We start from the raw sequence: 115,343 nt of genomic DNA on the forward strand, positions 1-115,343 counted from the left end.
TGGCGGAAGCAAGCAAATCCTTGGCTGCAAATCAGGGGCTGTACAACGGCTTTTTGGCAGCCGGATTGGTGTGGGGCTTGTTCTATCCGGATACTGTATTCGGGCGGCAAATCCAATTATTCTTTGTCATTTGTGTGGTAGTGGCTGCATTGTATGGTGCATTAACTGCCAATAAGTCTATTTTATTAAAGCAGGGCCTGCCTGCCATCCTGGCACTAATCAGTTTGTGGATACTCTGAAGACACCCTTAACGGGTGTCTTTTTTCTAGATTCGATCACATAATGTCTGGAATGCTAATGACAAGGGGAATAAACAGTTTTTGATCGATTGTAAATCCGACTATTCCGATTTATAATAAATTTATTACATACTAAGAGGACACGGGGGCTAGAGCGATGCGTCGTAATTTGACTGGTGTATTGGTATTTATTGTATTGATGTTGGTTGTAAGTGCATGCTCCGGCGGGAATTCTGGATCTACGTCTGAGACGAATGGGAATACACCCAGTACAGCTACCACAACAGCTGATAACGGACAGCCTAAAGATGGCGGCAGCCTGATCATTGGCGTACAAGCTGATCCGGTGGTGCTGAATCCGAATTATGCGGGTGATCGGGTAAGTCTGACGATAGATCAGGCGATATTCGCACCATTGTTTCAAGTGAACAATGGCAAAAAGACATTTTATTTGGCAGACAGTCTGACTCCTTCAGCAGACAAGCTGACTTATACACTAAAACTGAAAAAAAATCTGACTTGGCATGATGGCGAGAAGCTGACAGCTGACGATGTTGTTTTCACCATTAACAAAATTTTGGACGAGAAGCAGCACAGCTTTTTGAGAAGTAATTTTATGGTTAATGGCAAACCGGTTCAGGCGAGCAAGGTTGATGATACAACGGTGGATTTCAAGCTTCCTCAGCCAGCTCCTGCTTTTGAGGCAGCACTGGTACAGGTATCCCCGATTCCGAAGCACATTTTCGAGAATGAAGCGGATATTGAGAAGAGTACAAAAAACAACGCTCCGATTGGATCTGGCCCTTTCAAATTTAAAGAGTACAAAACCGGTGAGTACGTTACACTCGAACGGTTTGATAACTATGTTGGCGGAAAGCCGCATCTGGATTCAGTAACATACCGGATTGTTAAAGATTCAAATGCTGCGAATTTGGCCCTTCAAAATGGTGAGATCAATGTAAACTATCTCGATCCGCAAAATGTGGAGACCATTAAAGCAACAGATAAGTTTGACATTTTCCCTTACAGCGAAGGTCGCTTGGCTTATCTGATGTTTAATGAAAACAGTGATACAAAGCAGTTGAACAAAAAAGAAGTACGGCAGGCGCTTTCTTATGCATTGAATCAGGATGAATTGATCCAGGTATCCTATGGCTCCAAGGATTATGCAGATACTGCGAAATCTGCTCTGACACAGGATGTACTGTATCACACGAACGACGTTGCATTTTTCAATAATGATGTGAACAAAGCAAAAGAGCTGCTGAAATCGGCTGGAGCTGAAGGACTGAAGCTGCGCATTATCATACCGGGCGGCAACAAGGTTCAGGAAGCACAAGCGCTCTATATCCAGCAGAAGTTCAAGGATATTGGCGTTCAACTGGACGTGAACAGCATGGATTCCTCGGCATGGTCGCAAAAATTCGTCGATACGAATGCCAAGGACTTCGATCTGGCGATCAGCGGCTATATCATGGGGTATGATCCTGACGCGTATCGTATTTTGTATAGCACCGGATCATCTTCCAACTATTCGCATTATTCAAATAAAGAGGTGGATAAGCTGCTGGAAGAGGGCGCTGGTGAGTCGGATACGACTAAACGTGGAGCAATTTATAAAAAGGTACAAGAGCTGCTGGCTGAGGATGCTGTCATCTACCCGATTGCTTACACCAAGACTATTGTAGCCTTCGACAAGCAGTATGGTGGTATTGATCAGGCTGTGTTGAAGCCGGTCGTGATTTTCGAGGATTTGTCCAAAATTTATCACAAATAAGACAGGGTTTTCAAAAATAAGCTGGGATTCACCAGCTTATTTTTTTCGAAAACAGCAAGGGGAAGGGAAACGTATGAGACAACTCATCGCCAGAAGGTTGCTGCAAGTTATACCGATGCTATTTTTTGTGTCCATCGTCTGCTTCGGCTTGATCAAGCTGGCTCCAGGTGATCCGGTTCTCTCTTTTGTTACACCGAATATGCATCTGGAAGACATTGAACGAATGAGGCATAGCTTGGGGCTGGACCAGCCCGCTTATGTGCAGTACATATTATGGCTTAAAAAAAGCCTAACGGGCGATCTCGGCTACTCGCTAATTAATCACCAGCCCGTGCTGGATCAGATTCTCGATCGTCTCCCGGCTACAGCCGGGTTAATGGGCGCATCCATCATATTGGCTGTGCTGATTGCAATTCCGCTCGGTTTGACGGCTGCGGCTAATCGGAATCGCTGGATCGACAAGCTCATTAATCTGATGTCGTACATCGGAATTTCTGTTCCGCTATTTTGGCTCGGTATTTTACTTATTTATTTGTTTGCGATTTATCTGCATTGGCTTCCGAGTACAGGAATGCGTACCATCGGTACGGACTCGGTGCTAGATGTAATCAAGCATGGGATTTTACCATGTTTTGTACTGGCCTTCGGCTTTCTGTCTGTGTATGTGAGATACATCCGTTCCAGCACGATTACGCAGCTCAAGGAAGAGTATGTGCAGATTCAATACGCGTTCGGATCTGGAAAAAGACTGGTTTTGTTTCGACATGTGCTTAAGCATGTGCTGTTGCCCATCATTACGCTGCTCGGAATGTCGGTTGCGGACCTGGTGGCTGGAGCCATTGTGACGGAGACGGTATTTTCCTGGCCGGGCATTGGCTCGCTGGGCATGACGGCGGTAAAAGGGATGGATTATCCCGTCATCATGGGGATTACTTTATTTTCCGCTCTGCTGCTGATCCTGGGTAATCTGCTTGCGGATATCTTGTACAGCATTGCGGACCCGAGAATTAAATCAACGAGGTGAATTCATGAATCGGAGCAAATGGCGCAACATCGGGATCGAGCTGATGACGAGCAAAATGGGCGCCGTCGCCCTCGTACTATTGATCGTATTCTCGCTGGGGGCGACTTTCGCATTTTTATCGCCGCAGGACCCGAATAAGTTGAACGTGCTGGAGCGTCTCCAACCGCCGGGAGCGGCACACTGGTTTGGGACGGATGATTATGGGCGGGACTATTTTACAAGAGCACTGTACGGTGGACGTGTATCATTGCTGGTAGGTTTTGCGTCCATGATTATTGCGACCAGTATCGGTGCAGTGGTAGGTATTGTGAGCGGATATTTTGGAGGATGGATCGACAATCTGCTTATGCGGGTTTTGGAGCTGATCATGTCGATTCCGTCTTTCTTGGTTATTTTGCTGCTGAGTGTGTTTTTGAAGCCGGGCGTCGGCAATATCATTGTCATTATCGCCCTGCTCATGTGGATGAACATTGCCCGGGTGGTTCGTGCAGAGACAATGACGTTGCGCGAACGGGAGTATGTACTATACGCCAAAGCTTCGGGACAAAGTACGTTTGGTATTATTATGAAGCACATCGTACCGAATCTGATTCCGGTAATTATCGTAGGGGCGACGAACAATATCGCTTCAGCGATTATGATGGAATCGTCACTGAGCTTCCTCGGCTTTGGTGTTCAGCTGCCGAATGCTACGTGGGGCAGTATGCTGAATAATGCCCAAGGATATATTGCACAGGCCCCATATATGGCATTATTCCCGGGTCTACTTATTTTACTGACTGTGTTGAGCTTTAATGTTTTGGGGGATGTGCTTCGTGTAGGCTTTGAACCCAAATTAGTAAAACGATGATTCATAGCACAGATCCATTACAAATGGCTCCAGGAGCGACAGGAAGGAGCGAAAACACAATGACAGAACATCTACTGTCCGTCGAACAGCTGGAGGTCTCCTTTTTCACTCGTGAAGGGGAAAATCAGGCAGTTCGAGGGGTTAGTTTTCATATTGATGCTGGAGAAACGGTAGGAATCGTAGGAGAATCCGGCAGCGGCAAAAGTGTTACAGCGAAAGCGATCATGTCGATGATCGCCCCGCCGGGCAAGCGGCTGAGCGGCGATATCCGTTATCGGGGACAAAGTCTGACCGCTCTGACGGAAAAGCAATGGCGCAAAATACGCGGAAACCAGATTGCGATGGTCTTTCAGGACCCGATGACCTCACTGAATCCGGTCAAAAAGGTTGGCTATCACCTGGTTGAGGTGATCCGCAGACATCGAGGACTGAGCAAGGAAGCGGCTACGCAAGCAGCTGTAGAACTGCTGCGACAAGTAGGCATTACCGAGCCGGAGCGCCGAATGAACCAATACCCGCATCAATTCAGTGGCGGGATGCGCCAGCGGGTGATGATTGCCATGGCGCTCTCGTGCAGCCCGGAGCTGCTGATTGCAGATGAGCCGACTACAGCGCTGGACGTGACGATTCAGGCGCAAATCTTGGGGCTGCTCAAGACGCTGAAGCAGCAATCCGACATGTCGATTGCTCTGATCACCCATGACCTGGGCGTCGTCGCCCAGGTGTGTAGCCGTGTCATCGTCATGTACGGCGGTATGGTGATGGAGGAGGGGCGCGTGGACGATATCTTTTATCGTCCGGGCCACCCGTATACGCAGGGCCTGCTGCGTTCTGTGCCCCAGCGCACGAACGGTTTCCGCGAGCGGCTGGTGCCGATTGAGGGCACGCCGCCAGACCTGCTGAACCCGCCATCGGGCTGTCCGTTCATGGAACGGTGCCCGCATGCGTTTGCCCGCTGTGTGGAGCGGCCGCCGATGGTGGAGCTGCGCCCGGATCAGCGAGCAGCCTGCTGGTTGAACGAGCCGGACGCAGTGCCTGCTGGAGTCTACGAGACGCCCGAAGCGGGGCAAGCGGAAGGGGGGAATAACGGTGAGTGAAGCAAACGATGTATTGGGTGAGCATCAGCCCTTGGTAGAGGTACACCAGCTTAAGAAGCATTTTGTGACCGCAAAGGATTTGTTAGGGCGTAGCTCTGAGGTGTTCAAGGCGGTGGATGGCGTGAGCTTTCAAATCAAGCGTGGCGAGACGTTCGGACTGGTCGGTGAGTCAGGTAGTGGGAAATCAACGGTTGGACGCTGTCTGACGCGATTATATGATTATACAGAAGGTACGGTACGCTTTGACGGTCAGGATATTTCCAAGCTGAACGACAAACAGCTCAAGCCGCTGCGTCGGCGCATTCAGAGCATTTTTCAGGACCCATATTCCTCTCTTAATCCGGGTATGAACGTGCTTGACCTGATCGGTGAGCCGATGGATATTCACAGATTGCATCAGGGTAGTGAGCGCAAAGATGCTGTAGTGGCTTTGCTTGAAAAGGTAGGGCTGAAGCGGGAGCATCTGTATCGCTACTCGCACGAGTTCAGTGGTGGGCAGCGCCAGCGGATTTCCATCGCTCGTGCTCTCTCCGTGAACCCCGAGTTCATCGTCTGTGACGAGCCGATTTCGGCACTCGATGTGTCCATCCAGGCGCAGGTCATTAACACGCTGGAGGATCTCCAGCAGGAGTTCGGGCTGACGTATCTGTTCATCGCCCATGACTTGTCGATGGTGCGACATATTTCAGACCGAATCGGTGTGATGTACCATGGGCGACTGGTAGAAGTAGCTGATGCAGATGAACTGTATGAGCAGCCCGCTCACCCTTATACGCAGGCGCTGCTGTCCTCCATCCCTGTGCCTGATCCGAGAGCGGTCGGAGAGCAAGGGGGACTGGGAGGAGGCTTGGCCCAACCAGACGGTTCATTAGTATGGGACAAGGATAATAACAGTGCAACCGAGCTGAGAGAAATCAGTCCCGGCCATTATGTAGCATACCCGGTTAACCTTTAGGGTTAAGATCGGTTGTATGATGTGCATGACCCAAAGGAGGTAAAAAACGATGACTGAATCGACGACGAAAAGAGTACGTATTTCCCAATGGGACGCGCTCTTGCTGGAATCATTACGCTCTTTAGGTTGGTCCCAAGAGGAATTAATCCGTCGGGTGCAGCAAAATGAGCTGCCAACGGACGGACCATCCGATTTTGATTATACAGAGCTTGTCACCGGGCTGGCGTCCCAAGAGCCGGAGGTGTTTGTCAGCGCGGTAACGGATGGATATCAGATCAAGTACAATACGATCCGGGGCATTCGTTCGTGGATTGCCGTTGCGTTCGGGCGGGAGCCTGAGCTGTCACTAGAGGAAGGAAGCGAAGCCGTTACATCCGAACTGACGAAGGCTGAGTATGATCGGCTTGGGCGGGTACTGTCATTAGGATGGTTCATCCAGGAAGTACGTCCCGCGGCGGGCGAGACTTCAGGATTATACCGAATTGTACCTGCTGCACAGATTAAAAGTTGACTTTGTAGGGCTCGCTCTGCAAAATTAACAGAAGTGGAAAATGTTCAAGGTGAAAAGGCTACAGCTGATAACTGATGTACTTAGAGAATTTTATTTGAAGTCAGGGAGTCAATGTGCTTTTCCTGATTGTGTTAAACGGATTGTGATTGTGGATATGGATTTTACTAAACTAGATAAGTAACGGTAGGGCTGGGCGGTTGCTCAGCTTTTTTCTTTACGCATGGAGTCGGTATCTCTGTAATCCCGTGAAAGCGCGCTTGCCAGCCCCAATGTCGTCTAACCTTATGGCGGAATGTTTGACTTGGGATGGTCTGCTGGAGCGGGCGAAAGTATCACCCTTGCCTTAACGTTTTCCAATTGTTATGTAATTATTTTCAATAAACAAGAAACAAATTCACGATTTTCACCTCTATGTATATAGATGTAGTTTTAGGAAAACATTGGATCAAGACCTGTAGAACAATAATTTTTTTTTACAAAGGAGCAATTAAAATGAAAAATCTAAGATTAAAATACGCTACTGCTTTCCTGTCGAGTGTAGTGCTTGTGGGAAGTGTAAGTGGTTTTTCTATTGCCAATGCTGATAGTACATTACGCCCTAATACGTATGTTCAAAGTTCAGTTAATGCTGTAAATCCATCTGTGTATCAGTCCATCACTAAGTTTAAAAAGAGCGAGACCCCAAATCAGTTGATTTGGAAGGAGAACAACATTTCGTTAGTGGCAAAAAAAATTGAGCTAGAAAATGCACCAAGTTCTGAGAAAAGTGTTATTACATCAATAACGATCAAAAAAGGAGAAAAGAGTTATACCATTAAAACAGATGGATATAATGATAAACTGCGTGATATATCGAGCGCAGTATTATCTCCTTCTAATACATGGTTGGCTATACAGGCACAGCGGAGTGCGGGAGATACGTTATTACTGATCAATCTTAAAACTGGAAAATCTACTATCGTAAATGATCTTTTAAAGGCTAAAGGCAAAAAAAATATAGAATCAATTACTGCTTATAACTGGTCACCTAAAGAAGATCAAATTGCCTTTTCGTACGGTGATACATCAAGTAGCTCTATAGCCATTTATAATACAAAAAAGGATACCTTTATATATCTTCCTAGGGAAACGGATTATATTAGCACAAGCCTGATTTTATGGCATAAAAATGGGAAAAATTTTGACTATATAAGTGAGTACCCATCTGACCAAAAGAAATTATACAGATACTCAATGGACAGCAAAAAAGTGAAACCTGTTAAAAAAATTAGCCAGAGAGAATTTCAACAATGGTTCAAACTTGATAAATACAAATCAAATTAATACAAAAAGGGTGGAGTTTTACCTCCGCCCTTAATTTTTTAGCTTTCGCTTATTGTGATCTTACCAGAACTACCGTTTTGCTCAAGAACTTGAATTAGTGCTCTTTGATCGCTGTTAGTAAGTCTAATGCAACCATATGTTGGACGCAAAGGATACTTCCAACTCGACCACAGCAAAAGCTAAATAAGCTGCCTCCGGTAGAGTAACCGGAAGCAGCTTATCGCCAAGGACTCTTATTTTTTCATGATAAGCTCAAGAAGTTCAGTTTTCATACTCTGGATGGCATCCTCTTTTGGCATACGGATAAATTTACTTAATCGTTTAATATCTGGATCGAAATATTGAAAAATTGCATTCATAGCCTCTACGTCGGATTTGGTTTGGGCAAGTTCAACTAATTTCATAAACTCATCATCTGACATAAATCGTGGAGCGCCTTCTTTTTCCATTTGTTCACCGCCTGTTGTGTAATATGGAGTTCCTTGGCAACTTGTACTTCTGCTTTATCGTTTATGTAAATTTCATAGATGACCTTTTTGCCTGTCTCAGACCTTAGTCTATTAATGTATGATTGCATCATTATTTTGTTATCAGACTCTTCCGAAAATGAGGTTTGAAAGAGGTTAGGCTTAAATTCTAAAGAAATTTCACGTTTCCGATTTCGTTTTGTACGATACTGCATTCTCCAAGCAATTCTATAAAGCTCGCGTCGGTAATCTTCGATAGCACCCATCGGAAATTTCCTCCCTTATGTTCATATACGTACATATAAGGTAGGAGTTCTCAAAATCAATATAACAACCAATTTATAGAATCAATTTTCTTTTTTTGGTGAATATAATAAAATTTTGAATTATTTTGGAACTATCTGAAATTGCCGTGCAGAAACCCCTGAAATTCTATGAAGAACCCGGGCGATTATATCGGCTTGTGTTGGTTCTCTTTTTGTTGGAAAAGTGGGGTGTATCATCCATCTGGAAGTAAATACTCCAAATATCGGTGGGTATCGACGAAAAATTTGGTATTTAACAGTGAAGAGGCAACTCATGAAATGACTGTAGAACAGGCGTATATATAGATACGCGGAGGAATTTGAAGGGGCGTCAACCAATGAAAGTGGATCAATTTGAATAGGTGATGAGTATATGGACTTGAAAGATCATGTTTTAAAGCACATAAATCATATAAAGGTATCTGATGCATCTGGCCAGAAAAGCTGGTGGTTCAGGGGGATATATCATGGGATGGTTAGCAGAGGGCGTAAAAACGAAAAATTGACTTGACCATTCAGGAAGTTACTATAGTTGATGTTGATTATAGTGGGTCAACCATGCGGATCAACAGTAGGTATCAATCTCACGTTTAGTTGTGAAGAGTGAAAGAAAAGATTCTTCATTGAATCCAGCAGTGCTGGTTATTAGGTATATTTATGTATAAAATGATATATATTTTTTCTTTTCTAGGCTTAATTCAAAAGGTTCATTAAAAAAAGCGAGCTCTTGCAGCTGTTGGTATATAACTTGTGCCGTGTCGTTTAGGTAATCAGACAGAAGAAGTATTTCGTCCCATGCATGCTCTGTAAATTTGAGATGTAGCAGCTCCACATTTTTGTCCATTGTATGATGATCGGACAAAATCCCCCATATGTCTTTCACCAGCGGCGGCCACAGCAGGTGTTCGGACCGATTCCAGCTGCGGACGGTAATCTAAGCTGCATAAGAATATCTTTCTGCATACGTTGAACTGCTTTGAGTATTGTCCCGTGTAGGTGTGCTGTGGCATCTAAGGTAATCAACTCTCATCAACGGAATATGTAGAAATAGCTTCAGTCGGTACGTACTGGTTTAGTAATTTAGTAATAGTCATAGATGTGTCCAGGTACAGTCCCATCGTAAAACAAGCCCCAAAAAACCTAGACAATCTAAATACCAGAGTATGGAATATGTATGTAGTTATTGTATAATAATTGTAAATACAGTGAGAGGGGAGAACATGCTAAAGAATCCAATTTTTCTTATTTTGATAATTTTCTTGGCTACCCTAACAGTGCGAATTGTATATAATAATCCGCCCCATTATATTTATGATTGGTTGATGGGTATATACGCCATCCGTTTGATCGGTCGGACGTTGTACGAAAAATACCAAAATAAGCATAGGACCAGTAATGTAACCGATACGATTGTAGAAGTGATTATGGTTATAATCTCATTGGGAATTATCCTATTTTTATTTATGTCACAAGAAACATGGATGCATAAGTTGCTTTTTCTAATCGGAGAATCCTATTTCCTCATATACAGTGGCTATACTTTTAAAGAGATCATACAAAAAAATAAGGAAGTGAATTGATGAAAAATCGAACTATTAATATTGCTGTTGCTATTGTTTTCTTACTAGCATGGGGCATTTATGGTACTTATTATTTTTTGAATTTGAATACGTCTATGCAAGAAGTTGTACTAAATCATGAAAATGTTGACAAAGTTTATTTACAGATATCCAGAAGACCCTCTGAGTTAACCCCATCAACGGATCCAGACACGGATGTAATTTTGAAGGATAAGGAACGAGTTCAAGCAATATTGGACCAATTCTCCAATGTTAAACTTAAGAAAGTCAGTAAAATAGAAGACAAGATTAAGGTTGATTATATTTATAAAGTTATTATCTATCCGAAGACTGACCAAGATGTTCCAGCGGATTATAGTATAGAAATTTTAAATAGTAAGTTTATTTCTATTTCTGGTTCTGGTGGGAGAAGAAAAAGTTTATATCAAACGTACAAGATAACAGATGGATTTGATTATAATTCATTTAAAACTTCTATGGATACGCTTTTGGTGAAGTAAATTTGCATAACAAGAAGGTCAGCTGCTAGCAGCTGACCTTCTTGTTATGCAAATTTCATATTTTAGAAGACTTCCCATCCATTTTCAGAATGTGCTTTGAGTATAACACCGTTACCTGTAATAAAGCGGATGACAGTGTCGTCTTGTAAGGTGTATTCCAGGAATGGAAATTTTATTTGATAAAGATCATATTGTAGATCATTATCAATAATAGTCTTCACAATCCGATCCATACCATTAACACCGTTTTGAAGATAATCGTTAACTTTCGAGCCCGTTCCTGCACTAAACAGGGAGGATGCAAGCGAGGCAATCCCTGTTGCAACCCCTACTGGGGTGCTAGCAATGAAAATCAACCCCAAAACGGTAGCTCCAATTCCTGATAAACCAGCAATCAATGCTGCTGTATCGGCACGACCGTTGTCAAAGTTCCCATTTTTAATTACCTCGTCCTGCGCAATTGACATTTTTACTAATTGTTTTCGACTTACCGTGACTGTTGCTGAATATTCTCGTGATCTTGCCATAATATATCAACCTCCTGATTTTTTGTGAGGAATTGATGGAGTCGCTGACATCTAAATGGCTCCACATTTGTTTGATATCAGTCTTCAATTCCCTCTCACTTATGTAGGTGATTTAAGGCTGTGAATTACAACCAAATCGTGAAAATTACGAAGACATGAATCTTCTCTTATTCATGTGCTTTGCTCCGATTATCCCCTACACATATGTAGGAGTTGGGGGCTGTAACTACACAACCTGAACATGCATTTTTTCTGGATAAAGAAATTCCCCTTCTGAGTCCCTTAGAATATATATTGGAATACCCCGCTGGTTTATCCGATATAATATCTGAAATATAGGCAAGGAAAAAGAAGAGTTGAGGAGTGTGTCGGATTTATTTTACAACCGACCTCAACCACAGCAAAAGCTAAATAAGCTGCCTCCGGTAGAGTAACCGGAAGCAGCTTATTGCCAAGGACTCATTATTTTTTCATGATGAACTCAAGAAGTTCAGTTTTCATACTCTGGATGGCATCCTCTTTTGGCATACGGATAAATTTACTTAATCGTTTAATATCTGGATCGAAATATTGAAAAATTGCATTCATAGCCTCTACGTCGGATTTGGTTTGGGCAAGTTCAACTAATTTCATAAACTCATCATCTGACATAAATCGTGGAGCGCCTTCTTTTTCCATTTGTTCACCGCCTGTTGTGTAATATGGAGTTCCTTGGCAACTTGTACTTCTGCTTTATCGTTTATGTAAATTTCATAGATGACCTTTTTGTCTACCTCAGACCTTAGCCTATTAATATATGATTGCATCATTATTTTGTTATCAGACTCTTCCGAAAACGAGGTTTGAAAGAGATTAGGCTTGGATTCTAAAGATATTTTACGTTTCCGATTGCGTTTTGTATGATACTGCATTCTCCAAGCAATTCTATAAAGCTCGCGTCGGTAATCTTCGATAGCACCCATCGGAAATTTCCTCCCTTATGTTCATATACGTACATATAAGGTAGGAGTTCTCAAAATCAATATAACAACCAATTTATAGAATCAATTTTCTTTTTTTTGGTGAATATAATAAAATTTTGAATTATTTTGGAACTATTTGAAATTTCTTTGTAGAGAGCCTCTAAAATTTTGTGAAGGGTATGGGCGATATGGGGAAGTTACTAGAAGACCAAGTGAAGTCAGACGCTCATTTTTTATGCTATATTTTATACATAAGGAAAATTTGAGAGTTGAGGTGCAGCATGACATCAATGAATATTGTCGAATCATCCGTCAAACCAGGATTAATGGCTTTTCAGGCAAGCACTGAAGATCAGGAGCAGGTTCAGGAGTTAATTTTAAAGACGGCCAGATGGCTGCACAGCAAAGGCTCCACACAATGGGGACGCTTACTAAAAGGAAAAGATGATCACAACCTGGGCGGCGCTATTGCACGCGGAGAAGTGGTTGTTTTTCGAGCATCAGAGGATCATAGCCTGGCAGGCGCAGTGATCTTGCAGCAGCAGCCCAGTGCATGGGACCGTAAGTTGTGGGGACTAGACGAAACGGATTCTGAAGGAGGAACCTCAGTATATCTGCATCGTTTGGTTGTGGATCGCGATAGCACCGGGAAGGGGCGAGGCCGTGAGCTGATGCAATGGATTGAACAAGGCATCCACTTCACAGGCAAGGATCGAATCCGTTTAGACTGTATTGCGGGCAATGACAAGCTTAGTGAGTTTTACAGACAATGCGGTTATACGTATATAGGGGAAACGAACGGCTATAATATTTTTGAAAAGATGCTAATAAAGTCATAGAAAACTGAATCATAGCTCAAGGAATACGAAAGAAGAAAGCAGGTGATCTGCATTCTTCTTTTTTTGCTGTGTAGCCCTTTACTTTCCCTTGGTCGTTGTCATATCAGAGCCCCAAAAGAAAAAAAATTATATAAAAATGAAAATAGGGATATCGCGCCTCCCCCTCCTACATATGATGATAGGGAAAGTTTTGTAAGCGCTTCAAAAGAAGGATGACATACAACCATGCGAAGCTACAGGAGGCGGTTAAGGTGGACAATTACATGAGCTGGATAAAGATTGGATTTTTCCTCAGCGTTCTGTTTTTACTTGCAGCGGCATGCAGTACCTCTCCCAAAATAGAGGAGACAGAAGGGCAAAAAGTGCGACTTACAATGCAGGCTTGGGGTAATCCTGCGGAGGTGAAGGTGTATCAGCGGGCGCTGGATGCATTTGAAAAGGAAAACCCAAATATCGAGGTTAAGCTGGTGCCTGTACCTGGAGACCAATATGAGCAAAAGCTGTTGACACAGCTTCAGGGAAGTCGCGGACCGGATGTGTTTTATTCGTATGAACCGACGATTGCGCGTTTGATCGGGGCGAAGCAGGTACAGCCTTTGGGTGAGTTTTTAAAAAGTGATGCGAGTGATGTGAAGGCTGAGGATTTTCCGGAAGGATTGTGGGGGCCGGCAAAGCGTGATGGGGAAATTTATGGGGTCACTCCCGACTCAAATCCGATGGTCATGTATTACAACAAAAAGGTATTTAAGGAAGCAGGCGTGAAGACGCCGCAAGAATACTATGACGAAGGCAAGTGGAATTGGGACGCCTTTGAAGAGGTTACATCCAAGCTGAAGGCAGCCGGAAAGCAGGGTTATATTGCGGAAAACTGGTGGGCTCACTGGTATTCATGGGTGTGGTCGAATGGCGGTCAGATCTTTGATGAACAAGGCAAATATGTGCTGGACCACAATGAAAGGGGCAAGGAAGCCTTCGGTTTTATGTACGATATGGTGAAAAAGGGAAATGCGGTATATCTCGGCTCGCTTCCCAAAGGGCAAGGGGCTGACGCGATGTTCATGTCCAATCAAGTCGGTATGCTGGCGGCGGGAAGATGGCTGGAACCCTTGTTTAGCCAAAATAAAAGCCTCGACTTCGATTATATCTACTGGCCATCCAATACTGGTAAGAATGAGCCCGTTGCCATTCCGGTTGCCTATGTAGCTGTAAACAAAAATAGTCCGCATGTGCAAGAGGCCATGAAGTTGGCAGCATTCTACGTCTCTGTGAAGGGGCAGGAGGCCCGGCTGGTTGAAGGTGGGAATGCCATGGGTACGCTTGCTGCCGCAGATGAGAGCATTATGAAAAAGGCGACAATTGAGCATTCAAGCTATTTGACCGAAGGACGTAACATAGGGCATGCTCATGGATCTGCACTGGCCTATGATGCTCAGGTGCCAGGGCTGAACTCGGATATCACGGAAACCATCGATCTGATGTTCCTGGGCAAGCAGGATGCTGCGGCAACCATTGAAAAGTTGAATCAGATCATATCCAAGGCGGTCAAGTAGGCACGGGATGGGCCGTGACCGGGGAGGAAGGTGACAAGATGCAGAAAAAGCATCAAGCGCTGTGGGGCTATCTATTCATTGGCCCCCAGTTTTTGGGTCTATTATGTTTTTCGCTGTTGCCGTTGCTATATGCGCTTTACTTAAGCTTTGTAAACTGGGATGGATTTGGCGTACCCTTGTTTGTCGGCTTGGACAATTTCAAGGGCCAATTATCTGATCCCGATTTTTGGAAGGCACTCATCAATACGATGTACTATATGGTGTTGGTCATCCCGGCGGGGATTATATTGGCTCTGCTCGTAGCCATCGTGCTCAACAAAGTGAAGGGCAAGGAAATTTATCGCTTGTTCTTTTTCATGCCTGTCGTAACCAGTTCGGTATCGGTTGGTGTCATCTGGATGTGGATACTGAACGGCGAATTTGGCATTTTAAATCATCTGCTGCGAGCGATTGGGATTACAGGCCCGATGTGGCTTACCGATACGCAGTGGGTGATTCCGTCGATTGCGCTTTTGAGCATATGGCTGGGACTGGGATATAATATGGTCATTTTTCTGGCAGGACTCCAGGGTATCTCCAAAAGCTATTACGAGGCAGCCGAAATTGACGGGGCCAGCAAGTTCCAGCAGCTAAGGTATATTACATTGCCGCTGTTGTCACCAACGACCTTTTTTGTGACCATCATGATGGTCATCAGTTCTTTTCAGGTGTTCGATCAGGCGTTTGTCATGACGAATGGAGGGCCAGCCAAAGCAAGCTATACGCTGGTGTACCACATTTATGATCAGGCGTTCATTGACTTCACGATGGGAGAAAGTGCTGCGGCAGCAATGATTTTGTTCGTGATCATTCTCGTATTTACACTGCTGCAATTTAAAATGCAAAAGAGGTGGGTGCACTATGGAGATTAGTTCCAGAGGCAGGGTATTCCTGCGCCATGTGCTGCTCGCTGTCGGCTCTTTAGTCATGTTTTTTCCATTCCTGTGGACTGTTCTCAGTTCCCTGAAGGATATATCTCAAATTTTCGTTGTCCCGCCTCAATGGATTCCCGATCCGTTCGTATGGAGCAACTATCCGGCATCGCTGGAGGCGATGCCCTTCGTGCAGGCGTATATGAATAGCTTTTACATTACGGTGATCATCGTGACAGCGACACTGATTAGCGCGTCTATGGCGGCGTATGCTTTTGCTAAAATCCGATTTCCGGGCTCGAATATACTGTTTATCTTGTTCCTCGCTACGATGATGGTGCCCAAGCAGGTGACGATGATTCCGCTATATTTGGTGATGGATCGCATCGGTTGGCTGGATACGCATTGGTCGCTGATCGTACCTGGAGCCTTGTTTAATGCATTCGCAGTGTTTCTGCTCCGCCAGTTCGTCATGGGTATCCCACGCGATCTGGAGGAAGCGGCAGTAATGGATGGGGCGGGCTACATTCGTATTTACTGGAGCGTCATTTTGCCACTCATTCGTCCGGCATTGGCGGCGATAGGGATTTTCACCTTTTTGGGTGCCTGGAACAGCTTTCTTGATCCGCTTATTTATCTCAACACACCGGAGAAATTCACGGTTCCGCTTTTACTTAACAATTTCAAAGGGTTATATACCGCCGATTGGTCACTGATGATGGCGGGTACCACCATTTCTGTCGTCCCGGTGCTAATCGTCTATATCATTGCCCAAAAGCAAATTATTGAAGGCATCACCTTGACAGGAATTAAGGGGTAGAGGCATCTCTCTACTCCTTTTTGTATTTTTTTCGGTACTGTAGCGGGGTGTGCCCAGTAAGGTGCTTGAATACACGACCAAAGTGAGCGATGCTGTCAAAACCCGTTTTTTCAGCAATGGAAGTCACTTTCCAGCTCGTTTCTCTTAAATACGCCCGAGCCTGCTGGACCCGCACATCCTGAAGATATTCTACTAAGGTAAAACCTGTTGTCTGCTTGAAAATACGGCATAAATACGTGCTGCTAATATAAAAATGCTCAGCCAGCTGATCTAGCGAGAGGCTCTCTTCATAATGAGCATGCAGGTATGCGATGACCGAGTACACGCGTTGCTGCTTTTCGCTACGTTCCGGTGCAATGGTATCGGCAGTGGCCGATTGTATGCGCCGGATGCGGATAAGGAGCTGGAGTAGCAAGTTCTGGAGATATAGTTGGCGGTAGGCATGTTCTTGGTGGTATTCATTTAGCATTTGCCGGAATAGGTGCTCCAGCTCGCATTGTTCTTCCGCGGAGGGGCGAAGCAGAAAGCTTTTTTCTGGCAGAAGAAGCTGATTCTGATCGCTGGGGGGAGAGACGGTCATTGACGAGGCAGCAAATTCTTCATCAAAGTTAATTAAAATCCGTTCATGGCTACCGCTACCCTTGTTACTCGTACGGTGAAAATCATGTTTGCTGATCCAAATCAGATCGCCCTTCTGGAGGGCGTATACCCGCTGATTAATGTAGTAGTAGCGCTCTCCTGCCAGCAAATAATAGATTTCGTGCGCTTGGTGGACATGGTCGGCGGACATGCTGAATGGCACCTTCCGCAACGCTTGCTCGATGGCAAAACGGGGTGTAGCGATCATATCGATAGTCTCCTTTAATGAAAGAATGCATAAGGATAATATATGTATATTTTACGGGAAAAATCATAATAAAAGCGAAGATTTTGCTCTTTCTTATACTATAAAATAAAAGCAATTCATGTAAAGGGTGTGAACCAATTGGCTAAAATCAAATATGCACTTGTGGGTACCGGAGGAAGAGCCGAATTTTTTTACGGTGAAGTTGTTACCGTTTTCAAAGATACCTCGGAGCTGATCGCGTTCTGTGACGTCAATCAGACGAGAATGGATTATGCCAATCGGCTGTTGCAGGAGAAATACGAGCATGAGCCGATTCCGACCTATAAAGCTCACGAGTTTGATCGGATGATCGCGGAGACGAAGCCGGATATCGTCATTGTGACGACCATTGACCGGGTGCATCATCGGTATATTATTCGGGCGATGGAGCTGGGCTGTGATGTCATTTCCGAGAAGCCGATGACGGTGGATGAAGATAAATGCCAAGATATTTTGGATGCCATAGACCGCACGGGACGGAAGCTGCGCGTCACCTTTAACTACCGCTATGCGCCGCATAATACGAAAATCCGTGAGCTGATCATGGACGGAACGATCGGAGAGGTGCTGTCAGTCAATTTCGAATGGCTGCTGAATACACAGCATGGCGCGGATTATTTCCGTCGGTGGCACCGGGACAAGCGCAATAGCGGCGGTCTGCTGGTGCATAAATCGACGCATCATTTTGATCTGATGAACTTCTGGCTTGGCTCGAAGCCGGAGACAGTGTATGCGATGGGGGATCTGAAATTTTACGGCCGGGAAAATGCGGAGCAGCGTGGCGTGACGGAGTTTTATCAACGGGCTTACGGCAGCAAGGCAGCGGAAAATGACCCCTTTGCGCTACATCTGGACAGTAACGAGCATCTAAAAAGTATGTATCTGGACGCTGAGCATGAGGATGGATATGTGCGGGATCAAAGCGTATTTGGCGACAATATCAGCATTGAAGATACCCTGAGTGTCATGGTGAAGTATCAGAACAAGACGGTGATGAACTATTCGCTGAATGCTTACATGCCTTGGGAGGGCTTTATCATCGTATTTAACGGCACGAAGGGACGGATGGAGGTTCGGGTATCCGAGCAATCCTATGTTAATTCTGGTGGCAGCAAGGCAGATGAGGGTGCGTTAAAAGAGAAGACCATCACCATCTATCCTCACTTTGCAGCACCTTATGAAGTCGAGGTAGAAGAAGGCGTGGGTGGTCATGGCGGAGGAGATCCAGTTATGCTGCGTGATATTTTTGATAAGCCGGCAGAGGATCGGTTTCATCGTGCGGCCTCACATATCGACGGTGCATGGTCCATTTTAACAGGCATCGCCGCCAACCGTTCTATGCGTACAGGTCAGCCAGTGAAGGTGGAGGAACTGGTGCGCTTGTAATGAGCAGTAAATTTAATACCGAAAAGCCCCCTCTAACTAGATGAATAGAGGGGGCTTTTGGGTTGTATTTATATATAGAGTGCACCTTACATCTTACGGCACTTTATTTTATTATTTATCGGCAGTCAGTTCCCGGGTTCCCAGTTGTTGTACAGGGCGATGGTTATCGGGGAAAATGGCAGCAAACTGGTTGATTTGGTCTGCGGACATTTCAATAGGCTGTTCCAGCACTGTCCAATGTACATGTTCTGTGCATGGCGGGGTAGTCAGCGATCCGTTGTAGCGAACGGAGTGCAGGTCTTTTGGCAGCAGCGCAGCGAGATTTATTTCTTCATCTAGAGCCGCCGCTTCTTGGGAATTATCCTTTGGTAGTTTGGACCAAATGCGGTTGAAAGCCTTGTTTTCTTTGCCGCTTTGGATAAGAACCCCTAAGACAGCTGTGCTTCCGTTGTCGCTTTGATGGACAAAATGAAGCTCCATTTCAGCATTTTTACCATCTATTTGGTGTTCGCTCGGGTGATGAAAATGAAACTGCTTTAAAGTGAATTTAGTACCGTCCAGCATGATGCTATTGCTGGCATCGGCAACATTGATTTGCACAGTGTGTCCATTATTCAAAATGGATGCTTTCGTATTAGTGTAATGAACTTGCAGCGGTTGCTGCGTTTGCGATGCTTCCAAATGGGTATGCTCTATATTGACAGGAGATTGTTCGTGGCCGTTACCACAAGCAACAAAATCTTTTTCCAGCTCTCCCCAATGCTCCGGTCCCTGATCTCCTTCATAGGACCAGTGTGGGCCTTTCTGAACGACTGCATGAGCGTTGGTAGCTGATGAGGATGAAGTGCTGGTGGTACTAGAAATGGCGGACTGTGAATTGCATCCTGTTACCGACACAACCAAGATAATGGCAAATATGCTGAACAGGCAACCTTTCCAGTTTTTTTTCATGTTTCTTTATCCTTCTTCCAAATAGAGTATGTGAAACTTTTTACATTGTAAATTATTGTACAAAGTTCCTACAAGGGTCCAAGGACTTAGAAAGAAGCGTTTTTGGATTAAATAGTTTTAAGTTAGATTTATATTTGTCCTTTTCGGGCAAAAATTACTATAATAATGGAGTGTGTATTACAAAATAATTCCATATCTATTTAAAGGAGAGATCTACATGAAAGCAGCAATTGTTACAAGAGACAAGAAAGTCAGTGTAGAAGAGAAACCTTTACGCTCCCTGAAGCATGGAGAAGCGTTAGTCCAAGTCGAATACTGTGGAGTTTGCCACACAGATTTACATGTGAAAAATGCAGATTTCGGTGATGTCACAGGCAGAGTTCTGGGGCATGAAGGTATTGGAAAAGTCATTGAATTAGGCGAAGGAGTAACCAGTCTTAAGATTGGTGACCGCGTAAGTATTGCCTGGATGTTCCAAAGCTGCGGTCACTGCGAATATTGCCTAACCGGGCGGGAAACGCTGTGTCGTGAAGTTAAAAATGCTGGATATACGGTAGACGGTGCAATGGCAGAGCAATGTATTGTCACAGCTGACTACGCGGTCAAAGTACCAGATAGTCTTGACCCTGCCGCTGCAAGTAGTGTAACTTGCGCAGGGGTTACAACATATAAAGCAGTTAAAGTAAGTGAAGTCAAACCAGGACAATGGATCGGTATCTTTGGCATTGGTGGCTTGGGTAATTTGGCTGTGCAATACGCCAAAAATGTATTCAATGCTAAAGTTGTAGCCTTTGACATCAGTGATGAAAAACTAGAACTGGCCAAACAAATTGGTGCTGACTATATCGTTAACAGCATGAAAGAAGATCCGGTCGCTCGAGCTAAGGAGTTAACAAACGGTGCTGGTCTGGATGCAACCGTGGTTACCGCTGTTGCCAAAACACCTTTCAACCAGGCCATCGACGTTGTAAAGGCTGGCGCGCGTGTTGTAGCTGTAGGTCTTCCAACCGATAAGATGGATCTGGACATTCCACGTCTGGTTCTGGACGGCATTCAAGTTATTGGCTCCTTGGTCGGCACCCGCGAAGACCTTAAAGAAGCGTTCCAGTTCGCTGCAGAAGGTAAAGTCGTCCCTCTTGTACAAAAACGTCCGCTTGAAGACATTAATGAGATCTTCGAGGAGATGGAGCAAGGCAAAATCCAAGGACGCATGGTCATTGATTTTACGAAATAAAATGATGTCCATTTCGTAACTCTTGAAACTCGGAGAGAGAGAAAGCGCCTGCTGATGTATTGCAGGCGCTCTTTTTGGCTTTACAGCTTATTCAGAATGTTATCTTCCAAAACCGCAGATTTATCCCCGTATTCTTTAATAATATGTCTTTCTCCCCAAGCACAAAGAGAATCTAAAATGCTTTTCAGACTACATCCATATTCACTAAGCTCGTACTCCACCTTGGGTGGAACCTGATTATAGCTAATCCGATTGACAATGCCGTCTTCCTCTAATTCACGAAGCTGCTGAGTCAGCATTTTTTGTGTTATGGAAGGCATCATCCTTTTTAATTCGCTTGTCCGCATCTTTCCATGTGTCAAATGACACAGAATCACGCATTTCCATTTCCCCCCGATCACCTCTAACGTCGCCTCAACAGAGATATTGTATTTTTTCTTCCCCAATGCAGATCCCCCCATGTGTATCGCTTTCTGTTATACATACCTTAACAGCCTGTTTTAATCGAATAGAACTTTATTTAGGGTACTTTTTAGTACCTATATCACTAAAAAGTACGTACTGTTCATATTTGCTTGAATAACTCATAATAACATCTGCTGGTCGAAGATTTCTATAGATAGGAGTGAAAAACATGTCGTCAGAATCAAAACGAAGTATCTGGCCATTACTGGCTCTAGCCGTAAGCGCCTTTGCGATTGGAACAACCGAGTTCATCAGCGTGGGACTGCTTCCCCTGATCGCTGAAGACTTGCACATATCTGTAACGATGTCTGCACTAACTGTAACGCTATATGCATTAGGAGTTACCATCGGGGCACCTGTCTTGACCTCATTAACATCAAGTGTTCCCCGTAAAACGTTGCTGCTGTGGATCATGATTATATTTATTGCAGGTAACAGCCTCGCTGCGGTCTCTAGCGGAATTGCCTTGCTGCTGATTGCACGTGTGATCTCAGCGTTCGCTCATGGGGTGTTCATGTCCATCGGTTCCACTATCGCGGCCGATCTTGTGCCGGATGATCGGCGAGCGAGTGCGATTTCCATTATGTTCTCCGGGTTGACCGTAGCCACAGTCACAGGTGTACCTTTGGGTACCTACATTGGGCAGCAATGGGGTTGGCGGGCAGCATTTATGGCGATTGTGGTCGTCGGTGTAGTGGCACTCATCGCCAATCTGGTTCTGCTGCCATCTACGCTGCGCAAAGGGAACAAGACTCCTTTCCGCGAGCAGGTCAAACTGGTTACCAATGGTCGCTTGCTACTCGCATTTATCATTACAGCTTTGGGGTATGGAGGCACATTTGTGGTATTTACTTATTTATCTCCATTACTTCACGACATAACCGGATTTCAGCAAAGTACGGTAACGTTTATACTTTTGCTATATGGAATTGCGATTGCCATCGGGAATGTTATTGGCGGAAAAGCAGCAAACCGCAAGCCGCTTTCAGCTTTGTTCTACATGTTTCTGATTCAAGCAGTGATCCTGTTTCTCCTGTTGTTCACGGCACCTTTTAAAACGGCAGGACTGATTACGATCTTCTTTATGGGATTGCTTGCGTTTATGAACGTGCCCGGGCTACAGGTATATGTCGTCATGTTAGCCGAACGGTTTGCACCCAAAGCTGTCGATGTCGCCTCTGCTGTTAATATTGCAGCTTTCAACGCAGGGATAGCAATCGGAGCTTATGTAGGCGGGATTGTAACGGATTCACTCGGTCTCATTCATACGGCCTGGATCGGGAGCATTATGGTTTTCGTTGCGGTTTTGCTCACAGGCTGGAGTTGTATGCTCGAAAAAAGGGATACAACCCCCATTACAGGTTAAAGCTTTTAAAAAATAGAGAGGAAGATTCAAAATGACACAAAACTTACAAAGTACAACATTGTTAAACAACGGAGTTCGCATGCCTTGGTTTGGCATCGGGGTATTTAAAGTGGAAGAAGGTTCGGAGCTTGTCGATGCTATAAAGGCTGCTGTAAAGCATGGCTACCGCAGTATAGATACAGCTGCAATCTATGCGAACGAAAGCAGTGTAGGGCAGGCTATTCAGGAAGCCCTTCAGGAAAATAATCTGTCCAGAGAAGATCTGTTCGTCACGTCCAAAGTGTGGAATGCAGATTTAGGCTATGAAGAGACACGAGCAGCTTATGAATCCAGTCTGGACAAGCTGGGTCTGGAATATCTGGATCTATATCTGATTCATTGGCCAGTTCAAGGAAAGTACAAAGAAGCTTGGAGAGCGTTGGAATCCTTGTATAAAGAAGGACTGATTAAGGCAATTGGAGTCAGCAACTTCCAGATTCATCATTTGGAAGATCTCATGAAGGATGCCGAAATTAAGCCAATGATCAATCAGGTGGAATTCCATCCACAATTAACGCAAGCCGAGCTGTTGCAATTCTGTCAAAAGAACGACATTCAAATGGAAGCTTGGTCTCCGTTAATGCAAGGCCAATTGCTCGATCATCCGGTACTGCAAGACATAGCGACCAAGTACGGCAAATCGGTGGCGCAAGTGATTTTACGCTGGGATGTGCAGCAGGGGGTTGTCACCATTCCCAAGTCTACCAAGGCGCATCGGATCGTCGAAAATGCCGACATTTTTGACTTTGAACTGACGCGCGAGGATATGGATCGAATTCAGGCGTTAAATGCCGATCTTCGAGTAGGTCCAGATCCGGATAACTTTGATTTTTAAAATTACGTTCATCATGAGACGCCGTTTCCTTCTTCACTGAAGGGACGGCGTTTTGTGCATGATGGGTCTGGAGCCACAGCAATCCAATCCCGCCATATGGTATTATAGGGTTATGTGAAAAGAGACGTTTTGGAAGCTTGTGAATATGAAAAATCTCCGGGGGACTTCATGAATAAGACGATTGCAGATATAGCCCAAATGGCTGGTGTATCCAAGAGCACGGTATCCCGTTTTTTGAACGGCGGGTCTGTCAGCGTGGATACGAAACGAAAAATTGAAAAAGTGGTTAAAGCCACGGGCTATGTGCCCAATGCCTTTGCCCAGAGTCTTAAGGCGAAGCGGACCAACATCATCGGCACCGTTGTGCCGCGTCTGGATTCTTTTGCGACATCTCATACGCTGATGGGGATTGATGAGGAACTGCGTTCTCAGCATTATCAGATGCTGATCTCTAATACGAGCCAGGATGTACAGCGTGAAATCGAAGCCATTTATGAGCTGGGACGACAAAAGATTTCGGGTATCATTTTGCTGGCTGCTCAAATTACAGACGACCATCTGACCGCGATTCGTGACATTGGTATTCCGGTGTTGCTGGTGGGCCAGCAGCACGAGCAGCTTCATAGCCTTATCCATGATGACTATCGTGCAGGATATGATATCGGCACGTACGTTTTGTCACAGGGACATCGCGAAATTGCCTACGTTGGTGTTACAGAAAAGGATGTTGCCGTCGGTGTGCAGCGCAAGGAGGGCTTTAGGCAGGCTGTTCGCGATGCATTGCCTGCCGAGTCTCATACGGACGATGCGATGCGAGCAGCAGGGTATGATATCAGATACTATGAGACCGGATTTAAAATGTCCGATGCACGGATTGCTGCATCCGCCATTTTGGACCATTTCAAGCCATCGTTAATGGTGTGTGCTACGGATAATATCGCGCTGGGCGTAATCAATGCAGCTTATTCCAGAGGGATTGTTATCCCGTCGGATTTGTCGGTAACTGGCTTTGGGGGATACGATATTACGGAGGTCATTCACCCTGCGCTGACAACCGTCCAATATCCGTATATGGAGGCTGGACGTGTAGCAGCGCAAAATATTATGCGGCTGGTAGAACATAAATCGGTAGAAAAAGTGACGGTCATGAATTATTCCCTGATCGAAAGAGAAAGCGTTGACAAACGCTGAACAAGTGGATTATAATTTCTTCGAAACCGGTTCCATAGCATTCGGGCATAAATGGAATCGGTTGCAAATCCATGGATGAGTATATTTTTTTAATCGTATGGGAACCGGTTCCGATAGAATATTTTTTTCATTGAGTTGGAACCGGTTCCTGAAGCGAAGTTTTAATAAAAATGAGGTACACCTATGAAAATGACAAGAGAACAAAAGTATCGAATGATCGAGCAGGCAGAGCCCGGTGAAATAGCCAGCTTGGAGGAGAAAGTGGAGCAATGTCACTGGCGGCAGGCATTTCATATCCAGCCACCGACAGGTTTGCTCAATGACCCCAATGGCTTTTCATATTACCAAGGTGAATACCACTTATTTTATCAGTGGTTTCCGCTCGGAACGGATCATGGGATGAAATATTGGTATCACCTGAAATCCAAAGATTTGGTCACATGGAATAGTGCGGGCATTGGCATCGCACCTGGGGATTATTTTGATTCACATGGGGCTTACTCGGGCAGCGCACTGGAGCATGAGGGCAAATTATATATGCTGTATACGGGAAATGCACGAGATGAAGACTGGATCAGACATCCTTATCAATGCATGGCTGTTATGGATGAGAGCGGTCACATTACCAAATGGGAGCATCCTGTTATTGCCAATGTGCCAGAAGGCTATACAGACCATTTTCGTGATCCCAAGCTATGGAAAGACGGCGATAGCTTTTACTGTGTGATTGGTGCCCAGAGAACGAATTTAACAGGCTGCGCGGTCCTCTACCGATCAACCGACCTTCGTACGTGGGAGTTTGAGGGAGAATTGTGCACAGGCCTGGAGTCGTTTGGCTACATGTGGGAATGTCCAGATTATTTTGAACTGAACGAAGCGGGGGTCTTGATCTTTTCTCCTCAGGGCTTGGAGCCTTCTGGGGATGAAAATCACAATATTTATCAATCGGGCTACGTAATCGGCAAGCCGTTGGATACCGGAACAAGAAGACTGGAGCACGGTGCATTCCACGAGCTTGATAGAGGCTTTGACTTCTATGCGCCACAGACGATGATTGACCCACAGGGGCGGCGTATTATGGTGGCATGGATGGGCCTGCCGGATATCGACTATCCCACAGATCCGAACGGATGGGCTCATTGTCTGACATTACCAAGGGAGCTTACGCTTCATGAGGGCAAACTCTTGCAGCGGCCGATCCCTGAGCTGACTACGTTACGCAGAAATCGTGAGGATCGGGTAGCTGACACGTTATTCTCAGAGAGCAAAACCTATGAAGGATTTACAGGTACGGCCTATGAGCTGATCTGTGAGGTAGATCTTTTAAGCGCTAAGACGTTTGGTATTGAGTTCCGTGCGAGTGAGACTGAGAAAACGGTGATTAAATATGATGCCATCAGTCGCAAACTAGTATTGGATCGTTCGCAATCAGGTGTGCCTGTAGCCATTTCGTATGGTGAGGTACGGCAGTGTTCATGGGATAAAGATCATATCAAACTACATTTGTTTGTAGATACGTCTTCAGTTGAGATTTTCGTCAATGATGGGGAAGAGGTGTTCACCAGTCGTATTTTTCCGCATCCAGAGAGTGACGAAATACGCTTTTTTGCCGACAAGGGAGAGGCTCTCTTCCAGGCGGTAAAATGGGATTTTACATGAGTAGGCTAAAACATCAAGTGGTTCGTTAATCATCAAACAAACGGAATCAACGAGAGGATGAACATCATGGCGGAAAACAGAGAAATAGCTAAAGAAGTGATCCAGGCAATCGGTGGGCAAGAAAATATTGCATCTTTTGCTCATTGTGCGACGCGCTTGCGGATTATGGTGCATGACAAGGAGAAGATTGATCAGAAAAAAGTTGAGGAGATCGACAAGGTCAAGGGTGCTTTCTTCAATTCCGGGCAATATCAGATTATTTTTGGTACAGGTACGGTAAATCGAATTTTTGAAGAGGTCGAAAAGCTTGGCGTGACCGGTTCATCTAAAGAAGAGGTGAAGAGTCAGGCGAAAAAGGAAGGCAACGTCTTCCAACGCTCCATTCGTACCTTTGGCGATGTGTTTGTACCCATTATTCCTGTGCTGGTTGCTACGGGGCTGTTCATGGGGCTACGTGGTTTGCTCACTCAGCCGCAAATTCTCGCTCTACTCGGCATGACGCCACAGGACATTTCACCCAATTTTCTATTATACACACAAGTATTAACGGATACGGCCTTTGCTTTTCTACCCGCGTTAGTCGCATGGTCAGCCTTTAGAGTATTCGGCGGTAGTCCGGTGCTGGGTATCGTTCTCGGTCTGATGCTGGTAAACCCGGCCTTGCCCAACGCTTATAGTGTTGCGGACGGCTCAGCCCACCCGTTGACGATGTTCGGTTTCATTCCTGTGGTGGGCTATCAAGGCTCGGTACTGCCAGCTTTCTTCGTGGGCTTGATCGGAGCCAAGCTGGAGCGGGCGCTGCGCAAACGGGTGCCTGAAGCGCTAGATCTGATTCTCACACCGTTTTTAACACTGTTGATCATGATCACTTTGGGATTGTTTGCCATCGGTCCGATTTTCCATTCACTCGAAGAATGGGTGCTGCACGGAACAACGTTTGTGCTGGATTTGCCTTTCGGTATTGCAGGGATTGTCATTGGTTTCTTGCATCAGATTATCGTTGTTACAGGTGTGCATCATATATTTAATTTCTTGGAGATTCAACTGCTTGAAAAGAACGGCGTAAATGCCTTTAACGCCATCATTACCTGCGCTATGGCTGCTCAAGGTGCTGCCTGTCTGGCGGTTGGACTGAAAACGAAGAATAGCAAGCTGAAAGCGTTGGCACTTCCTTCCTCGTTGTCTGCTTTTCTGGGGATTACGGAGCCGGCTATTTTCGGGGTCAACCTGAGATATATGAAGCCTTTTGTCATGGGCCTCATCGGTGGGGCGGTTGGCGGTTTTATCGCTTCGGTCTTCCATTTGGCGGCTACAGGTATGGCAGTTACGGTCATTCCAGGCACGTTGCTCTACATGAATCATCAGCTTCCGCTTTATATTTTGGCGAACTTGGCTGCTATGGTTGTAGCTTTTGTCCTGACCTGGATGTTTGGCTACAACGATAAAATGTTGGAAGAGGTCAAAACAGCGGGTTCTTCTAATTAATATCACCCAAGTAATGCGAATACACGCAGATTTATACGCGTAATTATAAATATGATGGTCGTTCTATATGGAACGCTCTTGGTCCCTAATCAAAAAGGACTGCTAGAGCAGGGTTCCAAGTGGAGCGACCATTTTTCCATTAAGCATGGATGGTTATTCGCAATTTAGGCCTTTTATTGCAATGCAGTAGTGCTGCATCATCTAATTATTGATATAAGATTGTACCCAATTTTTATTCTTCATCTCCTGTTTGATAATTTTATAAGTTAAACAGATGACCCCTATATGCTTGGCCAACAACTGATAGTTTGGGTATTTGCTTATGTGTGGAATTGAATGTATTGTATCATCAGAATCTCGAATATTCAAAAAAATGTAACATTAATGTAAAAATTTCAAAAGATATATATTCAAGGGAGGGTGATTGTGCTATTATACAATAGTTGTTAAAATTTAGCATTGGGAGGCAGTTATTTGTGAAAAAATTTCTTGTAACTATGCTAGTTGTTATGTTGGTAGCAATCGGGCTGAATCCTTCAAGTTCTTATGCAGATTCATCCTCATCTGCTAAAGACTCTTCTAACCAGTCCCTATTCCCGCCGTATTCTTCAATTGTTAATTCTGATACGCTCTTGAGCGGTTTGACGCTTGAAGAGTATAATGAAGCTATAACAAATGCAGTACCACTAGAGTCAGTAATTGTAAAAAGCGAAAGCGATAAAACTCAATCAATCGAGAAGATTTCTCCCATGGCCCTGACATCTTGGGCATTTGACCACCTTGCTAAGCACGATGGATATTGGACTGATAAGTTTTATGTTGATTATGCAATAACTATGCCTATAAATGTGGTGCAGTGGGGAGATGATAGTTCTTGGTCACAACCCGATGTAGGTTATACACTTGTGAATAAAGATTATTTGGGCAAGGTTCACTTGGTTTCCGGAAGATATACAGGCACAAATACAAAGTTTGAAATCAAAGCACCAGGACCTGGGACATATCAAATATTAGTAAATAATTTAAATGACTACACTATTTCTGGAAATGGATTCATTGGCTATTAATTTTTTTAACTAGATTACTTTTAGAAGGGAGGAGTGAGAGTGAACAAGCGATTCAGAACGGTTGTTATTGTCTTAAGTCTAACTGTCGTTGTCGGAGGGGCGGTTGCCGTCATCAAAAGTCAGACTTTTGCAGACAGTAGTACGCTTCAAACCAAAACTAACAATGAGCCTGACTGGCTAACGCCTGAAAAAAAGAAGGAAATAAATGAAAAAGTGTTTTCTTCACCAGCGGAAATTTTACACTCAAAACATGGGGATTTTCTCCCTGTCGAAGTTCCGAATGAGTATCCAAGTGATGAAGTTGCAAATCGGGATAATCAAGAGCAGATAACAGCTGAGACAAAGCAAGTTATCGTGAATAATTTTGTTTACGAAAAAAAAGATGGGAAAAACTGATTTTTCCTGGAACGCTCATAAAAATGAGCGTTCTTTTTTATTTAGAGTATATTCCCAAACTCAAGCCAACCAGATCGTGATTAAATTGCATGATATTAGACGTTCAATATTGTTAAAGAGCATTTTGCCCGACGGCTCCTTGTAGGAAAACGAGTCGCAACCACATTGTATCTAGGCGTGAATGGCTAAGTGAGCGTTCTCTTTCTGAAGATGCACCAAGATCGTGTTTTTATTGTCTTCCCACAACTTTATTTCACTAATAATTAGTCTTTATTTATAGCTTGAAGACACACCTATACGATTGAGGAACGTTCATCCAGAAATTCGGACGGCGAGCAGCCTGTCAACCGTTTGAAAATTCGATGGAAATAGGACACATCACTATATCCCACATACTCCGAAATTTCACGAATCGTTAGCCGGGACTCGGTCAGCATGTAGATGGCGGTTTTAATGCGTTGCGTATGTACATGCTCGCTGATCGTTTGGCGTGTTACCTCACGCAGCAGCGTCGCGGCATAATTGGGGGTTTTACGGATGGCGTCGCCAAGCTCCTCCTTGGTTACCTTTTCCCGGTAGTGGTTCTGGATATACTGTTTCATATGTTCCACATGTCGTTCTCGATCGCAAGAAATGGCGCCTTTGTCCCATTCCTGATTCATATATATCATTGCCTCGGTCAGCAAACAGTCAGCCATCATGGTGTAGTAGCTTGGGTGTTCAGTCCATTGATAGTACATCGATTTAATCCGTTCATGCAGCATATCGTAGCATCCAGGTTTGATCAACAACGGCTTGTCAGTATTCAGGATGGGAAGTGTGCTGTTCGTACATGTTTTGCGGCAATGTATCACATACTTGGTATGAAAAAGCGTAGGAATGCTCTTGCCATAGTAATCCAGATGACCGGGTAAAAGCAGTGTTTCACCCTTACCGAGAATGAATTTGCAATCGTTCACCCAATATACACATTTGCCAAAGGTGACCAAAATGAACAGTAAGTCATCGTTGTCGCTATTTGCACCAGCCTTTTCATACCAGTCCACACCGTTATCCTGCCGTATATCCATCAATGTAATCACGAAACTCACTCCCCGAAGTCTTCAACTTTCGTTATACTGTAGTACATTCATCATACTATAGTTCATAGTCTTGGTGCACGGGTACAGGTAGAATAGAGCTATATAAGTTTAATGTAGATAGAGAAGCAAAGTGGAATAGAAAACCATACAGTAAAGACATTCAGGAGGATGACATTACTATGCTTAAAACGAAAATTATTTGTACTATGGGACCTGCCTGTGACTCCATTCATTTGTTAAAAGAAATGATCCAGGCTGGTATGACTGTAGCCCGCTTGAATATGGCTCACGGGGAGCTGGAAGATCACGTTAAACGTATCGAAAATGTGCGTCAGGCTGCGAAGGAAATGAATACCTTTATACCTGTCATGATGGATATTAAAGGACCGGAAATACGGATTGGCAAGCTGAGAGAGGCATCTTGTCTGCTGAAACCAGGTAGCCAGCTCATTCTGACCACAGAAGAGATTCTAGGGGACGAGCATCGTATTTCAGTGAATTACCCGGATATGCCGAAGGACATCAAACCAGGCGACCGCATTCTCATTGACGACGGTTTGGTTGATCTGACTGTAACCTCCATCGAAGGTACGGAAATGATTTGTAATATTGTAAGCGGCGGTATTTTGAAGCCGAGAAAAGGTGTAAACCTGCCAGGGATTCATACGACCCTTCCAGGCGTGACGGAGCGAGATGTGAGGCACATCCAATTTGGGGTGGAGCAGCGTGTTGAGCTTATTGCGGCTTCTTTTGTGCGTAAAGGCGACGATATCCGTGAAATCCGTGAGATTTTGAAGGGACATCATGCTGAGCATGTACAAATCTATTCCAAAATTGAAAATGCTGAAGGCATGGAAAACCTGGATGATATTATCGAAGCTTCCGATGGCATTATGGTAGCCCGTGGCGATCTGGGTGTCGAAGTGCCGATTCAAGATGTGCCTGTGATGCAAAAAGAAATGATCGACAAGTGTAATCTGGTCGGCAAGCCCGTTATCGTAGCTACCCACATGCTGGAATCCATGCAGGTGAACCCGCGTCCGACGAGAGCCGAAGTTAGTGACGTGTTTAATGCCGTTATGCAAGGAGCCGATGTTGTTATGCTGTCGGGCGAATCAGCTGCGGGTAAATATCCTGTCGAGTCTGTACGGACCATGGCCGCTGTAGCTGCCAGAGCAGAATCGCAATTCGATTATCAGGAGCAGTTCGATAAGCGCAGAGCACGTCAAAGCACCAACATTACCGAAGTGATTAGTCAGGGTGCGGTGAGTTCGTCCCTGGAGCTGGATGCGAAAGCAATTATTACATCGACTGCCAGCGGATTCACGGCACGTATGGTATCCAAATATCGTCCGAAGGCACCTATTATTGCGGTTACTCCGAATAATACGGTATTCGCTAAAATCTGCCTGTTGTCCGGCGTATTCCCGATCAAGGGGGATAAAGTAGCAACAACGGATGAAATGTTCGAATCCTCCATCCGTAACGCGCTGAATGCAGGATATATCCATAAAGGCGATACTGTAGTCCTGTCAGCAGGTGTTCCTGTCGCCGAGGCGGGCACCACTAACTTGATCCGAGTATATCAAGTGTAATTTACAACAAAATATAGACAAGCCAAAAGGCGCTGGCCCCCAGGGGTTCAGCGCCTTTTTCACATTCTGTCATGTCACTAACTTACAGCCCGAACACACTTTTAGCAACGACCTGTGTCAATTCTGCCTTATGGGCTTGGTATTGCTCAGGCGTAATGCTCTTATTGGCCAGTCGTTGATCCAACTGCTCCGTTAACTGAGCTACCTGTAAATCAACAACAGCCTGTGCGTCCTTTTTATTGGTTTGTGCAATATCTGCCAAGGTTTGACCGTTATATAACGCTTCATACAATTGCTCATCCGAGGATGCGCCCAGTGTTTCCAAAAGCTTATCATCCTTGGAAGCTTCATTATCCTGTACCTGAGGGGCTCTCTCTGGAGCCAGTGTAGCAGCATTAGCCCGACTTCCCCAAGTAGAAGACTGCCCAATAGATAACGCCAGCAACAGTGTACAGATGACCAACATTCGTTTTCGATTCATAAGTGTAAATCTCCTTTGTGTTTCATTCAATTTCTGACAAGGTGGAGCCTTATATGGATATCCAACGGGAGTAATGTTTATGCCTTTAGCCGATCCGGCTTATGTAGTTACCAGATTCTAATATACATCATACACACCCAATCTTAGCGCCAGCTTAATACTCGTTTAAAATAAACTAAAAGAGGAGGATGTAAACAGGTAAAGCCAAAAAAAATTCACGGATGCGAATAATGGATAGGTTTACCCTTTGGATTCTGCCCTTTTCTTTGACCACATTGTTCGTATCCCATGAATACAGAGCAACAGGAAGGGGAACAACAACCCGATGGATAGTGCATAAGGAACCCACGTCTTTGTATCATAGGTTTGTTGATAAGGGACATTGGGATATACGATGATGGACATGACGACTAAAATCATTCCGAGAGGAAGCACCAATTGTCGGTCTTCTTTCAAACGGAAGATTTGGGCTATTGCTGTCACCGTGGTGTGCATATACAGCGTAATTCTAAAGAAGAGCGAAATAAACCACATAGTAGCCATAATTGCTTCGATGCGCTGTAGAAAATTGCCGATGCTAATTTTTTTGGCTAACGCATAGCTAGGATATATATTTCTTGCCGTTAATTCAGGACCTAATACCAAAATTGCCAATGCAACCACCACGACCAACATCAATCCGCCAATCAGGCTGCCTAGGAAAAAGGCTTTACGAGTTTGATCGGAACGATTTATAGAATCCGGGAAGATCATGAGAAAAATAATATGAGGTATAAACACAGTGCTACAAAAGGACAGGGCAGCAGGCCAAATAGGTCCAACTCCCGCCTCCAATACAGGTTGAACATTTTCCAGCTTAATATTGGACACCACTAAACCTACAAAAGAAATATAAAGCAGAGTAAATAACGGAAATAGCAGTTCAGCCGAACGGACCAGCACTTCGAGACCCAGTCGAGCAGCCAATACTACAATAAGCGCAAAGAGAATATTTACCGCTAGAATCGGTGTTTCCGGTATCATTTGAGTAGTCATAAAATTCCCTATATAAAATAAAACGGGTGCAGGGGCATTGATGAATAGTGTGATGAAAAACAGAAGACCGGCGGCTTTGCCTAACCATTTTCCGAGCAGGGTTTCCATAATCCCAATCAGGGTCATATCTGGATACAGAGATGCAATCTTGCTGTACATATACAAGATAAGGAGCCCTGCCCCGACTCCAACGAGCGCGGCAATCCACGCATCTTGTTTGGCTACCGATGCCATGCCTGAAGGGATGATGAGGATTGCACTCCCGACCGTAAATAAAGTTGTTAATATCATAATTTGGCGTGCTGAAATTTTAATCTGTCCGGGCACCAATGTTCACCTCATCTTATCTGATTAGACCGATATGGGTCAGGAAATCGCTAAATGGCCTATATACGGCTGTTATCCAATCCAGGGGAGTAGGAATAAGCCAGTGTAATGCCTTGGCGCAGCTGATTCCGACCGCAACAAAGAGAAGGATGGAAAATAACCAAAGTTCTTTTTTTAATCCCTTTTTCCACATATAGGGGACCTCGACCAAGCTGATTGCAGCAGCGATCAGTAATATACCCAAAACGTTCACCATATGAGACAGCATCTTGGAAAACACCTTCTTTTGTAGGGTAAGGGATTTTACTCCTTAATATCATTCAAAAATGAGCTGCCAATCGTACCTAAGCGCCGAATCTTGAAATCCACCTTGATATGTACAGGTAATTCTGTAAAGTATTCATAATCCCAATTTTTTTTAATGGATTTCCAGGTTCTCGGGTCAGCACGGTGAATGGCTTCACCGAATCCGAAAATATCAGCTTTGTATGATTTTTGAGCTTTTCTGACAGCCAAGTTCATAATCTCTTCTATCTTTTCTTCCTCTTTGTTCTCAAGGTCATAAATCGTCCCCACCTGGGTCAGGTCCAGGTCATAACATTCAACTTCTCCCACGTTGGCCTCAACCTGCATTTTAATATTGATCTGAGGCTCCCCCCTATAAACGCTCCCTTTTATAGCAGTTTGGGTTCGAATGATTTCCGAGACGACTTTGCCGCCTCCTGGACAAGCCACAAAGCCGACAGAGCTCTGCACTTTGCCGAGGATGAAGTTGTAGCCTCTACTTTCAGTTTCATTTAACCAACCGATTAATCGGTCTTTTCTAAATACAGCAAGTCCGGAATACTGTAATCGGGCGGATGGGGCGATCTCTTGCACATTGCCGCTGGTTTCTCCCATTTCTTTATTGCCAACGATCCGGAGTCCTGTCAAGACAGGCTGCATTCCTTCACTGGTGAGTGCTGATACCAATTCATCCAAAGTTACTGTCGTAGTGGGCGACCAATTTTTCTGTGATGTTTCCAGAGAGGAGAAAAGGTCATTTGCGGGAATCGGATCTAAAGGTGTCATAATTTTTAATGTATCCTCCGCACTAGTGCCCTTGGACACTACAATATAAAAATCGGTTCGGAACTGATGATATCGAGAGAGTAAATCTAAAGCTTTCGCCATTCCTTCGGTAGCCATCGACTCACCGATTACACATATACGCAGATGAGAAAAATACATTCTCCGGGGGCTAATCGTTGTTATTTTTCGGATCGCTTCAGATATGGTATCCGCTTCTTCTGTATACAAGGTGGCTGGAGCACCGCCGCCTGCTCCTTTTTTGGCCGATGCTTTTCCAGGGTCCACCACTTGGAGAGAGACCCGGAACTGATCTCCTTGTTTATCAATCCCCATACCAACGGCGATGGCGAGCTCATTCAACTCCCTGCGATTCCAACAGCCCGTCAGAAGTAAAACGAGTGCAAGAATCAGGAACAGAATCGCTTTCTTCCGCTTCATGATTATCCACTCCTTTCCGACGGTTTCTCTTTTCTTCTATTCCCTTGATTTTCGGGGCGGAGTGCTGTTTCGACGTTTGACATTCTTCTGATCGACTAACCGGGGACGTGAAATCATCATCCAGTGAGGGAGTCGAAATATGGTATCTTTGGTGTCCGTCGGTATTAGAGGTGCAAAAGGAGTCATATAGGGGACGCCGAACGAACGAAGGCTGCACATATGCAGGATCAGGGCAATGCCTCCAACGATAATCCCGAACAGCCCAAATGAGGCAGCAAGTCCCATCAAGGGGAACCGCAGCATACGAAAAGCGATGGACATATTATAGGCAGGAAGTACAAAGCTGGAAATCGCGGTAATCGATACGACAATAACCATCGCAGCCGATATGATGCCCGCCTCGACGGCAGCTTGTCCGATGACGAGTGTACCCACGATAGAGACGGCTGCCCCGATGTACTTCGGCATACGAACGCCAGCCTCCCGCAATATTTCAAAAGTCAGTTCCATCATGAGTGCTTCAATAAAGGCAGGGAAGGGAACAGCCTCCCGCTGTGCCGCTAGACCGATCAACAGTGAGGTCGGCAGCATTTCCTGATGAAACGTAGTGATGGCAACATATAAGGACGGACCGAGCAGGGAGATAAAAACTCCGGTGTAACGAAGAACCCGGATGAAGCTGCTAATGTCTGCACGCTGATAATAATCCTCCGCGGCATGCAGGAAGGAAACAAACAGCGCAGGCACGACAAGCACAAACGGGGTTCCATCCACCAGGATCGCGATTTTTCCTTCCAACAGCTCGGCGGCGATCACGTCCGGGCGTTCGGAGTTGTATACTGTCGGAAAAGGCGTAAAAGTTTCGTCTTGGATTAATTCCTCGATATACCCGCTTTCGAGAATGCTGTCCACATCAATGCGATTCAATCGCTCATGCACTTCCTCGACCAATTTTGGGTTCACGATCCCCTTGATATACATGACAGCGACTTCGGTCTGGGTAACACGACCGATTTGTTGGGTTTCCAGCCACAAATTCGGATCTTTAATCTTACGCCGAATTAAGGCCGTATTCGTGCGCAGCGTCTCAGAAAATCCTTCCCGCGGCCCACGGACGACATTTTCCGAGGCAGGCTCGGTGACCCCGCGATCCTTCCATCCACGTGCGCTGGCTACTATTCCCTGTGTTTCACCGTCAATCAAAATGACAGCATCCCCGGACAACAGCGCATTATATAAGGTTTCAAAGTCGATAATCTCCCGGATGCTTCCGATGGTTAGGGCATAATCTTTCAATACTTGCATGACACTAGAGGAGTTCTGGAGCCTGCACTCTACGTCTCTGGACAAGCTACTATCCAGCATCATCGATTCCATAATGAAGTCGGAGACTATATTTTTGTCCGCCAAACCGTCCGTATAGAGGATTGCAATGAGCTGGTCACCATCCTTGCCGATACGAATTTCTCTTATGATGATGTCAGTGCTGTTACCGAGTGCTTGTCTGATTTGCTGAAGATTGCTTCCGATATTCGCACTGAGCTGCTCTCCTGAATGCTCAGACTTACTTTCGCTGTGCTGGACTGGCGGCTTTTTAATTTTGTTAGGGGGGGTTCTTTTCCGAAAACGCATGCACGTTCTCCCTCTCTTTGAGGATACTTTTTAATCCAGTATGGACGCCGGGGGCTCTAGATAAACTTACTGCTGAAATTTCGATGGGGGAGATGCGGATATGAAAAAAACCTCCTTCACAAAAGTGAAAGAGGTTTTAGACATCTACAACCATTACAATTTAGGGTTTTTCCCATATTTATTGTCGTTAGGCTGACTGTCTTGGCATGTGAATACAATCAAAATAATTGACCCTACCAGAGGAATCAGAGCGATTAGAATCCACCATCCGCTTCTGCCTGTATCATGCAGTCTACGGGCCAGGACGGCCAAGGATGGCAGCAGGACAGCCAAAGAATAAATGTAAGTCAATATCGGTGATAAGCCAACAAGACTATCGATCAGACTGATTACAAAGCTAACGATTACACTAAATAGGATAAACATCCAATACTCTGTACGTCTTGCTCTACCTTGAAATCCTACATAGTTTTTTAATGCATTTAAATACCATTGCATATATTTTTCACCTCCTTATAAAATCTAAAAGTTGCTTTACAGTATCCGTAAAGTTGTCCTTGTAGGTATATCGGCAGGAAACATATAGAATTTTACTTGTAAAATTATAACTTTAAACTAGAAATTTACGCAATACATTTATTAATGTTAATAATTCGATGAATAATTTATAAAAACATAAAATTACATATTGAATTTTCCATATTATTTGAATAATATAGAGGTACGGTTAGCCGCCAGGTCTGAATCGTCCTTTTTAACCGAAGGTGATTTTGTTTTTCAAATCAATTGGAAGCGCTTTAATTAAAAACAGGAGGGATGAGCAACTTTAATTTTGAGGCTGAAGAAGTTAATACAAACATAATCCTGACCGCTTTCTCAATATTGTTTTATGTTATCAGGGATGTTCAAAATGAGAGGAGATTGATTTATGAAGCAAACATTCGTTCGTAAAATAACGGCAGCTTCACTGGCAGGCGCGCTGTTGTTGCCTGCTTCTTTGGTAGGCGCGGAGCAAACACTCAATTCAGATACAGATGGAATTCAAAATGTAGGGCAAACTTCCCTTCAAGCTCAAGACCTAGAAAACTTTTCAATTCAAAGTAAAAAGGCTGTCTTTTTCAAGGAGACTTCCGTACATGATCCATCCATTCTGAAAGTGAAAGACACATTTTACATTTTTGGCTCACATCTGGCGGCTGCCAAGTCCAAAGACCTCATGAATTGGGATACGATTGCTACAGGAGTGGCGAATGGTAATGCATTGATTCCTAATGTCAAAGAAGAATTAAAGGAAGCACTGGATTGGGCGCAGACAGACACGCTGTGGGCAGCAGATGTCATTCAACTGGCAGATGGCAAGTTCTATATGTATTATAACGCTTGCAAGGGTGACTCTCCGCGTTCAGCAATGGGCCTAGCAGTTGCTGATAAAATTGAAGGGCCTTATAAGAATAAAGGAATTTTTCTAAAATCCGGCATGTGGGACCAACCGAGTGAGGATGGGACGATCTATGACGCAACCAAGCATCCTAATGCCGTGGACCCGGACACCTTTTATGATAAGAACGGCAAGCTTTGGATGGTATATGGCTCCTACTCAGGAGGCATCTTCATTATGCAGATGGATGAAAAAACAGGGAAGCCGCTCCCTGGCCAAGGCTACGGGAAAAAGCTGACAGGCGGTAACCATGCTCGTATGGAAGGGCCGTACATACAATACAGTCCGCAAACGGACTACTATTACTTGTTCCTGTCCTATGGTGGATTGTCAGCGGATGGCGGATACAACTTGCGGGTGGCTCGGTCCAAAACACCGGATGGCCCTTTCTACGATGCTGAAGGCAATGATATGATCAAGGTCAAGGCAAATCCGGATAAACCACTTTTTGATGACGCTTCCATTGAACCATACGGTGTCAAACTGATAGGTAATTACCTGATTCCAAGAGAAATTGGTGATCCGGGTACTGGACTAGGTGCAGGTTATGTGTCGCCCGGACACAACTCGGCTTATTATGATCCTAAGACGAAAAAGCATTTTGTCATTTTCCATTCCCGTTTCCCGGGGAGAGGCGAACAGTATGAAGTGCGGGTACATGAAATGTTCATGAACGCTGACGGTTGGCCTGTGGTTGCTCCTTATCGTTATTCGGGAGATGAGGATTCACTGAAAAAGCTGTCAGAAAAGGATGTCCTCGGTCAATATTCGTATGTAAATCACGGGAAGGAAATTTCGGCAAATATTAAGCAAGCCGTTAACGTCAGTCTGGATAGCGGCGGCAAACTGTCTGGTGGAGTGAACGGTACTTGGAAGTTGGGGGCAGGCAATCAGCTGGAAATTACAGCAGAGGGCACGAAGTACAAAGGTGTATTCCTGCGGCACCATGATCCAGACACAGGTGCCAAGACGCTTGCTTTTACCGCGTTGTCCTCCAAGGGTGTTGCGGTATGGGGTTCGCTAAAGCCTGACCTGAAGGCCAGCAAGATTGTAGCTGCTGTGCAGAAGGATCTGAGCCTGGGCGATACGAGCAATGTTCTTTATAATCTGACGCTACCTACTCAAGCAGCACAAGATACCACTATTTCATGGGAGTCCACCCACCCGGAGAATATTTCTGTGACAGGTGAAGTATACCGTCCAGAAGCCGGTTCTCAGCCTGTAACAGTTACATTGACGGCGACCATCAAAAAGGACAAAGCCACAGCTAAGAAAAACTTTACAGCCATTGTTCCCGGGCAGGCCCGAGGTCCTCAGCTCGCACGCTATTCGTGGAGTGAGGATCAAGGAACTTCGGTTGTCGACAGCACATACAATCAATTCGATGGTAAGACCTATGGTGGGGCTGCATGGGATAAAGACGGGAAGCTTGGTGGTGCGCTTGTCCTCAACGGTAAGGATGGTTACGTGCAACTGCCAAATACAGTAACAGATGCGAAGGATTTTACCTTTTCCGCTTGGGTGAACTGGAAGGGCGGTGCAGCTTGGCAACGGATTTTTGACTTCGGCAACGGCCAAGCCCGGCATATGTTTCTTACCCCTTCCCAAGGAAGCGGTGTACTCCAGTTTACAATCCATGAGGGTACGGACCAAAGCTTGCTTTCCAAATCATCATTACCTCTAAACCAGTGGATGCATGTAGCGGTTACACTGGAAGGGAATACAGGAAAGCTGTATGTAAATGGTGAGGAAGTAGCTGTTAATGACAGCATTACCTTCAATCCCGATGAGTTGCTGACGAGCGAGGCTTATCTCGGCAAAAGCCGTTTTGCCGCCGATGCTTACTTCAATGGCAGCCTGGATGAAGTTCAATTGTATAACAAAGCGCTGACAGCAGAGGAAATTAAAGCACTGGCAGAATTGTAGTTAAAAATAAGCAAATAAACGCAGGAGATGGGCTTTTATTAAGAAGTTCGTCTCCTGCGCAATGTTTTGTATATTTATTTCTTGATTGCTGGTATAATAGGGAGCAACTGCGGATATAATGTTTTAAGTAGGCGTTAATGACTCGCTCTCGCCGAATGAACACAGCTTTGAAGCAGCAATAGAGAACATAAGCACTCTGCATAAATTAAATTCACCAGTGCTTGCGTTTTCAATACACTTATGGTAATATGAGTATATTGAGATTGTGACCTGAGATTCGCATATTGTAGAGGGCTATTGTTTTAGGTTGAAATAACCTTGTGCAATATGTGAATTTTTATTTGTAAAAAATAAAGGTCATATAAATACATTTTGGAGGTAATTCCATGCAAACAGGTACAGTTAAATGGTTTAACGCAGAAAAAGGTTTCGGTTTCATCGAGGTTGAAGGTGGAAGCGACGTATTCGTACATTTCTCCGCAATCCAAGGCGAAGGTTTCAAATCTTTGGACGAAGGCCAACGCGTAGAATTCAACGTAGTTGAAGGAAACCGTGGACCACAAGCTGAGAACGTTGTAAAACTGTAATTTTAAATTACAGCCTATTTCAGATGCCCCGAACATAGCGTTTGGGGCATTTGTTTTTATCTGTTCACAAGACCGTTTTTGAACTGATTACATCTTATCGCTTTATAAATCATGAAGAAAGAGGGATGTTTATGTACAATTCACGGAAAAAGCCAATGGATGAGATTCCTGAGGAAATTACAACTGTCTGGAATTGCGCCAGCGATACATGTAACGGCTGGATGCGGGATAACTTCGCTTTTTCTGTCGAGCCGACATGCCCCATTTGCGGTTCTGCCATGGTGAAGGGCGAGAAAAAGCTGGCTGTTTTAAATAATACGAGCTTCAATCATACCAAACAATCCTAAGCGGATTAATGTTTGTAGTGAAAGATGCCCCATAGCCATTAACGGCGCTGAGGCGTCTTTTTGTTTTTTATAAATATAAATTATACATAAGAATGAACAGGCTTTCAATTATGGTGTGGAGGATGGGGCTAGTATGCTCAGTAAGATAGAATTAAATTCAGGTAGCGCTTCGTAAAATACACCGTGCCCGCTTCGTTCGAAAGGAATTAGCTTTGATCCGGCGATTCCTTTTTGAGTTTGGACAGCCAGGGGGAAAGGACAGACCCGATCCAGCTTGCCGTGTAGAATCCAGGTGGGCACGTGTATACATGGCAAATCAGGGCGCAAATCAGAGTCACGTAGTGAGTACAAAGTACAAGCCATGCTATGAACTGTTGACGCAAAGCCCTGGTCACGTAACCAGTCGCGTAAGCTCTGGCTGACGGGATTAGTAAACAACATTTCGCCAAAAGAAGTTACCAGTTGTGGACGATCTGTATAGGCTTGTTTAATGAGTTTATCTACCTCTGTGACAGGAGTACCATAAGGAAAGTCGCTGGTTGGGGTGAATCGAGGCGTAGCTGCTCCGATCAAGATCAACTGATTGACGCCAAATCCCCGGTGCCTGCTCATGTAGCGTGTAACCACAGCTCCTCCCATGGAAAACCCGATTAGCCGTACCTGGTTTAACTGAAGCGCCTGCATAACAGCCAGCAGATCGTCCGCCAATCGATCATAATTGTATCCATGCCATGGTCGATCAGACTTGCCGAACCCCCTAAGATCAACCTGAATACAGCGATACCCGTAAGCAGGCAACAAGGCGACCTGGTATTCGTACATTCGGTGATCCAGCGGCCAGCCGTGCACCATCAGAACAGGGATGCCTTCTCCAATATCCTCGACATACAGCTTCACGCCGCGTTCCACCTCAATATAATATCCCATCGTGTTCACCCCTCTAGAAATCACGTCATTTCATTCTCTCTCACATATATGTAGCCAGGGCTTAGCTCATTCGAAAAAGGGATGAGTCTGTCACGATATAAGCATATAATATGTCAAAAAATGTATGTCAGTCTGTATAGGGATAGGATATAATTATGGAATGAAACAGCATTGGGAGAGTGGAACAATGACACCATCAAAAACATTAAAATGGATTACAGGCGGATTGGAGCTGTTTTTAGCTATTCCCGTTTTGGGCGGGCTGCTCGTCGTAAATTCCGCGTATACTATATTGTTCTTTATGCTGATTTTCCACATTGTTACGTTGGTGCTATCGGTGACGAATAGAGAGTCTTATTATGGATCTATTTTAGGGATCGTGACCTCGGTTATTGGATGGATTCCGATTGTGGGCTGGTTGATGCATTTGCTCTCAGGCATATTTTTGATGATTACCGCAGCTCAGCAGCCGCGTGATCAGTATCGTAATCGCAATCCTTATGATGATTATCGCTACTAGGGGATGTGTGGCGATGCAAAGATGAAAGATCCTGTTGAACAGGGTCTTTTTTTATTTATGAAATCTCCCCATGATTATGGTGTTGTAGTATTTACCATCTGAAAGAACCCTATCGTTTTTTAATAACCCTTCGATTTGAAATCCATGTTTTTTATAGAGCTCAACGGCTTTATCATTCGTTTCCAAAACTTGTAGAGTTATTTTCTTGATGCCATTGGAGTCAGCCCAAGAAATAGATTTTTTTAAAAGATTCGTCCCGATCCCATAACCCCAAAAATCCTTTAGTACGCATACGCCAAATTCAACTTTATGAGAGAATCTGCTCAGAACATGGCCCTCACATCTTGAAAATCCGACGATATTATCATGAACTACCGCAACTAAAAATAGGTTTCTGTTATTCTCTGTATCCGTTTCGATGAGCTGTTTAAAACCGGGTGTACTTATAAACGCTTCTCCCTTTTCTCTGTCTAAATTTTCAGTTTCTCCATCAATCAGCAAGCGGATTTCAGACAAATTCTTCGCATCTTGAATTATGGCTGATCTGATCGTATAGCGCATTCCTTGCACATCAAATTCCTGTTTATTTATTTTCATTACATTCTCCTTATTATGATTTAGAGTGAAAAATGACCTCTGGATCATGTTAGTCTACCACATATTATCTTGTTTACATGACAAATAAGCCTGTCTCCTTCTGTTGTATCGCAGCAGGGGACAGGCCTATTAATTTCTCTATCTGTACAGGGAAGCCGGATGGAGATTTATTATACATGGGTGGATGTGTCAGATTAACAAATGGTTTTTATGAATACGACTTATCGAGCTACAGCTTTTGGAAAACGGGAGTTGTGGCTATTTCTGCTTAGCAGAGGCTTTAGCTGCATTGGTTTTAGCAGGAGCCTTGGCTGCATCTCCTTGAACAGGAGCTTTACCTGCATCCGCTTTACCGCCATCTACTGGTGGTTTGGATGGTTTCACGCCATTCACCATATCTGTCATCATTTGCTTCAGATTAGAGACACGTTGGTTATATTCGGTTGCCGTAATCTTGCCGTTTTGTTTTTCCGTAGCCAGTTTTGCTTTCATATCTGAAACCATTACATCAATAACGGAATTTACGCTCACGCCCTGTGCTTTGGCGATCGTAGCAAGGGATTTACCTGCTTTCAGCTGTGTATCCAACTGAGTGGAGGATAATTTCAATAATTTCAGGATAGCTTTGTTCTCAGCATAGTTACCTCCTGCGATTTTAGGGCCATTAGCATCGCCGGGATTCCCCTTAGGTGCCTGTGCTTTGTCTGCGATGGGAGCCTTCTCAGGTGTAGTTGAAGCAGCATGGGCTGCGCTTGTGGAGTACAGTGCCCCGCCTCCTAAAAATGCCAAGGCCATCGTTCCAGCCAAAATTGCTTTCTTGGTGCTCTTCATCTTCATTTTCCACCTTTCATTTATGGTTTGTTTGGTACGTGATACATCATAAGGGATCAACTTGAATGCTATCTGAGCGCAAGCTGAGCATTTACTGAATGAAATTTGGGTGGCATGACTAAAATTTCAGCTAAAATAAACTTGTATTACGTGTATTAAGTGATATAATACACTACAGGCACGGAAGATTCAGCCGATTAGGGGGAAACACCCATGGAAGAGCAACGGGTTGGCTCGTTCCGATTTTTAATTGACTTTAGCCAGCCATTATATGAACAAATATTAAATCAAGTACGAAGCTCCATTGCTAAAGGGGAGATCGAAATGGGAAGCAAAATGCCATCTGTTCGTGATTTGGCGCAGGAATTACGCATGAATCCGAATACCGTGATGCGGGCATATCAGGAGCTGGAGCGGGACGGATTGACTGAGAAGCGGCGCGGGTTAGGCACTTATGTTACTTCGTCCAGTGAACGGATTGCCAGCTTTCGGGAACAATTGGCTATAACATATATAGATCAGTTTCTCGGACAGATGAGTAGCCTGGGGTTATCGTGGGAAAATGTACAGCAGTATATACGAAGCAAACAGGCCGGAAATGACAAGGAAGGAGGCGATAAGGCATGACGGAGTCTGTTGTGGTTGCGAATCATCTGGTGAAGCAATACGGCAGTAAAAAAGCACTAGATCAATTAGATGTCATCATTCCGGCAGGACGTATTGTAGGCGTGCTTGGACCCAATGGCTGTGGGAAGTCCAGCTTCTTTCGAGCAATCACCGGATTGATTCAGCCAGATGGGGGCGAGCTTCAGGTGTTGGGCCGACAGCCTGGTTGGGAAACCAACCGGGATATATCCTATCTTCCTGACCGAGCACGCTGGTACCCCAATCATACAGTTCAGCAGACGCTGGAATGGGGGAAGTCTTTTTTGCCTGGTTTCAATATAAAAGACGCGTATAAACTTGCTGATCATATGGACGTGGAGCTGGAACTTAAAATGACTGGGCTGAGTCGCGGCCAGGAGGCACGTGTGCTACTGATTTTATGTCTGGCACGTGAGGTTCCACTCATGATCCTGGATGAACCGTTTGCGGGTATTGATGTTCTCTCTAGAGAGGCGATTGTAGCCGGGATTATTGATTATTTGGAGGGGCGGCAGCAGTCGATACTCATTAGCACGCATGATATTCAGGAAGTGGAAGGCTTGTTTGACTACACGGTCATGATGGACCGCGGACGGATCATATGGTCTGGTGATTCGGATGATCTGCGTGCAGAGCATGGCTCGCTGAATCAGGTGTTCCGCAATTTGTACAAAAAGGAGTGGAAGGCGTGAATTCATCAGGGCTGTTCAAAGATTTGATACGCCATGAATTTCGAAATAAAGGAAGCTGGAGAAAGCAGGGCCGCAATCGACTACCGAGATCGTGGAGACTCGTATATTTCTCATTATTTCTAATTGCGGCGTTCGTTATTTCCTTGTACTTCGCACTTCACAACCAGCTCGAATTGACAAGGCTGTGGTATGTCACCCTGGGCTTGCCGTACATGATCATTTTCATGGGTGTGGGAAGTTTGAGAAGAGAATGGGAAAATGACACCTACGGATGGTGGCTGACCCTTCCCTATCCGCGCATATGGCTGATTAGCGCCAAATGGATTGCGGCTATTTTACAAACCATGGTCGTAATATTGCTTCTGTTTGTGGTGGGTTCTCTGTACGCGTTGTTCATCTCATCAACCATACAGCCTTATACGTTTGCGGATGCAGCGTCTTTTATTGTAGCCGGATTGAACTGGTTTGTGATGATTATCGCCTTCACGCCGTTGGTTATTGCGCTGGGTCTATTGACGGCCAGTACCAAATACAGCACCTTGCGGCCGCTTAACCCGATACTGTGGATTCTTTTGATGGGTGGCGGGAGTGTCTTTTATTGGTCGGGCGATCAGGGGCTTTATGAGCAGTTTGACCATGCTCAAACAGGACAATGGTTTCCATTTACCTGGCATTTCCCGATTGCGGTGTTGATGAGTTGGGTTGCTGCATATGTATTAATCCGCTTGAGCGCGTATCTGCTGGAGAAAAAACTGTCGATTTAGGCTAGCGTATCTACAGGATCTATAAGGAAGGAGTTACTACACCATGACGACGATATTTATATATGTATTGATGGCTGTTTTGGTGGGGCTGATGATCTGGTTAAGGACCAAGAGACGAAGGGGACCGGTAAAAGGAAATGGAATCCGGATTCTGCTCCCCTTGTTTATCGCATTCCCGCTTATGATGATGTCTGTGTACCAATTAATGCATATTCCCGGTCAAACGTCCGCCCTTCCCGCCTTTTGGGAACTGCTGGTTGCCGGGCTATTAGGGGCTCTGTTTGGCTATGTTATCTTGCTGCATACAGCGTATGAAAGACGGGATGACGGTCTTGTTTATCCCAAGCCGAACCCATATTTTAAATATATTATTATCGCTATTATCTTGATTCGCGTCGTTTTGACCCAGTATCTCAGTAGTTTGGGTACGACCGAAATTAGCATGCTGGCGATTACGATGGCACTGGTGTATATCTCAATCTGGCGAATCGGGAGCTTTATCAAGTTTCGGAGGACGTTATCCGTATAACAATAGCAATGGGGTTAACACAGCGGCTTACTATTCAAAAAGCGTTCATTCGCTTGCCGATAGGAGCCGCATTTTTTGAGTTTTGGCATTAGCAAGTTATCACACATTGTTATTGCTCCCCATATCCTTTATTCTAAGGCTTGTGGCTTGCATTGTAGCAGTACAATTATAAATTTTTGAAAGGAGGGTTATTGAGGTTTCAAAAGATTTAAATGGGGTTTAAAGTTAGATAGGCGGGGAAAAGTTGCTTCTTGCGATTAGGTGTAACTATATTAGTTACATAAAAGGAAATTGTTTTCCACATTTTATTTTACATGTTGAGAGGGGTTCACATTCATGAAAAAACATACGGTTACTGCTGCACTCGCTGGTTTGCTTGTTCTGTCTTCTGCTGTACCGGCTTTAGCAGCCGAGGTAAAACCTACTACGGGTATTCAGGTTTGGGTAGATGGCAAGAAGGAGACTTACAAAATTGCGCCTATCGTGAGAAATAAGCAGGTCTTAATTCCCTTGAGACAATTGGCCTCCAGTTTGGGAATTCCGATGGATGCCAAGCATATTACGTTCAATACGGCGCGACAAAGCACGACCATCCGATATGATCAGGCGACAGTTGTACTGGTGTCTGGCAGTCCGGAAGCGCAAATCAACGGGATTAAGGTACCGCTATCCACCTCGACCCTATTGACCAAGCAGGGGGTAACCTATGTACCGGTTGATGTCGTCAAAGAAGCATGGGGCAAGCAAGTGATTTGGGACCCGGCCAGCCAAACGGTACAAATCGGGGTGAGTAATAAGGATAAGGTCATTGAAATCGTGAAAAGTTTTGAAACCGGAGACACGAAAGCGGCCGAGACTTGGATCAGCAAGGATCAGTACATTCGGCACAATCTGAGCTTTGCTAGCGGAAGAGATGCGTTGCTGCAAGGGATTAGTCAGGCGAAGGGAGCCAATGTACAGGTTGAAATCCAACGTGTAATTCAGGATGGTAATTATGTAGCAGTTCATTATAAAGAGTCCATTGCAGGGAAAACGAGCATTGTTTTTGATATTTTCCGCTTCGATAGCAATGGTAAAATTGTTGAGCATTGGGACAACATTCAGGACTCGGCTCCAGCCAATCCAAGCGGACACACCATGATTGATGGAGCAACACAGATCACGGATCTCAACCAAACTGAGACGAACAAAACACTGATCCGCAAGTTTGTGGATGATGTCCTGGTTGGCAAAAATCGTGCTGCATTGGAAAGCTACTATAACGGTGACCATTACATTCAACATAACCCTCTTTTTGGTGACGGTGTATCCAATTTGAAACAAGCATTTTCCGCAGCGGGAAACCAAGGAGCTTCTTTTGGATATGATCAGGTTCACATGGTCATTGGAGAAGGCAACTTTGTGCTGGTTGTGAGTGAATTGACATCGTCTAAGGGAACTTCAGCCGCTGTCTATGATCTGTTCCGGGTAGAGAACGGCAAGGTAGCGGAACATTGGGACGTAGTTCAGGAGGTTCCAGCTAAAACAGAGTGGAAAAATACAAACGGCAAGTTTTAAGAAAGTGCATTTGTGGTATGGCGTGATTGGCATGCTTTCCTAATCGTCCTCTTCCTGATAAAATGATGCAAACTTATAACAGGAGGTTGGACGATGGAAGGCTTGAAGCAACGTGTGGGCTGCCTGCATGCACATCACTCGAACATAGCCTATGTGGAACGAGCTTTTGCTTCTTATGAGGTGGAGCTGATACATTTTGTGGACCCTGGGCTTATGCGCCGGATCTCGTCAGACCCGCATTTTTCTGCGGACGATGCCAGTCGCAAGGTAGAAGAGCAACTGAGATGGATTGCTCAAAGCGATATAGACGTTATTTTGATAACGTGCACGAATTATATTGTTTTGGCAGAAAAGGCTCAATTGACCATGCCTACACCAGTAATTGCGCTGGATGAGCCCTTTTTTCATGAGATATGCGATGATTTGCGGCCACGGACCTTGGTATTCACGAATCCGGCTACTGTAGAGGGAACGATGAAGCGTCTTTATCATACGGCTGCTCTGTTAGGCAAACCGGATATTTCTTCTTGGATAGAGGTTAAGGTGGTGGAGGACGCTTTTGAACTGATTATGCAGGGACGTGAAGACGAGTATAAGGAATTGCTGGTTCGTTCGCTGTATGAGCTAAGGGAGGCTGATCCAAGCAGAGGGCTGGCTGTAGCACAGTTATCTATGGTTGATGCTGCGTTACAGGTGGAGTTGGAGACGGGGCAAACGATTGGTAATCCCTTACGGTCGTTGTCGAATTCAATTGAGGATTTGTTAAGTTAAATAAGTATAACCAAAAGAACTTCCACCCCGTGTTTTGGGCCTGTGGAAGTTCTTTTTTTTGGGAGGAGGCTGGCGAGCAGGTTACTTCTGCGTTGTTCATCACAGATTCTGTTGATCTTGGGTGATGAATGCTGCGCCTGCCGATTCTCTTTGGACAAGCGTAACGTATAAACGTTCATGCTCCACGTCTTCCCCAGCAATGATTTTGAGAACTTGTTCGGCAGCTACAGCGCCCCATTTACGCTTGGAATAGTCAATCGTTGTCAGACGGGGCTGAATATATTGCGCCAGCTCGATATTATCAAAGCCGACGATATGAATATCCTTGCCAATCGTCAGCTCTGACTGAGCCATTCGATTGTAAAAGCCCACTGCCATTTCATCATTGAGACAAAATACGGCTACAGGTTCCGAATCCGGGCTAACTTGTTGCTGCAAAATGATCTCAGCCGCCTGTTCACCACCCGATTTCTCAAAATCGCCGTCAATTTCGATCATTTCAGCCACGCCGCTACGCTCAATGGTCTGCTTGACCGCCTGCATCCGTTGCCATGAATCGTAAGAACCTTCTGGTCCGGTAACCACATATAGCTTACGGTGTCCCAATTCCAATAAATGTTCGATTGCGAGAGCGGCGCCCGCTTTGTTATCCAGCAGCACCTGGTTAATGTTAGGATGATTCAGTTCACGGTCCAACACGACAATTTTATGTCCTCGCTCGGCGTAGTTCAGTAGCTCCTGACTATCAAACGTCTGATCCAGCACAATGGCGCCGTCGATCATGCGTTCCGGCAACATTCGGTGAGACTGCTTACCGCTGCATACGATGAGATCATAGCCCTTGCGGTTCAAAATTTCCTTGATGCCATACAGTAAATCTCCATAAACGTCTCCACGGAAATCAGTCAGGAAAACGCCAATAATTTTGGTCTGCCTTTTCTTGAGATTACGTGCGGCGGCATTGGGCACATAGTTAAGCTCTTTGGCAATGGCTAAAATACGTGCGCAAGTTTCTTCTGTTACCTTATCGCTACCATTCAAGGCATATGAAACGGTAGATATGGAAACGCCCGCCTGTTTGGCGATATCTTTAATGCTGACCACATCGTCACCTCCTTGTCGTCCGTCTTATAATTGCTATTGTATATTCATTATTAACCACATATCTATTCCAAATGTCTTAGTCCTACACATAAGCAGCAAAGGGCGATCCCGCAAGATCGCCATCCCTTTGTTGCCTATACCAGATTTAGCATTAAAAACGCTTTATAAAATAATCTCCAGACGGTGTACACCGTCATGTTCTGCCAAGGCTTGCTCGAAAATCTCGCGTTTGATGCGCAAGGCACCGGAGCGGTAGCGATTATCATCGGCTGGCACGCTTTCCAGTGGTATTCCGTTCAATACTGTACGGCCTTGCTCACCGCCAGTATGCTCTTGCAGCATGCGGTAGACGAAGGTAATTGGTTTTCCCGCAAAGGAAAATTCAAATTCCAATCCGTCGAGATGATCCGGCAGCACGGGGTCTAGGATCAGATCTTCGCCCGACTGACGAACACCAAGGACATTCGATATAAGCTGATTCATATAGATTCCTGGACCGCTGGAATAGATTCTCCAGCCGCCTTTGACGGGTACGGCTCCTTCACGCAGTTCACCAAACCGTTCCTGTGCTTCATAGCGGGTATTAAATTTACCGTCCGAGCTACTGAAATAGGCGTTGCTTTGGCGCCATTCGGCATTCGGCACGGACGCACGGATGCCAACCGGATTGATGAGCTTCAAGCTGTGCCAAGCGTCATCCTTGCGTCCCAATTTGGCCATCGCTTCCGCAAAGCGGATATGGGCATGCACATATTGCAGCCCGACCTCACGTCCAAAGTTGGCCGCTTGCTCTGCACGCTTGAAGTGCGAGCTCACACCGCCATCATACTGTGCAGGGCGGTTCATCAGACGCACGCCATCCGGGCAGAGGAACTGCTTACGGATGAGCTGCTCATGAGCCAATGCTTGCTCAGGCGTGAGCAGCTGGCTGATCATGCTGCGTGTCATCGGCAGCAAGCGGTAGTGAATTCCCGTCTCGGTGTCGGACGGATGGAGCATCAGCTTGGGTTGACCGGGCTCTTCCATATACACAAAGCCCGGAATAATCCCGCTCTCCAGCATGTAGCGGTTGAAGTCTTTACGGATGCCATTGGCCATCTGATGTAGATCTTGTGCGATGTTGTCGGCTTCGCTTACTACATCTACGGGAACCTGCTCCAAAGCAGCAGCAAAGTTACTAATAACTTGGTAGGTGAGTGCAACCGTCCAGCTGCTCGCCATGTATTGCTTCAGCTGTGCATTGGCTGGCTGGAGGGTATCATCCCAATCGCCGTCGCCATAGGCCGACAAATACGTATCATGCAGGAAATTCTCCCGAATATATTCGATTTCCTTCAGGGCATGTTCCATGAGAGTCGCCGTCTGCTTGGTATAATCGAAAGTATGCCGATGGGTGTAAGGTACATTTTCTTCCAGAATACTGTAATCACGGGTTGCGGTCAAATAATCGCCCAGTACCTTGAGCGGCCAGACGATAATATCCCCATGGCTTTCTTCTTGCTGCACTTGAGTGTAGTTGTCAAACATAAACCATTGCGGCCAGTTTCCGCTGTCCTCGTACTGATGGCTGAAAACAGTCAGCAGAATGGAACGAACCTCATCGAACTTCTGCACAGCTGAGAAATATTCCACAGGTCCCTGACACACATCACGTGTTCCCCAGGCTGCACCGCCGTATTGCTCCAGACCGTGAGGCACAGAGTAGTGAACGAGCATATTGTGGGTGTACCACCAAGCCACTGCGTTCACACGGAAAAGCTCACTCGTTTCATGTTGACCCAGCGACAGATGGAAACCGTTCATAAGCTCGGCAAAATATGCCCGATAGCGCTCGCGTTCATCTTCAAAGGAAGCGTGACGCTCTTTGTGTGCTGATTCTTGCCCAGCTGGAAGCCCATTTAGCCAACCCTGCACGGTGCAGGTCCATTCGCTACTGTCACCCAGCTCCAGCACAACCAGAGACGCATCAGGAGAGGCACCACCCTGTAGCAGTGCTTGAGCGTCGCTCACATGCTGTAATGGAGCGCCCTCTACGTGCATTCGGTAAAGCAGGTCGGGGTAGGCCTCGGCGCTCAGGGAAGCGGAGTCTGCCCGGAAGAGCAGGGCGTCACCTTCACGTTCCATATGAAACGGAAGCTCATATTCGTTCACATGCATAGACATTTGCTGAGTGATGAGGAACGGATAGGTTTGGCCACTTACCGCACGCATGTGAAGCCGAACTTCTGGGCTATCGGCATTCGTATGGTTTGTAATCATGAATGTATCGTCAGCCGTTTTGTAATACCAGCGCACATAATTAAAGCCAATTTCGAACAGGGAAGGCATCGTGAGCAGGCGGTATTTCCCTTGGATTCCGACATAGATGCGCTGACCGGATGTCTTGGGAATATTGAGCGCATTACGCGCGTTGGTGATCATTTTATTGAAATTGGTATTGCCGATCACAAGCTGGGAATTGAACACCCCGTACATATAGGAGGTGGTTGTAATGGTTTCTTCCTTACCTCCTGAGTAATGACCGCCCATTAAAATGTGCCCGTGGGGACGCTCTACACGAAGCTCTTTGGATTTGAGTACGACATGCTCATAGTTGTCCGTGAAAAAGGAAAGTAGTTCATCGCCATCCCGTTCTTCTTCCTGCCGTTTGGGGAAAAGTTGATCCACTTCGGCATCGGTCAAGTCCAGTGTACGCAGCGGCTCACCGATGGTTTGAGCTGGAGCCACACGCCCTGTCTGAAGATCACTTGCCGCGCGTACCGGTATGATGGTCTCGGAAGCGTCTACTAGAATGGCAGCTACTTCGTCACGTGCTTTTGTCACCAGTTCCTGATACTCCAGCTTTGTCACTGCGGCTGGATGATTGGGCTGGAACAGACCGTAAAAAGTAAAGCGAGCTTCCCCTGCAAGTTTCACCCGCTCAGATTGCAACGCGGTATAGGCGAATTCGTATTGGTACACTTCATTGGCGAGCGAGTCGCGATGGAGTGCTTCCGGCTCATTCGTTTCTTTGTACGAAAGTCCAAAGAACTGAAATCCGTCAGTCGAGTAACCAACAGTGCGGGTTAACGAGCCTTGTTGAATGTATGGGAACGCCTGACTTTGAGGCTGGTTTTGACGTGAGCAAACGGTGTAGCCTCTTTGTTCATCATGGTAGACGGTGTGGTCAATATATTGAGACAAATAAGCTTCATTACTGCGCACAGCGGCGGTATCGGCAATGCCGATATCCTGACCGTACACGACATCTGCTTCCACGTCATCGCCCTGTAGGGTTACATCCCAGAACCATACTCCCAGGCGGCTTAGCGTGAAGGTCACCTGATAGCCTACACCAGCGGTGAAACCTTCCCAAATAATTTGCTGATCCGTTTGTCGGATTACTCCTGGTGAGCGAACTCCAAGCAGGGGAGTGATACTTACACCGGACGGACGGTACAATCTCAAGTACAGATTGTTCAAGGAACCGTCGACTGAATTGGTCAACAGTTGGTTGATCATCGTTGAGCCGTGGGCGATCTTATACACATCACCACTGCTCAAGAAGGTAAAAGACAGGTCGCCGGCCCGCAGCAAAATATTTTGATCCAGACTTGTATTCATTATAGGGAACGCCTCACTTTCCTGTTTATTTCACTAACCGAAAACGGCTTTCACTAGTATCTCGGCTGTTAGGTCCTGTAAAGACGGCAAATTCACCGCTGTCACTGCTGAAGCTCAAATCTGCATGATGATAACGCAGCTGAGGCTCGGTCAATACAAATTTCACTTCCCGGCTTTCGCCTGGGGTAAGAAGGACTTTGCAGAAATCTTTCAGTTCTTTCATTGGGCGAACCGTATCACCGCTGATATCACGAATATAGAACTGGACAGTTTCCTCGATTGGACGCGTTCCTGTGTTCGTTACCTGCACTTTAACGGTCAGTTCCTGACCGGGTATAAGAGTGTCGCCGGAAAGCTGTACGCTGTCATAGGCTACATTGGTGTAGCTCAGTCCATAGCCGAACGGGAATAAAGGTTCGTTCGGTACGTCTAGGTATTGGGAGACGTAACGTTCTTTTGTATTCGGGTCTAGCTGCGGGCGTCCTGTATTAAAATGATTGTAGTACACGGGCACCTGTCCGACCGATTGCGGGAATGACATGGTCAGGCGACCCGTAGGTTCGGCATCACCGTACAACAAATCGGCAATCGCCGCGCCGCCTTCGCCACCAGGGAACCAGGCTTCCAGTACAGCGTCTACTTCTTCAATAACACCGTGCAAATCCAACGGACGACCATTAAATAGTACGGCTACCATAGGCTTGTTCAGCGTCTTCAGGCGCTTCACCAGTTCCAACTGGGCTTGTGGCAAGCGAATATTGGAACGGCTGCCTGCTTCACCACTCATATCCGAGCGCTCTCCAAGCGCCAACACGATAACCTCTGCTTGGCTGGCAGCTCGCAGAGCTTCTGTATATTGCTCCTCAGTCATATCGTCGATAGAGCAACCTGCCGCAACCGTGAGCAACGAGGAGGATATTTTCGATTGGAACCCGTCAACAACGCGAATAGCTTCCTCTTGCGAACCACTCCACGACCAAGAGCCCAGGATATCACCGCTCTCTGCAAAAGGTCCGATCAACGCAATAGGTTGATTGCGATTCAATGGAAGAACGGAATTATTTTTGAGCAACACGCAAGATTTAATAGCTAATTCTTTGGCAACTGTGCGATGAGCGTCGCAGAACACAACTTTACGTTCACGCTCAGGGTCTGCGCCGCGTAGCGGATTTTCGAACAAGCCCAGCTTTTGCTTGAGTTTCAATATACGCATCACTGCTTCATCAATGAGCGCTTCATCCAGCTGTCCGCTGCGAACCAGCTCAGGCAGATGCCCGTTATAGCAGGAGGTCATCATTTCGATATCTACGCCAGCCAGCAGTGCTTTCTTCGCGGCCTCGCGCTCATCCTCGGCGATGCCGTGAGGGATAAGCTCCTTGATGGCGGCCCAATCCGAGATGAGTACACCATCAAAGCCCCATTCATCACGAAGCAGATCACGCATCAGGCGCTTATTGCCCGTTGCGGCTACGCCTTCTACGGTATTGAAGGATGTCATCACCATTTCACAGCCTTCATCTAAAGCAGCTTTGTAGGAGGGGAGATAATACTCTCGCAGCTGCCATGCGGATACATCTACAGTATTGTAATCCCGTCCGCCTTCGCCAGCTCCATATGCGGCAAAATGCTTCACGCATGCGGCCACCCGGTCGGTATCGTTCGTCAGATCTTTACCCTGAAACCCCCGCACAAACGCACGAGCAAATTCGCTGTTGAGGTAAGGGTCTTCCCCTGTAGATTCCATCACACGGCCCCAGCGCGGGTCACGCACCAAATCGACCATAGGGGCGAATGTGACGTGAACACCGGATACAGCCGCTTCTCGGGCGGCAATGGTAGCGCTCTCTTCTGCCAGCTGCATATCCCATGAGCAACCAATAGCCAGCGGTATAGGGAAAATCGTTTTGAAGCCGTGTACAATATCTGCCATAATTAAAAGCGGAATACCCAGACGGTTTTTACTCAAATGAGCCTGCTGAACACGAATCGCTTCTTTAGCCCCTGCGAGGCCAAGCACGGAACCGACGTTATGGACATTTTCTTCTGTGATGCCGAGAGAAGCCATAGGACCGGTAATTTGACTATCTGTTCCCGCTTCTTCAAAGAAGGCACCTACAAGCTGTAGCAGTTGATCGACTTTTTCTTCAAGCGTCATGTTTTCTAAATAGGAATTCAGGTGTTGTTCCATCATAATCCTCCATAAGCTGTATTGTTGGTGGACAGCTCTCTTTTTCAGATTCATGAGATTTTTTGGATAAAGATGATTCAAAAAAGTGCTGAACAGGCTAATAGCTAGTATAGAAGCATAATATTCTGTCGTATTATTAATCGAAACGTTTCTATTGTTGAACTCAGTTGGATTATATACGCTTTCAAATGGAGAGTCAAATCCAATTCAGCGGGTTTTTATAGGCTAAATAGCGTAATAAAGATGATAAAAACGAAAAAAAGTCAGGATTCCGAGCAAATAAAAAATAATATTGCTATTGAATACGGTTTCAATTTGTTCTATAATGACTATCGAAACGTTTCTATTGACGGGTATGGTCCTTGTGCTTTGAACATAAGTGTTATAGCGGTATGCTTTAATCGCTATGTATTTACATGCATCAGGATTTTGCAAAATTCGATTCCAGTCGCTCCAAAGTGCAATATATAGATGAACTAGACCATTTCGTTTTATATATTGTTCAATGAAAGTCGCTAATTGTATTTTTGCAAAATCCTCGTATTTGAATCCGTTATCATATTGCATGATCGGTAAACCGATCATCTCGGGAGGAATTCGTATGATGAAAAGAACGTTGGGGATCATTTTGGCAAGTACCTTATTACTGGGGGGCGCGCTGGCAGGCTGCTCGTCCAAGGATGATTCGTCTGGCAAAGATGCGAACGGCAAGACGACCATTACCATGTGGGGCATGGGAGCAGAAGGAAAACTGCTTCCTGAAATTGTAAAAGATTTTGAGAAAGAAAATCCAGATATTCACGTTGATGTACAGGCATTGCCTTGGGATAACGCTCACGATAAGCTGCTGACAGCAGTTGCTTCAAAATCCGGTCCGGACGTGGTTCAGTTAGGTACATCATGGGTTCCCGAACTTGCGTCTGCGGGTGCATTGACGGATATTACCCCTTATATCAGCAAGTATCCTGAACTGGAATCGAAGAATTTCTTCGAGGGTGCTGTAGGTACGACAAAATTTGAAGGGAAACCAGTCGGTGTGCCTTGGTACACTGAAACGAGAGTTTTGTTCTATCGTTCTGACCTACTGAAACAAGTCGGATATAATGAAGCACCTAAAACGTGGGAAGAGCTTTCCGATGCTGCTCAAAAGCTGGCGGCTCGGGGCAAAGGCAAATATGGCATCTCCTTTAGTGCAAAGGAGCAGTCTATGGGCTTTATGTTTGCTCTCCAGAACGGTTCCAAGCTGGTTGACGAGCAGGGCAATCCGCTGTTCAATCAACCACCGTTTGTGGATGCTGTGAAGTATGTGAATACCTTTTTCCAAAATGGCTCTAACGCAGTGGATATTGGAATTGATTCCGTTCAAGGTTTGCAAGGCGAGGGTATCGTTCCAATGTTTATCAGCGGTCCTTTCATGATTAAAGAAATCAAGAGCAAGGCACCAGAATTGGAAGGTAAGTGGAATATAGCGGAGCTTCCTGGCAAAGTAAACAACCTGTCCGTTTTGGGTGGAGCTAACCTTTCAATTATGAAATTCAGCAAGCACCCAGAGGAGTCGGCCAAATTCCTGGCTTACATGAGCAAACCAGAAACACAGCTGAAATGGATGGATCTGTCCAGTAACTTGCCTGCAACTACTAAATCGTGGGAAGATGCCAAACTGAAGAGTGATCCGATGCTTCGGACGATTCGCAAACAGTTGGATCATTCCGCAGCATTGCCGCAACTGGCCGCATGGGAAGAGGTTTCTCAACAATTCATCAAGAGCTTCGAACGTATTTACCGCGGTCATGCCGATGTACAGAAGGAAATGGATGACTTTAATCAACAGGCTGCAAGTATAATGAAAAAATAATGATCCATATCCGTCATTGTCAAAGGGAGTGAAGGCATGAAAGGAAGCTCGCAGAAGCTTGCGCCATACTTGTTTATCGGTCCCTCCATCATCCTGTTAACGCTGTTTTCGTTGTTGCCGATACTACTGGCGCTCGTGATCAGCTTCACGGATATGGATCTGTCCGGACTCGTTAATTATGAAAGTATTCGCTTTATAGGATTGGAAAATTACACGAACGTGCTTTTGGACCCTTCCTTTATAAAGTCCCTTGGTAATACCCTGTTCTTCGTCATCATCGGTGTTCCGTTGGTGCTGATATTTTCGCTTAGCATCGCGATTCTGATTAACATGGGGAAATCACGTGCTTTCAAAGTATTCCGCGTCGTGTTCTATCTGCCGTCCGTAACGAATGTGGTTGCGGTCGCAGTGGTTTGGAGCTATCTGTATAATCCGACGCTTGGATTATTCAACTACGTACTTGGTCTGATGAATTTAGGTCCCGTCCCATGGCTGACCGATCCAACAGTAGCGAAAATTTCGCTGATTGTGTTAGCGGTTTGGCGGGGCATCGGCTTAAACATGATTATTTTTATTGCGGCTATTAAAGGGATTCCGGGCTCTTATTATGAAGCGGCACAGCTTGACGGGGCCAATACATGGCAGCAAATTCGTTATATTACGCTTCCGCAGCTTCGTTACGCTATTTTCTTCGTGTCCATCACGACGATGATCGGCTGGCTGCAATTTTTCGAGGAACCTTTTGTCATGACCAAAGGGAAACCGCTGGACGGCACGCTGACAGCATCCTTGTTCATTTACAATAACGGCTTCCAATTTAGTAAATTCGGGTATGCCGCGGCGGGATCGTTCATTCTGTTCTTCGCGATCATCGCGGTAACGCTGATTCAGTTCCGTTTGCAAAATAAAGCGGAGTCCTGATAGAGAGAGGTGATGAACGTGAAAACAGCTGTTCAGCAAGCCCGCGCCAATACGCGCAGTGGTGAAAAAACATTTCAATGGTTCGTGGCGATTCTCCTGACCGTAGGAGGTCTGTTGATGGTGCTGCCTTTTGCGTGGATGATTCTATCCTCCTTTAAGACAGAGGGGGAGGTAACCAAAATTCCTCCGACCATCTGGCCGCAGCATTTTACACTGGATAATTTTAAATTACTATTCGATAGCATGGCTTTTGGAACCTATCTGACGAATACGCTGATTATTGTTTTAGCTTCCTTCTTCGGATTATTCCTCAATGCCATGGCGGGTTATGGTTTTGCCAAATTCCAATTTAAAGGCAAAGGGTTTCTGTTCTATCTGGTACTGGCAACGATGATGATTCCAGGCCAAGTGACGATGATTCCCGTCTATTTGATTCTGAACCAGATGGGGTTGACCAATTCCATGCTAGGGATTGTCCTGCCTGGATTGGTAGGTGCGTTCGCGATCTTCCTGTTCCGGCAGTTCATGTCCGATATCCCGGAAGAACTGCTAGAGGCGACACGTCTCGATGGAGCAGGGGAGTTCCGTACTTTTCTGCAAATCGTATTGCCTATCTCGACACCAATTCTGGCAGTACAGGCCATTTTAACCTTTATCGGTGGATGGAATAGCTTCCTGTGGCCGCTCATTATTGCGAACGATGAGAAGCTGTACACCTTGTCCGTCGGGTTGTCACTGCTCAAGGGGCAGAACGAAAGTCAATTTGCCCTTCAAATGGCAGGCTCGACCTTCATGGTCGTTCCGATCATGATTATCTTCATTGTTTTCCAAAAGTATATTATCGAGAACTATACGATTTCGGGGATTAAGTAATAGTGTAGTGTGAATACGAATCATAGTCACAAGAACGAACAGCGGAGCTTCTCTTTGGGAGAGGGGCTCCGCTGTTTTTACTTTACATAGATATATTTATATATGAGTTAGACAATATTGATGGGACAATGTGCGAAGTTTTCTTTTCAGTCTGTAGATTCGAGTCGTTGTAGCCGTAACCGAAATATTATATTTGATAGCGAGCAGGGGCACAGCCAGTTGTCGACAAAAGTAGTCTTCATAGAGTGTATATTCAATGTTGGAAAGCTGCATTAGAATATTAACGATAACCGTATCCACATCTCCCAATCTACGATTTTCCCACTCCTCCTCTACCGAATTTGAAAAACTACAGATTTTCTCACATTCAAGCGTAGTTTCATGCTTTTTTTGTGTATAGTAGCACCTAAATGATTTATATATAAGATTTTTAGCCGTAAGGTATAGCCAACCCTTTACATTGGGGTGATGTTTGAGCTTGACCAATTGCTGTCTTGCCGCTACAAAAGTATCTTGTGTACATTCTTCTGCCATAAATTTAAAGCAAGACTGATTCTTGATTAAATGCATACAGAAACGATATACCTCACTCAGATAAAGTTCACAAATTTTTCTGTAAAAGCATCTGGAACTACCTCTGCACTGATCCTCTTTGCAACAGTCGATAACCATCGTAGTCGGCATTTGTTCAAGCCCCCTTTGGACGGATAAAAAAATAAATGATTTTTGTATGTACCAATCATATACATTAATTCCAATTTTCAAGAATGACATAAATCATATTTAATCTCGTAAATGTGGAATTACTAGAACAGTTAAAAGATATTTTAAGGTGATTTTGATTCTGATACGGAATTAGTTAATAGGGGGAGAAGGGGCATCAGGTGAAAGGGGGAAAAGGATGAAAGAATCCATAGTATATAAACGTTTGGCAGCAACATTTAGACCTTATCTGAAGACGGTCACTATCATTTTGATATGTCTCATCCTATCAGCGGGCTTGAATATATTATTGCCTTTAACAAGCAAGATTATTGTGGACCAAGGTCTTCTGAAAGGGAATATGCAGGCTGTAATCCTGTACACATCTGCTGCGTTTTTAATCGTTTGCTTGGACAAGCTGTTGAATGTGTGTAAAGAAACCTTTCGGGCAGGCTTAAGCGCACAGGTTACCTTTTCATTATTTGAAAAGGCGTATCTACATCTGACAAGAGTACGAATGAGCTATTTTAACCGAACCAATGAAACGGAGCTACTGAACCAAATTGGCACGGATGTAGGCAATGTATCGAGGATCACAGATAGTGGAGTATTTTTTGTCATTATGCAGGCGTTCAGCATGATTGGTGGTATATGTGGTTTGCTGCTCATTAACTGGAAAATGACTGTAATCGTGCTGTGCTTTTTACCCATCAAATATGTTGTGGTGAAGTATTTTGTGAAGCGTAGAAAAAAACTGGTGGGGGGGTTAATTGAAGGCAGTAGTGATTTTGCTCAGTGGTTTGGGGAATCTGTCGGGGGCATGAAGGAGCAGCGAATGTTTGGTCTTATTCCACATAAGCTTCAGCAGTTCTCATCCAAGCAGCGTCGAATTGTAGAATCAGAACGAAAATTATCACTTCTGGACGCATGGAATATCGCTTCGGAATCTATTTTAATTCAGCTTCTAATGATGCTTTTGTACGTTGTGGGTGCTAATCTTATCTTTCGTTTACAGCTCACTGTAGGGGGTATTTTTGCCTTTGTTTCTTACAGTGCTTATGTTACCACTCCTGTTTTCGCTATTTTAAACATTGGCTACATGCTGGCTGAAGTCGTTCCCTCCGCCATTCGATATTATCAGTTCTTGGATTGGGCAGAGGAAGAAACATCTAATTCAGTCACTCCAGCGTCTATACTAACTGAGCCGCCATTCGAAGATCACATTGCATTTCATAATGTTTCTTTTTCCTATACCAAGGATGAACCCGTACTGCCCCACGTGAGCTTTAGGATTGCCCGAGGGGAAAAAGTAGCTATCATTGGAGCAAATGGGGTAGGGAAGTCTACGTTGCTGGATCTGATTATGAGATTCAGCCAGCCTGATCAAGGGATAATCACTTATGACGGCATTGACATCCAAAGCTATGAAATAGATGAGTATCGAAGTCAAATAGCTTTGGTCAGTCAGCAGGTGTATTTATTTGATACTACTATTTTTGGCAATATCCGCATAGGCACAGAAGTCACTAATGATGCAATAGAGGCCATTATCGCGGAGGTTGGTCTGGAAGAATTGGTTCAGAACTCGGCAGATGACTTCCCTATAGGCTCGAATGGCTCCAGATTGTCGGGTGGGCAAAGACAGAAAATTGCTATGGCCCGGGCATTGATCAGGGAAGCACCATTGTTTATTCTCGACGAGGTGACCTCCAATCTAGACACAGCAGCTAGGCTAAATGTTCAGCAATTGTTGAAGACCCGGTTGCGTGAAAAGACCGTAATCATCGTTACACATCGCAGTGAGATATTGGCGCATGTCGATAGAGTTATTTTGTTGGAGAACGGCGAACCAGCCCAAATAGGATCACACTCCCATTTTATGACCTGTCATGCAGAATACAGAGGATGGGTATTAGGGGAAGAAGAGGTCTCCATAAAATGATGAAAAAAACAAACGCTTTCATAGTGTGATTTAACACCATGTACGGAATTAGTATAGGTGAACACCTTTTTAAATCATATCATGAATGGGAGGAGTAGTTTAACATGCGTAAGCTTGTGAAAAGAAGCACGAATGTAGGCGACACGATTGAGGCATTTGGCTGTGGTTGTTCCTGTTATTGTCCTTGCTCCTGTTATTGCGCAGGCAGTTTGACTCGAAGCTCCAATACTCAGCGTGAAAGTGACGGTTCTTATCGCAGAGATAACGGAACTGGAATTGGTAATTATTAAGCTTGTATCTGTATGGAGGAGCCTGGGCATTCCAGGCTTCTGTCCACATCAAAACAGAGTAGGTGTGAATCATGAACATGTGCCAACCCTTTATATACACATTTCAGACGAGACTCCACCAATATGTATATGATGTAAATACCAATTTAATTTTGCGGATTAAAGAGGAGGCTTACCATTTCCTGAATTCGCATTCCAGCTTCGACCTGGATCAGATGGAGGCTGCACCGGAATTGCAGCAGTATATCCGTGACTTGTTGGATAACGGATTTTTATCTTCACAGCGTCCGCAGATTATGAATCATCCCAAGACAAAGCACCTGGAGCATATGCTTCAGCATCAGCTGAAGACCCTCACCTTGCAGGTAACTCAAAATTGCAATCTTAGATGCTCTTACTGCGTTTATTCAGGAGGATATGACAATCGAGGTCATACCAGTCTGATGATGGATTTTGAGACAGCGCGCAAGTGTATTGATTTTGTCATTGATAGGTCAGTAGACAGTGACCGTTTGGATTTTGGTTTTTATGGGGGAGAGCCGCTTATTAATTTTCCGTTAGTCAAGAAGTGTGTGGAATATATCAAGGAACAAGTAGCGTATAGAGATGTAGGCTTTCATTTGACGACCAATGGTACGCTGCTTAATGACGATATTCTGGACTTTCTGGATGAACATCATTTTGTGCTTACGATCAGTCTGGACGGAGATCAAGAGAATCATGACAGAAACAGACGATTTGCTGTTAACGGGCGAGGCTCCTTCGATACGATTATTGCCAATGTGGATAAAATTAAGAGAAATTACCCGGACCTCTTTGAATGGATTAATTTTAATGTGGTGCTGGATACCCGTAATGATTTTGGTTGTATCAATGATTTTTATACAAATTATGAAACCTTCGAAAGTCTGTACAGTGTAAGGTCGTCCTACATTAACGATGCTTATGTGAAGGATGAAATTTTGTACAGAAATGAATTTATTGAGCAGAGAGGCTATGAGGTAGTTAAAATGATGCTTTCCAAGTTTGGAAGAGTAGATGAAAATCATGTCTCCAAGCTGATTAAGGACTATTATATTCAGATGTATTTCCGAATGTTTCATTATAGAAAGCCTTCTGCGGGAATGCCGATAGAAGCACATCATGGTGGACCCTGTGTGCCTGGTGTACAGCGATTGTTTGCGGATGTGCATGGAAATCTGTATCCATGTGAACGGGTCAGTGAGCAGTCGGAGGTGGTGCAGATTGGAAAAGTGGATACAGGCTTTGAAGTGGATAAAATCAGCCAGATTTTGAATGTAGGGACAATCACGGAGGATGTATGTAAAAACTGTTGGAATTTCCGTTTTTGTACGCTGTGTGTTGCTGTAGCAGATGATTTGCATACCTTGTCCAAAGAAAAGAAGCTGAGTCATTGTTCGGCAGTCAAAAATGATATTAGGCATACCTTACTTGATTATTGCATGATGAATGAGCTGGGCTATGATTTCTCCGAGGATACGATTCTCGATTTTGAAAAAGCATGAGGGGTGTCTCCATGACCAATAAATTAATCATTTTTCCGTTTGATTATGAAACGATAGCCCTGGTTAGGAACTTGAATCTATTAGGAAGTTATGAGGAAGTTGTACTTATTTCTTTTCAAGGGTCGGGTATGATCGGGAAAGATGCCTGTGTAACGGACAAGGGGGAAGTGACAGGCTTCATAGTGAAGCCGGAGTCTTGTTTGGAGCAAGAAATGGAGCGTTGTGATGCTATATTACTGGCGAAATCCAATTTCAAGCTGGATGTAGCTGAGGTGTATCTTCCCGTGATCAAGAAGGCAGGACAACTTGGCAAAAAAGTCATGTGTAATTTCACCTTGCCAGACTCATGTATGGAATTCATCGAACCCTGTGAGGAGCAAGATGACAAGCTGATTTTAAAAAATACATTTGATGTACGCACGAAAGATATTTTACCGCCTGACCCGGGCTCTGTTATTCATGATTTTTTTACACCGGTTCTGTTTGTATTAGGGCTGAACGAGCGAACGCATAAGCTTAATTTGCAGCTTAACCTTCGGCAGAAGCTTGAAGCACAAGGATATCGGGTGTCGCAAATCACATCTAATGGATGCGGGGAGCTGATTGGTGCACATTCTTTTCCACAGTTTATGTTTGAAAGCGGTATGACGGAAACCCAGAAGATTATCATGTTTAATCGGTATTTGAAAAAAATAGAGCAGAGCGAAAAGCCTGATCTAATACTCGTGGGCATTCCAGGTGGGATTGTTCCCTTTAACAATACGTTCACGAATTATTTTGGAGTAACCTCATTTTTGGTATCCCGCGCTGTTAGACCGGATGGCCTGATCTGTTGTCTTCACTATGATGAATACAATATAAAATATTTAGAGCATGTGAAACAGTACATGGAAAACCGTTTTTCCTCTTCATTATTAGGATATGCCATATGTAACAATGTATTCGACAGTTATTCTTCTTCCACGGTCAATATGCAATATGCATCTGTTGATCATCGTTTCGTGGAAGAGAAAAAGCAGGAGTTTTCCAATTATTCCGTGCCTGTACTCCATCTGTCCAACGATGAAGATATGAATAGGCTGACGAAGGATATTTTACATTATTTTTCGGTTGATCATCACGTAGTTCAGTTGTAATGGAGGGAAGAACATGAACTTTACTCAGGATGTAACGGGAACAGGAATGAAACTGGAAAATATATTTTGGAAGCTTTTTAAAATAAAAGCGGGTGAGATAAATAAAGAGGCTACATTACTGGGTCCTGATATGGGGTTGTTCCCCAGAGATCTGGTATATCTATTATTTGAAGTGGAAAAAAGCTTTGCTATCCTAATTCCGGAAGAGCGTATAGTGGGAGGGGGGTTGCTTACATATAACAGCTTGTATGAGACGATAAAGGACTGCTTAACAGTGGAAAAGGAATGAAGGATTTGTGAAAATGATGATAAAACATACAAAAACATACAAAAAAATCCGATATACCTCTAGAATCACTTATTTCAGGATTTTGGAAAAATCCTCATTTAGAAGAGAATTGGAGGTTTTAGGATGAATGTATCATTATCATCTCACCAATCGCCGTTCCGCACCGCAGATAACAACCGACTTGAACTACGGCATCCCCTTTCCGCTCAGGCTGAAAGGAAGAGTATAGGCAAGCCGCAAAACAAGGTTATTCAACAATTGACAGAGCAAAAGCAAAGTTTGATGGAGAGGCGTTCGGACTATTTAAGTAATGCTCTCAAGCGTGGTCTCGGTCCGGAAGCTGTAAAAGCTGAAATGGAAGAGATAGATAAGCAGATTCAGCAAATTGACGAGAACATTCAAAAGCAGTCACTGGAAGAGCAAAAAAAGGCTTTAGGCATGGATGAGGAAAGTGAAAAAGAAGCTCAGAAAGGCAAAAAGGAAGAATATACGCCTAAGACTGCTGAGGAGCAGCAGCAAAGATTGATCACCTATACAATGCATAGTGTTGTATCTGCAAACAATGAGTTGAAGAGTGCTAAAATAGCCAAAACGGCACAAATCACATTGGGAAGCGAGGCTAAGGGGTGGGAAAACGCTAACCCTGCAAAATCAGCGGCTTTGCGTGAAAAGGCAGAAGGACTTAATGGAAAGATCATGGAAATCGCTGCGAATATTAATGAGCGTATCAGCGAAGCAGTGAATAACGAACCGATGATTACAGATCGGGTTGAACCTAAGGATGAGCAGGAGGCGAATGCAGAGGCAGGCAGGGTGTGGACTGAACAAGAGCTCAATGCCTATCTGGACTCGGCTAAAGACGGGGCGAAGACTGCAGGCACGAAGGTAAATATTGCAGTCTGATCCGGCTATCATGTGCATGGTTCGCTAAATTAGGAGGGTGCTTTCAGACGAACGCTATCGTTTGCAGAGGCACCCTCCACTTACTCTAATGGAACGGAACAGAGCCGTGAGATTCATTTCACAATCCGAAGAGACAGGGGGAGAAAAAATGAATGGCAAGATCCATGTAGCCATTATTGACGACGGGGTTAATGCTGGCTTTTTAAACACCCAATTATTATATAACGTCGAAATAGCTCATGGAGACGTAGAAGATGGACGCACCTTAAATCACGGTACCTTATGTGCAGCTATTGTACAAACGTATTTTCCAGATGCGATCATTAGCAGTGTAAAAATAATGAACCATAGAAAAGGAAATGCAACTCAGCTTTGTGCTGCGCTAGATTGGTGTGTAAAGCATGGTGTACGGGTAGCCAATATCAGCTTGGGAAGTATAAATTATCGAGATCGATGCATGATGCGGGAAGCTGTAAATGATGCAGCTATGGCAGGATTAATTATGGTATGTGCTGCACAAAACGGAGGACTTCTTACTTATCCGGCCTCCTTTGCCAATGTGATTGGAGTGCGTTGCGATCGTAGCGGCATACTCACATCAGGGCAATATACATATGATGCTGAGAGGGCCTTCTCAAGCGGTATCGATTTTACTGCTTTTGCCAAGCATGAGCTGATAGGTGCAGCTGGAGAGGTTGTACAATGCCCCAACAGCAATAGCTATGCTACTCCATTGATTACAGCACAGATATGTAAAGTTTTGCAGCAGTCCAAGCCTGTTCCTTCCATAGAACAGCTAAAACATATTTTACATAAGTATAGTTATCTTCGGATACAGGATACCATAATCCCCGTAATGCGTTACGGACATCCGGATTGGATCCGGCGCGCCTATGTGTTTAAGGAGAATTGTACAATTGGCTCGAAAGCACCCTATTATTTTCAGACCCAATGTGAAGCTCAACTCCCTGGCGACAAAGTTGCTGCAATCTTCGAACAAGCCATCCTGCGGGAGCGGGAACAACAGAAAACAGCGCTCGAAGGTGGACAATCGGTATACGACCTTACAGATACGATTGTCTTGCTAGGGGACATGGAACCAGTCAGTTTGCAGGAAGTGGAGCAATTGGCTTCACGTTATGGAAAACATGTCGTCTGTATCTTTAAAAATCAACGATACATCCCCACGCTGAATTTTTCATCTTGCTATTTGCGGTGGTGGCAGCAAGAGGAGTGTTTCTCTAAGAGGCAGGAGCAGACTATCGCAATAGAGGATTCTCGCATTCCGCTTATTTGTATTTATTATGACAAGGACATTGACATTATTTATTTTTTGCATGAGTTGAGAGGGGAATTTGCCCGGGATGGATACCAAAGCTGGATCGCGGTGGACCAGTCCGCGGCAGTGTTGCATGATATGGAGTATACGCTCCCTTCGGATGCAAGCAATGGATTACAGGAACTGTTATATAATGCGGGTACAATGGCATATAACGCTTATACGGATATTGCTATTTTGTGTGTAGAGGCTACGAATATTACGCATTGCACCAAAGAACGAGTTTTATTAGACGTTGATATTGAGCTTTCTATCCTGGTGAAAGCGGAAACTGAACGTATTTATATATCTATACGGACAGAGCAGGGCTATTTGAAAGAATGGGTCCTCTCGAATTTAAACGTGGGCGATATAGGTGGTATTTATACATATTTAGAACAACTGTTGGTAGACTGATATTCACTATTTAAAACAGACTGCAAGATATGGCAGTAGGCACTATTTTGAACGCACCTGTAATCCGTTAATACTATTTAGCAAAGGGTTATTCACTCAATAAGTTTGTTTATAAAATGAAACACTTAGAAATACGTAACCAATTGCTTATCGTTTATTCTAAAGGTTAATAAATACATTAAGTATTTAATAATAACATTGACTATGATAAATCTGGTGTGTTATATTAAAACCGTAAATAAAACGGCTTCTTAGTCTTGCTGGTACAACGGATTTTATTTTCGCATTCAGAGAGGATGGTTTAGGTGGCAGCAGCTGTAAAAGCAAAGATGATTGTAGACAAATCTTTTCGTATTGCTGAAGTCGATAAACGCATTTATGGCTCTTTTGTAGAGCATCTCGGGCGTGCCGTATATGGTGGCATTTACGAGCCTACTCATTCAACTAGTGATGAAAGCGGTTTCCGAAATGATGTTAAAGAGTTGGTAAAACAGCTTGATGTTCCTATTATACGCTATCCGGGAGGCAATTTTGTATCCGGTTACAATTGGGAGGACGGTGTCGGCCCTGTTGCGTCCAGACCTAGACAGTTGGAGCTGGCGTGGAGAACGGTCGAGCCGAATGAAGTGGGTACGAATGAATTTTTCAAGTGGGCCAAGGATGTAGGTTCCGAAGTCATGATGGCGGTTAATCTGGGTACGCGCGGAATTGATGCTGCCCGTAATCTGGTGGAATATTGCAACCACACAGGCGGCTCTTACTGGAGTGATCTACGTCGTAGTCACGGTGTAGAGCAACCACATAAGATTAAAACCTGGTGTCTTGGTAACGAGATGGATGGCCCATGGCAGATTGGTCACAAGACAGCAGAAGAATATGGCCGTCTGGCTGTTGAATCTGCAAAAGCCATGAAGCTGATTGATCCTGACATTGAGCTTGTATCCTGTGGCAGCTCCAGTTCCACAATGCCGACGTTCCCGGAATGGGAAGCAACCACGCTGGATCATACCTATGAGGTAGCGGACTATATTTCCTTGCACCAATACTACGGCAATCATGACAATGATACGGCTAATTACCTGGCACGCTCTATGGATATGGATCATTTTATTCATACGGTCATTTCGACTTGTGACTATATCAAAGCAAAGAAACGCAGCAAGAAGAAAATGATGCTCAGCTTTGACGAATGGAACGTATGGTACCACTCCAATGATGCAGACAAAAAAATTGATCCGTGGTCTGTGGCACCGCCGCAGCTTGAGGATATCTATAACTTTGAGGATGCATTGCTGGTAGGCAGTATGTTGATTACGTTCCTGCGCCACGCGGATCGTGTGAAAATGGCTTGCCTCGCCCAACTGGTTAACGTTATTGCGCCGATCATGACCGAGAATAACGGAAAGGCGTGGAAGCAAACAATTTTCTATCCATATTTGCATGCTTCCCGTTATGGTCGTGGGATATCGCTGATGCCTGTCGTGGATTCGGAAAAATACGATTCCAAGGACTTCACAGACATTCCTTATCTGGACAGCGCTGTAGTTTATGATGAAGAGGGAGACGCACTGACTGTCTTTGCAGTGAACCGTCATTTGTCTGAATCGCTGGAGCTGACAGTAGATGTACGCAGTTTTGAAGGCTACCGCATTGTCGAGCATACTGTATTGGAGCATGATGATCTTAAAGCGACCAACAGTCCAGCTGGTGAAAAAGTTACGCCTCACAACGGCGGCAACGCCAAGCTTGAAGACGGAATTGTAAAAGCTCATTTGGGCAAAGCATCGTGGAACGTTATCCGTCTCGCTAAGTCTCATTAATTCTCTTCTGTAAAAGGTACAGCTTCGACTGTATCTAAATAAGCTCGCATTCTCTCTTGTAAGAGTATTACAAGAGCGGCAATGCGAGCTTTTTGCGTAAAATGAGCCATTTGTCCCTCCATAGATATAGGTTTCTAAGAGAAAGGTGGATTTTAAATAAATATTATATTTATTACTAAATTTAACTAGACAAAGATGACCTTTATTCACTAAGTGCTCGTACTCCGTACATTTTTATGAAGTTAATTAGACCCAGTGCCAGACTTCCCAGGTGAAAAAAGACCCTAATATATAGTTGTCAACGTATTGATATCTGAAATGCAGGGTGTGCAATCCGACTTAAATCCACGTTATACTTTAAAAGACAGTCTATTTAAATCCAAATGGTGGTTGTAGTATTTCGAGAAAGGAATGATCTGTATGAGTCAAACAGACGAATATCGTTTTCAAGTGAACTTGGGCGGTATGATTGATATTTTGGCCAATCATTTATATAGCAGTCCGCGAGTGTTTATACGTGAGGTTCTGCAAAATGCAACAGATGCGATCACGGCTCGCAAGGAGCTGCGGAAGGTTGCTGCTGAAAGTAATGTATTACAAGAAGACAAGGCCCTTGAAGATACAGCTTCTGAGAGTAACGACTATGAAGGTAAAGTCATCGTGGAGTTATCTGGTTCCGGGGAGCATCAGGTATTGATGATTCAGGATAACGGCATTGGATTGTCAGAAGAAGACATTCACCGTTTTTTGTCGATCATCGGTCAGTCTTCCAAGAAGGGAGCCGATTTGCTGGCTTCTGAGACTTCGTTTATCGGACGCTTTGGGATTGGGTTGCTATCCTGCTTTATGGTGAGCGATGAAATTGTAGTGCTGACCCGCTCGGTGAAGGAAGGCATCTCCATGGAATGGAGAGGGAAGCCGGATGGGACGTATACGATTCGTCGATTGGAAACCGAGCTGCCTGTAGGGACGCAAATTTATTTGCGCTGCAAGCCGGGAAGTGAGTTTTATTATGAGCCAGTGCATGTAGAGGAGTCTCTATTCTATTATGGGGCGTTGCTGCCGTATCCGGTCATGCTGTCTGTAGATGGGGAGACCAAGCGCGTCAATCTTCCGTCGACGAGCTGGATGCAGGACCCAGAGCAATTACGGAGTCGCCGTAGTGAGGTACTGGATTTAGGCTATCGCCTGATGGGCGAGCGCTTCAGTGATTTTATACCGTTGCGGACGGCATCGGGCAGAACAGGCGGGATTGCATTCATTTTGCCTCGCAGTGTTAATCTGAACAGCAAGCGGCTGCATCGGGTGTACCTGAAGCATATGCTGGTGTCCGACAAGGCGGAAAATGTTTTGCCGGAATGGGCATTCTTCATTAAAAGTCTGATTTGGACAGATGAATTGCAACCAACGGCATCACGTGAGTATTTTTATGAAAATGAGCAGCTTGACGATGTTCGTTCTGAACTGGGAAGCTGTATTCGGGAAGAACTGCTACGAATGGCGCAGTATGAGCCAGACCGCTTGCAGCACTGGATTCGTTTGCATGAGCTGTCCATGAAGGCGCTCGCCGTGGAGGATGATGAATTTTTGCGGATAATGTACCGTTGGTTTTCCTTCGAAAGTACATTTGGGCGGCGTGAGCTGAAAGAACTGATCCAAGAGGCGGACGGACGTCCACTGCATTACACATCGACAGTAGATGAGTATCGTCAGATTACGCATGTGGCGGCGGCGCAATCCATGTTGGTGATCAATGGCGGCTATATTTATGATTCAGACATTTTGGAAAGGCTGCATTGGATTGACCCTAACCTGCAAACAGAGCGTCTTAGCCCTGAGGAAGTATCTCTTTCATTTACCGGGCTAACGAAGGAAGAACGCGAGAGTTATTACGGTGTGCTACGTGTCATGGATGCAGCTTTGCAGCCGATGCGTTGCCGCGCTGAGTTGAAGCGTTTTGAGCCTGCGAGTTTGCCAGTGTTGTATACCATTTCTCAGGATGCACTGACCTTGCGCTCCATGGAAAACACGGTTGAGGAGACAACCTCACTTTTTTCCAATGTGCTTGATAGTCTGAAAGCAGGAGTCCAGCAAAATTCGGGCTATTCCACCTTATACTTTAATCTGAACAACCCGGTGGTGGCACGGATTCTTGAAGCTACCGATACGCAGATGGTCACGGCAGCTACAGAAATGATGTATGTGAATGCGCTTATGATGGGGCACTACCCGATGAACCGCAGTGAGTTGGGACTGATGAATCGGAGTGTACTGCATTTTATCAATTGGGGATTAGGGAATGGACAAAATGCGTAATTGCGTAATTATAGGGGGAGCCAAATGGAAGATACGATATATGAATTGATGGAACAGGCGCAGGATCTGCCCGGGGGTGCAGCAAAGCTGGCGATTCTGGAAGAAGCTGTCCGCTTGGCAGACACATCCGGGTTGAAGGAACTTGCTTATGAAATCCGGGGAGAGATTGTGGACTGCGCTATTTTTAACGGATATCCATTGAAGTCGCTGATTGCTTTTTCGTGGCAGTTGGGCCAATTTGATCAAAATCCAGAGGAATACGACGCAGATGAGCTGTTGTGGAATTATAAATGGATACTCGGGAAGGTGTGCAGCTTTTCCAATATATCAAAGACTCAAATAGAAGATCTGGCGGAGGATATGCGCAGACGTTATGCCGAATATGGGTATAATGAGCGTCCATATTACTATTATAAGTTCCGCATCGCGATGGACATGGGTGAACTGGATGAAGCACGGCGATATCTGGATACCTTCCGCTTGGTCGAGCGGGACAGTATGAGTGATTGTGAGGCCTGCGAGCAGAGCCAGATGGTGCGGTTCTATTATTTGACCGGAGAAGACGAGCAGGCGCTTGCCGTGGCAAAACCGATTTTGTCGGGTCGCATGAAATGTGCAGAAGTACCGCATGTGACGCTCTCGCAGGTGCTGTTGCCGCTTTATCGTCAAGGCGAGGTTGATCAGGCAAAGGACAATCATCGCAAAGGCTACCGCCTAATTCGGGATGATCGCGACTTCCTGAAAACGATAGCGGAGCATATCGAATATTTGGCGATTGCCGATCCAATTCAAGGAATCGAAGTGGTAGAGCGTCATCTACATATGGCACTGGACTATGAGAGCGGGCTGGAGCAGATGTATTTTTACGCGACGATGGTGAGTCTACTGCAAAAGTTGGATACTTCGGGAGAAAAACGGTTGATCCGGTTGCCGGCTTCCTTGGAATGGGGTAAAGAGGATCGCACTTTGACAGAAATCATTGCGTACTTTAGGCCACTGGCAGAGTCAGCGGCGGCTGATTTTGATCGACGGAACGGGAATACGTTTTATTCCGATTGGATCGGGAAAATTGTTCAAACGGCATAGAAGAAGTGGTAGCTGTGACGAATACTTTATACAGCCCAAACAATGAGCAGGTATAATGTTCCTGTGAAATGACAGGAGGGGTTATGTTGTGACTGTAACCGAAAAGGTGATTAATTTCGCACATCGCGGAGCTTCAGGTGTATGTCCCGAGAATACGATGGCGGCATTCCGCCACGCCTTGGAACTGGGAGCAACAGGTATAGAGACGGATGTGCAGCGTACCCAAGATGGGCATCTGGTGCTGATTCACGATGAGTCGCTGAAGCGTACGACAGGTTGCTCACTGGATGTAAAGGATATTACGCTAGAAGAATTAAATAAACTGGATGCGGGCAGCTGGTTTGATGAGAAATTCCGAGGTGAGCGGGTCCCGATGCTGGATGAGCTACTGGAACTAGCCCAGTCCTCGAATACAATTATTAATTTAGAGTTGAAAAATAGCATTTATCTCTATCCGGGAATGGAGGAAGAGGTCATTGCTGCCGTGAAGCGTTTTGGGTTGGAACAGCGGGTAATCATATCCAGCTTCAATCACGAATCGCTGGCGCTCTGTGCGCAGCTTGCTCCTGAAATCAAGACGGGGGCGCTGTATATCGAAATTATGGTTCGTCCATCGGAGTATGCCACCCAATTCGGGGTTACAGCACTTCATGCCTACAAACAAGTTGTTACACCAGAGGCTGTATCAGAGGCTTTGGCATTAGGCGTCGTCTACCACCCATGGACGGTGAATGAGCCAGAAGAAATGAAGCGTCTGCTGGAGGCCGGGGTGAACGGCATCATCACGGACTACCCTGATCGGTTGGCGCACTTATTGGCTGTTCGCTCTCTCTAAGTCGAAGATACATCGGAACTGTGACTAAGGTCTGCAAGGATATGACTGTGGCTATTTATTGAAGCAAAAAAGACTCTCCTGTACGCACTCGTTTTTACGAGGCGAGGGAGAGTCTTTTTTGCCCTAAGCCGAAGAGCGTATCATCCACGATGACCTTGATTCCTTTCTACTTGATGCCGAGCCGCATCCGATAGCTGAACAGGATATCTAGTGTTCTGCCCTGAAAATGATTCTCTACCAGCTTCACGAAGCGGGCTATATCGTCGTCAAGCGCTCGATTGCCAAGTTTGAAGAGACTTTGAATACCCCCTTGGCTGAGAGCGAGCCCTGTATAGCGAGCTGCGTCACACTGCTCACGGTTATGGAAGACAATCTCCCGGGTATATCGGAATTGTCCGCTGCGGTGCAGATTAGCTAAATGCTGATCCGTGCTCCATTTATGAGCTTGTTGCTCTACTGGGGCTTCCTGTTCCAAAAGGGTATCCGCTTTGGTGATAAGCTCTGTATAAGCTTGCTCTATCTGCCATTGCAGCACCGGAGGCCAGTCACAGTCAAAGGCCGCGAACACGCCGCCCTGAGCCAAGACCCTGCCCGCTTCCTGAAGCGTGCTCTCGGGGTCCATCCAGTGAAAGGATTGAGAGCAGGTAATGACGTCTACAGTTCCGTCTTCAAAGGGCAGGTTGTTGGAGGACCCGCTTTTGAAGGAAATGGTTCCTGCCATTGTCGTTCCTGCTGTCTCTAGCTTGCGTTGCGCTTTTCCTCTCATATCCGGGTTAGGCTCGATACCGACGATTTGCCGAGCGGCGTTTTCCCATATGAAAGTTGAAAGTCCTGTACCGCAGCCAATATCGGCAACTAGCTCTACATTTCGCTCCAGATAGCGGCTGATGATTTCCACGACGAGTGACGGTGCTTCCGGGCGGTGCTGATCGTAGTTGTCGGCAAAACCGTTGAAACGATCCACATTACTTTGCAGATTTCCCTCAGGGATCATAGGTCCTTTTCCTCCTTAGTTTCGACTGGGCGGCCGTGTAGATTCAAATGCTGCTGTACTCCTATATTGTACAAGTTTACATGTTCATCCATCTACTCTCGTAATTTCACAGCACCCGTCGGATTTCGGAGGGAGGAAATTCCCCTATTTTATCATTGAAGCAAGTGCCCACTCGCGCATCATGGAGTCAAGCATCGGACGCAAATCTTCGCGTTGCATACCCATGTGGAGCACGGCTTCCAGATATCCAGCTTTATCTCCAATATCATAACGTGTGCCTTCCAGCTCTAATGCGAGCAGTTGGTTCTGCAATGCTACTTGATGAAGGGCATCTGTCAATTGGTATTCACCGCCCGCTCCAGTGGACAGGTTTTCCAATATAGAGAAAATGGAAGGCTCCAACACATACCGACCAATGACTGCCTGCCGCGAGGGGGCCTCTGACGGAGAAGGTTTTTCAACAAGCCCACCGACTTCGTGAATGAGACCGTTCTGGTGAGTGGAGTCAATAATGCCGTATTTACTTACATCCTGTTCTTCCACTGTGCGCACGCCGACCACTTGCTTTCCAGTCGCTTCGTAAACATCCATCATTTGACGAATCGCCGGGGTGGAGGAATTCATAATATCATCGCCCAGCAACACGGCAAAGGGCTCATCGCCAATGAACTGACGAGCGCAGCTGACCGCATGTCCCAGGCCGAGGGGTTCTTTTTGACGGATATAGTGAATGACTGCTTTGCCCCCGATGCTTTGAACTTCACGTAGGAGATCATATTTACCTTTGCTCTCCAGTACCTGCTCCAACTCCACAGACTTGTCAAAATGATCCTCGATGGCTTTTTTATTACGCCCCGTTACGATAATGATGCTCTCAATTCCGGACTTGATGGCTTCTTCTACGATATATTGAATAGCCGGCTTGTCAACGATGGGAAGCATCTCTTTCGGTAAAGCTTTCGTAGCTGGTAGAAAACGGGTTCCTAATCCGGCGGCTGGAATAACAGCTTTTGTAATTTTTCTCATAGAAACTCACTTTCCTTTCGGGATGGGGAACCGAATACCCAGTATCGGCTCCCGATATAATTGATGATCATTCCGGCTGCGGTCGCGATCAGCTTGCCTAAAGCAAGTGGCAACTCGGTTCCAGTGTGAAGCACTTGCAATAATAAGGAGGTTATCCCCAATACGATGAGGTTAATGACGATAAATTTAGGTAATTGACGCTTATTAGTGTCGTTTGATAGTTGTTTGTTGAATGTCCATTTGCTGTTCAAAATATAACTGTTGGCTGTGCCGCAGCTGTACGAAATGATCTGCGCTACAATGACCGGCACTCCGACCCAAGCCAGCAGCATAAAAATGATATAATCTACACCCGTATTCACCAGACCTACGATGCCAAATCGGATCATAGGAAGCAGCTGGGCCATGCGACTTTTCATGGTTTAGGCTCCATGACCGGATTTGGGTCCGGTATATACCGCACTGTTGCCGCGCACTGTGCGTCCTGCCGAAATCAGGCTATCACGTGCTCCTTGCATGTACAGGGATTCACGGGGTTCAGGGACTTTCATAGCATGTGTCGGACCGTTTTCATATTGGCCACCCAGATGCTCACGGACAATGTAAAGCGGACGTGCTTTGGTTTCGTCATAAATCCGTCCAACATATTCACCCATAATACCGAGGATGATCAGGATCACCCCGTCGAAGATCAGGCTGATGCTAATCATAGACGACCAGCCCTTCATTACATAGGAGTCGGTGAAAAAGTTGAGAAACAGTACGTACATCAGATACAGGAAGCCGGACATGGATAGAAGTGCACCGATATACCCTGCCAGTTTAAGCGGTTTAATCGAGAAGGATGTGATCCCGTCCAGACTGAGCTTGATCATTCGTTTCAACGGATACTTGGTTTCGCCTGCGAGTCGCTCATCGCGCTCATATTCTACAGCAGTTTGTTTGAACCCGATCCAGCTGACCAGTCCACGAACGAATCGGTTATTTTCCGGCAGCCGTTTCAATTCTTCTATGACCTTGCGATCCATTAGGCGGAAGTCCCCGGTGTCGACCGGGATATTAATATCCGTTGATGCTTTAAGTACACGGTAGAAGAGGCTGGCAGACCATTTTTTGAAGCGAGTTTCGCCATTGCGTTTGAGCCGTTTGGCGTAGACCACTTCATAGCCTTCCTTCCACTTGTTAGCCATCTCAACAATCAGTTCCGGCGGGTCCTGGAGGTCAGCGTCAATGACGACGACCGCCTCTCCCACCGCATAATCCATCCCGGCGGTAATCGCTAGCTGATGACCAAAATTGCGAGAGAAATCAATCAATACAATGGTGTCATCTCTAAGACTGAATTCCTTGATCAATTGTACGCTGCGGTCCGAACTTCCATCATTTACGAAGATCAACTCGTAGGGCTCACCCATTGAGCCCATGACTTGTTTCAGCCTCCGGTAGGTTTCCGTAATAACGGCTTCCTCATTGTACATCGGAATAACTATGGAATAACGGATGGGTTCACTCATTCGTAGTTCCTCCTCATTTATAATGTGATTTCGTATAAAGTACCGCTTCCGCTACGTTCGTCTCCGCCAGGGCCACCTTGACCATCCTGGGCGTTTGCATTGCTGTTTGTGGTGTCGCTTCCGCTCTCGGTTGCTTTAACGTCTGTACTTGTTTCGCCTGTTGTTGTTTTCCATTCATCTGTAGGGATCACTTTGCCGTGTTCTTTGATCCATGCAGTGACTTCAGAGTTACCGCCGTCCGGTCCGCCGCCTCCACCAGAAATCATGAAGTACTTCACTTGGCCGCTTTCGACCAGTGCCTTAATTTTATCGACGGTATAGACTGGATCGGAAGATACAAAACCATTCATAATAATTACTTTTTGTCCGGCCTCGACCAGGTAAGGAGCAGCCGTTGAATAATTACTTGCTGCGAAAAGGTAGGTTTCACCTGTGTTATTTTTTTGCAAATAGCTCAACGTTTTTTGATCTAAACTTTGGCTACCGTTTGGTCCCCCCATTCCTCTGGAGCGGGTAGAAGACTTTTGTTCCGTGTCTGTACTTGTTTGTGTGCTTGAAGTATTTCCATCAGGACTGGAATTCTCTACATTATTAGTCTGGTTATTCGTTTGAGTTCCTTCGGCTTGTTGTCCATTGGCGCTCTGACCTCTAGTGCGATCATTGCCGCCCGGCATTCCGCCACCACCGCCGCCAAATTGAGTCGGTCCGGCTTGTGGAATCATGCTGTTCCCCCCGTAGACGATCGGTGTCAATGCCCAGTACACAGGGCCGATAAACATAGCGAGTACACTTGCAATGATGGCGAATCTTGTGAACTTCTCAGATTTCATTCGTGCTACTACCAGTAGCGCCGTGCCGATGATCCCTAGGATCAATACCGCGATGGACCAGCCTCTACCAATGGTATCGTTGTAATTTTGCAAAACAAACCAGCTAAATACCGAGGTTGTCAATACTGCGGCGGGTAACAGCCAGGAGAGCCAGTTGGAACGCTCACGATACTGCTTCCACAATTCTACGAATCCTGCTCCAAAGAGCGCTGCAATTGGTGGCGCGAGCATAATCAGGTAATAATGATGAAAGAATCCTGCTACGCTGAAAAATGCAGCTACGGGAATCAACCAGGCCAGCCAGAAGATGACCTCTTTGTGCTTTTGTGTGATATTACGACGTCGAATGCTTGCAAGCAGACCGATGGAAGCAATCAATGCGAATGGAAGCAGCCAGCTGGCTTGACCTGACAAGGAAGATTGGAACAACCGCAAAGGTCCTTTTTCGCCAGTGCCGAACATGCCACCACCGGAATTTCCTCCCGGTCCACCGCCTGGTCCACCCTGGCCACCTTGCCCATCTCCAGGACCACCTTGCCCGTTGCTGCCAAATTCACCCGGTGGCATTTGACCACCTGCACCGAATCCGCCTGCTGCCATGTTGTTGGCACTAGAGTCACCCGTAGTGGTAGTACTGTCCGATGATGTAGTCGTCTGAGCCTGATCCGTGCTCGTATTGCCGCTATTCGTTGTAGCGTTATTGTTCCGATCCATGCGTTCTCCGCCACGATTGCCACCTGTACCCTGATCTCCTGTCAGACGGGACAGGCCGTTATAACCAAAGGCCAAATTCAGTACAGAATTGGTACCGCTACTTCCCATATAAGGGCGTTCATCTGCCGGAGTGGAGTCCACTACGACTGCCCAGGAGAGCGATACGATCAGGAGGACACCTGCTGACCCTACTAGTGTTACTGCTTTTCGCTTCCAGTTAAACTTGGAAGCCAGCAGATAGAACAAACCCAGTGCGGGAACGATCATATAGGCTTGTAGCATTTTTTCGTTAAAGGCGATGCCTACGACTGCGAAAGCAGCAAGGATCAGCCCGGTTTTGTTATTTCTAATGCCTCTGAACAATAGCCATGTTGCGAGCAACAGTGTGAAGACCAACATAGCGTCGATGTTATTCGTGCGGCTAACCGCTACGGCTATCGGTGTCGTTGCCATGGCGAAGGCGGCCAACCGTGCAGCCAGTGTACCGAAGCTTGGTTTGACAAGCAGGTAAACGAGCAAGACCGATCCGACCTGAGCCAGCGCTTGTGGCAGGATAACGCTCCAACCGTGAAGACCGAATATATAGGCGCTCAGCGTCTGAATCCAGAACACCACAGGTGGTTTGTCTACCGTTACCGATCCGGCAGAATCAAGTGAGGCGAAAAAGAAGTTGTGAAAGCTTTGTAGCATGCTTGCTACGGCCGTCGTGTAGTAGGTGTTTACATATTTGTCTTGCCAGATGTTGTATCCATTCAAAAATGCGGATATCAGCATAATGATGATCAGGGGGATGTCCGCCCTGGTCTTAAACCATTTCTTAATCATGTTTATTCCACTCCCTGTGAAAATTCTTTGTATTTATTCCGTTGTTCTAGCCGCTATCTTCAGGACTGCGGAATGACCAGTCGCTTCTGATCTTGGCCCGGTGAACTACCGGCTTGCTATTATCATGTCATACGTACCTTAATGGGTTCTGAGCGCTCCCTGAACGTTAGCTGAAAGCTGAGCAGAGGTGCTTTTTTTGCGACAGGATTCAGGTATATTAGATACAGGTAGAAAATGAACCGACTTTTTATGAGAAAAATGCGGCAACATGAAAGGGAAGATTAAATAATGAATCCAATACACGGAGTTAAAATTATGCTGGCAGATGATGAGCCTCATATTTTGCAATTTTTAGAGCTTGGACTGCTTAATGAAGGATACGAAGTCAGAACCGCCGAGAACGGGAGTGAAGCGCTCGATTTGGCAAGAGAGTTTCGTCCGCATGTAGCGGTGCTGGATGTGATGATGCCGGAAATGAACGGTTTTGAGGTGTGCCAAAGTCTCAAGGAGACGGAGGATAACATCGCGGTTATTATGCTGACCGCCAAGGATGATGTAGACGATCGGGTAAAGGGTTTGAAAATCGGCGCGGATGATTATGTCGTGAAGCCCTTCAGTTTTAATGAGTTGCTGGCTCGCATTGAAGCGCGCTTGCGCAATCAGTTCCCCGATCTGCTGGGCGAAGTGGTTCACGGACCCTTTCAAGTGGATGATCGACGGAAGGAAATTCGTTATCAGAGTCAGGTGCTGGAGCTGTCGCCTACCGAATATGAACTATTGAAGTTTCTGGTGCTAAACCACGGGATTGTGCTGAGTAAAAGTCGTATACTGGACCGGGTATGGGGGTACGATTTTGGGGGCGAGGATAATATTGTTGAAGTGTACATCCGCTCCTTACGTGAAAAACTCAAAGACAAGGAGCACCGGGTCATTCGTACGCTGCGCGGTGTGGGATACCGGGTGGATCTGCTATGAAGGCGGGAGGGAAAAGGCGGAGAACATATGCGCTCCGTTCTCTCCGGTCCCAGCTTTTAGCCAGAACGTTACTCATTTTGGCTTTGCTGCTCGTATTGATTGGTTTTCTACAATATTTTCTGATGAAAGATTTTCTGTATCGCAGTCGGGCAGAAGCTATGGATACGCAGCTGAATTCAATTCCTGCCGATTTATTGATTAAGGATTCACAGGAGCAGAGTGAGGTAACCGCTCCCCGAGAACAAACCAATCGGAGGAATAATCGACCGGGGCCGTTTTTGTTCTGGCCAGATATGTCGCTCGCTTCTATAGATATAGATGGCACCTTCCAGAGCTTGTCCAACGAAAACGGGCTTAAGCCGCCACGTCTCACCACTGAGCAATATCATGCGATGCAGCAGAGCAAACGTATACGTCACGGCTATCAATTAATCACGGATGCTCAGGGGAAAGAGCAACTGGTTGTATTCCGTCCGCTCGGTCCACCTGACCGTTCGTCCGGTTTACTTCAAATGGGCGTATCCACGAATTCTATGCAAGAGCAGTTGATTAACCAACTCCGCACCTTTATTTTATTGTCACTGATTGCGCTTGCGATTGGGTTGGCGCTTATGCTTCCTGTGCTGCGCCGCACGTTGGTCCCCCTCTCCAGGATGGTCGAGGCAGTCAAACGTATTGATGCGGGCAATCTGGCCGAGCGCTTTGACGCAGAGCAGGGGCAGTATGAGGTGGATCGTTTGGCAGTTTCATTTAATGGGATGCTGGAACGGTTGGAGCATTCGTTTGCTGCCGAACGGGAATTGCAGATGCAGATGAGACGATTTATTGCGGATGCTTCCCATGAACTGCGCACCCCGCTCACATCTATTCACGGTTTCTTGGAAGTGCTGCTTCGTGGAGCAGCATCTAATCCGAAGCAGCTTCAATCGGCACTAGAAAGTATGTATGGTGAATCCAAGCGGATGAATAAACTGGTCTCTGATTTACTATTGTTGGCTAAGCTGGACCGAACACCGGAGTTGAAACTGGAGGACATACCACTAGATGCGTTGCTGTTGGAAATGAAACCGCAGCTCCTTATGCTGGCAGGTACACGTAAGGTAGTTTTTGATATGACGGCAGGTATACGGGTGTTGGCAGAGGGGGATAAAATCAAGCAGGTAGTGCTCAACCTGTTTCACAATGCTGTTCAGCATACTGATATGGAAAGAGGTGTGATCCAGGTAAACCTGTCTGCAGGTAAGAAGTTGGTGGATATCCAAATTCGTGATAACGGACCAGGCATGAGTAAAGAACAGCTGGAGCGGATATTTGAACGTTTTTATCGTGGAGATGAATCGCGTACACGTAGCTCAGGCGGGGCGGGCCTTGGTCTGGCCATTACACAGTCTATCGTGGAAGCACACGGTGGGAACATTACGGCTGAAAGCACACCGGGAACGGGAAGTGTATTCAAAGTAACGCTACCTTTAGCGGGAACAGTATAGTTTTTAAGATTATGGCGTAACATAAAAATAGCCCCCCGAACCGCAGCTTTGGTTATAACACGGCTCGGGAGGCTTTTCTATTGTTAGTTAATCAGCGAAGCTTTTTGTAAAAGCACGTGAAGAACCTTGGCGGATGCCTCACGGGTTGTAGGTGCATTCGGCTGGAAGTAGGAGGAGCCTTTAATCGCTTCTCCGTTGATAATACCTGCTGCACTTACTTTTTCAATACTGTCCTTGGCATAGCCTGCAAAGGATGAAGCATCATGGTACGGTGTGCGTGCAGGGCCATCGGCTGTAGCTTTGATTTGAAGCAGGTCTACAGCTTTACCCAGCACGACAGCAATTTCTTGACGACTGATATTAGCGTTCGGATCAAACTTGTCGCTGCTGCGACCCGTAATCAAACCAGCTTCATAAGCGGCTGCTACATCGCCGGAGTACCAGCTACCTGCCGGGATATCACTGAATGGTGCAGCAGTACCCGGTGTCAGGCCGAGTGCTCGGGTTACCAGGGCTGCAAATTCTGCACGCGTCACGTTCTTCTTCGGTGAGAAAGTCGTGTCAGTCGTGCCGTTAATCAGCAACTTGTTCGCCAGTGATTGAATTTCCGATTGGGCATACGACGATGAAATATCTTCAAAGCTAACGGGACGTGTCGCCGCTGCATACGTCGAGAAGCCCGGACGGCTTACCTTGACGACGGTAGATCCATCAGCCTGCTTAGTGAAGACGGATGGAACGGGATAGACATTTTCATTTGCCGTATAGAGTACACCGGCTGTATTGGAATCAACTTGACCAGGTACGGTAAAGGATCTGCTAATAAACTGTCCTGGAGCAACTTTGAGCGATTGACTCTTGCCACCAGTGACAACATTAGCTTCAAACCCTACCGGGGTGCCAATCACATTGGAGCCTTTCAGCTTACTTGTAAAAGTGCTGCTCGCCTCTGTCTGGCTGCTGATTACCACTTCAATGCCTGCACCAGCAGGAACATTTTTCAGAGCGGATACTGGCAAAGCCATAGAAGAGCCTGTATTGCTTACAATCAAGCTGCTTCCTGCTGAAGCCTTGCCCAACGTTACCAGTTGTGTGGAAGTGAGCGATGCCTTCGTCGTTTGGCCTGCTTGGCTAGTGGCCGACAGTACAATAGCTGTCGGGCTGGAACCTGCTGCTGTCACGGCAGCCTGCAAATCTGCATCGGTTATTGTCAGCGACTGTATATTATTGTTCAATGCAATGGCTGTAGTGATAGTTTTAACAGCCTGTCCTTGTTTCACAACGCTTTGAAGTGAAGGTGCAGATGTAGGGACGGGAGTGGATGTGTTCGTTGTAGCAGAAGGTGTAGTATTGCTTCTGCCGCCACCTCCACCACCTCCGCCTCCACCACTACCGCTGGATGCGGCGCTATTATCCACACGAATAGCTTTAGTGGCGGTGAACAGTTTAGGACCATCGGTATTGCGTTCGACTTCACCCTTTTCATTCAGTTCCGGAGAACTGACTTCCAGCTTGTACACGCCATCTTTCAAGTGTTGAATAACGGGCTGACCGTTAGCATCCAGCACAGGCTTGCCATTGTCATCTAATTCGACGTAACTTCCGTCAATACCCTTAAAGGAATATGCGCCTTGTTTGAGGCGAGCGTTAGGTCCTTGTTCTTTGGAAGTCGTTATTCCATCAATCAGACCGATCAATTTATCATCTACGCCGTATACATAAAGCGCGATCTGGTTGGTTTTATCTGTGGTCAGGCGAAAAGCCAAATCTGTTGAGCGCTGAGCACCTGTCCGACTTGGGTAAATAATCGGATTGGTAACACTCAGGTCCTGCAAGCCGAAGCCAGTTGTAGGATTTTCTTTGCCCACATGAACGACGAACGGCAGATGAAGGGTTGGTAGTCCGGCGCTTTTCAGAATAACTTCCCCTTCATATACACCTGTGGCTGCACCCGAATTTGGTTGTACAGACAGGAAGAACGGTTGAGATTTACCCGGTTCTGCCGAAATTGCTCCATTCGCGCCAACACCTTGCAACTGAACGGCAATGTTGCTCACGTCAGGTGTAGCAATCGGCTTAGTTGGATCAGAGGTTACATTATCATGTAAAACGGTGCTGGCCTCATATTGCACAGTGTTAGCCGACAAATTTTTGAGTTGAAGCTGAATCTGCTTCGCATCACTACCAGGTCGTAACACCCCGAAGCTGGCGGAAGGATTGTAATTCACAACCTCCTGCCGATTAAAGTTTTTGTCGAGAATCGTAATCTTTTCGACGGTTTCCAGCAGGGCTGGCGTCTGAATCGCATTAGCGATGTTTACAAGGCCTGCACCTTGGGAATACACATCATATTGGATTTTATCCTCATCAAAGAGTGTAACCGAAGTGTTTGCCAGAGCAGCGCGGATATCAAACGGTGTCCAGTTTGGATGCTGCTGCTTCAGCAGCACAGCAAGTCCAGCCACATGCGGAGATGCCATACTTGTTCCGTTACTACGTTTGTAAGCCTGCTCATACGATGCATCTGGATAGAACTTGGCGAAAGCAGGGTAGGTTGATAAAATGCCAACACCTGGTGCGCTCACGTCCGGTTTGATACTGAGCAGTTCATCTCCGTTCGGTCCGCGGGAGCTGAAATCGGCCATGGTATTACCTGCATTATCTGTGCGAATATAGTCTGCTCCAAAGGAAACTGAGAACTTTTCTCCAGCGTTGTCTACGATTTGTTTAGCCAGTGCACGGCCTTCCTTACCTTTCATGTCAAAGGTTGGAATAAAGTCAAAGCTGTCACCCAAATTGGAATTAACGTAGTCATCGCGACCTGAAATACTTTCCCCTAAATCAGCTTTGGTGATGTCGCCCGCTTTCGTATTCCCATTAAAAACGATAACAGCCTTCGCACCGTTTTTTTTCGCATTTGCGATTTTATCCACGAATGCCAAGTTGCCGCGTGAAACGAGGACGATTTTTCCTGCTACGTCTTTCCCTTCAAAATCATCAGGTTGTCCCAGATTTGCATATACGAGCTCATAAGGGGCAGTTCCTAAAATGGAGGCAAAGTCTTCTCTGCCTGTCTCCCAGCCCATCAAATTAAAATCATAATGTGCATAAGCATCATCAGTTACGGTCTTTTTCAATTCACCGTTAGCCTCCCAATAGGAGTCACGGGTGACCGAAGCTGTACCCGAGAAGCTTTTGCTCGGCGAAGTGGCTGCACCAACGGAAATCGCCAGCTGTGATGTTGCGGGAGAACCCATGGAATAAAAATAGGGGCCTTCCTGTGCCGCATTACCATTCGCTATGACCGCGACTACGCCGGAAAGTACAGCATTATTAATAGCAATGGAATCCGGGGAGTTCGGATCCTTTTCGGAATCCGAGCCCAGCGACAGGTTAATGACGTTCATACCATCTTTGACAGCGCGTTCAATGCCATCAATGACCTGTGCGGAGGAACCGGAGGAACGACCCGTCTTGGTATTGCGTCCAAGCACTTTATACACGTATAAGTCCGATTTATAGGCAATACCCTTTTGTACAATATCCGAGGATTTATTTGCGGCTTTACCGGCAATCGTGCCGGAGACGTGAGTACCATGTGTCGTTCCGCTAAAACCTGTGCCGTATGGGTCATTTTCTTTTTCAAGGAACGGTTCCTCGTAAGGGTCGTTGTCCTGTTCAAAAGAGTCATATCCGCCTTTATAGGCTTCTTTCAAATCCGGATGCTCATAATCGATACCGGTATCAATAACCCCGACCTTGATTCCCTCGCCATTCAATCCTTTGGCCCAGGCTTCAGGAACACCAATCTGGTCCAGCGGTGCGTTATCATAAGTGGCTTCACTGGCTGTAAGTGTTGGCGGATCCTGTACGGGGATGGAATAATACGTTTTGTTTTCATGAATGGATTTTACGCCTGGCAGTTTAGCCAGTTCTGGAATCTTATTGGCTGGCAGTGTGACCTCCAAGCCGTTAAGCACCGTGTTGTACTGGTAATTCACTTGGAGAGAAATACCATGCTCAGCGGCTTGGTCCACGAACGTAGTTTGCTCGGTGGCAATCGCGGATTCCGCTTTTTGCTCAGATTGAGCTGTAAAAGCTTGGATGCCTGTACGTGCCGCATATTTGTCCACGGCTAAGGGCTCACCATCAAGCTGTACGATAACTCTGACCTGGCGGGAAGAGTCTGTGCTGAGCTCTGGCGAAATGAAGGCCGGAGCCGCCTCAATAGTCAATGCTTGCTGAGCTTCCAAAAATGAGTTGAGTTGCAGATCTGCGGTAGCAGCAGAACTGACAGACGGCAGAGACAAGCTTACCGTCAAGGCAAGAGCGAGTGATACGACAGGTATTTTTTTCAAAATGATCGGCTTTTTCAAAGATTTCCCTCTTTTCAATCAAAATATGATATGTCTACATACTAGGATTTGAAGCCACTGCCGTTGTTCTCACGCCTCCCTTAATATCTAAAATAATAGAATTGACCACTGGTGACTAACTTGCCAGTTTTGAGGCATATCTTACCATATTGGTGGGATATATTACTATATGTTTTTTATATTTTTAGAAAAAATAAGGGTAACATCACATATAGATTCCATGGAAATGTTATGAATTTACTAGATTATTTTTGAAAACAATCGAAGGGGAATGGGAGAATGCGAGATTTAATGATATAATCTGCATTGGAATTGTTGAGGTTTCACAATCATGTAAAATGCCTAAGGCAAAGGAGTCGATTATGTTGGCAAAAACATTGATTTTCGGGCATAAAAATCCGGATACGGATACCATTTGCTCAGCTATTGCTTATGCAGACTTAAAAACCAAACTGGGCGCGGACGTAGAGCCGGTTCGTCTGGGCGAGGTGAACGGGGAAACGCAGTATGCACTAGATTATTTCAAAGTGAGCGCGCCACGTCTGGTTGAGCAGGTTTCTGCTGAAACGGACAACGTCATTCTGGTCGATCATAATGAACGCCAGCAAAGCGCCGCTGATATTGACAAGGTACGTGTAACTGAAGTCATCGACCATCACCGGATCGCTAACTTTGAAACAAGCCAGCCGTTATACTTCCGCGCTGAGCCAGTGGGTTGCACAGCCACCATTTTGAACAAGCTCTACAAGGAAAATGGTGTAGCGATTCCGAAAGAAATCGCAGGTCTAATGTTGTCCGCGATTATTTCCGATTCCCTGTTGTTCAAATCCCCAACCTGCACGGATCAAGACGTAGCTGCTGCTCGTGAACTGGCTGAAATTGCTGGTGTAGATGCAGATCGTTACGGTTTTGACTTGCTTAAAGCGGGAGCTGATTTGAGTGGTCATACCATTGAACAGTTAGTAAGTCTGGATGCCAAAGAATTTCAGATGAATGGTCGCAAAGTGGAAATTGCTCAAGTGAACGCAGTAGACGTCAACGATGTGCTATCGCGTCAGGCTGACCTAGAAGCTGCATTATCCCAAACCATTGAGGCCAAAAATCTCGATCTGTTCCTGTTCGTTGTAACAGACATTGTGAACAGTGATTCCATTGGTATTGCCCTGGGAAGTCAAGCACAAGCGGTTGAGAAAGCCTATAATGTTCAGTTGGACGACAATAAGGCTGTTCTAAAAGGCGTTGTATCGCGCAAATCGCAAATTGTGCCTGTATTGACTGACGCTTTTAACAGTTTGTAATGATAAATAATAAGCCTCCTGAACCCGACTGTATGATGGCAGTGGGAGCAGGGGGCTTATTTTTATTTCTTCAGTTCTGCCAGGACGTCCCCGATGCGGAATTCAAATGCCAATTTCAACTGATCGCTCATCAGGTGCCAGGCGTTTTCAGCTACAGCGAGATCGCCGCTATGGGTAAAGGCATGTGCGGCACCCATGTATTTTTTATACTTCACAGGGACATCTGCTTTAATCAGCCGTTTGGCATACAACTCGGCTTCGTCAGCCAAGGAGTCCAACTCCGCGGTTATGATCAGAGCAGGAGGGAGATTATGTAGTGATTCTGCAAAAATGGGGGAAACTAACGGATTTCGCGCCTCATCTGGTGAGTTCAGATAACTTTCATTAAAGATTTTTGCTACTCGTGGTGGAATCCCCTTCTCGAATTGGGGCTTCAATTTGGGATTTGTAGCAATATCCAGTGGTGGGTAATCCAGTACCTGATATACAATCGGAAATTCCTTGCGCTCTCGGGCCATAAGACACAGCGCTGCCGCTAGATTGCCACCCGCACTGTGTCCCCCAACCGCAATGCGTTGAGGATCTACGTTAAGCACATCAGGATGCTCGTACAACCATTGGGTCACATCATAGCTTTCCTGTAGCGGGATAGGGAATTTATGTTCCGGGGCCAAGCGATAATCGACATTAACGACGACGCAATTCGCACGTTCAGCAATGACCGGACACCAGGGATCATCCATTTCGGCGCTACCCATTACAAAGCCGCTGCCATGGAAATTTACAAATACAGGGAGTGGATCAGCAGACCGGTGAGAAGGTTCATATACAATCACCCTGGAGTCACCAACAGAGGTGGGAATGATCCTTTCTTTCCGATGTACTTTGGGAGAATGCGAAGGTTTGAAATCGGACGCAGCTACCATTCTGCCAGCCGATATGCGGGCAAGTTTGACGAACAGTTTTTGTCTCAGTCTTCGCACCATTTTTCTCTCTCCTCTCTGGAGTCGGTTAGACGCGAACCTTTAACATCTTCAAACGCAGAACGTACACGTGACAAATAGGTTTGGAACTGACAGATTTCCGACTCACTAAAGTCTGACATCAAACGTGACGCCAGCCCTACGAAAAAGGGATCCATCTGTTGAATTTTACTTCTTCCTTTATCGTTCAGGGACACAAACACTCCCCGCTTGTCATTGGGATCGTCATATTTATTAATGAATCCCTCTTGTTCGAGAGAAATAACCATAGAACTGATTGCTGCCCGGCTTACACCCATCTTATCAGCCAAAGCAGAAGGAGATGACATTTCATCTCTTTGCGCTGAAAGTACACAAAGCGCGATATATTGCCCGTAGGAGAGACCAAATTCACGTGAACGTTTTTCCATATTCTTACGTATTTCATACGTTATGGAAAATAAATCTACCAAAACACCAATCGGTTTATTGCCACCTGGAAAGAGATTATAGGCCAGTTGACGAATTTCGGAGTCCAAAAAAAAGAACATGCGATCCACCTCGATGTAGTTAATTAGTTAACTGTAATTTAATTAACCACTGGTTGCAATGATTTATACAAACTTTGTTCCGCATTTTTTTAAAATATATCTGTAAAACGTCATATCCAGGGACCGATACACTGATCGAGGCCCTGATTCACAAAGGCTTGTATGGAGGGCTGACGCAGGGTACGTCCTTCTTGCCACCGCCACTCACTATATTGAACCTTGGCGGTATACATGGGTTGCACCCAAAACGCATCTTGATGCCGATCCGGTTTATTGCTAAAGGGTCGTTCCGATATGGTATGTGGCAGCAGGCGCTCGGTAAGCTGACGCCAATCTCCCCGAGTCAGCTTACCCGTACCCACATGCCCGATATAGCGCAGCATTCCTTGTTTATCATATTGGCCCAGCAACACAGCGTTGATAATGCCTCCGTTCAGGGTATAGCCACCGATAACGGCAATGATATCGCCATAATTTTTGACCTTGAGCCATCGTCCGTCCTTTCCGCCCAATGTGTACGGACTATCCAGCTTTTTACACACAATGCCTTCCATTCCTTGGCTGCACATGACCTGAAATAGAGCTTGTCCATCAGGATGAGCGGGAGCCAGTTGAATCCGTTCATTCGGTATGATGATCTGATGCAGCAGTTCAAGCCTTTCCTGTAATGGTTTAAGATGAACCCACTCCCCGTTCAGATAAACAATATCAAACAACATGTAAGTAGCGGGTACAGCTTTATAGGCTGACTGAATTCGATCCGTCCGACGAATCAGATCCCGTCGCATAATTTCATGGAACGATGGCTTACCGTCGGCACCGAGTGCGATCATTTCCCCGTCCAATATGACCGAATCAGCCTTACAGTAGGAGGGGAAGAGAGCAAGCTCCGGGTATAAAAGCGTTCGTTCGTGCTGTTTGCGGTTGAACAGACGCGTGCTGCCCTGGTCGTGATACGTCAAAATTCTCGTACCGTCCCATTTTATTTCGTAACGCCAAAGGCCTGTTGCATCTACAGGTACTTTTTCGCTCAGTTCCGGTTCAAACGGGATGACAGGTTTTAATTCCGTACGCAACGCAGCACCTCCCTTGCCTTCATTGGAATAAATATAGTGTCGACGATAGATCATATTTTATGTATGTGATGTTTCGCTGATTCCTAAATAGGGGAATGATAAGGATATCTTTCGTCGGCATGAAGTGATTGCAGTAAATTCGTAGCATGGAGTTGTAACGGGATGTTCTTCAGTCAGAAAGGAGATTGGTTTCATGAGACAAATTCGCGAGGAGGACCATGCAGTAGTCATGGTGGATGATGGACAGGTAGTTGCAGAAGTAGGCTATAAATCCATAGATGACCACTCATTGGTCATTGACCATACATTTGTATCCGAGCAGTTACGGGGTCAAAAAATCGGCAAGGAGCTTATCGACCGAGTGGTTGATATGGCAAGGAATGAGCATAAAAAGGTTATTCCTGCTTGCTCGTACGCGCTTGCTCTGTTCAAGCGCCATCAGGAATACAGTGACGTATGGCAGCAATGAATATGGATCATCAAGGCTGCTTAATTGCATAACCGATACAACACCGGAGCGGGTAATCAGACCTTCCCGGTGTTTTTTGTGTGCATAGAGCTTGTAAAATCAATGCATTCTACCGTTGATATAGGGAAGTAAAGGGCTATTCTCAAATGTTGAAGCATATTTTCTGACAGATGGCTATGAAATTGTTCATACTGTTGTCACTTCACAGGCTGTCCATGAGTTCTATATAATATATTATGGTTATGACTACAACAGTAACGAAAACCTGAATTTAACGAAGGAGACGCTCATGATGAATAAAGCGAGTGAGGACAAGCAGTACGTTCCAACGAGCAATCGTAATTTTACAGCCTTGATTATCACCGTTTCCATTATAGCCAACGTGATTATTTTGCTGCTGTTCTTTTCGCCGATCGGATACCAGGGTAGTGTGAGTTTTGATCTCACTATTTTCCCAAGGCTGAATGCGATTTTTAACAGCTTCACATTTATTTTTCTGGTGGCTGCACTGGTTGCTATTTTCAAAAAGAACATTAAGCTTCATAAGACCTTTGTTTTACTGGCCTTCGCCAGCACCGTTTTATTTTTATTTTCCTATCTGACCTTTCACTACATTTCGCCGGAAACTGCAAAATATGGTGGGGTGGGTATCCTTCGGCCGATTTACTTTACGCTGTTGATTTCGCATAGCATACTGGCTGCGATTATTGTACCGCTGGCCCTGTTCACGGTTGTATGGGGATGGACGATGCAGGTAGCAAAACATCGTAAGATTGCACGCTGGACGATGCCGATTTGGCTATATGTGAGCTTGACCGGGGTACTGGTGTACGTTTTCATGGCCCCATACTATTAATAGATTAAACCCTTTGCGGGTTGATTTAGGGAAATGGCGTCTCTGCTGAAGAGACGTCTTTTTTGTATCCAATAAAAGAAAAATTATTCCTTCTAAATTTATTTTATTGAAAAAACGTTCCTTCTTTAGCGGCATTTCTGCTATAATTTGCCTTAATCAACTAAGAACAAGGGGGTCACCATGTGACAAAGAAAGCGAAAGGCAGGTTACGGTTGCTTGTATCTATGCTAGCGCTGGTTGTACTGCTGAGCAGCTGCGGTGGTGGAGGATCAAAGTCGGAAAAGGTTGACGGAGGGAAAGTAACACTGCAATTTTGGACCATTGCACTACAACCTACATTTACCCCGTATTTCAATCGGGTGATTGCCGATTATGAGCAGAAGAACCCCAATGTCAAAATTGACTGGAAGGATTACCCTTATGACGCAGTAACCAATAAGCTGTTGACAAGTATCGCTAGCAACAGCAGTCCAGATGTAGTCAATCTCAATACAGAATTTGCTAGCCAAATGGGCTCCAAGGGTGCTGTTGTTGATATGAATGAGCATTTGTCGCCCGAGGAAAAGGCTGCTTATTTCGAGGGTATTTATAATTCTACCGTTATTAACGGTAAAGCTTATGCGCTACCCTGGTATACCGGTACAGAAGTGCTTTACATGAATACAAAGCTGGTCAAAGCTGCCGGATTGGACCCTGCCCATCCGCCCAAAACCCGGGAGGAATTGTCTGAATGGGGCCGTCAGATTAATAGAAAAATTGGCAAGGCAGGCTATGCTCAGCAGCTTGTATCCAAGCTTTTCGCTGTGGACGGCATTCCTATCCTAAATAAAGAAAAGACAGCAGCGGCGTTCAACACACCAGAAGCAGTCACTATGATTGATAATCTAAAAAAACAGATGGAAGATGGCATTGTACTCAAGGAAGACGCTGAATTCTCACAACAAGTGAAATATTATGCCGGCGAGCAGGTTGCTTTCGAGCTGGCAGGCCCGACGTTCATCAATTTTATCAAAACGGCAGCGCCGGATGTTTATAAGAACACAATTGCTGTCCCTGTCCCAACCGGCAAAGCCGATGTGCGGCTCTCCAACTCCATGGACCTGGTCGTACCTGCTAAGTCTGCACATGTGGACGAAGCAGTGAAATTTGCTGTTTTCTTGACAAACGCAGAGAGTCAAACAGCTTTTTCTAAAGCGGCGAATACACTACCTTCCACGAAAGACTCCATTAAAGATCCATATTTTACTCAGTCTGACAAATCATTAGAAGCACAAGCCAAGGTAGTATCCGCGCAAAGCTTGGATAAGGCGACAGATTATATGGTCGGTGTGCCTAATGCCAAAGATGTGAACAGTGCCATTGCGCGAGCTTTACAAAATATGGTATTGAACGGCACGGATACGAAGCAGACGCTTACTGCTCTGGAGCAGGAAGTGAACGATATTTTAAAGCAATAGGTTTGACAGGGGAGTAAGTGAATACTCCCCTGTTCATTTATCAAAATCAGGTGGTGATGCAGCATGATCAAATGGTTGAGGTCGGAGTCCTTTACGGCCTGGGCCTTTATGACGCCGGGACTGTTATTGCTTGCCGTCTTTGTATTTTGGCCTATTATTTACAGCATTCCGCTGGCATTGACGGACTACTCTGTCATATCAGACACCCATTTTGTCGGCTTGGATAATTTTGAAGCGGCGTTTAAGGACCGTAACTTTCTTATTTCGATTTGGAACTCATTGTTGTACGTGCTCATTGTCCCCTTTCTTCAAATTTTCTCCATCCTGATGGCTGTGCTTGTGAATAGCCGTATCCCGGGAATTAAAATATTTCGTACGACCTACTACATCCCTGTTGTGACTTCGATGGTAGCGGTAGCCTTAATTTGGAGCTGGCTGTTGGGCAAAAACAGCATAGTGAACTACTTGCTCATGCAGGTCGGCTTGATTAGCAAAGACATACACTGGTTATCGGACAGCAACTTGGCTTTGTATGTACTAATGTTCATCACAATGTGGAAGGGACTCGGGTATTATATGATGCTCTATCTGGCTGGATTACAAAATATTCCCCAAGATCTGTACGAAGCCGCTAGAGTCGACGGAGCAAGCCGATGGCGTCTGATTGTCCATATTACTCTTCCGCTGCTGAGACCCTACGTTCTGTTCTGTACCCTTATATCGCTCATGTCAGCTATTCGCGTATTTGATGAAGTGTATGTACTAACCAAGGGTGGGCCGGGAACGGCCACGTTGACATCCAGCTTGTATATTTTTCAAAAGGGCATGGAGCAGTTTAATTTTGGATATGCTTCCGCGCTTGGCTTAATTGTCGGTGCAATGATTGCCGTACTTAGTATTATCGTATTCCGATTCAATAGGAAAGGCGGTGTCAATCCCTATTGATGAATCTAAAGGATGACAAAATGCTACGCTCATCTCTTCCTAAAAAGGAAAGCAGCCGCATCATGCGCAGTCTTGCTCGAATACTGAGAATGACGGTCATCTACGTGCTTCTAGTGCTACTCGCCCTCTTTTTAATGGGACCGTTCCTATGGCTGCTCAGCGTATCCCTCATGCCAGGCCGCAACATTTTTTCAACGCCACCCGCTATTTTTCCGACCTTTATTGATTTCGACAACTACGTTCAGGTGTGGCAGTTCATGAATTTTCCAAAGTATATGCTGAATACGGTCATCATTACGGTGTTGGGCGTTGTGCTCAATGTGGTGCTCGCCAGTCTGACAGGATATCCCTTGGCTGTATTTCGTTTTAAGGGTAAAAATCTGGTGTTTACGCTGCTGATTGCCACGATGATTATTCCTTCCTACACCGCATTTATTGTGCATTATCTGACCATTCAAGGGCTTCATCTAGGCAATACCTATTTAGGTGTGGTGTTGCCTGGGGCAGTCTCCGTTTTCAACATTTTTCTAATGCGACAGACGTTTATTCATATTCCTACCGATGTGCGTGATTCCGGTAAAATGGACGGCGCCTCGGAGTTCCGAATTTGGTGGCAGCTGGTGCTTCCGCTGGTCAAGCCAGCGCTGGCTGTAATCTCTCTATTGGAGGCGATGTCGTTCTGGAACAGCTTTCTGTGGCCTATCGTTATTTTGAACGATACGGAGCTATATCCGCTGGCAGCTGCGCTCACGTATCTCAACGGTCAATTTGCCTATAACTTCGGCTGGATTGCTGCAGGCACAATGATTTCGGTACTGCCGATCATTATATTGTTCCTGTTTACGCAGCGCTACTATATGGAAGGTCTGGCGGGAGCGGTAAAAGGATAAGCCAGTAGTCACGGCTACGAAGAGCCTGTGAAGGGAAGGAGACGATTGCGATGAAATTGTCCAAAGGAATGGGGCCTCATTCAGGTGAAGGGCTATCACGGCAGGAGATACAATATTATTTTCGTGATGTGTATGACAGCGGGGAAAGGCTGGTTATCTCCGAACCGCGACTGATCTGTGAACTGTCCTCTCGCTTTGCAATGAATCAGGAGTATGAAGGTGTGCTGGACCCTGAGGGACCGATCAAGCTCATTGTACCTCCAGGACCGGGTGTACCGACTGAAACACGGGGAAGCGTACAGTTGGTGCTCGAATATGACGGAACGCTTGCTGCAGACGGATATCGGTTGGACATTCAGAAGGACGGGCGGATTGAAATCCACGCTTCCAATAAAAGAGGGCTCAAATACGGCATGGATGCCCTGCATCTCCTGCTTCAGGTGGAACAGGAGCGATGTACTCTGCCGGTGATGTCTATTCGGGATGAGCCTTCCTTTCCGGTCCGAGGAATTATTGAAGGCTTTTATGGGAAACCGTGGAGTTTCGCGGATCGGCTGGATGCCGTCCGTTTTATGGCTGCGCATCGGATGAACACGTTCATGTATGCCCCCAAGGATGATCCATATCATCGTGAGCTATGGAGAGAGCCGTACCCTGAGGATACGTTTGCCCAGATCCGCGAATTGAAGGAAGCCTGCGAACAGCATGAGATTGATTTTCATTATTGTATCAGCCCAGGGAACGACCTGAGCTTTGGCAGCGATGAAGATTTCCTCAAATTGGCGGAAAAGCTGGCGGCCGTGATTGCGATTGGCGTACGTCATTTTTCTGTATTAATGGATGACATTGACTATGTACTCAAAGGGGAAAATCGACATTTGCTGGGCCGCTCGGGTCACGCTCATGTCTTTTTGACGAACAAGGTGCATGCATGGCTGGCTGAACGACTGCCTGAATTTACGCTGACGGTCTGTCCTTCGGAATATTGGTCGTATTGGGATACCGAATACAAAAAGGATTTCCGTGAGCGGCTGCATCCGGAGATTAAGGTGTTCTGGACGGGGTACTTTGTTTTTGCCCCACAGATTAGCCGCGAGCACGCCGCTGATAATCATGCATACTTTGGGCATGAGCTGTGGCTGTGGGATAACATCCCGGTGAATGATTGTGACCATGATCGGTTATTCCTTGATCCGCTACGCGGACGGTATTCCGGGCTACCGGACTGCGGACATACCGGTATGGTGGCCAACCCGATGAATCAGTGGGAATGCTCCAAAGTGACGCTCATTACGATGTCCCACTACATGTGGAACAGTGAACGGTATATGCCTGAGCTATCCTGGGAATGGGCTGCGCGGGAGTTAGCGGGAGAGCGTGCGGATGAACTGATGTTTTTCTGTCGTCAAAACAGGAACAGCCGACTGGGCGGCAGCGCGTATGAGGACGTGGACCTAGCTTTGAAAATGCGCGATATCCCTGCGCTGGATATGTACTTTGAGCGGCTGCTTCAGGCGGTGAGCGTCCTGCGGAACGTGCCTGCCGATGATCTAGCCGCAGGGTTCGTGTCCCAGGCTGCACCGTGGCTGGAACGTGCCGAGCTGGATGCGGGCCTGTGGCAGGTGTTGCGTCAAGCCGCGCTCAGCAGCGAGCGACAGGACGATGCACAGTCGGGGGAGAGCAGCACGCCGAGCGAAGCAGTTGACGGGCAAGAGCCGTCGCCTCTGACGGACGAAATCGCAGGAAAACTGCGACGCGGTATCACTGCTTGCTTAGAAGCGGAGGCTCGGCTGGGTAGCAATCCGGCTATCCGTGCTGCCGCGCAGTGGGGTTATGTCGATCAGGATGAACAAGGCAAATATCGGCTGATCTTGTAAGTGTCTGCGATGGATTAAGAAACCAAGGCAGCATAGCTGCCCTGAAAATAATCATTTGCCGTTAGGATAACGGTAATTTTCAGGAGAGGTGGAATGTACGGTGAAGTCAAACACCCGATTACTTTTTATACCGCTGGATGAGCGGCCCTGTAATTATCAATTTCCTTATTTACTGGCACAAGGCACAGACTTGGAAATGGAGCGGCCCCCATTGGAATGGATGGGGCAAAAGAAAACCCCTGGCGATACGACCAGACTATGGGCATGGCTCGAAGAACGCGCAGCGACTGCTGATGGAGCCATTGTTGCGATGGATACGTTGCTGTACGGAGGAATCGTACCTTCTCGACTACACGGTATGTCGAGCGAGCAGGTCAGAGATAGAGTGAATCGGCTTCGCAGGCTAAAGCAATTATATCCGCAACTGACCCTGTATGCATTTCAACTGATTATGCGTTGTCCGCAATACTCTTTGGCTGATGAAGAACCGGATTACTATGCCGATTGGGGCCGTGAGATATTCCGAAAGGGCTTCATTGAGCATCGTCAGGAGCTGGGGATCGCTACCGCAGAAGAGTTGCTCGAATTAGCTGATATCAGCGAGCGTTTGCCAATGGAAATACTGGATGATTATCTGGGACGTCGCCATGTGAATTTGGAGGCCAATGAGGTTGCACTGGATCTCGTAGCAGAAGGTATCATTGATTTTATGATCATTCCACAGGATGATTCGGCTCCCTACGGCTATACCGCCAAGGATCAGCAGCGGCTAAGAAGTCGTATTTCTGAGCTTGGGCTGGATTTGAATGTATACATGTACCCGGGGGCAGATGAAGTGGGTTGTACGTTGCTGGCTCGTTGGGTTAACAAGATGAATAATGTAGTCCCACTGGTGTATCCTCGATTGTCTGCTTTGCAGGGGGCATTCGTAGTTCCGCTTTTTGAAGATCGATATTTTTACGAAACCTTAAAATATCAGATTATGGCGGCAGGTGGGCTAATAGCTTCCTCAGCAATGGAGGCTGATTTGATTTTGTTGGCTAACACACCCGGTGACACGATGGCAGAAGCTTCATCCCAGCAGCGTGCAATGACCGGATATGATGTACATCGGAATGTAGTAGAGCTGGTTGAGTACGGTTCTTATATGCTGCAATATGCAGGTCAAAATGTTGCAGTTGCTGATGTGGGCTACGCCAACGGCGCAGATCTCAAGCTAATTAGACTATTGAAGCAAAAAGGACTGCTTTTTAAGCTGGCGGGTTATGCAGGCTGGAATACCAGTTCTAACACGCTGGGCACCGTCATTGCCCAGTCCATGCTGTATACCCACTATGGCTCTACGGAGGAACATTTGGATTTTCTGTCGCTGCGCTACGCCGAGGATGCCTGTTATTGCGCTGTGGTACGTACGGCTATGAGTAACGGGATTGTGGAGCAGATGGGTTTTACCAAGTTTATGCTCGATGGACCGAGAGGCTCGGTAGCTGCGGTTATTCGCGGACGGCTGGAGCAGGCGCTCAATGAATATGTGAACGGGCCGGAAGGCCGCGTGGAAATTACAGATTGCTACATGCCGTGGAACCGCACCTTTGAAGTCGGATTAACCGTACGGCATCATGCCGAGAAGAGAGGGTGATTCCTATGGGAATGGAAGGTGTGTTATCCAAAGTTCAGCACGGACTGATCGTATCCTGTCAGGCGCTGCCAGGCGAACCGTTGCATGGAGCAGATTCTATGGTCAAAATGGCGCTTGCCGCACAGCAGGGTGGAGCTGTAGCGATTCGCGCCAATGGCGCATCGGATGTACGTGCGATTAAACAGGCGATTTCTCTACCAGTCATTGGCTTGATTAAGCGGGATTATGATGATTCTGATATTTACATTACGCCTACCCTTCGTGAAATGGAGGAACTGGTGGAGGCAGGCGCGGATATCATTGCGCTGGATGCCACATTACGACCGCGCCCAGCGGGATGCAAGCTGAAGAGGCTCATAGATTATGCCCATGAGCAGGGAGTTACTTCCATGGCAGACATTTCGACACTGGAGGAGGCGCTTCATGCGGCCTCTCTTGGCGCAGACTGCGTATCCACCACGTTATCTGGGTATACACCGTACTCTACTCGGATTGAGGGTCCTGATCTGGAGCTGGTTCGGAGAGCGTCAGAACTGGTTCCCGTTCCTTTAATTGCAGAGGGCAAAATCTATGATCCGGCGCAGGTTGAGGAAGCATTCCGAATGGGAGCACATGCAGTGGTCGTAGGCTCGGCGATTACCAGACCCCAATTGATTACGCAGCGGTTTGCCGATGCCGCAAGGAAGGCAGTGAAATGCATCTATGGAGATGAACGACCGAATTAACACGTATTATCCTTCATTAACGAAATCGGAGCAGAAAGTCGCCTTGTGCGTACTGGAGCATCCCGCAGACATCATATATTTCTCCGTGACAGAGCTGGCGGATTTTGCAGGTACAGGTGAAACGACCGTCATGCGCTTTTGCCGGAAGATTGGTTTCAAAGGCTATCAGGATTTCCGACTGTCCCTGGCGCAAAACCAGACTTATCGTAAAACTGATATGGGCGAGGAGAACATCGACCCAGATGACGAACAAGATATTACGCGTACGGTGTATCACAACATGCTCGACATTTTGCACTCCAGTATGGGGCTACTGGACCATTCAGAGCTTGGTCGTGCAATTGCGTGTCTCGATCAAGCGGGCTATGTTCAATTTTTCGGTGTAGGCGCTTCGGGAATTTCTGCGCAGGATGCTAAAAACCGTTTCTTACGGATCGGGCGTCGCGCCGAGGCTGTGGCAGACGGACATATTCAGTCGATGATGGCGGTGTCCATGAACCCGGGTGATGTGGCTATCGGCATTAGTGTATCAGGAAGTACGCTGGATACGAACGATATGCTGCATAAAGCCAAGCAAAACGGTGCAACTGTTATCGCAATTACGAATTATGCCAAATCACCCATTACCTCCATTGCGGATATCGTGTTGCTGACCGCAGGCAAGGAAGCTCCAATAGAAGGTGGTTCAATCGGCGCTAAAATCTCACAACTATTCGTGATTGACCTCATCTGCGAAGGGCTTGCTCGCAAGCATACGAATCACACCAAACAGATGAAGGAAAAAACAGCGAGGGCCGTTATTGAACGAAGCTATTGAGATTTTTCAGTTGTGAATTGAAAACTTGCGCTCCGACAGTTCAATGACTTGTGTTTGTGGTGCTTATGAATGGCTATTTCATGTATTGCTATTAATAGAAGGTTTGTACAAAGAGCTAGTAAGCTTTTATGTAGGGCAACAAGGAGGGTGGTGTGGTGGCAGCTGCTGTGAACAGAGTCATTGGAATCGACATTGGGGGCACATCGGTGAAGGCCGCCATAGTGGCACAGGACGGATCGGTGCTTGATGAAATCCGGCTGGATACGGACGCTTCCCGTGGACGTGAATGGGTGTTGTCGCAGGTGTCAGAATCTGTGCTCGGACTGTTGCGTTCTTTTGGAGATACCAGCATCGATGCCCATATAGATGTGGGCGCTCTAGGCATTGCTACTGCTGGCCGAGTAAATGTGGAGAGCGGCGAAGTTGTGTATGCCACAGATAACCTACCTGGCTGGCAAGGTACATCCTTAGTAACGTGGGCTAAAGAAAAACTGGCTTTACGAGCGGTTGCTGATAATGATGCGAACGCCGCTTTACTTGGAGAAGCGTGGCAGGGAGCGGGGAAAGGCAAGCGACGCTTGGTGATGCTCACGTTGGGAACAGGTGTCGGAGGTGCATATATGGAAAATGGCCTCTTGTGCAGAGGGGCTCATTGGAGCGGCGGTGATTGGGGTCACAGTATTCTATACCCCGGAGGACACCCCTGTAATTGCGGAAAAAAAGGGTGCGCCGAGCAATATGTATCGGGGAGCGCCCTGTTACGTCGAGGTAGGGAACACGTCGGTAAATTGTACCGCTCGGGAAACGAGATTGTGAAAGAGGCCGTTCACGGTAACCAGGAGGCAATCCAGGTGCTGGATGAATACACCGCAGATTTAGCTGTACTTCTAGCTAACATCTCGGTGACTCTTGATCCTGAGGGGATCATTGTAGGCGGAGGAGTAGCGGACACGGGAGAGGTCTGGTGGCCCATGCTGGAAAAGCATCTGCACCAATTTGGAGTTCAAACGGAAGTAAGTCGGGCATTGTTGGGCAATCGCGCTGGAATCATCGGCGCTGCACGGCTTGCCTTCGAAATGACCGAGTCCTAGTACAAGAATGAAAGGGGAACGAACCATGACGCAAAAACGGCTTGATACCGACATTGTTGTGATTGGCGGAGGTCTGGGGGGGACATCGGCAGCTCTTGCGGCGGCGAAGGCTGGCATGAGAGTCATCGTGACAGAGGAGACGGACTGGTTAGGGGGGCAGTTAACTTCACAGGCGGTTCCTCCAGATGAGCATCGATGGATCGAACAATTTGGTTGCACAGCAACATACCGTGAGTTCCGTAATCGTGTACGTGACTATTACCGTCAGAACTATCCGTTAACCGAAGAAGCTCGAAATAATCCCATTCTCAATCCTGGGAACGGTTGGGTAAGCCGTCTGGCTCATGAACCACGGGTAGCTCTGCGGGTGCTTGAAGATATGCTCGCTCCTTATTTGAATACGGGGCGCGTTCATGTATACTATCACACCGTGCCTATTGCCGTTCAGACGGATGGGGACTGTATTACTTCTGTAACTGTCCGTACCTCGAATAGCGCTGATCATAAGTGTGGATTTAGAGTGCTGCACGGAACGTTTTATCTGGATGCGACAGAGTGTGGTGATCTCCTTCCAATGGCGGGCGTGGAGCATACGAGTGGAGCGGAGTCGCGGGCTGCTACGGGTGAACCTCATGCACTGGAGTGTGCTAACCCTTTTGATATGCAATCTATCACACATGTGGCTGCCGTAGACTATATTCCCCAGGAAAGCTTCATTATAGAGCGGCCGCAACAATATGATTTCTGGAGAGATTATATTCCTTCCTTTTCCCGTTTTCCGATTTTGAGCTGGTTTGCTACAGACGCGGATGATACCAGTAAACTAAAACAGTTCACATTGTTTCCTAACGATCAGGGCATTGTATCCTTATGGGATTATCGTCGTATTGTAGATCCCTCGATATGGAGCGAACCGCTAAATGATGGTGAGGTAACTCTTTTAAACTGGGCGCAAAATGATTATTACCTAGGGCCATTGATCGGTGTTACCGCTCAGGAGCAGGCAAAACATCGAGAAGGAGCGCGTGAGTTGACTCGTTCATTAATATATTGGCTTCAAACCGAAGCGCCCCGGTTAGATGGAGGGTTCGGCTATCCGGGAATTCGACCACGGGGTGATATTCTCGGCACTTCTGACGGTCTGGCTAAAACGGCTTATATTCGCGAGTCACGTCGAATTCAGGCCAATTATATGATATCTGAGTTTGATGTAAGTCGCGAGCTTCGGGGAGAAGAGGGTCCTAAGCGATATACAGACAGTGTAGGTGTAGGTAGCTATCATTTGGATCTTCATCCAACTACGGTATCTCAGCGAACATTCTACATCCCTAACTATCCCTATGAAATTCCATTGGGCTCACTTATTCCGGTGAGGGTGCGCAATTTACTTCCTGCCTGCAAAAATATAGGGATGACCCAAATAGCCAATGGCTGCTATCGATTGCATCCTACAGAATGGAATATAGGAGAATCAGCGGGAAGCCTAGCGGCTTACTGTGTCTCCAACGAAGTATATCCCATTGAAGTGAGCCGATCAGCAGAGCATCTTGGATGTTTTCAAAATGTTCTTCTTCGCCAAGGTGTCGAATTGCACTGGCCTGCAGAGGTATTTGAGCCACAGGAAGTCATCAGCTAATGAAGGGGCAACTAGCCCCTCGACTGATTTTAAATGAGCTGAAAGATAAGTGGATTTATGATGAAATAAAAAAATGAAAAAAAGTGCTTGCTAATTTGCTTGGGTTTATGATATATTATTTTAGCTGACAACAAAACAGCAGTTTCAAAAGCGAAAAACTTGGGTGAAATGATCTTCAAAAAAAAGAAAAAAATAACCCTTGCATTTTTGAAACGAACATGGTATGATCTTATAGCTGCTGAAAAACGCAGCGAAAGAGAAATGTTTGATCTTTGAAAACTGAACAACGAGTGAGTAAAATGATTTTGCTTGCAAAATCAAACAAGAGATATTTTTATCTCGTCAGTTTCAACATGAGCTTATCGCTCTTTCTATAAACCAACTTCGGTTGGTCTTTAATGGAGAGTTTGATCCTGGCTCAGGACGAACGCTGGCGGCGTGCCTAATACATGCAAGTCGAGCGGGGTTATGTAGAAGCTTGCTTCTACATAACCTAGCGGCGGACGGGTGAGTAACACGTAGGCAACCTGCCCACAAGACAGGGATAACTACCGGAAACGGTAGCTAATACCCGATACATCCTTTTCCTGCATGGGAGAAGGAGGAAAGACGGAGCAATCTGTCACTTGTGGATGGGCCTGCGGCGCATTAGCTAGTTGGTGGGGTAAAGGCCTACCAAGGCGACGATGCGTAGCCGACCTGAGAGGGTGATCGGCCACACTGGGACTGAGACACGGCCCAGACTCCTACGGGAGGCAGCAGTAGGGAATCTTCCGCAATGGGCGAAAGCCTGACGGAGCAACGCCGCGTGAGTGATGAAGGTTTTCGGATCGTAAAGCTCTGTTGCCAGGGAAGAACGTCTTGTAGAGTAACTGCTACAAGAGTGACGGTACCTGAGAAGAAAGCCCCGGCTAACTACGTGCCAGCAGCCGCGGTAATACGTAGGGGGCAAGCGTTGTCCGGAATTATTGGGCGTAAAGCGCGCGCAGGCGGCTCTTTAAGTCTGGTGTTTAATCCCGAGGCTCAACTTCGGGTCGCACTGGAAACTGGGGAGCTTGAGTGCAGAAGAGGAGAGTGGAATTCCACGTGTAGCGGTGAAATGCGTAGAGATGTGGAGGAACACCAGTGGCGAAGGCGACTCTCTGGGCTGTAACTGACGCTGAGGCGCGAAAGCGTGGGGAGCAAACAGGATTAGATACCCTGGTAGTCCACGCCGTAAACGATGAATGCTAGGTGTTAGGGGTTTCGATACCCTTGGTGCCGAAGTTAACACATTAAGCATTCCGCCTGGGGAGTACGGTCGCAAGACTGAAACTCAAAGGAATTGACGGGGACCCGCACAAGCAGTGGAGTATGTGGTTTAATTCGAAGCAACGCGAAGAACCTTACCAGGTCTTGACATCCCTCTGACCGGTCTAGAGATAGACCTTTCCTTCGGGACAGAGGAGACAGGTGGTGCATGGTTGTCGTCAGCTCGTGTCGTGAGATGTTGGGTTAAGTCCCGCAACGAGCGCAACCCTTATGCTTAGTTGCCAGCAGGTCAAGCTGGGCACTCTAAGCAGACTGCCGGTGACAAACCGGAGGAAGGTGGGGATGACGTCAAATCATCATGCCCCTTATGACCTGGGCTACACACGTACTACAATGGCCGGTACAACGGGAAGCGAAATCGCGAGGTGGAGCCAATCCTAGAAAAGCCGGTCTCAGTTCGGATTGTAGGCTGCAACTCGCCTACATGAAGTCGGAATTGCTAGTAATCGCGGATCAGCATGCCGCGGTGAATACGTTCCCGGGTCTTGTACACACCGCCCGTCACACCACGAGAGTTTACAACACCCGAAGTCGGTGGGGTAACCCGCAAGGGAGCCAGCCGCCGAAGGTGGGGTAGATGATTGGGGTGAAGTCGTAACAAGGTAGCCGTATCGGAAGGTGCGGCTGGATCACCTCCTTTCTATGGAGAATCGTTTCCTGCAACGGAAACATTCAAATATGAAGCGTATGCTTCAAAAACTACTCACTCGTTGCTCAGTTTTGAGAGCTCAAACTCTCAAAAAGGCTGGTTTTTTACAGCTTTGCACCTTGAAAACTGGATACCGAAACGAAATTGCGTTTTAGAATATTCCTTTAAGCTGATCTTGTGTAAACAAGTGAAATAAAGGTAGCTGCCTTGAATTTCATTCACACATTCGTGTTGAACCGAAATTCAAAGCAAATCGTATTTACGATGTAAATACTAGGTTAAGCTACAAAGAGCACACGGAGGATGCCTAGGCGCCAGGAGCCGACGAAGGACGTGGCGAACAACGATAAGGCCTCGGGGAGCTGTAAGCAAGCTTTGATCCGGGGATGTCCGAATGGGGAAACCCGGCTGTCTTCATCGACAGTCACTTTCTGCTGAATACATAGGCAGAATAGAGGCAGACCAGGGGAACTGAAACATCTAAGTACCCTGAGGAAGAGAAAACAATAGTGATTCCGTCAGTAGCGGCGAGCGAACGCGGATTAGCCCAAACCAAGGAGCTTGCTCCTTGGGGTTGTGGGACGTCTCACATGGAGTTACAAAGGAACCGGTTAGATGAAGAGGTCTGGAAAGGCCCGCCAGAGAAGGTAAAAGCCCTGTAGTTCAAAACTTGTTCCCTCCGAGACGGATCCCGAGTAGTGCGGGGCACGTGAAACCCCGTATGAATCCGGCAGGACCATCTGCCAAGGCTAAATACTCCCTGGCGACCGATAGTGAAGCAGTACCGTGAGGGAAAGGTGAAAAGCACCCCGGAAGGGGAGTGAAATAGATCCTGAAACCGTGTGCTTACAAGAAGTCAGAGCCCGATCTATGGGTGATGGCGTGCCTTTTGTAGAATGAACCGGCGAGTTACGTTCCCGTGCAAGGTTAAGGTGAAGAGCTGAAGCCGCAGCGAAAGCGAGTCTGAATAGGGCGAATGAGTACGTGGACGTAGACCCGAAACCGGGTGATCTACCCCTGTCCAGGGTGAAGGTGCGGTAACACGCACTGGAGGCCCGAACCCACGCATGTTGAAAAATGCGGGGATGAGGTGGGGGTAGCGGAGAAATTCCAATCGAACCCGGAGATAGCTGGTTCTCCCCGAAATAGCTTTAGGGCTAGCCTCGGAAAACAGAATCGTGGAGGTAGAGCACTGATTGGGTGCGGGGCCCGCAAGGGTTACCAAGCTCAGTCAAACTCCGAATGCCATAGATTTAGTTCCGGGAGTCAGACAGTGAGTGCTAAGATCCATTGTCGAAAGGGAAACAGCCCAGACCATCAGCTAAGGTCCCCAAGTGTGTGTTAAGTGGGAAAGGATGTGGAGTTGCACAGACAACCAGGATGTTGGCTTAGAAGCAGCCACCATTGAAAGAGTGCGTAATAGCTCACTGGTCGAGTGACTCTGCGCCGAAAATGTAACGGGGCTAAACACACCACCGAAGCTATGGCTTGATGCAATGCATCAGGGGTAGGGGAGCGTTGAATGCGGGTTGAAGGTGTACCGTAAGGAGCGCTGGACTGCATTCAAGTGAGAATGCCGGTATGAGTAACGAAAAGATCTGTGAGAATCAGATCCGCCGAAAGCCTAAGGGTTCCTGAGGAAGGTTCGTCCGCTCAGGGTAAGTCGGGACCTAAGGCGAGGCCGATAGGCGTAGTCGAAGGACAACAGGTCGAAATTCCTGTACCACCGTAATCCGTTATGAGCAATGGGGTGACGCAGTAGGGTAGTGACGCGGACTGATGGATGTCCGTCTAAGCAGTGAGGCTGATGTGTAGGCAAATCCGCACATCGTTAAGGCTGGGCTGTGATGGGGAGCGAAAATTGTAGTAGCGAAGGTCATGATCTCAGACTGCCAAGAAAAGCCTCTAGCCAGGAGAAGGTGCCCGTACCGCAAACCGACACAGGTAGGCGAGAAGAGAATTCTAAGGCGCGCGGAAGAACTCTCGTTAAGGAACTCGGCAAAATGACCCCGTAACTTCGGGAGAAGGGGTGCCTCGGTAGGGTGAATAGCCCGAGGGGGCCGCAGTGAAAAGGCCCAAGCGACTGTTTAGCAAAAACACAGGTCTGTGCGAAGCCGCAAGGCGAAGTATACGGGCTGACGCCTGCCCGGTGCTGGAAGGTTAAGGGGAGTGGTAAGCCCTTCGGGGCGAAGCTATGAACCGAAGCCCCAGTAAACGGCGGCCGTAACTATAACGGTCCTAAGGTAGCGAAATTCCTTGTCAGGTAAATTCTGACCCGCACGAATGGCGTAACGACTTGGGCGCTGTCTCAACGAGAGATCCGGTGAAATTTTAATACCTGTGAAGATGCAGGTTACCCGCGACAAGACGGAAAGACCCCATGGAGCTTTACTGCAGCTTGATATTGAATTTGGGTACGATCTGTACAGGATAGGTGGGAGCCGTAGAATCTTGAGCGCCAGCTTGAGAGGAGGCATCCTTGGGATACCACCCTGATCGTATCTAGGTTCTAACTTGGTACCGTGATCCGGTGCGAGGACAGTGTCAGGTGGGCAGTTTGACTGGGGCGGTCGCCTCCTAAAGAGTAACGGAGGCGCCCCAAGGTTCCCTCAGAATGGTTGGAAATCATTCGAAGAGTGCAAAGGCAGAAGGGAGCTTGACTGCGAGACCTACAAGTCGAGCAGGGACGAAAGTCGGGCTTAGTGATCCGGTGGTACCGCATGGAAGGGCCATCGCTCAACGGATAAAAGCTACCCTGGGGATAACAGGCTTATCTCCCCCAAGAGTCCACATCGACGGGGAGGTTTGGCACCTCGATGTCGGCTCATCGCATCCTGGGGCTGAAGTAGGTCCCAAGGGTTGGGCTGTTCGCCCATTAAAGCGGTACGCGAGCTGGGTTCAGAACGTCGTGAGACAGTTCGGTCCCTATCTGTCGTGGGCGTAGGAAATTTGAGAGGAGCTGTCCTTAGTACGAGAGGACCGGGATGGACGTACCGCTGGTGTACCAGTTGTTCCGCCAGGAGCACCGCTGGGTAGCTATGTACGGAAGGGATAAGCGCTGAAAGCATCTAAGCGTGAAGCCCCCCTCAAGATGAGATTTCCCAGTATGTAAGACCCCTTGAAGACGACGAGGTAGATAGGTTGGGGGTGGAAGTGCAGTAATGCATGGAGCTGACCAATACTAATCGGTCGAGGGCTTATCCTAAGAATAAAACGCAAATGAGTTTCGGATCCAGTTTTCAGGGTGTAACCTTGAAGGTATGTAGAAATACATACAACAAGCGCATGGCTATTCATTCACACGATAAGTGATGAACTGAATAACCGTACGGTAGAATTTACGATGTAAATTCATGTTTGGTGGCGATAGCGGAGGGGTTCCACACGTACCCATCCCGAACACGACCGTTAAGCCCTCCAGCGCCGATGGTACTTGGACCGCAGGGTCCTGGGAGAGTAGGACGTCGCCAAGCGATATCCTTCAAAGGATAATGAAGTTTTGCATGTTAGGGCCTTTAGCTCAGCTGGTTAGAGCGCACCCCTGATAAGGGTGAGGTCGGTGGTTCGAGTCCACTAAGGCCCACCACTTCCAGAATAACAAAAAGATTGGGGCCATAGCTCAGCTGGGAGAGCGCCTGCCTTGCACGCAGGAGGTCAGCGGTTCGATCCCGCTTGGCTCCACCAATATTCCCTGATAGCTCAGTTGGTAGAGCACTCGACTGTTAATCGAGTTGTCACAGGTTCGAGTCCTGTTCGGGGAGCCATGTTTTGAATATTTCTAAATTTTATATATAAGGTGGCGGCGTAGCTCAGCTGGCTAGAGCGTACGGTTCATACCCGTGAGGTCGGGGGTTCGATCCCCTCTGCCGCTACTCGGAGAGATACCCAAGTGGCTATAAGGGGACCCTCTGCTAAGGGGTTAGACTGCGAAAGTGGTGCGAGGGTTCGAATCCCTCTCTCTCCGCCATAAATTTATTGAAACCAGAACTTATTTTTCAAGGCCCGTTGGTCAAGGGGTTAAGACACCTCCCTTTCACGGAGGTAACAGGGGTTCGAATCCCCTACGGGTCATATTATGGAGGCTTAGCTCAGCTGGGAGAGCATCTGCCTTACAAGCAGAGGGTCGGGGGTTCGATCCCCTCAGCCTCCACCATAAGAAAATTTGAGAAATGCCTTTTAATGTCGCGGGGTGGAGCAGTTCGGTAGCTCGTCGGGCTCATAACCCGAAGGTCGTAGGTTCAAATCCTACCCCCGCAATTAATTTCCTGTTGGAAATGCCTCTGGAACTGTGGTGTAGAGGCCTAACATGCCTGCCTGTCACGCAGGAGATCGCGGGTTCGAATCCCGTCAGTTCCGCCATTTTAACTTCATATATAATTGGCATATATAGTGCGGATTATATGGTGTAGTAATAAAATAAAATATGGCTCGGTAGCTCAGTCGGTAGAGCAGAGGACTGAAAATCCTCGTGTCGGCGGTTCGATTCCGTCCCGAGCCACCTTTCAAGTGGGAATTGAGTAATGTGCCGGTGTAGCTCAACTGGTAGAGCAACTGACTTGTAATCAGTAGGTTGGGGGTTCAAGTCCTCTCGCCGGCACCATTTTGGAGGATTAGCGAAGTGGCCAAACGCATCAGACTGTAAATCTGCTCCCTTACGGGTTCGGTGGTTCGAATCCATCATCCTCCACCAGTCTTTTCATAATCATATGGCGGTCGTGGCGAAGTGGTTAACGCACCGGACTGTGACTCCGGCATTCGTGGGTTCAAGCCCCATCGGCCGCCCTTTATTCTTAATCTATTGGGGATTAGCCAAGCGGTAAGGCAACGGACTTTGACTCCGTCATGCATAGGTTCAAATCCTATATCCCCAGCCATTAAGAGCCATTAGCTCAGTTGGTAGAGCACCTGACTTTTAATCAGGGTGTCGAAGGTTCGAGTCCTTCATGGCTCACCATTTATAATTATTTTGCGGTCGTGGCGGAATTGGCAGACGCGCACGGTTCAGGTCCGTGTGGGCTAACCCCCCGTGGAGGTTCGAGTCCTCTCGACCGCACCATATTTTGCGGACGTGGCTCAGCGGTAGAGCATCGCCTTGCCAAGGCGAGGGTCGCGGGTTCGATTCCCGTCGTCCGCTCCATTATCCATACGGCGCCATAGCCAAGTGGTAAGGCAAAGCTCTGCAAAAGCTTCATTCCCCAGTTCAAATCTGGGTGGCGCCTTGACTACTCATTATGGAATTTAATATGCGCCCTTAGCTCAGCTGGATAGAGCGTTTGACTACGAATCAAAAGGCCGGGAGTTCGAATCTCTCAGGGCGCGCCATTTCTTAAAAAAATGTATAATGTCGGGATGTAGCTCAGCTTGGTAGAGCACCTGGTTTGGGACCAGGGGGTCGCATGTTCAAATCGTGTCATCCCGATACTGATTTGCGGGTGTAGTTCAATGGTAGAACTCCAGCCTTCCAAGCTGGTAGCGTGGGTTCGATTCCCATCACCCGCTTTTTGCTATAGCGGATTCTTGTTGCCTCAGTGGTGACACCTTATAAATAAAGAGAGCCTGTCTGGGGACAGAGCTCTCTCTTTTTTTGTATTTATCCTCATGTAATCCACAATGTGTTGATTATCCATAATCTTCGGTATCGGTGTATATCGTTCTGATCATACAACTGGCATGCACCGATAACCGATCTAGTGGACAGTTTTTACACGGGAATGGTCAGCTGGATGGAGGTTCCCTTGTCTGGAGCAGAGGTTATGCTCATAAATCCCCCTACCCCTCTAGCTCGTTCTTCCATACTGAACAATCCAACTCCCTCTCCTTGGGACTTTCCAGAGAATCCAATGCCCTCATCCCGAATGGTCACTTGTATCATTTCATTTTGATCCTCAACGTCGACATATGCCACTGCTACATCTGCGTATTTGGCTACATTCGTTAATGCCTCCTGTACAATCCGATAAATTGCAATTTCCTTGCGAATATCAACCCGTTTACGTAGAGTGCATTGAAAATGCACCTCAATCCCGTAATGAGAACAGAAGTTTTCAATATAGGTTCTTATGGCTGGGACGACACCCAGATCATCCAGAACTGAGGGACGAAGTTCCCACGCTAGACCACGAACATCTTTGATGATGTCGGTCACCTGCGAACGAAGATTCTCCAGAGTAGCACTAGGTTGTTCGGCAAGTTGGCTATCCAATTGGATAATAAGTGAAAACAAGCTTTGTCCTATCCCATCATGCAGCTCTCTTGAAAAGCGTTTACGTTCTTCTTCCTGTATTTGCATGACTTGCGTCATCATAGATTGGAGTTCTGCTTCTACTTTCTTCAGTTTAGTGACCTCATTGCGGATCGCTAAGTACTGATAGGGTTTACCTTCCTCGTCCATAAACGGAACGATCGTAGTATTCACCCAATAGTAGCTGTTATCTTTAGCACGATTACGTATTTCTCCTTGCCATACCTTACCTGAACGGATCGTAGTCCACAGGTTTTTCATGAAGGCAGAGGTATGATAGCCTGAATTAATAAGACGATGATCCTGACCGATCAGCTCTTCACGACTGTATTGCGAAATCTCACAGAACTTGTCGTTTACGTACTGAATAATACCTCGATGATCGGTCAAAGCAACGATGGAAGACGTATCTAGAGCAAATTTCAGATTGGATAATTGGTGGAGTGAGTTACGCAGCGCATGAAGAAAAGGGGATTCTGGTATATAAATTTCCAGATCATTCAGCAGTTTATCGGTTGATTCACCAAAGGCATGCTGCAGTAAAGGATTAGAAGGTTCATTCATAATGGAGCAGCCCCTTTTTTAGTGCGAATTTGACTAGCTCAGGTCGTGTTTTCAAGTTAAGCTTCTCCATAAGATTGCTTTTATGGGACTCTACGGTTTTGACACTAATCACCAGGTGCTCGGCAATTTCCTTGTTGGCATATCCTTTGGCTACCCAGGATAGAATCTCTTTTTCCCGCTCAGACAAGGATTCATAGGGTCCGGCTATGCCTTCCTGTTTGATTTTGTCCAGATATTCACTCATCAGTCGTTTGGTTGCATTCGGGTACAAATAGGCACTACCTTCGGCCACAGACTGGATGGCAGCGAGTAACTCCTCGTGAGGTGCGCTTTTTAAAATATATCCGGATGCTCCAGCCTGAATGGCTCGGAACAGATATTCTTCATCGTCATGCATCGTTAAAATAAGGACTTCTGTATCGGGCAACTGTTTTTTTAATTCAGTGGTTGCCGTGAGACCATCTTTGCCAGGTGGCATGCTAAAATCCATGAGTACGACATTAGGTTGTAGCTCTACTGCCTTGCGGATCGCCTCATCCCCGTCTGCTGCATCTCCTACGACCTTAATACCATTTTTGCCGTCCAATAGGGCCATGAGGCCAGAACGTACGACAACATGATCATCCACTACTAGTATACGAATCAATTTGTCATCCCCTCGAACGGTAAAAAAACCGTGCGTTTTGTCATAATCATAGCAAATTTTAGGGATTTCAATCAACAAAGATAGTTAGGGACAGCCATATCAAGTATTTTATGAGTTTTATTATCTACAGTACCATTGTTGATCTATGGAGTGAGAGGGTAAGCACATAGTTGGCTAAGGCGTTGAGCGACTTGAGTGGCCTCGGCCACATCAGACTCTGTGAACGTCCTCACATCACGATTACCAAGAAGCAGCACACCGTTAGGCAGATCCCCTGTGCTGGAAAAGGGAATAGCAACAGCAGAGTGAAGCTGCTCGGCCAGCATTAGTGCACACTCCTGACGCAGACGTATACTACCTGATAGTAAAGCACTTACAGTCACGGTACGTCCCAAGCGAACAGCCATCCCGGCAATACCATGACCAATCTTAAAAGAAATAAGGCGATAGCGATTGCTTCGGTTGCCGGAGGCGTAATACCAATGCAGCTTACCACCCGACTTGGACATAAATGCAAGGGCAGTGAGATCACTATAAATAGTATCTCTTAACTGGTTCAGTTCTTTTCGCATTTCATCCGTTATTTGTAGCATAGAAGACACATCCTTTTTCATAACCAAACTATATCTCTAATTCATTGTAGTTCTGACAGTTACAAAAGTAGATCAGGGAACCCCCTGATCTATAGGCGCAGGAAACACTGACTTTTCATCAGGTCGGGTAAGGAGTAGGGAAAAGGCCGATAAATGGGGCGTTAGCTTACCTCGGAAGTGATATTTATCACAGTAAATCAGGGAGTAGGAAGGTATAAAATCAGGTGTTCTCCCGATAACAACCCAGGCATTAAAACATTATGATATAGATATCAGGTAAACACGAGGAGGACGCTAACATGCAAGCCACTTGTATGGAACGGTTTGGGGACGAAGCGGAACGCACGGGAATTCAGATTTATTTGACAGAAGAACATTTTGATCTGCTAAAAGATATTATGTCCTGGAAGAAGGTAAAGGCAGGCGTTATGCTTTTCCGAGAAGGCGATGATGCAGAGCAGCTTTATTATATACATTCAGGTCATGTTAAACTTCGTAAATCGACAGAAGATGGTAAAGAACTGATTCTGACCATTCAGCATCAAGGCGACTTAATTGGGGAATTTAGCGGGATAGATGGAGAAGAGTATAGTTGCACTGCGGAAACAGCCGATGTGTGTGAGTTAGGCGTCGTGCTTGTTAAGGATCTGGAGTCGCTCTTGTCCAAAAATGGGGAAATGGCACTTCAGTTCATCCAGTGGATGGCGATGAAGCAACGCATTATGCAATCGCGTTTTCGGGACTTACTGTTGTATGGTAAAACTGGAGCGTTAGCATCTACATTGATCCGTGCTAGCAATACATGTGGCGTGGCTGTGAAGGATGGCATTTTACTAAATATGAAGCTAAGTCACTCCGAATTAGGTGAGATGATTGGAGCGACGCGAGAGAGTGTGAACCGGATGCTGAGCGCGCTGAAAGAGCAGGGAACCTTAGATACAAGGGATGGAAAGATTGTCATTCACGATCTCAAGGTATTACGTGGCATGTGCTGCTGTCCTTCGTACGGCCAATGTGCCCATGAAATTTGTCGCCTCTAATATATGAATACCATTAGGCGGGGTCCAAGAGACTTCGCCTTGCTGCATGTCTTCTAACAATCTAGCACATGGGGTAACGAACAACATAGATTACAAAAAAACTAATCAACGTCGTATAGCGGCTAATTACCAATAATATATTTATATTAAATGGAACTGAACACATGACATTTTATGAACTAGCTGTTTTGAAGTAACAGTGGAGCTAATAATGGTTGACTAAAAGGTGGAAGGGATTTTAAGTTTAAAAAAAAGGTATTATTTACAAGTTGCTTTCTATTGCTGAAAATGATATATTATTTGAGCTGACAACAAAACAGCAGTTTCAAAAGCGAAAAGCTTGGGTGAAATGATCTTCAAAAAAGAAAAAAATAACCCTTGCATTTTCGAAACGAACATGGTATGATCTTATAGCTGCTGAAAAACGCGGCGAAAGAGAAATGTTTGATCTTTGAAAACTGAACAACGAGTGAGTAAAATGATTTTGTTCGCAAAATCAAACAAGAGATATTTTATCTCGTCAGTTTCAACATGAGCTTATCGCTCTTTCTATAAACCAACTTCGGTTGGTCTTTAATGGAGAGTTTGATCCTGGCTCAGGACGAACGCTGGCGGCGTGCCTAATACATGCAAGTCGAGCGGGGTTATGTAGAAGCTTGCTTCTACATAACCTAGCGGCGGACGGGTGAGTAACACGTAGGCAACCTGCCCACAAGACAGGGATAACTACCGGAAACGGTAGCTAATACCCGATATATCCTTTTCCTGCATGGGAGAAGGAGGAAAGACGGAGCAATCTGTCACTTGTGGATGGGCCTGCGGCGCATTAGCTAGTTGGTGGGGTAAAGGCCTACCAAGGCGACGATGCGTAGCCGACCTGAGAGGGTGATCGGCCACACTGGGACTGAGACACGGCCCAGACTCCTACGGGAGGCAGCAGTAGGGAATCTTCCGCAATGGGCGAAAGCCTGACGGAGCAACGCCGCGTGAGTGATGAAGGTTTTCGGATCGTAAAGCTCTGTTGCCAGGGAAGAACGTCTTGTAGAGTAACTGCTACAAGAGTGACGGTACCTGAGAAGAAAGCCCCGGCTAACTACGTGCCAGCAGCCGCGGTAATACGTAGGGGGCAAGCGTTGTCCGGAATTATTGGGCGTAA

95 protein-coding genes, 21 tRNA genes and 4 rRNA genes (2 of these 120 running past the window's edge) are annotated in these 115,343 nt (G+C 46.3%); 87 read left to right on the forward strand and 33 right to left on the reverse strand.

What is annotated here, in order from left to right:
- The 8 genes from MHI21_RS01540 to MHI21_RS01575 all read left to right on the forward strand — a co-directional run.
- Positions 1–239, forward strand: the 3' portion of a protein-coding gene (locus tag MHI21_RS01540; protein ID WP_061831915.1) for a DUF1304 domain-containing protein. The gene continues 124 nt to the left of window position 1, outside the view; only the last 239 of its 363 coding nucleotides appear in the window; the start codon falls outside the window, past its left edge; it ends in the stop codon at positions 237–239.
- Between the two features lie 157 nt (positions 240–396).
- Positions 397–2,016: an ABC transporter substrate-binding protein gene (locus MHI21_RS01545; RefSeq protein WP_342419291.1), complete on the forward strand. Its 1,620-nt coding sequence runs from the start codon at positions 397–399 to the stop codon at positions 2,014–2,016.
- A gap of 73 nt (positions 2,017–2,089) precedes the next feature.
- Positions 2,090–3,040, forward strand: a complete 951-nt coding sequence (locus tag MHI21_RS01550) for an ABC transporter permease (protein ID WP_023986565.1) — start codon at positions 2,090–2,092, stop codon at positions 3,038–3,040.
- Positions 3,041–3,044: 4 nt separating this feature from the next.
- Positions 3,045–3,890, forward strand: a complete 846-nt coding sequence (locus MHI21_RS01555; protein WP_342419292.1) for an ABC transporter permease — start codon at positions 3,045–3,047, stop codon at positions 3,888–3,890.
- A gap of 59 nt (positions 3,891–3,949) precedes the next feature.
- The gene (locus tag MHI21_RS01560; RefSeq protein WP_342419293.1) at positions 3,950–4,987 is read left to right on the forward strand and encodes an ABC transporter ATP-binding protein; all 1,038 of its coding nucleotides are present in this window, start codon (positions 3,950–3,952) and stop codon (positions 4,985–4,987) included.
- Positions 4,980–5,942 carry an ATP-binding cassette domain-containing protein gene (locus tag MHI21_RS01565; RefSeq protein ID WP_342419294.1) on the forward strand — a complete coding sequence of 321 codons (963 nt, stop codon included), beginning with the start codon at positions 4,980–4,982 and terminating at the stop codon, positions 5,940–5,942. Before MHI21_RS01560 ends, MHI21_RS01565 begins: the two co-directional genes overlap by 8 nt.
- Before the next feature lie 49 nt (positions 5,943–5,991).
- Positions 5,992–6,453: a hypothetical protein gene (locus MHI21_RS01570; RefSeq protein WP_342419295.1), complete on the forward strand. Its 462-nt coding sequence runs from the start codon at positions 5,992–5,994 to the stop codon at positions 6,451–6,453.
- Between the two features lie 492 nt (positions 6,454–6,945).
- Entirely contained in the window at positions 6,946–7,776 is an 831-nt protein-coding gene (locus MHI21_RS01575; RefSeq protein WP_342419296.1) for a hypothetical protein, read from the forward strand.
- A gap of 233 nt (positions 7,777–8,009) precedes the next feature.
- On the opposite strand, the gene MHI21_RS01580 is transcribed toward MHI21_RS01575, so the two are convergent.
- Positions 8,010–8,225, reverse strand: a complete 216-nt coding sequence (locus tag MHI21_RS01580) for a helix-turn-helix domain-containing protein (RefSeq protein ID WP_342419297.1) — start codon at positions 8,223–8,225, stop codon at positions 8,010–8,012.
- Positions 8,177–8,509 carry a sigma-70 family RNA polymerase sigma factor gene (locus tag MHI21_RS01585; RefSeq protein WP_190298429.1) on the reverse strand — a complete coding sequence of 111 codons (333 nt, stop codon included), beginning with the start codon at positions 8,507–8,509 and terminating at the stop codon, positions 8,177–8,179. The genes MHI21_RS01580 and MHI21_RS01585 overlap by 49 nt, the downstream gene beginning before the upstream one ends.
- 1,618 nt (positions 8,510–10,127) lie before the next feature.
- Here MHI21_RS01585 and MHI21_RS01590 point away from each other — a divergent pair.
- Positions 10,128–10,628 carry a hypothetical protein gene (locus tag MHI21_RS01590; RefSeq protein WP_342419298.1) on the forward strand — a complete coding sequence of 167 codons (501 nt, stop codon included), beginning with the start codon at positions 10,128–10,130 and terminating at the stop codon, positions 10,626–10,628.
- 62 nt (positions 10,629–10,690) lie between these two features.
- Here MHI21_RS01590 and MHI21_RS01595 read toward each other — a convergent pair whose 3' ends face one another.
- A complete protein-coding gene (locus tag MHI21_RS01595; RefSeq protein WP_342419299.1) occupies positions 10,691–11,155 on the reverse strand; it encodes a hypothetical protein in 465 nt (154 codons plus the stop codon).
- Between the two features lie 462 nt (positions 11,156–11,617).
- Complete coding sequence (locus MHI21_RS01600; protein WP_223821989.1) at positions 11,618–11,833, reverse strand: helix-turn-helix domain-containing protein; 216 nt, start codon at positions 11,831–11,833, stop codon at positions 11,618–11,620.
- Between the two features lie 565 nt (positions 11,834–12,398).
- Between MHI21_RS01600 and MHI21_RS01605 the strand changes: the two genes are divergently transcribed.
- The 4 genes from MHI21_RS01605 (at position 12,399) to MHI21_RS01620 (ending at position 16,237) form a co-directional block, all read left to right on the forward strand.
- On the forward strand, positions 12,399–12,956 hold the full coding sequence (locus tag MHI21_RS01605) for a GNAT family N-acetyltransferase (RefSeq protein ID WP_342419300.1): 558 nt from the start codon (positions 12,399–12,401) through the stop codon (positions 12,954–12,956).
- A 251-nt stretch (positions 12,957–13,207) separates the two neighbouring features.
- Positions 13,208–14,506 carry a sugar ABC transporter substrate-binding protein gene (locus MHI21_RS01610; protein ID WP_342419301.1) on the forward strand — a complete coding sequence of 433 codons (1,299 nt, stop codon included), beginning with the start codon at positions 13,208–13,210 and terminating at the stop codon, positions 14,504–14,506.
- Positions 14,507–14,544: 38 nt separating this feature from the next.
- Positions 14,545–15,417 (forward strand): sugar ABC transporter permease, encoded by an 873-nt coding sequence (locus MHI21_RS01615; protein ID WP_061830759.1) that lies wholly within the window; start codon positions 14,545–14,547, stop codon positions 15,415–15,417.
- The gene (locus tag MHI21_RS01620; RefSeq protein WP_013308340.1) at positions 15,407–16,237 is read left to right on the forward strand and encodes a carbohydrate ABC transporter permease; all 831 of its coding nucleotides are present in this window, start codon (positions 15,407–15,409) and stop codon (positions 16,235–16,237) included. The genes MHI21_RS01615 and MHI21_RS01620 overlap by 11 nt, the downstream gene beginning before the upstream one ends.
- Positions 16,238–16,247: 10 nt before the next feature.
- On the opposite strand, the gene MHI21_RS01625 is transcribed toward MHI21_RS01620, so the two are convergent.
- Positions 16,248–17,084 carry an AraC family transcriptional regulator gene (locus MHI21_RS01625; RefSeq protein ID WP_342419302.1) on the reverse strand — a complete coding sequence of 279 codons (837 nt, stop codon included), beginning with the start codon at positions 17,082–17,084 and terminating at the stop codon, positions 16,248–16,250.
- A gap of 138 nt (positions 17,085–17,222) precedes the next feature.
- On the opposite strand from MHI21_RS01625, the gene MHI21_RS01630 reads away from it, so the two are divergent.
- The gene (locus MHI21_RS01630) at positions 17,223–18,509 is read left to right on the forward strand and encodes a Gfo/Idh/MocA family oxidoreductase (protein ID WP_342419303.1); all 1,287 of its coding nucleotides are present in this window, start codon (positions 17,223–17,225) and stop codon (positions 18,507–18,509) included.
- Between the two features lie 111 nt (positions 18,510–18,620).
- On the opposite strand, the gene MHI21_RS01635 is transcribed toward MHI21_RS01630, so the two are convergent.
- A complete protein-coding gene (locus MHI21_RS01635; RefSeq protein WP_342419304.1) occupies positions 18,621–19,460 on the reverse strand; it encodes a carbonic anhydrase family protein in 840 nt (279 codons plus the stop codon).
- 217 nt (positions 19,461–19,677) lie between these two features.
- On the opposite strand from MHI21_RS01635, the gene adhP reads away from it, so the two are divergent.
- Positions 19,678–20,694, forward strand: a complete 1,017-nt coding sequence (adhP, locus tag MHI21_RS01640) for an alcohol dehydrogenase AdhP (RefSeq protein WP_342419305.1) — start codon at positions 19,678–19,680, stop codon at positions 20,692–20,694.
- A gap of 80 nt (positions 20,695–20,774) precedes the next feature.
- Here adhP and MHI21_RS01645 read toward each other — a convergent pair whose 3' ends face one another.
- The gene (locus MHI21_RS01645) at positions 20,775–21,140 is read right to left on the reverse strand and encodes a helix-turn-helix domain-containing protein (RefSeq protein ID WP_013368959.1); all 366 of its coding nucleotides are present in this window, start codon (positions 21,138–21,140) and stop codon (positions 20,775–20,777) included.
- A gap of 188 nt (positions 21,141–21,328) precedes the next feature.
- Here MHI21_RS01645 and MHI21_RS01650 point away from each other — a divergent pair, with 188 nt between their 5' ends.
- The 7 genes from MHI21_RS01650 to MHI21_RS01680 all read left to right on the forward strand — a co-directional run bounded on the left by MHI21_RS01650 (position 21,329) and on the right by MHI21_RS01680 (position 29,197).
- Positions 21,329–22,525, forward strand: a complete 1,197-nt coding sequence (locus tag MHI21_RS01650; protein ID WP_342419306.1) for an MFS transporter — start codon at positions 21,329–21,331, stop codon at positions 22,523–22,525.
- 31 nt (positions 22,526–22,556) lie between these two features.
- Entirely contained in the window at positions 22,557–23,399 is an 843-nt protein-coding gene (locus tag MHI21_RS01655; RefSeq protein WP_342419307.1) for an aldo/keto reductase, read from the forward strand.
- A gap of 168 nt (positions 23,400–23,567) precedes the next feature.
- Positions 23,568–24,590, forward strand: a complete 1,023-nt coding sequence (locus tag MHI21_RS01660; protein WP_023986592.1) for a LacI family DNA-binding transcriptional regulator — start codon at positions 23,568–23,570, stop codon at positions 24,588–24,590.
- 183 nt (positions 24,591–24,773) lie between these two features.
- Positions 24,774–26,249: a sucrose-6-phosphate hydrolase gene (locus MHI21_RS01665; RefSeq protein WP_341162509.1), complete on the forward strand. Its 1,476-nt coding sequence runs from the start codon at positions 24,774–24,776 to the stop codon at positions 26,247–26,249.
- Positions 26,250–26,315: 66 nt separating this feature from the next.
- Positions 26,316–27,734: a sucrose-specific PTS transporter subunit IIBC gene (locus MHI21_RS01670; protein WP_013308350.1), complete on the forward strand. Its 1,419-nt coding sequence runs from the start codon at positions 26,316–26,318 to the stop codon at positions 27,732–27,734.
- Between the two features lie 476 nt (positions 27,735–28,210).
- On the forward strand, positions 28,211–28,801 hold the full coding sequence (locus MHI21_RS01675) for a hypothetical protein (RefSeq protein ID WP_238808316.1): 591 nt from the start codon (positions 28,211–28,213) through the stop codon (positions 28,799–28,801).
- Positions 28,802–28,840: 39 nt separating this feature from the next.
- Positions 28,841–29,197 (forward strand): hypothetical protein, encoded by a 357-nt coding sequence (locus MHI21_RS01680; RefSeq protein ID WP_051718046.1) that lies wholly within the window; start codon positions 28,841–28,843, stop codon positions 29,195–29,197.
- Positions 29,198–29,490: 293 nt separating this feature from the next.
- Here the strand turns inward: MHI21_RS01680 and MHI21_RS01685 are convergent, their stop codons facing one another.
- Positions 29,491–30,279, reverse strand: a complete 789-nt coding sequence (locus MHI21_RS01685) for an AraC family transcriptional regulator (protein WP_025722577.1) — start codon at positions 30,277–30,279, stop codon at positions 29,491–29,493.
- 179 nt (positions 30,280–30,458) lie between these two features.
- Here MHI21_RS01685 and pyk point away from each other — a divergent pair, with 179 nt between their 5' ends.
- On the forward strand, positions 30,459–31,874 hold the full coding sequence (pyk, locus tag MHI21_RS01690; RefSeq protein ID WP_023986598.1) for a pyruvate kinase: 1,416 nt from the start codon (positions 30,459–30,461) through the stop codon (positions 31,872–31,874).
- Positions 31,875–31,956: 82 nt separating this feature from the next.
- Here pyk and MHI21_RS01695 read toward each other — a convergent pair whose 3' ends face one another.
- The 6 genes from MHI21_RS01695 to MHI21_RS01720 all read right to left on the reverse strand — a co-directional run bounded on the left by MHI21_RS01695 (position 31,957) and on the right by MHI21_RS01720 (position 37,356).
- A complete protein-coding gene (locus MHI21_RS01695) occupies positions 31,957–32,355 on the reverse strand; it encodes a hypothetical protein (protein ID WP_165179602.1) in 399 nt (132 codons plus the stop codon).
- A 240-nt stretch (positions 32,356–32,595) separates the two neighbouring features.
- Complete coding sequence (locus tag MHI21_RS01700; protein ID WP_165179603.1) at positions 32,596–33,717, reverse strand: endospore germination permease; 1,122 nt, start codon at positions 33,715–33,717, stop codon at positions 32,596–32,598.
- Positions 33,718–33,733: 16 nt separating this feature from the next.
- A complete protein-coding gene (locus MHI21_RS01705; RefSeq protein ID WP_080683024.1) occupies positions 33,734–33,985 on the reverse strand; it encodes a hypothetical protein in 252 nt (83 codons plus the stop codon).
- A 35-nt stretch (positions 33,986–34,020) separates the two neighbouring features.
- Positions 34,021–35,226: a Ger(x)C family spore germination protein gene (locus tag MHI21_RS01710; RefSeq protein WP_165179604.1), complete on the reverse strand. Its 1,206-nt coding sequence runs from the start codon at positions 35,224–35,226 to the stop codon at positions 34,021–34,023.
- 36 nt (positions 35,227–35,262) lie between these two features.
- The gene (locus MHI21_RS01715; RefSeq protein WP_165179605.1) at positions 35,263–36,858 is read right to left on the reverse strand and encodes a spore germination protein; all 1,596 of its coding nucleotides are present in this window, start codon (positions 36,856–36,858) and stop codon (positions 35,263–35,265) included.
- A gap of 153 nt (positions 36,859–37,011) precedes the next feature.
- The gene (locus MHI21_RS01720) at positions 37,012–37,356 is read right to left on the reverse strand and encodes a DUF805 domain-containing protein (protein ID WP_165179606.1); all 345 of its coding nucleotides are present in this window, start codon (positions 37,354–37,356) and stop codon (positions 37,012–37,014) included.
- 430 nt (positions 37,357–37,786) lie between these two features.
- Here MHI21_RS01720 and MHI21_RS01725 point away from each other — a divergent pair, with 430 nt between their 5' ends.
- From MHI21_RS01725 to MHI21_RS01735, 3 genes are all read left to right on the forward strand, one after another.
- Positions 37,787–40,222, forward strand: a complete 2,436-nt coding sequence (locus MHI21_RS01725; RefSeq protein ID WP_342419308.1) for a LamG-like jellyroll fold domain-containing protein — start codon at positions 37,787–37,789, stop codon at positions 40,220–40,222.
- A 386-nt stretch (positions 40,223–40,608) separates the two neighbouring features.
- On the forward strand, positions 40,609–40,809 hold the full coding sequence (locus tag MHI21_RS01730; protein WP_007428290.1) for a cold-shock protein: 201 nt from the start codon (positions 40,609–40,611) through the stop codon (positions 40,807–40,809).
- A 131-nt stretch (positions 40,810–40,940) separates the two neighbouring features.
- Complete coding sequence (locus MHI21_RS01735; protein ID WP_013308357.1) at positions 40,941–41,156, forward strand: cold-shock protein; 216 nt, start codon at positions 40,941–40,943, stop codon at positions 41,154–41,156.
- A 108-nt stretch (positions 41,157–41,264) separates the two neighbouring features.
- Here the strand turns inward: MHI21_RS01735 and MHI21_RS01740 are convergent, their stop codons facing one another.
- Positions 41,265–42,083, reverse strand: a complete 819-nt coding sequence (locus MHI21_RS01740) for an alpha/beta hydrolase (protein WP_342419309.1) — start codon at positions 42,081–42,083, stop codon at positions 41,265–41,267.
- 187 nt (positions 42,084–42,270) lie between these two features.
- Here MHI21_RS01740 and MHI21_RS01745 point away from each other — a divergent pair, with 187 nt between their 5' ends.
- Positions 42,271–42,603, forward strand: coding sequence for a hypothetical protein (locus tag MHI21_RS01745; protein WP_029516858.1), 333 nt, complete (start codon positions 42,271–42,273; stop codon positions 42,601–42,603).
- Between the two features lie 51 nt (positions 42,604–42,654).
- On the opposite strand, the gene MHI21_RS01750 is transcribed toward MHI21_RS01745, so the two are convergent.
- Both MHI21_RS01750 and MHI21_RS01755 read right to left on the reverse strand, forming a co-directional pair.
- Positions 42,655–43,200, reverse strand: a complete 546-nt coding sequence (locus tag MHI21_RS01750) for a GNAT family N-acetyltransferase (RefSeq protein ID WP_341162502.1) — start codon at positions 43,198–43,200, stop codon at positions 42,655–42,657.
- Between the two features lie 258 nt (positions 43,201–43,458).
- A complete protein-coding gene (locus MHI21_RS01755; RefSeq protein ID WP_342419310.1) occupies positions 43,459–44,031 on the reverse strand; it encodes a hypothetical protein in 573 nt (190 codons plus the stop codon).
- A 213-nt stretch (positions 44,032–44,244) separates the two neighbouring features.
- On the opposite strand from MHI21_RS01755, the gene MHI21_RS01760 reads away from it, so the two are divergent.
- The 6 genes from MHI21_RS01760 to MHI21_RS01785 all read left to right on the forward strand — a co-directional run bounded on the left by MHI21_RS01760 (position 44,245) and on the right by MHI21_RS01785 (position 48,989).
- Positions 44,245–44,658 carry a GntR family transcriptional regulator gene (locus MHI21_RS01760; RefSeq protein WP_342419311.1) on the forward strand — a complete coding sequence of 138 codons (414 nt, stop codon included), beginning with the start codon at positions 44,245–44,247 and terminating at the stop codon, positions 44,656–44,658.
- Entirely contained in the window at positions 44,655–45,368 is a 714-nt protein-coding gene (locus MHI21_RS01765) for an ABC transporter ATP-binding protein (protein WP_209949938.1), read from the forward strand. Before MHI21_RS01760 ends, MHI21_RS01765 begins: the two co-directional genes overlap by 4 nt.
- Positions 45,365–46,132 carry an ABC-2 transporter permease gene (locus tag MHI21_RS01770; protein ID WP_342419312.1) on the forward strand — a complete coding sequence of 256 codons (768 nt, stop codon included), beginning with the start codon at positions 45,365–45,367 and terminating at the stop codon, positions 46,130–46,132. The genes MHI21_RS01765 and MHI21_RS01770 overlap by 4 nt, the downstream gene beginning before the upstream one ends.
- Before the next feature lie 43 nt (positions 46,133–46,175).
- The gene (locus MHI21_RS01775) at positions 46,176–46,661 is read left to right on the forward strand and encodes a CcdC protein domain-containing protein (RefSeq protein ID WP_342419313.1); all 486 of its coding nucleotides are present in this window, start codon (positions 46,176–46,178) and stop codon (positions 46,659–46,661) included.
- Positions 46,662–46,997: 336 nt separating this feature from the next.
- Positions 46,998–48,218 carry a stalk domain-containing protein gene (locus tag MHI21_RS01780; RefSeq protein WP_342419314.1) on the forward strand — a complete coding sequence of 407 codons (1,221 nt, stop codon included), beginning with the start codon at positions 46,998–47,000 and terminating at the stop codon, positions 48,216–48,218.
- 93 nt (positions 48,219–48,311) lie between these two features.
- Positions 48,312–48,989: a hypothetical protein gene (locus tag MHI21_RS01785; RefSeq protein WP_342419315.1), complete on the forward strand. Its 678-nt coding sequence runs from the start codon at positions 48,312–48,314 to the stop codon at positions 48,987–48,989.
- Between the two features lie 99 nt (positions 48,990–49,088).
- On the opposite strand, the gene MHI21_RS01790 is transcribed toward MHI21_RS01785, so the two are convergent.
- The 3 genes from MHI21_RS01790 to bglX all read right to left on the reverse strand — a co-directional run bounded on the left by MHI21_RS01790 (position 49,089) and on the right by bglX (position 55,884).
- A complete protein-coding gene (locus MHI21_RS01790; protein WP_341162497.1) occupies positions 49,089–50,093 on the reverse strand; it encodes a LacI family DNA-binding transcriptional regulator in 1,005 nt (334 codons plus the stop codon).
- Between the two features lie 162 nt (positions 50,094–50,255).
- The gene (locus tag MHI21_RS01795; protein ID WP_342419316.1) at positions 50,256–53,696 is read right to left on the reverse strand and encodes a cellobiose phosphorylase; all 3,441 of its coding nucleotides are present in this window, start codon (positions 53,694–53,696) and stop codon (positions 50,256–50,258) included.
- 25 nt (positions 53,697–53,721) lie between these two features.
- Entirely contained in the window at positions 53,722–55,884 is a 2,163-nt protein-coding gene (gene bglX / locus MHI21_RS01800) for a beta-glucosidase BglX (protein ID WP_342420164.1), read from the reverse strand.
- 601 nt (positions 55,885–56,485) lie between these two features.
- On the opposite strand from bglX, the gene MHI21_RS01805 reads away from it, so the two are divergent.
- Genes MHI21_RS01805 through MHI21_RS01815 form a run of 3 tightly spaced genes read left to right on the forward strand, consistent with a single transcriptional unit; the run spans position 56,486 to position 59,533 of the window.
- A complete protein-coding gene (locus MHI21_RS01805) occupies positions 56,486–57,739 on the forward strand; it encodes an extracellular solute-binding protein (RefSeq protein ID WP_061830775.1) in 1,254 nt (417 codons plus the stop codon).
- Positions 57,740–57,775: 36 nt separating this feature from the next.
- Entirely contained in the window at positions 57,776–58,660 is an 885-nt protein-coding gene (locus MHI21_RS01810) for a sugar ABC transporter permease (protein ID WP_235306986.1), read from the forward strand.
- Between the two features lie 18 nt (positions 58,661–58,678).
- The gene (locus MHI21_RS01815) at positions 58,679–59,533 is read left to right on the forward strand and encodes a carbohydrate ABC transporter permease (protein WP_023986622.1); all 855 of its coding nucleotides are present in this window, start codon (positions 58,679–58,681) and stop codon (positions 59,531–59,533) included.
- 96 nt (positions 59,534–59,629) lie between these two features.
- Here the strand turns inward: MHI21_RS01815 and MHI21_RS01820 are convergent, their stop codons facing one another.
- Entirely contained in the window at positions 59,630–60,307 is a 678-nt protein-coding gene (locus tag MHI21_RS01820; RefSeq protein WP_342355993.1) for a sigma-70 family RNA polymerase sigma factor, read from the reverse strand.
- Between the two features lie 127 nt (positions 60,308–60,434).
- Here MHI21_RS01820 and MHI21_RS01825 point away from each other — a divergent pair, with 127 nt between their 5' ends.
- From MHI21_RS01825 to MHI21_RS01875, 11 genes are all read left to right on the forward strand, one after another.
- The gene (locus MHI21_RS01825) at positions 60,435–62,177 is read left to right on the forward strand and encodes an ABC transporter ATP-binding protein (protein ID WP_342419317.1); all 1,743 of its coding nucleotides are present in this window, start codon (positions 60,435–60,437) and stop codon (positions 62,175–62,177) included.
- A gap of 104 nt (positions 62,178–62,281) precedes the next feature.
- Positions 62,282–62,467 (forward strand): CLI_3235 family bacteriocin precursor, encoded by a 186-nt coding sequence (locus MHI21_RS01830; RefSeq protein ID WP_071559456.1) that lies wholly within the window; start codon positions 62,282–62,284, stop codon positions 62,465–62,467.
- Positions 62,468–62,538: 71 nt separating this feature from the next.
- Positions 62,539–63,993: a Cys-rich peptide radical SAM maturase CcpM gene (ccpM, locus tag MHI21_RS01835; protein WP_238808319.1), complete on the forward strand. Its 1,455-nt coding sequence runs from the start codon at positions 62,539–62,541 to the stop codon at positions 63,991–63,993.
- Positions 63,994–64,004: 11 nt separating this feature from the next.
- Positions 64,005–65,129 carry a TIGR04066 family peptide maturation system protein gene (locus MHI21_RS01840; RefSeq protein ID WP_342419318.1) on the forward strand — a complete coding sequence of 375 codons (1,125 nt, stop codon included), beginning with the start codon at positions 64,005–64,007 and terminating at the stop codon, positions 65,127–65,129.
- Between the two features lie 13 nt (positions 65,130–65,142).
- The gene (locus MHI21_RS01845) at positions 65,143–65,418 is read left to right on the forward strand and encodes a peptide maturation system acyl carrier-related protein (RefSeq protein ID WP_023986627.1); all 276 of its coding nucleotides are present in this window, start codon (positions 65,143–65,145) and stop codon (positions 65,416–65,418) included.
- A gap of 123 nt (positions 65,419–65,541) precedes the next feature.
- Complete coding sequence (locus MHI21_RS01850) at positions 65,542–66,321, forward strand: muscle M-line assembly protein unc-89 Uncoordinated protein 89 (protein WP_165179621.1); 780 nt, start codon at positions 65,542–65,544, stop codon at positions 66,319–66,321.
- A 148-nt stretch (positions 66,322–66,469) separates the two neighbouring features.
- A complete protein-coding gene (locus MHI21_RS01855; protein ID WP_165179622.1) occupies positions 66,470–68,056 on the forward strand; it encodes a S8 family serine peptidase in 1,587 nt (528 codons plus the stop codon).
- 305 nt (positions 68,057–68,361) lie between these two features.
- Positions 68,362–69,876 carry an alpha-N-arabinofuranosidase gene (locus MHI21_RS01860; RefSeq protein WP_023986630.1) on the forward strand — a complete coding sequence of 505 codons (1,515 nt, stop codon included), beginning with the start codon at positions 68,362–68,364 and terminating at the stop codon, positions 69,874–69,876.
- Positions 69,877–70,296: 420 nt separating this feature from the next.
- Complete coding sequence (locus tag MHI21_RS01865) at positions 70,297–72,192, forward strand: HSP90 family protein (protein ID WP_342419319.1); 1,896 nt, start codon at positions 70,297–70,299, stop codon at positions 72,190–72,192.
- A gap of 24 nt (positions 72,193–72,216) precedes the next feature.
- A complete protein-coding gene (locus MHI21_RS01870; protein WP_342419320.1) occupies positions 72,217–73,278 on the forward strand; it encodes a hypothetical protein in 1,062 nt (353 codons plus the stop codon).
- Positions 73,279–73,366: 88 nt separating this feature from the next.
- Complete coding sequence (locus tag MHI21_RS01875) at positions 73,367–74,113, forward strand: glycerophosphodiester phosphodiesterase (protein ID WP_341162490.1); 747 nt, start codon at positions 73,367–73,369, stop codon at positions 74,111–74,113.
- A gap of 166 nt (positions 74,114–74,279) precedes the next feature.
- Here MHI21_RS01875 and MHI21_RS01880 read toward each other — a convergent pair whose 3' ends face one another.
- From MHI21_RS01880 to MHI21_RS01900, 5 genes are all read right to left on the reverse strand, one after another.
- The gene (locus tag MHI21_RS01880; RefSeq protein WP_342419321.1) at positions 74,280–75,107 is read right to left on the reverse strand and encodes a class I SAM-dependent methyltransferase; all 828 of its coding nucleotides are present in this window, start codon (positions 75,105–75,107) and stop codon (positions 74,280–74,282) included.
- Between the two features lie 144 nt (positions 75,108–75,251).
- Positions 75,252–76,133, reverse strand: a complete 882-nt coding sequence (gene galU, locus MHI21_RS01885; protein WP_165179628.1) for a UTP--glucose-1-phosphate uridylyltransferase GalU — start codon at positions 76,131–76,133, stop codon at positions 75,252–75,254.
- On the reverse strand, positions 76,130–76,552 hold the full coding sequence (locus tag MHI21_RS01890) for a GtrA family protein (protein ID WP_342419322.1): 423 nt from the start codon (positions 76,550–76,552) through the stop codon (positions 76,130–76,132). Before MHI21_RS01890 ends, galU begins: the two co-directional genes overlap by 4 nt.
- A 3-nt stretch (positions 76,553–76,555) precedes the next feature.
- Entirely contained in the window at positions 76,556–77,647 is a 1,092-nt protein-coding gene (locus MHI21_RS01895) for a glycosyltransferase family 2 protein (protein ID WP_165179629.1), read from the reverse strand.
- A gap of 17 nt (positions 77,648–77,664) precedes the next feature.
- Complete coding sequence (locus MHI21_RS01900) at positions 77,665–80,016, reverse strand: glycosyltransferase family 39 protein (protein WP_342419323.1); 2,352 nt, start codon at positions 80,014–80,016, stop codon at positions 77,665–77,667.
- A gap of 288 nt (positions 80,017–80,304) precedes the next feature.
- On the opposite strand from MHI21_RS01900, the gene MHI21_RS01905 reads away from it, so the two are divergent.
- Together MHI21_RS01905 and MHI21_RS01910 are read left to right on the forward strand one after the other, a co-directional pair.
- On the forward strand, positions 80,305–80,991 hold the full coding sequence (locus MHI21_RS01905; protein ID WP_342419324.1) for a response regulator transcription factor: 687 nt from the start codon (positions 80,305–80,307) through the stop codon (positions 80,989–80,991).
- Positions 80,988–82,478, forward strand: coding sequence for a HAMP domain-containing sensor histidine kinase (locus MHI21_RS01910; RefSeq protein WP_342419325.1), 1,491 nt, complete (start codon positions 80,988–80,990; stop codon positions 82,476–82,478). Before MHI21_RS01905 ends, MHI21_RS01910 begins: the two co-directional genes overlap by 4 nt.
- A gap of 83 nt (positions 82,479–82,561) precedes the next feature.
- On the opposite strand, the gene MHI21_RS01915 is transcribed toward MHI21_RS01910, so the two are convergent.
- Positions 82,562–86,854, reverse strand: a complete 4,293-nt coding sequence (locus tag MHI21_RS01915) for a S8 family serine peptidase (protein WP_342419326.1) — start codon at positions 86,852–86,854, stop codon at positions 82,562–82,564.
- A gap of 362 nt (positions 86,855–87,216) precedes the next feature.
- Between MHI21_RS01915 and MHI21_RS01920 the strand changes: the two genes are divergently transcribed.
- The gene (locus MHI21_RS01920; RefSeq protein ID WP_274597358.1) at positions 87,217–88,152 is read left to right on the forward strand and encodes a manganese-dependent inorganic pyrophosphatase; all 936 of its coding nucleotides are present in this window, start codon (positions 87,217–87,219) and stop codon (positions 88,150–88,152) included.
- 62 nt (positions 88,153–88,214) lie between these two features.
- Here the strand turns inward: MHI21_RS01920 and MHI21_RS01925 are convergent, their stop codons facing one another.
- From MHI21_RS01925 to MHI21_RS01935, 3 genes are all read right to left on the reverse strand, one after another.
- Complete coding sequence (locus MHI21_RS01925) at positions 88,215–89,138, reverse strand: alpha/beta hydrolase (protein ID WP_342419327.1); 924 nt, start codon at positions 89,136–89,138, stop codon at positions 88,215–88,217.
- Positions 89,123–89,665: a MarR family transcriptional regulator gene (locus MHI21_RS01930; protein WP_069290889.1), complete on the reverse strand. Its 543-nt coding sequence runs from the start codon at positions 89,663–89,665 to the stop codon at positions 89,123–89,125. The genes MHI21_RS01925 and MHI21_RS01930 overlap by 16 nt, the downstream gene beginning before the upstream one ends.
- Before the next feature lie 110 nt (positions 89,666–89,775).
- Entirely contained in the window at positions 89,776–90,741 is a 966-nt protein-coding gene (locus MHI21_RS01935; RefSeq protein WP_165179634.1) for an RNA ligase family protein, read from the reverse strand.
- A 193-nt stretch (positions 90,742–90,934) separates the two neighbouring features.
- On the opposite strand from MHI21_RS01935, the gene MHI21_RS01940 reads away from it, so the two are divergent.
- From MHI21_RS01940 to MHI21_RS02110, 35 genes are all read left to right on the forward strand, one after another.
- A complete protein-coding gene (locus MHI21_RS01940) occupies positions 90,935–91,210 on the forward strand; it encodes a GNAT family N-acetyltransferase (RefSeq protein WP_134903211.1) in 276 nt (91 codons plus the stop codon).
- A 292-nt stretch (positions 91,211–91,502) separates the two neighbouring features.
- Complete coding sequence (locus MHI21_RS01945) at positions 91,503–92,066, forward strand: DUF420 domain-containing protein (protein ID WP_023986646.1); 564 nt, start codon at positions 91,503–91,505, stop codon at positions 92,064–92,066.
- A 182-nt stretch (positions 92,067–92,248) separates the two neighbouring features.
- Entirely contained in the window at positions 92,249–93,523 is a 1,275-nt protein-coding gene (locus tag MHI21_RS01950) for a sugar ABC transporter substrate-binding protein (RefSeq protein ID WP_061830677.1), read from the forward strand.
- 63 nt (positions 93,524–93,586) lie between these two features.
- Positions 93,587–94,468, forward strand: coding sequence for a sugar ABC transporter permease (locus MHI21_RS01955; protein ID WP_061830675.1), 882 nt, complete (start codon positions 93,587–93,589; stop codon positions 94,466–94,468).
- The gene (locus tag MHI21_RS01960) at positions 94,468–95,358 is read left to right on the forward strand and encodes a carbohydrate ABC transporter permease (RefSeq protein WP_069290894.1); all 891 of its coding nucleotides are present in this window, start codon (positions 94,468–94,470) and stop codon (positions 95,356–95,358) included. The genes MHI21_RS01955 and MHI21_RS01960 overlap by 1 nt, the downstream gene beginning before the upstream one ends.
- 50 nt (positions 95,359–95,408) lie before the next feature.
- Positions 95,409–97,235, forward strand: coding sequence for a beta-N-acetylglucosaminidase domain-containing protein (locus tag MHI21_RS01965; RefSeq protein ID WP_342419328.1), 1,827 nt, complete (start codon positions 95,409–95,411; stop codon positions 97,233–97,235).
- Between the two features lie 100 nt (positions 97,236–97,335).
- Positions 97,336–98,874 (forward strand): DUF4127 family protein, encoded by a 1,539-nt coding sequence (locus MHI21_RS01970; protein WP_342419329.1) that lies wholly within the window; start codon positions 97,336–97,338, stop codon positions 98,872–98,874.
- A 5-nt stretch (positions 98,875–98,879) separates the two neighbouring features.
- A complete protein-coding gene (locus MHI21_RS01975) occupies positions 98,880–99,599 on the forward strand; it encodes an N-acetylmannosamine-6-phosphate 2-epimerase (protein ID WP_061832130.1) in 720 nt (239 codons plus the stop codon).
- On the forward strand, positions 99,577–100,416 hold the full coding sequence (locus MHI21_RS01980) for a MurR/RpiR family transcriptional regulator (protein ID WP_061832131.1): 840 nt from the start codon (positions 99,577–99,579) through the stop codon (positions 100,414–100,416). The genes MHI21_RS01975 and MHI21_RS01980 overlap by 23 nt, the downstream gene beginning before the upstream one ends.
- 155 nt (positions 100,417–100,571) lie before the next feature.
- Positions 100,572–101,507: an ROK family protein gene (locus tag MHI21_RS01985; RefSeq protein WP_342419330.1), complete on the forward strand. Its 936-nt coding sequence runs from the start codon at positions 100,572–100,574 to the stop codon at positions 101,505–101,507.
- 25 nt (positions 101,508–101,532) lie between these two features.
- A complete protein-coding gene (locus MHI21_RS01990; protein WP_342419331.1) occupies positions 101,533–103,143 on the forward strand; it encodes an FAD-dependent oxidoreductase in 1,611 nt (536 codons plus the stop codon).
- Positions 103,144–103,538: 395 nt separating this feature from the next.
- Positions 103,539–105,094: ribosomal RNA gene (locus tag MHI21_RS01995) — 16S ribosomal RNA — on the forward strand.
- Between the two features lie 285 nt (positions 105,095–105,379).
- Positions 105,380–108,308: ribosomal RNA gene (locus tag MHI21_RS02000) — 23S ribosomal RNA — on the forward strand.
- Between the two features lie 151 nt (positions 108,309–108,459).
- A 5S ribosomal RNA gene (rrf, locus tag MHI21_RS02005) occupies positions 108,460–108,576 on the forward strand.
- The 16S, 23S and 5S rRNA genes sit together here with 21 tRNA genes alongside, the layout of an rRNA operon.
- Before the next feature lie 36 nt (positions 108,577–108,612).
- Positions 108,613–108,689, forward strand: a tRNA-Ile gene (locus MHI21_RS02010).
- Between the two features lie 22 nt (positions 108,690–108,711).
- Positions 108,712–108,787: transfer RNA gene (locus MHI21_RS02015), tRNA-Ala, on the forward strand.
- A gap of 4 nt (positions 108,788–108,791) precedes the next feature.
- A tRNA-Asn gene (locus MHI21_RS02020) sits at positions 108,792–108,867 on the forward strand.
- A gap of 34 nt (positions 108,868–108,901) precedes the next feature.
- Positions 108,902–108,975, forward strand: a tRNA-Met gene (locus tag MHI21_RS02025).
- Between the two features lie 3 nt (positions 108,976–108,978).
- Positions 108,979–109,070: transfer RNA gene (locus MHI21_RS02030), tRNA-Ser, on the forward strand.
- Between the two features lie 32 nt (positions 109,071–109,102).
- Positions 109,103–109,174 (forward strand) — tRNA-Glu (locus MHI21_RS02035).
- Positions 109,175–109,180: 6 nt separating this feature from the next.
- Positions 109,181–109,256 (forward strand) — tRNA-Val (locus tag MHI21_RS02040).
- Between the two features lie 30 nt (positions 109,257–109,286).
- A tRNA-Met gene (locus tag MHI21_RS02045) sits at positions 109,287–109,360 on the forward strand.
- A 25-nt stretch (positions 109,361–109,385) separates the two neighbouring features.
- A tRNA-Asp gene (locus tag MHI21_RS02050) sits at positions 109,386–109,462 on the forward strand.
- Positions 109,463–109,528: 66 nt separating this feature from the next.
- Positions 109,529–109,601: transfer RNA gene (locus MHI21_RS02055), tRNA-Phe, on the forward strand.
- A gap of 26 nt (positions 109,602–109,627) precedes the next feature.
- Positions 109,628–109,703, forward strand: a tRNA-Thr gene (locus tag MHI21_RS02060).
- A gap of 4 nt (positions 109,704–109,707) precedes the next feature.
- A tRNA-Tyr gene (locus MHI21_RS02065) sits at positions 109,708–109,793 on the forward strand.
- Positions 109,794–109,812: 19 nt separating this feature from the next.
- Positions 109,813–109,885, forward strand: a tRNA-His gene (locus tag MHI21_RS02070).
- 17 nt (positions 109,886–109,902) lie between these two features.
- A tRNA-Gln gene (locus MHI21_RS02075) sits at positions 109,903–109,977 on the forward strand.
- A 4-nt stretch (positions 109,978–109,981) separates the two neighbouring features.
- Positions 109,982–110,057, forward strand: a tRNA-Lys gene (locus tag MHI21_RS02080).
- A gap of 14 nt (positions 110,058–110,071) precedes the next feature.
- Positions 110,072–110,159 (forward strand) — tRNA-Leu (locus MHI21_RS02085).
- Positions 110,160–110,165: 6 nt separating this feature from the next.
- Positions 110,166–110,240 (forward strand) — tRNA-Gly (locus MHI21_RS02090).
- Between the two features lie 10 nt (positions 110,241–110,250).
- A tRNA-Cys gene (locus tag MHI21_RS02095) sits at positions 110,251–110,322 on the forward strand.
- A 26-nt stretch (positions 110,323–110,348) separates the two neighbouring features.
- Positions 110,349–110,425 (forward strand) — tRNA-Arg (locus MHI21_RS02100).
- A gap of 23 nt (positions 110,426–110,448) precedes the next feature.
- Positions 110,449–110,522 (forward strand) — tRNA-Pro (locus MHI21_RS02105).
- A gap of 9 nt (positions 110,523–110,531) precedes the next feature.
- Positions 110,532–110,602: transfer RNA gene (locus MHI21_RS02110), tRNA-Gly, on the forward strand.
- Positions 110,603–110,804: 202 nt separating this feature from the next.
- Here the strand turns inward: MHI21_RS02110 and MHI21_RS02115 are convergent.
- From MHI21_RS02115 to MHI21_RS02125, 3 genes are all read right to left on the reverse strand, one after another.
- On the reverse strand, positions 110,805–111,908 hold the full coding sequence (locus MHI21_RS02115; protein WP_342419332.1) for a PAS domain-containing protein: 1,104 nt from the start codon (positions 111,906–111,908) through the stop codon (positions 110,805–110,807).
- Positions 111,901–112,554: a response regulator transcription factor gene (locus MHI21_RS02120; RefSeq protein WP_016818376.1), complete on the reverse strand. Its 654-nt coding sequence runs from the start codon at positions 112,552–112,554 to the stop codon at positions 111,901–111,903. Before MHI21_RS02120 ends, MHI21_RS02115 begins: the two co-directional genes overlap by 8 nt.
- A 143-nt stretch (positions 112,555–112,697) precedes the next feature.
- The gene (locus MHI21_RS02125; RefSeq protein ID WP_165179928.1) at positions 112,698–113,147 is read right to left on the reverse strand and encodes a GAF domain-containing protein; all 450 of its coding nucleotides are present in this window, start codon (positions 113,145–113,147) and stop codon (positions 112,698–112,700) included.
- Between the two features lie 299 nt (positions 113,148–113,446).
- On the opposite strand from MHI21_RS02125, the gene MHI21_RS02130 reads away from it, so the two are divergent.
- Both MHI21_RS02130 and MHI21_RS02135 read left to right on the forward strand, forming a co-directional pair.
- A complete protein-coding gene (locus MHI21_RS02130; protein WP_025718906.1) occupies positions 113,447–114,187 on the forward strand; it encodes a Crp/Fnr family transcriptional regulator in 741 nt (246 codons plus the stop codon).
- 573 nt (positions 114,188–114,760) lie between these two features.
- A 16S ribosomal RNA gene (locus MHI21_RS02135) occupies positions 114,761–115,343 on the forward strand (it continues 973 nt past the right edge of the window).

The sequence above is a fragment of the Paenibacillus sp. FSL H8-0168 genome (assembly GCF_038592955.1).
GTDB lineage: Bacteria > Bacillota > Bacilli > Paenibacillales > Paenibacillaceae > Paenibacillus > Paenibacillus polymyxa_B.

Excerpts from the sequence above, each read along its gene's own strand:
- MHI21_RS01545 (WP_342419291.1), top strand. The coding sequence starts at position 397 with ATGCGTCGTAATTTGACTGGTGTATTGGTATTTATTGTATTGATGTTG.
- MHI21_RS01550 (WP_023986565.1), top strand. The coding sequence starts at position 2,090 with ATGAGACAACTCATCGCCAGAAGGTTGCTGCAAGTTATACCGATGCTA.
- MHI21_RS01555 (WP_342419292.1), top strand. The coding sequence starts at position 3,045 with ATGAATCGGAGCAAATGGCGCAACATCGGGATCGAGCTGATGACGAGC.
- MHI21_RS01560 (WP_342419293.1), top strand. The coding sequence starts at position 3,950 with ATGACAGAACATCTACTGTCCGTCGAACAGCTGGAGGTCTCCTTTTTC.
- MHI21_RS01570 (WP_342419295.1), top strand. The coding sequence starts at position 5,992 with ATGACTGAATCGACGACGAAAAGAGTACGTATTTCCCAATGGGACGCG.
- MHI21_RS01575 (WP_342419296.1), top strand. The coding sequence starts at position 6,946 with ATGAAAAATCTAAGATTAAAATACGCTACTGCTTTCCTGTCGAGTGTA.
- MHI21_RS01580 (WP_342419297.1), bottom strand. The coding sequence starts at position 8,225 with ATGGAAAAAGAAGGCGCTCCACGATTTATGTCAGATGATGAGTTTATG.
- MHI21_RS01585 (WP_190298429.1), bottom strand. The coding sequence starts at position 8,509 with ATGGGTGCTATCGAAGATTACCGACGCGAGCTTTATAGAATTGCTTGG.
- MHI21_RS01590 (WP_342419298.1), top strand. The coding sequence starts at position 10,128 with ATGAAAAATCGAACTATTAATATTGCTGTTGCTATTGTTTTCTTACTA.
- MHI21_RS01595 (WP_342419299.1), bottom strand. The coding sequence starts at position 11,155 with ATGGCAAGATCACGAGAATATTCAGCAACAGTCACGGTAAGTCGAAAA.
- MHI21_RS01600 (WP_223821989.1), bottom strand. The coding sequence starts at position 11,833 with ATGGAAAAAGAAGGCGCTCCACGATTTATGTCAGATGATGAGTTTATG.
- MHI21_RS01605 (WP_342419300.1), top strand. The coding sequence starts at position 12,399 with ATGACATCAATGAATATTGTCGAATCATCCGTCAAACCAGGATTAATG.
- MHI21_RS01615 (WP_061830759.1), top strand. The coding sequence starts at position 14,545 with ATGCAGAAAAAGCATCAAGCGCTGTGGGGCTATCTATTCATTGGCCCC.
- MHI21_RS01620 (WP_013308340.1), top strand. The coding sequence starts at position 15,407 with ATGGAGATTAGTTCCAGAGGCAGGGTATTCCTGCGCCATGTGCTGCTC.
- MHI21_RS01625 (WP_342419302.1), bottom strand. The coding sequence starts at position 17,084 with ATGATCGCTACACCCCGTTTTGCCATCGAGCAAGCGTTGCGGAAGGTG.
- MHI21_RS01635 (WP_342419304.1), bottom strand. The coding sequence starts at position 19,460 with ATGAAAAAAAACTGGAAAGGTTGCCTGTTCAGCATATTTGCCATTATC.
- adhP (WP_342419305.1), top strand. The coding sequence starts at position 19,678 with ATGAAAGCAGCAATTGTTACAAGAGACAAGAAAGTCAGTGTAGAAGAG.
- MHI21_RS01650 (WP_342419306.1), top strand. The coding sequence starts at position 21,329 with ATGTCGTCAGAATCAAAACGAAGTATCTGGCCATTACTGGCTCTAGCC.
- MHI21_RS01655 (WP_342419307.1), top strand. The coding sequence starts at position 22,557 with ATGACACAAAACTTACAAAGTACAACATTGTTAAACAACGGAGTTCGC.
- MHI21_RS01660 (WP_023986592.1), top strand. The coding sequence starts at position 23,568 with ATGAATAAGACGATTGCAGATATAGCCCAAATGGCTGGTGTATCCAAG.
- MHI21_RS01665 (WP_341162509.1), top strand. The coding sequence starts at position 24,774 with ATGAAAATGACAAGAGAACAAAAGTATCGAATGATCGAGCAGGCAGAG.
- MHI21_RS01670 (WP_013308350.1), top strand. The coding sequence starts at position 26,316 with ATGGCGGAAAACAGAGAAATAGCTAAAGAAGTGATCCAGGCAATCGGT.
- pyk (WP_023986598.1), top strand. The coding sequence starts at position 30,459 with ATGCTTAAAACGAAAATTATTTGTACTATGGGACCTGCCTGTGACTCC.
- MHI21_RS01695 (WP_165179602.1), bottom strand. The coding sequence starts at position 32,355 with ATGAATCGAAAACGAATGTTGGTCATCTGTACACTGTTGCTGGCGTTA.
- MHI21_RS01705 (WP_080683024.1), bottom strand. The coding sequence starts at position 33,985 with ATGCTGTCTCATATGGTGAACGTTTTGGGTATATTACTGATCGCTGCT.
- MHI21_RS01710 (WP_165179604.1), bottom strand. The coding sequence starts at position 35,226 with ATGAAGCGGAAGAAAGCGATTCTGTTCCTGATTCTTGCACTCGTTTTA.
- MHI21_RS01715 (WP_165179605.1), bottom strand. The coding sequence starts at position 36,858 with ATGCGTTTTCGGAAAAGAACCCCCCCTAACAAAATTAAAAAGCCGCCA.
- MHI21_RS01720 (WP_165179606.1), bottom strand. The coding sequence starts at position 37,356 with ATGCAATGGTATTTAAATGCATTAAAAAACTATGTAGGATTTCAAGGT.
- MHI21_RS01725 (WP_342419308.1), top strand. The coding sequence starts at position 37,787 with ATGAAGCAAACATTCGTTCGTAAAATAACGGCAGCTTCACTGGCAGGC.
- MHI21_RS01730 (WP_007428290.1), top strand. The coding sequence starts at position 40,609 with ATGCAAACAGGTACAGTTAAATGGTTTAACGCAGAAAAAGGTTTCGGT.
- MHI21_RS01735 (WP_013308357.1), top strand. The coding sequence starts at position 40,941 with ATGTACAATTCACGGAAAAAGCCAATGGATGAGATTCCTGAGGAAATT.
- MHI21_RS01740 (WP_342419309.1), bottom strand. The coding sequence starts at position 42,083 with ATGGGATATTATATTGAGGTGGAACGCGGCGTGAAGCTGTATGTCGAG.
- MHI21_RS01745 (WP_029516858.1), top strand. The coding sequence starts at position 42,271 with ATGACACCATCAAAAACATTAAAATGGATTACAGGCGGATTGGAGCTG.
- MHI21_RS01750 (WP_341162502.1), bottom strand. The coding sequence starts at position 43,200 with ATGAAAATAAATAAACAGGAATTTGATGTGCAAGGAATGCGCTATACG.
- MHI21_RS01755 (WP_342419310.1), bottom strand. The coding sequence starts at position 44,031 with ATGAAGAGCACCAAGAAAGCAATTTTGGCTGGAACGATGGCCTTGGCA.
- MHI21_RS01760 (WP_342419311.1), top strand. The coding sequence starts at position 44,245 with ATGGAAGAGCAACGGGTTGGCTCGTTCCGATTTTTAATTGACTTTAGC.
- MHI21_RS01765 (WP_209949938.1), top strand. The coding sequence starts at position 44,655 with ATGACGGAGTCTGTTGTGGTTGCGAATCATCTGGTGAAGCAATACGGC.
- MHI21_RS01775 (WP_342419313.1), top strand. The coding sequence starts at position 46,176 with ATGACGACGATATTTATATATGTATTGATGGCTGTTTTGGTGGGGCTG.
- MHI21_RS01780 (WP_342419314.1), top strand. The coding sequence starts at position 46,998 with ATGAAAAAACATACGGTTACTGCTGCACTCGCTGGTTTGCTTGTTCTG.
- MHI21_RS01785 (WP_342419315.1), top strand. The coding sequence starts at position 48,312 with ATGGAAGGCTTGAAGCAACGTGTGGGCTGCCTGCATGCACATCACTCG.
- MHI21_RS01795 (WP_342419316.1), bottom strand. The coding sequence starts at position 53,696 with ATGAATACAAGTCTGGATCAAAATATTTTGCTGCGGGCCGGCGACCTG.
- bglX (WP_342420164.1), bottom strand. The coding sequence starts at position 55,884 with ATGGAACAACACCTGAATTCCTATTTAGAAAACATGACGCTTGAAGAA.
- MHI21_RS01805 (WP_061830775.1), top strand. The coding sequence starts at position 56,486 with ATGATGAAAAGAACGTTGGGGATCATTTTGGCAAGTACCTTATTACTG.
- MHI21_RS01810 (WP_235306986.1), top strand. The coding sequence starts at position 57,776 with ATGAAAGGAAGCTCGCAGAAGCTTGCGCCATACTTGTTTATCGGTCCC.
- MHI21_RS01820 (WP_342355993.1), bottom strand. The coding sequence starts at position 60,307 with ATGTCATTCTTGAAAATTGGAATTAATGTATATGATTGGTACATACAA.
- MHI21_RS01825 (WP_342419317.1), top strand. The coding sequence starts at position 60,435 with ATGAAAGAATCCATAGTATATAAACGTTTGGCAGCAACATTTAGACCT.
- MHI21_RS01830 (WP_071559456.1), top strand. The coding sequence starts at position 62,282 with ATGCGTAAGCTTGTGAAAAGAAGCACGAATGTAGGCGACACGATTGAG.
- ccpM (WP_238808319.1), top strand. The coding sequence starts at position 62,539 with ATGAACATGTGCCAACCCTTTATATACACATTTCAGACGAGACTCCAC.
- MHI21_RS01840 (WP_342419318.1), top strand. The coding sequence starts at position 64,005 with ATGACCAATAAATTAATCATTTTTCCGTTTGATTATGAAACGATAGCC.
- MHI21_RS01845 (WP_023986627.1), top strand. The coding sequence starts at position 65,143 with ATGAACTTTACTCAGGATGTAACGGGAACAGGAATGAAACTGGAAAAT.
- MHI21_RS01850 (WP_165179621.1), top strand. The coding sequence starts at position 65,542 with ATGAATGTATCATTATCATCTCACCAATCGCCGTTCCGCACCGCAGAT.
- MHI21_RS01855 (WP_165179622.1), top strand. The coding sequence starts at position 66,470 with ATGAATGGCAAGATCCATGTAGCCATTATTGACGACGGGGTTAATGCT.
- MHI21_RS01865 (WP_342419319.1), top strand. The coding sequence starts at position 70,297 with ATGAGTCAAACAGACGAATATCGTTTTCAAGTGAACTTGGGCGGTATG.
- MHI21_RS01870 (WP_342419320.1), top strand. The coding sequence starts at position 72,217 with ATGGAAGATACGATATATGAATTGATGGAACAGGCGCAGGATCTGCCC.
- MHI21_RS01880 (WP_342419321.1), bottom strand. The coding sequence starts at position 75,107 with ATGATCCCTGAGGGAAATCTGCAAAGTAATGTGGATCGTTTCAACGGT.
- galU (WP_165179628.1), bottom strand. The coding sequence starts at position 76,133 with ATGAGAAAAATTACAAAAGCTGTTATTCCAGCCGCCGGATTAGGAACC.
- MHI21_RS01890 (WP_342419322.1), bottom strand. The coding sequence starts at position 76,552 with ATGAAAAGTCGCATGGCCCAGCTGCTTCCTATGATCCGATTTGGCATC.
- MHI21_RS01895 (WP_165179629.1), bottom strand. The coding sequence starts at position 77,647 with ATGAGTGAACCCATCCGTTATTCCATAGTTATTCCGATGTACAATGAG.
- MHI21_RS01900 (WP_342419323.1), bottom strand. The coding sequence starts at position 80,016 with ATGATTAAGAAATGGTTTAAGACCAGGGCGGACATCCCCCTGATCATC.
- MHI21_RS01905 (WP_342419324.1), top strand. The coding sequence starts at position 80,305 with ATGAATCCAATACACGGAGTTAAAATTATGCTGGCAGATGATGAGCCT.
- MHI21_RS01910 (WP_342419325.1), top strand. The coding sequence starts at position 80,988 with ATGAAGGCGGGAGGGAAAAGGCGGAGAACATATGCGCTCCGTTCTCTC.
- MHI21_RS01920 (WP_274597358.1), top strand. The coding sequence starts at position 87,217 with ATGTTGGCAAAAACATTGATTTTCGGGCATAAAAATCCGGATACGGAT.
- MHI21_RS01925 (WP_342419327.1), bottom strand. The coding sequence starts at position 89,138 with ATGGTGCGAAGACTGAGACAAAAACTGTTCGTCAAACTTGCCCGCATA.
- MHI21_RS01930 (WP_069290889.1), bottom strand. The coding sequence starts at position 89,665 with ATGTTCTTTTTTTTGGACTCCGAAATTCGTCAACTGGCCTATAATCTC.
- MHI21_RS01940 (WP_134903211.1), top strand. The coding sequence starts at position 90,935 with ATGAGACAAATTCGCGAGGAGGACCATGCAGTAGTCATGGTGGATGAT.
- MHI21_RS01945 (WP_023986646.1), top strand. The coding sequence starts at position 91,503 with ATGAATAAAGCGAGTGAGGACAAGCAGTACGTTCCAACGAGCAATCGT.
- MHI21_RS01955 (WP_061830675.1), top strand. The coding sequence starts at position 93,587 with ATGATCAAATGGTTGAGGTCGGAGTCCTTTACGGCCTGGGCCTTTATG.
- MHI21_RS01960 (WP_069290894.1), top strand. The coding sequence starts at position 94,468 with ATGAATCTAAAGGATGACAAAATGCTACGCTCATCTCTTCCTAAAAAG.
- MHI21_RS01965 (WP_342419328.1), top strand. The coding sequence starts at position 95,409 with ATGAAATTGTCCAAAGGAATGGGGCCTCATTCAGGTGAAGGGCTATCA.
- MHI21_RS01975 (WP_061832130.1), top strand. The coding sequence starts at position 98,880 with ATGGGAATGGAAGGTGTGTTATCCAAAGTTCAGCACGGACTGATCGTA.
- MHI21_RS01980 (WP_061832131.1), top strand. The coding sequence starts at position 99,577 with ATGGAGATGAACGACCGAATTAACACGTATTATCCTTCATTAACGAAA.
- MHI21_RS01990 (WP_342419331.1), top strand. The coding sequence starts at position 101,533 with ATGACGCAAAAACGGCTTGATACCGACATTGTTGTGATTGGCGGAGGT.
- MHI21_RS02115 (WP_342419332.1), bottom strand. The coding sequence starts at position 111,908 with ATGAATGAACCTTCTAATCCTTTACTGCAGCATGCCTTTGGTGAATCA.
- MHI21_RS02125 (WP_165179928.1), bottom strand. The coding sequence starts at position 113,147 with ATGCTACAAATAACGGATGAAATGCGAAAAGAACTGAACCAGTTAAGA.
- MHI21_RS02130 (WP_025718906.1), top strand. The coding sequence starts at position 113,447 with ATGCAAGCCACTTGTATGGAACGGTTTGGGGACGAAGCGGAACGCACG.